The following is a 111,704-nucleotide window of genomic DNA, read 5'->3' as shown; positions in this document are numbered from 1 at the left end:
GCCCTCAAGCAGTACTACCAGGACGAGTCGATCTACTTCTGGAGTTCCGACCGCAGCCGCCTGGTGCCCGACCAGCGTTACCGGCCGCTGGCCGTGCCCAGCGAGCGTCGGGTCAACGAGGTGGTGAAGTGGCTGGTCGGTGGCCCTTCCGACTGGTTGCGCCCGGGGGTCGTCGGGCTGCCCGACCGCACCGAGCTGATCAACAACGCCACCGGCGCGGACAGCCGGTGGGAGGTCAACCTCGACATGTCCGGTGACGACCGGAACGGGATCGACCAGCTGATCACCCAACTCGCCTGGTCGCTCGGTGACCTGACGGGCGAGCTGGAGCTGAAGATCCGCAACAACTCGCAGCCCGTGCAGGACCTGGTCGAGCGACGAAACGCCCAGCAGCTCTACCCGAACGCCGACAGCCCGCAGCGGTTCGGCGTGTACGAGGGCGCCATCCACCCCCTCGACTTCGACGGCGAACTCAGCGGGACGGTGCCGCTGGCACCCGAGGCCAACCGCAACATCGTCTCCGCCGGCCTCGCGGTGGCCAAGGACCGGCGAATCCTCGCCGCGATGATCACCACCGGCAGCAGCAACGGTCGGTACCGTCTGTCGGTGGGCACGGGTGCCGCGCCGGTCACCGTCGTCAGCCGCAGCGACACGGAGCACACCTCGATGAGCCGCCCGGTCTGGCTGCGTACCGCCGACTCCCGGGCCGGTCGCGGCCTGGTGGTGGCGGACGGGCTGCTCTACCGATTCGACGAGGCGGCCCGGATGTACCAGGTGCCGCTCAACCTGCCCTCCGGCGACGTCACCGCGGTCGCCGCCGCACTGGACGGCCAGCGGGTCGCGCTGATCGCGGGGGGCCAGCTCTACGTCGCCGCGGTGAACCTCGACGGCGGCGGGGTCTCGATCGGGCCGCCCCGGCAAGTGGCCACCTCGCTGACCGGCCTCACGGCGGTCGACTGGAGCCGGGAGGACCGGCTGGTGGTGGCGGGGTCGGCGGGCCAGCAGGCGATCTACGAGATCAGCGTCGACGGCGCCCTGGAGACGCCCCTACGGACCGACGTGGGTGCCAAGGTCAACCACCTGACGGCGTACCCGACCAACCGCACCGTACGGGCACCCAGCGGGGCCTACATGTACGAGGCGAACGGGGTGGCCTACCGGAGCAGTCCGTTCGAGCGGATCGAGCCCGAGCGGGTGCGCGACATCCCCTCGGTGCCGGCTGGCGTCCGCCCGAGTAACCCGTCGGCACCGTTCTTCCTCTACTGACACGGTGAGCGGGCTCTGGGCGGACCTCGCCGACCTGGTACTCCCCACCACCTGCGCGGGTTGTCGGGAGCGGCGGCCCGGCCTGCGGCACGGGGTCTGTCCGGCCTGCGTCACGGCGCTGGAGGCGCTGCGGCCACGGTCGGTTCGGCCCACACCCGCCCCGCCGGGCCTGCCGCCCTGTGTCGCGCTCGGCCCGTACGGCGGCCCGCTGCGCGAGGCTCTGCTGGCGTACAAGGAACACGGCCGGCACGGGCTGGCCCGTCCACTCGGCGCGCTGCTCGCGGAGGTCGTCGCGGCGGCGGTCGGTGATGCCCGCCCGCTGGCGCTGGTCCCGGTCCCGGACACGGCGGCGGCGGCCCGGTCCCGGTACGGGGATCACCTGGACCGGTTGGCCCGGCACTGCGCGGCCCGCCTCGACCGGAGCGGCTGGGCGGTGCGGGTGCACCGCCCGCTGCGTGCGTTGCCCCGTCCCGACTCGGTCACGCTGGACAGCACCGGGCGGGCGGCGGCAGCCGAGGCGGCGTTCCGGCCGCGCTCCACCGCGCTGGGCCGGGGGCGTGCCGCGAGCGGGACGCCGGTCGTGGTGCTGCTCGACGACATCGTCACCACCGGCGTCACCCTGGCCGCCGCAGCCAGGGTGCTGACCGCGACCGGGTGGGCACCGAGTGTGGCCGCGGTGCTCGCGGCGACCGAGAAAAGACACCACTCGTAACCGATCGTGTTTCCGTTTCACCCATTGGTGTACGAGCTGCGAAAAATCCTGGGCTGTCTCGGCAACATGGGGTGACTGTCGAGCAAACAGGAGTTAGCGTTTCGCTGTCGGGGGTAGGAGGTCATCCCATCCGCCCCTGGCGGTGAGAGGAGGCGTAGCCGTACCAACCGGTCGACGCCAGCGGGTCTCCCCACGGCGCGCGACCGGGTCAACCGGATCGAAGACCGTCCGAACAAGGGAGGTCACGTGGACATCGTGGTCAAGGGCCGAAACGTCGAAGTGCCGGACCATTACCGGGTGCACGTAGCCGAGAAACTCGCAAAGATCGAACGCTACGACCACAAGCTTATCCGTGTCGATGTCGAGCTGTTTCACGAGCGCAATCCGCGCCAGGCCGACCACTGCCAGCGGGTCGAGATCACCTGCGTTTCCCGGGGCCCGGTCATGCGGGCCGAGGCCTGCACGAACGACTTCTACAGTGCGCTCGACGCGGCCATCGCCAAGCTCGACACCCGGCTGCGCCGCGCGGCCGACCGTCGCCGCGTACACCGGGGTCGGCACGCGCCGATCTCCGTCGCCGAGGCCACCGCGGGCCTGCCCGTCGCGGACCTGGTGGCCCCCGCGCTGAGCGCCTCGGCCGAGGGTGCCCGCGCCGGCACCGCCGTCGCGGAGCGGGTCGAGGAGGAGTACGACGACCAGCAGCCGTGGCACATCGCCCGGGAGAAGGTGCACCCGGCGGAGCCGATGACGATCGACGACGCGTTGTTCGAGATGGAACTGGTCGGTCACGACTTCTACCTGTTCCAGGACAAGGAGTCCGGCCGCCCCAGCGTCGTCTACCGGCGCCACGCCTACGACTACGGCATCATCTCCCTCGCCACCTGACCGGTCCCCGACCCGCGTCGGTCACCGGGTCGTGGTGGAGAAACGCCCACCACGGCCCGGTGATCCGTCAGCGCAGGTCGCCGGGGAGCAACGCGAAGGTCAGGTCGTCCAGGCGGGTGCCGGCCAGCCCGGGCAGACGACCACGTTGCAGGCCCTCGCGCCGGAACCCGGCCCGCTCCAGCACCCGGTGCGACGCGGTGTTGTCCGGCACCGTGCCGGCGGCCAGCCGAGCGATGCCGGCCGCGCCGAACGCCCACGCCGCGAGCAGCCGGACCGCCCGCGTCGCGTACCCCCGGCCGCGCCAGTCGGGCAACAGGGCGTAGCCGACCGACGCCTCGCCGCCGGCCACATCGGTGTACGACAACCCGCAACTGCCCGCCGGCTGCCCGCTGGCCACGTCCGTGATCAGCAGCCGGGCGATCTCGCCGGTCAGCCATCCGCTCTCCGCGAGACGGCAGCGCCGTTCGATCGCCTCCCGCGTCGGCGGCACGGGCGGCGCCTGGTTCGCCACCACCTCGGGCCGGCTGTGCAGCCGGTACATCGGCTCCGCGTCGCCGGGCGCGAGCGGGCGCAGCGCCACCACCTGATCGCTGAGCACCCCGTCGGGCAGGTCCGGCAGCAGTCGGGCGGCCGGGCCGGGCGGGTCGGCAGCGAGGCGTACCCAGGCCAGCAGGTCGTGCCGACCCCCGTCGCGGGCGCTACCGGCGGACCGGCGCGAACCCTCGTAGCGGAACCCGGCGGCCAGCGCGACCCGCTGGCTCGGGCCGTTCTCCGCGTGGGTGAGCAGCTCCAGTCGAGCCGTCCCGGTGGCGAACGCGTGCTCGCCGAGCGCTCGGGTCGCGGCCGTGGCCACCCCTCGTCCGCGCGCCGCCGGCCGCACCCAGTAACCGATCTCGGCCTGCCCCCGTGCGGGCACCGGGTTGGACAGCCCCACCGTGCCGAGCAGCCGGTCCGTCGCCGGGTCCGCGATGGCGTACGCCGCGCCGCCGCCGGTCCAGGCCGCTGGGGCGCCCGCGTCGATCCACCAGCGGGCGTCGACCTCGGTGTACGGCGCTGGCAGGCCGGTCATGAACCGTTGGCTCACCGGGTCGGCCAAGCCGTCGACCACGTCGGCGGTGTCCTCGGCGCGGAACGGCCGCAGCCGCACCCCGTACGCCTCGACAACCTGCCGGAGGCTCACGTCAGGTCCTTGGCGAGCAGCGCGCCCACCCACACGTCGACCCGCTCGCCGCGGTGCTGCACCCCGGCCCGGGCCGTTCCCTCGAACGTGAAGCCCGCCTTCTCGGCCACCCGGCGGGAGGCGGTGTTGCCCACGTTCGCCTTCCACTCGATCCGGGCCAGGCCCAACGTGCTGAAGCCCCATGCGCTGAGCGCGACCAGTGCGGCCGGCAGGTATCCCCGGCCACGGGCCGCCGGGGCGGTCATGAACCCCACGTCCGCCAGCAGCGGGTCGGTGGGGGAGAGTCGCAGGTCGAGCGTGCCCGCGTACCGGTCGTCGGAGTCGGCGATCACGAAGCAGGCGGCGTCCCCCCGAGCCCAGGCGTCCCGGCCGTAAGCCTGGTAGCCCTGCGCGTCGGCGCGCTCGTACGGGTCCGGCACGGTCGTCCAGCGGATGCTCTCCGGGTCCCGGCAGGTCTGCACCACAGCGTCCAGGTCCGGCTCCTCCATGGGCCGCAGGCGCAGCTCGCCGGTCCCGGTCTCGGCGAACAGGACGGGCTGTGGGCGGCCGAAGACGGCGGCCCGCCGGGCGGTCAGGGTGCCCGGTCCGGCCGGCCCGGTCGAGCCGGGGGCGGGTACCTCGCCGGGCAGCAACGAGCCGATCCAGCCGTCTGCGGCGCTGTGCAGCGCCGGGTGGGTCAGCCGCAGCCGCCCGTCGACCCGGAACCCGGCCCGGAGCGCGACCAGCCGAGAGGCGTGGTTGCCCACCTCGGACTGCCAGATCAGCCGGCGTAGCCCCAGGCTGTCGAAGGACCAGCGGGCCACCGCTCGGGTGGCCCGGACCATCACCCCCCGGCCCCGCGCCCACGGCGCGGTCCAATAGCCGATCTCACCGGTGCCCGCCTGGTCGATGGAGATCAACCCGCACGAGCCGAGCAGATCACCGGTCGCCGCGTCGCAGACCGCGAACGGCGCCCCGGTGCCCTCCGCCCAGGCCCGCCCGCTCACCTCGGTGACGAACCCGTGAGCGTGCTCCGGTCGATAGGGGCGCGGCACGGTGGTCCAGCGTTGGATGTCCGGATCCTGGCAGGCTCGGTGCACGGCCTCGGCGTCCGCCTCCCGCCAGGGCCGCAGCAGCACGCCATCCTCGATGATCTCCACGGGCTCCACTCGTGCATCGTGCCGCAACGTTCGCCGACGGCGTAACCGGATAACGCCCCCGGCGTACCCGCTACGCGAGTTATGTCGGGTTCGACGCGATGGACCGCCGCTACCAGTGACCATCACGCCGATGGAGCGCCTACGATGGTTCGAGACCGTCTAGGGGAGCGTTGATCCGTGTCGATTCTGGAAAAGGTCCTTCGCGCAGGCGAGGGCCGCATGGTGCGCCGGCTGAAGGCCATCGCCGCCGCCGTCAACTCGATCGAGGACGACTACGTCAACCTCAGCGACGAGGAACTGGCCGGCATGACCGAACAGTTCCGGGAACGGCTCGAAGAGGGTGAGACCCTCGACGACATCCTGCCGGAGGCGTTCGCGGTGGCCCGCGAGGCGTCCGCCCGGGTGCTGGGCCAGCGTCCGTACGACGTCCAGGTGATGGGCGGCGCGGCACTGCACTTCGGCAACATCGCCGAGATGAAGACCGGTGAGGGCAAGACGCTGACCTCGGTCATGGCCGTCTACCTCAACGCGCTGTCCGGCAAGGGCGTGCACGTGATCACCGTCAACGACTACCTCGCCCAGCGCGACGCCGCCTGGATGGGCCGGGTGCACGAGTTCCTCGGGCTGACCGTCGGTGTGGTGCTGCCCAACCGGCCGTCCACCGAGCACCGCGCCGCGTACGAGTGCGACATCACCTACGGCACCAACAACGAGTTCGGCTTCGACTACCTGCGCGACAACATGGCCTGGTCGAAGGACGAGCTGGTGCAGCGCGGGCACAACTTCGCGGTGGTCGACGAGGTCGACTCGATCCTGATCGACGAGGCCCGCACCCCGCTGATCATCTCCGGCCCGGCCGAGCACTCGGCCCGCTGGTACGGCGAGTTCGCCGGCGTGGTGGCCCGGCTCCAGCCCGGCACCGACGGCGAGGGCGACTACGAGGTCGACCACTCCAAGCGCACCATCGCGGTGACCGAGCGCGGTGTCGCCAAGGTCGAGGACCGGCTCGGCATCGACAACCTGTACGAGTCGGTCAACACCCCGCTGGTCGGCTACCTCAACAACGCCATCAAGGCCAAGGAGCTCTACAAGCGCGACAAGGACTACATCGTCAACGACGGTGAGGTCCTGATCGTCGACGAGTTCACCGGTCGCATCCTGCACGGCCGCCGCTACAACGAGGGCATGCACCAGGCGATCGAGGCCAAGGAGGGGGTGGAGATCAAGCAGGAGAACCAGACCCTGGCCACCATCACCCTCCAGAACTACTTCCGCCTCTACGAGAAGCTGTCCGGCATGACCGGTACGGCACAGACCGAGGCAGGCGAGTTCAACAAGGTCTACAAGGTCGGCGTCGTGACCATCCCGACCCACCGCCCGATGGTCCGCGAGGACCGGCCGGACGTCATCTACAAGACGGAGAAGGCCAAGTTCAACGCGGTCATCGAGGACATCGCCGAGCGGCACCAGCTGGGTCAGCCGGTGCTGGTCGGCACCGTCTCGGTGGAAAACTCCGAGATCCTCTCCCAGTTGCTGCGTCGGCGCGGCATCCCGCACAACGTGCTGAACGCCAAGTTCCACGCCCGGGAGGCCGAGATCGTCGCCCAGGCCGGGCGTAAGGGCGCCGTCACCGTCGCCACCAACATGGCCGGCCGCGGCACCGACATCCTCCTCGGTGGCAACCCCGAGTTCCTCGCCGCGAACGAGCTGCGCCAGCGTGGCCTCGACCCGTTGGAGAACGAGGAAGAGTACGCCAAGGCGATGGAGGACGTCCTTCCCACGTGGAAGCAGGCCTGTGACGCCGAAGCGGACGAGGTCGCCGCCGCCGGTGGTCTCTACGTGCTGGGCACCGAGCGGCACGAGTCCCGCCGGATCGACAACCAGCTACGCGGTCGTGCCGGCCGGCAGGGTGACCCGGGCGAGTCCCGCTTCTACCTGTCCCTGCAGGACGAGCTGATGCGACGCTTCCGGGCCGGTGCGGTCGAGGCGGTGATGGAGCGCTTCAACATCCCGGAGGACGTGCCCATCGAGTCGAAGATGGTCACCCGGCAGATCAAGAGCGCCCAGGCCCAGATCGAGGGCCAGAACGCCGAGATCCGCAAGAACGTCCTCAAGTACGACGAGGTGCTCAACAAGCAGCGCCAGGTCGTCTACGCCGAGCGGCTCCGGGTGCTCAACGGCGAAGACCTCTCCGACCAGGTCCGCAACATGATCGACGACACCGTCGAGGCGTACGTGCGGGGAGCCACCTCCGAGGGCTACGGCGAGGACTGGGATCTCGAGCAGCTCTGGTCCAGCCTGAAGCAGCTCTACCCGGTCGGCGTGACGATCGAGGAGCTGGAAGAGGAGGCCGGCGGCTCGCGTGCCGGCATGGACGCCGACTTCCTGGTCGCCCGCCTCAAGGAGGACGCGAACGCCGCGTACGACCGGCGCGAGGAGCAGGTCGGCACCGAGGGCGTGCGTCAGCTCGAGCGGATGGTGCTGCTCCAGGTCATCGACCGGAAGTGGCGCGAGCACCTCTACGAGATGGACTACCTCCAGGAGGGCATCAACCTCCGGGCGTACGCCCAGCGCGACCCGGTGGTGGAATACCAGCGCGAGGGCTTCGACATGTTCGCCACCATGATGGAGGGCATCAAGGAGGAGACGGTCGGCTTCCTCTACAACGTCGACGTCCAGGTGACCGAACCGGAGCCGGAAGAGGGATCCGAAGAGGTCACGCTGCTCGACAAGCCGGTGGAGATCCGGGCCAAGGGCCTCAACCAGGCACCGCGGCGGCAGGGCCTGCAATACTCCGCCCCCACCATCGACGGCGAAGCCAGCCCGGGCGCCGTCGCCGTGGAGCAGGCCGAGCAGCAGGCTCCGGCGCTCGGCGTGGGCCGACCGGCCCCGAATGCTCCGGCGGCACCGGGGCAGACCGCACCGTCCGCTCCGCAGCGGCCCGCGTCCGGGCTGCGCGGCCCGGTGCTGCCGACGGCCGGCTCCCGTCGTCCGGCACCGAACCAGGCGGAAGCGAGCAACGGTCCGTCCCGCAACGCGCCGTGCCCCTGTGGCTCGGGTCGCAAGTACAAGCGCTGCCACGGCGCGCCCAACGGCGGAAACTGACCAACAGCACCTGACGAACGGGTCCCGGCCTCTTGGCCGGGACCCGTTCGTCGTCTCGGGCCCTCCTCGCGCCCAACCAGCCCGCCGGCACCCCCGCCACCCGGCCTGCCCCCGCTGGCCCGCAGGCGCGTCCGCGATGATCGACTCGCTTTCAAGGAAGTCGGGGTGTCGTCGGCAGGTTGATGGCCCGACTTTCAAGAACCCGAGTCGATCAAGCCGTGCTGGCACGGCTCGACCTGATATGGCGCGGCGGGTTTGCTCGGCCGTGGCCCTGGTCCTGGCCCTGGCTCCCGGCTCCCGGCTCCCGGCTCCCGGCTCGGGTCCGTTGGTCAGAGGACGTGCAGGGCGGTGCACAGCCAGCGACCCCGACGATGTTCCAAGCGGAGCGCCATCGCCCAGCTTCGGCCGGCCGTGCCGGTGAGGACGGCAGCCGCCTCCACGGCGGCTTCCCGGGGCTCGCAGACGCGGAGGCGGAGCAGTCGGACCGCCGGTCGGGTGGCGCGGCGGCGAGGTGCCCCGGTTCGCGTGGACGCGCGGGCCAACTCGGTCAGCAGGTCAGCCGCTCGGGGTGGGTCGAGCAGTGCGCGCACCTGTGCCGGCGACCGGTACCCGTTGATCACTTCCAGGCAGGTGGCGACGAAACGATGCGCGGCTCGGGCGCATTCCGGGGCGGCCGCTGAGGGTAGCGACGCGGCCGGGTGAGTGGTGGGTCCAGTGCGCACTGGACGGAGGGCAGCCCGGCGTTCGGGAGGTCGGACCGGGTCTGGCCGGGTCGAGGCGAAGAGGTCGAGGGCGAGCTGCCCGTGGGTGGGCACTGGCCAGTACGACCCGTCGGTCTCGTCGGCGTACGGCGGATCGATGGGTGGGACCGGGCGCAGCCGCACGGGCGGTCGGGAAGGGCCGGGCCGCGCCTCGCTCATCATTCCCCCTTGATCTTGCGTTTGTCTTCGTTTGCCTGCGACAGACTCAATTCTCGACAACAGAACGGCCCCGGTCAATGGCTTGGCCGATGATCGGGGCCGGACAGGCGATGTCGCGCTGGACCGAGTCGGAAAGATCCCCCGCAACGGCAGGGAAGTAGGGGCCTCAACCCGCCACGAGGCCACCACTCAGGGAAACTGCGCGATCCCGGAGCCGGAGCCCAGGAGCCCGGGTCGGAGCCTTGAGCCGGAGCCGTGAGCCGGAACTGGGGATGCGTAGCCGGGCAGGGAGGAAGGTCGAGCGGCGTACGGGAACGACGCTAGGCGCACCTACTCCGGGTCGCGGTCGATCAGTGGGTTGCTCTGCACCCATTCTGCCGTCTCGTGGTATTTGCGGGAGATGTACTCCTCCAGACGCGCCCGTTCGACGCGCCACTGGCCGCGTCCGCCGATCTTGATTGCGGGCAGTTCACCGCTGCGCACCATGTGGTAGACCTGCGAGTCCGACACGTTCAGCTCGGCGGCGACGTCGGAGAGCAGCAGGAACCTCGGCTCCACAGGAACCCCCGGGGTTGATGTCGTTTGGCTCAGTTTGCCATCGACCGCCCTCGCCGCCCAGCACCGGCTGCTTACGCGGCAGGCCGGACCGCGCAGGACACACCGGCCGGAAACTTCCACCGGCCGGAGGCGGGGTGTATGACGGTCAACGGCGTGCGGCATGATCTGCGCCCGTGCCGGCGGCCGCCGGTGGTGGACGAAGCGGGGAGACGACCGGTGACCGACGAGCTTGTCCGGGTGTACGTGCCGGCGACCGTACCGATGCTGGCCCGGCTGCGTGCGGAGGGGCTGGCCGCCGCCGAGGCCCATGCCGTGACCCCGGCGCTGCGCGAGTGGTACGCCGAGGGCGACGAGGAGGAGTTGGAGTACGTCGCGTTCACCCGGGCCGCCCAGGACGCGCTGCACCTGCTCCGGGCCGATCCCGGCGCTCCCCGCCGCCGCGTCGTCGTCTCGGCCGACCTGCCGGCGGGCGCGGTCGGGCGGGGCGACGGTGAGCTGGGTTCCAGCACTGTGACGTTGGCTGACGCCGTGCCGGTCGGCGCCATCGCGGCCATCCACGTGGACGGAGCGGACGCGGTCGAGGACGTCACCGCGGCGGCCGACGTCGTGGCCGAGGCGGCGGCGGGCGACCCCGATGCTCAGTTCGCCGTCGACGGTGCTGAGGATCACGAGCTGGAGTGGTACGACGTGACCGAGCTGGACCTGCTCCTGCGCGCGGCCAGCTGAGCCGCACGCCACAACGGCGCCGCGAGGTGTCAACCCGACCCTGCGGCAAGCTTGGCGTCGACCGACGTCAGCGCGAGGTGCCGACCCGACCCGCGGCAGGCCGGGCGTGGACCGACGTCAGCGCGCCGGGTCGGCCTTGGCCGGGTCCGTGTCGAGCCGGTCGAACGCCTCGGCCGGGTCCGGCTCCTCGGTCTCCGCAGCGGCCCGGTCCGCAGCGGCCCGGTCCGCAGCGGCCCGGTCCGCGACGGGCTGCGGGCTGTCGGCTGGTTCGTCGTCGTCGTTGTGCGCGGGGCCGAGCGTGCGGCCGAACGCGATGAGCGCGGTCAGTGCCCCGACGAAGAGCACCCAGATGCCGTTGTCCACCCGTGAGGTGCCCAGCGAGGTCTGCGCCACCGCGTCCGCCTCGCTGAGCGCACTGGCCAGATCGAGCAGCGATCGGCCACCGATCCGGATGATCACCTCGGCGAGCAGCAGGAGCAGCCCCGGCCCGGCGCCGGCGAGCAGGTATGCCGGCCAGCGCAGTGCCGGAGCGGCAGGATCGCGGCGGAGGGCTCGGCGTCGCGACCAGGTCAGGTAGCCGTAGGCGAGGAGTCCGGCGAGGAGCCCGGCGACGAGCGACTCGGTGCGGGACACCCACTTGGCCGCGTCGACCAACGACTGTTGGCTGTCGCCGGCCCCGAAGAGGTCGAACAACGGGTCCCGGGCCTGGCTGAACGCGACCACGAAGACGAGCGTGCCCAGCGCGGCGGTCACCACCGCGCCGACCGCCGGGGCGGTCCGCGCGCCGGCCACCGCGCCGCCGATGATCGCCGCAGCCGCCGTGGTGCCGGCGATCACGTTGGTGGTCGAGGTGTCGAAGTAGGTGAGGTTGATCGCCAGCGCGGAACCCAGGCCGACCAGCATGCCGCCGCCGATCGCCCCGGTGAAGCGCAGGGTGGCCCAGTCCCCGTACCTGCGGGACAGCAGGTTGCTCGCGGCCAGCGCGACGGCCGTCCCGGCCACCAGCGCGGCCGAGATCACGCCGGGCAGGGCGAACGCCGAGAGACTGATCGCGGTGATCCCGGCCGCCGCCGAGGTGATGGCCTCCCGCGTGGACCAGAGCATGGCGGTCAGCCACCCGAGCGCCAGCAGCGCGAGGACCGCCGCGCCGGGCGCGGGCAGCGGCCGGCTGCTGGGGCTGGCCGCGTCGGCCGCCGGGTCGTCCGACTCCGCGGACGGGGTGCGGCCGGGCTGCTTGGTCATCGTCTCCCCTTCGAGGCGGCAGGTCACCGACCATTCAGGGTACGCGGGCCCGCTGGGTCGCCCGCCGCCCCGGGACCACCGCAACGGGGTACGCGCCGAGCAACTCCCCGAGCGTGCCGGCGGCGCGGATGCCGGCGCGGGGGCGGGGCGGCTGCCCGATGCGTGGATGGGTGCTCGGATCGAGCCCGGCCGGTAATCGGATCGAGCCCGGTCGGTAAGGGGAGAAGGGGTGCACCGGTCCTTGGCCGAAGGCGGTGGCGGAGGTGGGGCGCGCAGCTCTCCATGGGAGAATCACGGGAGGTCCCGCCGCTGCTCGGCCCCCCCCGGGTGGCGTCCGGTGTCCGACCGTCCGGTCGGTGCCCGCGGGTCCGGTTTCGCCACTGCTGTCGAGATCGCCAGGAGCCTTGATGGATGCCGTGTTCTCCGTTCCCGAGCCGCGCAACGAGCCGGTTCGCAACTACGAGCCGGGCAGCCCCGACCGGGACCGGCTCCAGCGGCGGCTGACCGAGCTCGCCGCCGAGCGCATCGACCTGCCGATGACCATCGGTGGTGAGCAGCGGATGGCTGCCGGTGACTCGATCGACGTGGTGCAGCCGCACAAGCACGCGCACGTGCTCGGCGTGACGGGTCACGCCACCCACGACGACGCCCGCGCCGCGATCAAGGCGGCCAAGGACGCCGCCCCGATGTGGCGGGCGCTGCCCTTCGAGGAGCGCGCCGCGATCTTCCTGCGCGCCGCCGAGATGCTCGCCGGCCCCTGGCGCGACACCCTCAACGCCGCCACCATGCTCGGCCAGTCGAAGACCGCGATCCAGGCGGAGATCGACGCGGCGTGCGAGTTCATCGACTTCCTCCGGTTCAACGTGCACTTCGCCCGCCGGCTGCTCGAGGAGCAGCCGGCGTCCTCGCCGGGCGTCTGGAACCGCTTCGACCACCGCCCGCTGGAGGGCTTCGTCTACGCGGTCACCCCGTTCAACTTCACCGCCATCGCCGGCAACCTGCCGTCCGCGCCGGCGCTGCTGGGCAACACGGTGATCTGGAAGCCGGGCCCGACCCAGCAGTTCGCCGCGCACTTCACGATGCGGCTGTTCGAGGCCGCCGGCCTGCCGCCCGGCGTGATCAACATGGTCACCGGCCGGGGCGAGGAGGTCTCCGACGTCGTACTCGCCGACCCGGATCTGGCCGGCATCCACTTCACCGGTTCCACCAAGGTCTTCCAGCAGTTGTGGCGGACCGTCGGCGACAACATCGCCCGTTACCGGGGCTACCCGCGCCTGGTCGGCGAGACCGGCGGCAAGGACTTCGTGGTCGCGCACACCAGCGCCGACGTGGACGCCCTGCACACCGCGCTGATCCGCGGCGCGTACGAGTACCAGGGCCAGAAGTGCTCGGCGGCCTCGCGGGCGTACGTGCCGCGGTCGATCTGGGAGGGTGGGCTGCGCGACCGGCTGGCCGCCACCACCGACTCGTTGACCTACGGCGACGTGGCCGACTTCGGCAACTTCGGTGGCGCGGTGATCGACGACAAGGCGTTCGCCCGGCACACCGCGGCGCTCGAGTTGATCGCCGGTGACGACTCCTGCCGGGTGCTGGCCGGTGGCACCGCGGACGACTCGGTCGGCTACTTCGTCCGGCCGACCCTGTTCGAGTGCTCCGACGCCGCCCACGAGACCTTCACCACCGAGTACTTCGGGCCGATCCTGGGCGTGCACGTGTTCGACGACGCCCGTTTCGACGACGTGGTCGCGCAGGCCGAGTCGATCGCCCCGTACGCGCTGACCGGCTCGGTGTTCGCCACCGACCGCCGGGTGGTCGACGCGGTCGCCGAGCGCATGCGGTACGCGGCCGGCAACTTCTACATCAACGACAAGCCGACCGGCGCCGTGGTCGGGCAGCAGCCCTTCGGTGGAGCCCGGGCCAGTGGCACCAACGACAAGGCGGGCTCCTGGCTGAACCTGGTCCGTTGGTTGTCGCCCCGGACGATCAAGGAGACCTTCGTGCCGCCGACCGACCACACGTACCCCCACATGGGGTAGGCGTCATCCGTTAGGAAGGGTCCCTTGTTATGCACCTGGCGTTAACAAGGGGCCCTTCCTTATGGGCGGAGCCATCGATAGTCCTCAACGGACAGTCTGCCGCCGACAGTGCACTTAGGAAGTCCTGTTGGGTGGCAAACTGGCAAATCCTGGACGCCGGGTGCGCAAAGTGGCAGCGTAGTGGGCATGGCGGATTCCGGAGTCAACCCTACGGCGGCGGCCCTGCTCGGCCTCCTCCATGAGGGCCCGATGACAGGCGGTCAGTTGATGGCCGCCGCTGAGCGCCGTCTGGCGCCGTACTGGTCGATGACCCGCAGCCAGGTCTACCGCGAGTTGCCGGTGCTGGCCGAGCGGGGTTTCGTGCGTCTCGGTAAGCCGGGGCCGCGGATGAGCCAGCCGTACTCACTCACTGCGAGCGGGAAACGGACGTTTTCCCGCTGGCTCGCGGAGAACCCGGGGCGGGACACCATCCGAAACCCGATCGCGCTCCGGATGGCCTTCGGCAACCTGCATTCCGCGAGCCAGTTGAAGGGCCTGTACGCCTCGGCCAACGAGTACCACACCGAGGCCCTGGCCCAGGTTCGGGAACAGGTCAAGAACGCCAAACGGGACGGCGAGACGTACGACGCCAGCGCGCTGGAGTTCGCCGTCGCCTACCACCGGGCCGCCCTGTCGTGGTTGAAGTCCGCCCCCGTCGGGTGATGATCGGCGGGTTCGCGCATCCGCAACGAGCTGGGCTGCCTGCGGCACAGTACGCTTGTCTGTCGTGACCGCTGCCGATTACGCCGAACAGCTCAAGGAACTCGACGCGACCCTGCGAAACATCGAGGCCGTCCTCAACATCGACCGGCTCCACGAGGACAAGGCCCGCCTCGAGCAGGAGGCCTCCGCCCCCGATCTGTGGGACGACCAGGCCAAGGCTCAGCAGGTGACCTCGCAGCTGTCGTACGTCAACGGCGAGATCAGCAAGCTGGGCAGCCTCCGCTCCGGCCTCGACGACGCCCAGGTGTTGCTGGAGCTGGCCGAGGCCGAGTCCGATCCCGGCGTGCTGACCGAGGTCGAGTCGGAGATCACCGGGTTGACCAAGGCCATCCAGGAGATGGAGGTCCGCACCCTGCTCTCCGGCGAGTACGACTCCCGGGAGGCGCTGGTCGCCATCCGGGCCGGCGCCGGTGGAGTGGATGCTGCGGACTTCGCCGAGATGCTGCTGCGGATGTACCTGCGCTGGGCGGAGCGGCACGGCTACCCGACCGAGGTCTACGAGACCTCGTACGCCGAGGAGGCGGGCCTGAAGTCGGCCACCTTCGCGGTGAAGGTGCCGTACGCGTTCGGCACGCTCAGCGTCGAGTCGGGCACCCACCGTCTGGTCCGGATCAGCCCGTTCGACAACCAGGGCCGCCGGCAGACCAGTTTCGCGGGCGTCGAGGTCCTGCCGGTCACCGAGCAGACCGACCACATCGACATCCCGGAAAACGAGGTACGCGTCGACGTCTACCGTTCCTCCGGCCCCGGTGGGCAGAGCGTCAACACCACCGACTCGGCGGTCCGGCTGACCCACATCCCGACCGGCATCGTGGTGACCTGCCAGAACGAGAAGTCGCAGTTGCAGAACAAGGCGTCCGCGCTGCGGGTGCTGCAGGCCCGACTGCTGGAGCGCAAGCGCCAGGAGGAGCAGGCCAAGCTCGAAGGGCTCAAGGAGAACGCCGCCGGCTCGTGGGGCGACCAGATGCGCTCCTACGTCCTGCACCCGTATCAGATGGTGAAGGATCTCCGAACCGAGCAGGAGACCGGCAATCCGAGCGCGGTCTTCGACGGTGAGTTGGACGGTTTCATCGAGGCGGGCATCCGCTGGCGCAAGCAGCGGCAACTCGCCGACGACGGTGCGTAACCGCGCGTAGGCGCAGCGCGTCATCGATCTCCAGGTGGGGGCCTGATTCGGCGACTCGCGACGGATCGGCGGGGCGTGGGGCTTGGCTCAGTTGTTACACCGCGTAGACTCACGACCCGTGATTCAGCTTGAGCAAGTGACGAAGACGTACCCGAAGGCGTCCCGGCCTTCGCTCGACAACGTGTCCGTCTCGATCGAGAAGGGCGAGTTCGTCTTCTTCATCGGTCCATCCGGCTCCGGCAAGTCCACGATCATCAAGATGCTGCTGCACGAGGTGGCCCCCAACAAGGGCCGCGTCGTCGTCAACGGCAAGGACGTCACGTCGATGCGTTCCTGGAAGCGACCCCACTTCCGGCGCTCGATCGGCTGTGTCTTCCAGGACTTCCGGCTGCTGCCGAACCGCACCGCCTACGAGAACGTGGCGTTCGCCCTCGAGGTGATCGGCAAGACCAAGGCGGTTGCCCGCCGGGTCGTGCCGGAGGTGTTGGAGCTGGTCGGGCTCGGTGGCAAGGAGCATCGTTACCCGCACGAGCTCTCCGGTGGTGAGCAGCAGCGGGTCGCGGTCGCCCGGGCGTTCGTGAACCGTCCGCTGATCCTGCTGGCGGACGAGCCCACCGGAAACCTGGACCCGGACACCTCGATCGAGATCATGCGCCTGCTGGACCGGATCAACCGCACCGGCACGACCGTCGTGATGGTCACCCACGACTCCAACATCGTGAACCAGATGCGCCGCCGCGTTGTCGAGATCGAGAGCGGTCGCATCGTGCGTGACCAGGCCCGCGGCGTCTACGGGTGAGCCGACGCTCCACCCTTGCGCAGCCTGACGACGAACACCTCATGCCGGAGACCCGGAGGAAATCCCGATGCGCGTGAAATACGTCCTGTCCGAGGTACTGGTCGGACTGTGGCGCAACGTGACCATGTCCATCGCGATGATCATCACGATGGCGGTCTCGCTGACCATGCTCGGCGCCAGCGGTCTCATGTACCGCCAGGTCGACGACATGAAGGACCTCTACTTCAAGAACATCCAGGTCGCGATCTTCCTGAACCAGGAGGTGAGTGAGCAGGAGCGCACCGATCTGCAGACCAAGCTCGACGGTGACCCCCTGGTGAAGGAGGTCATCTACGTCGACAAGGCTCAGGCGTACGAGCGCTTCAAGACGATGTACCAGGACGCTCCGGACCTGGTGAACGCGGTCAAGCCGGACCAGCTGCCGGAGTCCTTCCGGATCACGTTGAACAACCCGGAGCAGTACAAGAACATCTACGACCAGTACAAGGAGACCGGCGGCGTCGACGAGATCGTCGACCAGAGCAAACTGCTCGACAAGATCTTCGACATCCTCACCTCGATCCAGAACATCGCCCTGGCTGCCGCCATCGTGATGGCGGTCGCCGCCCTGCTGCTGGTCGCGAACACCATTCAGGTGGCCGCGTACAGCAAGCGGCGTGAGGTCGCGGTCATGAAGCTGGTCGGTGCGTCCAACTGGTTCATCCAGGCGCCGTTCGTGCTCGAAGCGGTGGTGGCCGGCCTGATCGGCTCGCTGCTCGGGCTCGTCGCCCTGGTCGCGGCGAAGTATCTGCTCTTCGACGGCTCGTTGAGCGCGTTGCAGGGCCTGCTCTCGCCGATCACCTGGGGCGACATCCTGTTCATCTTCCCGCTGATGGCCGGCGTCGGTGGTCTGGTCAGCGCGGGCACCGCCTGGATCACCCTGCGCTTCTACCTGCGGGTCTAGGCACCGTACGGGTCGTCCCGTCGTCTCCCGAGGACCCTCCCGCAGCCGGAAATAAACGGCGCGGGAGGGTCCTTGTTGTTCGGGTAGCATGATCGGTTGTCCGGCCGGGGTGAGCCCGGCCACGGACGAAGGAGAGGGGGTGGCGCCGATGCCACGGGAAAAGGGGCGCAAGGTGGTCGCCTCCAACAAGAAGGCGCGCCACGACTACGCGATCCTCGACACCTACGAGGCGGGCATGGCGCTGACCGGCACCGAGGTCAAGTCGCTGCGCGCCGGGCGCGCCTCGCTGGTCGACGCGTTCGCCCAGGAGCGCGACGGCGAGTTGTTCCTGCACGCCATGCACATCCCGGAATACACCCAGGGCACCTGGACCAACCATGAGCCCCGGCGTACGCGCAAGCTGCTGCTCAACCGGGGTGAGATCGACAAGCTGGTCGGCAAGACCCGCGAGGGCGGTCTGACGATCGTCCCGTTGCAGGTCTACTTCTCCGACGGCTGGGCCAAGGTGGAGATCGCCCTAGCCAAGGGCAAGAAGTCGTACGACAAGCGTCAGGACCTCGCCAAGCGGGACGCGGACCGGGAGATCGCCCGGGTGTCCGGCCGGCGCGGCAAGGGCATGGACGACTGATTCATCCTGTTTGCCCGGTTCGGCGTGCCGGCCCGGGGCTCGGGATGAAAGCTGTTGCGGCAGGCGTTAGTCTTGTCAGTGCCGCCACATCGGCGGCCTGTCGAGGGGGTGACTGGTTTCGACTTCGTACGCAGCGACAGGGGAAGCGAGCCGAGGAAGCCGACGTCGTCTCGAGAATCGGTCGTCGGAAACTTATAAGCGCCAAGAACACTCGCGCTGACTTCGCTCTCGCCGCCTGAGGCGAGTAGCTAAGTCTGTCGGCCTGGGAACGCCTTCGTCCCAGTAGCCGGCATCAGCTAGGAGGCTGGCCAATCGGACCCGGTCGCGGGGTCCGTGCGGCGAGATTAATCAGCGACTGGGCCCGTCACACCAACTTGCTCGCGTGAGCGGTGGGGCCGAGTAGAGGCACAGCGAGCTGCGCTCGGAGAAGCCCTGACAAACCGGCGAAGGACCCGGGTTCGATTCCCGGCACCTCCACCACCTCGAACGAAGCGCCCCGGCCCATCAGCCGGGGCGCTTCGTCGTGCCGGAGGTCTTACGCTGCCTGCTGTGACCCACCAGGAGCTGCGTCTGTCGGTCGGCGCGTCACCCGCCCAGCGCACCGTGGCGGTGCTGTCCGGCGTCTTCGTCGCGACCGTCGGTGTGGCGTTCGTGGCGCTGCCCCTGCTCGCCGGCGGGCTGCTGCGTCGGCTGACCGGCCCGGGGGACGCGTTCGCCTCCTACGAGGAGGCCCGCGATCTCCCGCCGGGAATGCTGCCGCCCGCGCTGAGGCATTCCGCTGGCGATGCGGGCCAGTCCAGTCCCGTCCCGGTCGTCGGGCTGTGCGGCCTGCCGTTCGTCCTGCTCGGTGTCTACCTCGTGCTGCGGGTGCTCCGCACCGCCGCATGGCTGGACGGCAGCCAGGTACGGGTGCGGGGCGCGTTCCGTACCCGTACCGTCGACCTCGCCACCGCCCGGATCGATGTCGCCGGAGTGCCACATCGGGAGGTGGGAGACGATGCCCCGATGGTCGGGCAGCGGCTGCGCGCAGCCATCACCGCCACCGACCGGGCGAGCGCGCGGCGGGTCACCATTCCGCTGCGCGGCATGGGCCTGGACAGCCTGCCCCCGTTAGAGCTGCGCGCGTTGGCGGACGCGATCACGACCGGCCGACCGGCCGACGGGCGCGACGACGACGCCCACGCTGTCGCCGACCAACTGCACCGCCTGGCGGCGCACCCCCGGTAGGCCGCCTGATGCGGCCGGTGCCGGCTGGCCGGCTGTGGCCCCTGTTGCGGGTGGGGTCATTGGGCTGAACGGGGCAGATGAGTCGCATGGTGGCCCTGGACAGGGCGGGCCGGGCAGGCTCACCATCGCGGTATGGGGTAGCAGCGTCGCGGGAGGTGCCATGGTCACCGGTCCGGTCCAGCAGCCGTCACTCGTCGCCCGGCCGGGTGCCGCGCACCCCGTCGATCCGCATCCCATCGGGTTACCCGGCGACCCCCGCCCGGCCGGGCTCGCCGGAGACGTGCACGCCTTCGGTCGGGCCGTCGCCGTCGCCACCACCGAGCCGTGCTGGCGCGAGGAGGTCCTGCTGCGGCTGCGTCCGGTGCGGCGGGGCTTCGCCGAGCACGTCCGGGCCACCGAGGGCCCGGCAGGCCTCTACCGGGAGCTGCTCACCCAGTCGCCGCGGCTGGAACACGGGGTGCGGTTGCTGACCCGGGAGCACGCGGCGATCGTGGCCGCGCTCCTCGCGGTTCAGCGGATCGCCGAGCAGACCGAGGCACACCCGGACGAGCTGCGGCATCGAGCCGGGCACCTGCTGCGGAAGTTGGCCCGGCATCGGCGGCGCGGCGCGGACCTCCTCTGGGAGGCGTACCAGACTGATCTGGGTGGCGAGACCTGACCCCGCGCCGGGGAACCGGAGCGTCGGTGGCCGCGTCGAACCGGTCATGCGTCGACCGGTCCTGCTGCTCGTACTCCCGCTGCTGCTCGCGGCGGGCTGTGCCCCCACCGGTGCTGATCTGTTCGACGGTCCCAGCGACCCACACCGTGCCGAAGCCTTCGACCAGCGGGCCGCCCAGGTCGCCGAGGCGTGGCAGCCCGGCCCGGACTGGCGCACGGGGTACGTCCCCCTGCAGGGGCCGACAGTGCTCACCGGTGACCCGCGCTTCACTCCCGAAACCGAGGCGGCGTTCCGGGCCGGCTGGTACCGGGCGCAGGTGCCGATACACCCCACCCGGGTCGGCGGTGAGATCCGGTTCCCGGACGGCCGGCTGACGCTGCCGTTGGTCAGCGCCGCCGAGGCGTACCGTCAGCTCGACCAGGGGGACCCGCTGCCCTGCCCGGGGCGACCGAAGCGACCCGGCCTGCCCACGCCCGGCGGCCCCACCGTCGAGCCCGGGCCGGACGGTTGGACCACCAGCACGACGCAGACCGCCTGCCTGTCGCTCACCGTCACCGGGGTCAACCTCGGCACCGTACCGGTCCGAACGAGCCGGGGTGAGGCGCAGGTCCCGGCCTGGCTGTTCGACGTCGAGGAGTTGGCCGCCCCGGTCGCCCGGCTCGCCGTCGCACCCACGGCGATGGGTTCGGTGCCCGAGCCCACCGCGCCGGCCGGGCCGCTGCCGGACGGGTTGGTGGCCGCCCAGGACCTCGCGGCGGTCGACGGCACCCGGTTGACAGTGCGCCTCGGCGTCGGCGCGTGCGACACCGGGATCACGCCGCTGGTGTGGGAACGGCCGGACGTCGTGGTGGTCGGCGGCAGTGTCACCCGGGCCACCGGCGAGTGCATCGCCGTGCTCAAGATGGAACCGGTCACCGTCACCCTCGCGGCGCCGCTGGGCGCCCGGCCGGTGCTGGACGTGTTCAGCGGTGCCGCACTGTCGATCGCGCCGCGCTGACCGTCCGGCTCAAAGGATGCTCGGCACGTCGGTGCTGATCGGTACGGCCAACACGGTGGGTCGGTCGGCGCGCAGCCCGGCGTCGAGCGCGACGCCGAGCTGATCGGGGGTCTCCACCACCTCGGTCGCGCAGCCGTAGCCGGCCGCGATCGCGATGATGTCCAACCCGGGCAGGTCCAGTCCGGGCACCCCGGGAGTGTCCTTCAGCTCGGCGAACGCCTTCAGGATCGCGTACTGCTTGTTGACCGGGACGACCACCACCACCGGGAGGGCGAGGCGCGCGGCGGTCCACAGCGCCTGTACCGAGTAGTGGAACGAGCCGTCACCGATCACCGCCACCACCGGTCGCCCACGCCCGGCGTCCCGCTCGGCGAGGGCCACCCCGATCGCGGCCGGCAGGCCGTAGCCGAGGCCTCCGCTGGCCATGGTGAAGTACGACGCCGGGCGTCTGATCTTGACCTGACGGCGCAGCGCGGACAGATTGGAGGGTGACTCCTGGACCAGCACGCCGTCCGCCGGCCAGTGCGCGGCCAGCGCGGCGAACAGGGCGTCGGCGCTCAGCGGGGCGGTGATCTCGGGCGGTGGCAGTGCGTCCCGTCGCGTGGGTGGCGGCCGGTCGCTCGGCGGCACCCGTTCGACAATCGCGGCCAGGGCCAGCCCCGGGTCGCTGAGCAGGCTGTCACCGACGGGGGCTCGCGCGGCCTCGTCCGGGTCGTCTGTGACGTGCAGCAGTCGGGCGCCGTCGGGCAGGTGCCCGCCCGGTACGTACGGGTAGTAGCGGAACACCGGTGCGCCGACGACCAGCACCGTGTCGTGCCCACGCAGGGCCTCGGCCAGCGGCCCGATCGCGTACGGCAGCACCCCGCGAAAGTGGTTGTGGTCCTCGGGGAACACGGCCCGCTCGGTGGCCGGGGCCGACCAGACCGGTGCGGCCAACAGCTCGGCCAGCGCCACCGCGGTCGGCCAACTGCCGGAGCGGTCCACCCCTGGCCCGTACACCAGGACCGGGTTGCGGCTGCCGGCGAGGATCCGGGCGAATTCGTCCAACCGCTCCGGGTCCGGTGCGAACCGGGTGGCCACCGAGCGCGGCGCGGGCGGTGGGTCGGCCGGCTGGGCCCAGTCGTCCATCGGCAGCGAGAGGAAGACCGGCCCGGCGGGTGGTTGCACCGCCGTCGCGTACGCCCGCAGCACCGCCGCGGGGATGTCCTGCGCCCGGGCCGGCTCGTAGGCCCACTTGACGTACGGCTGGGGAAGCTCGGTGGGTCGACGGTTGGCCAGCCGGGGTTCGAGCAGCAGCATCTCCCGGGTCTGCTGGCCGGCGGTGACGATCAGCGGGGTCTTGTTGTGCCAGGCGGTGACCAGGTTGCCCATGCCGTTGCCGGTGCCCGGAGCGGTGTGCAGGTTGACGTGGGCAGGCGTTCCGCTGGCCTGGGCGTACCCGTCGGCCATCGCCACCGCAGTCGCCTCGTGCAGCGCGTGGACGTAGTGGAAGTCGGCGGGGAAGTCCCGGAGGAACGGCTCCTCGGTGGAGCCGGGGTTGCCGAAGACCGTGGTCATGCCGAGGGTGCGGAGCACGTCGTACGTCGCGTCCCGAACCGTTGCCATCGCCACCCGCCTCCGTGTCGCGGGCAGGGACAACCGCGGTCACCCTCCCGATCAGCCGAATCTATCGGGATGTGACGGACCTTTCGGGCGTTTCTCCACCGACTGTGGCCAAGAGCATCGATCACCAGGAGGTTCGCCGTCGGGGCTGTCGAATCTGGGTCTTAACTGTCCGATCACCTGCCGGTCAGACCTTAGCCAGCGCCCGGGACGCAGGCTATGGTGCCAGGCATGGCGTTGACAGCGCGGCCGATCCCGGCGCCCCGGTCGGATCCGGCAGATGACCGATCCCCGGCGCGGGCTCACGGTTGATGGGTGTGTGGGATGCAGGGAGAGGGCCAGGCGATCGGCGGACGAGCGATGGAGTCGATGACCGGGCGGCTGCTGGTCGCGACTCCGGCGCTCAAGGACCCGAACTTCGACCGTACGGTGGTGCTGCTGGTCGCCCACGAGCCGGGCGGTGCGCTCGGCGTGGTGTTGAACCGCGCCACTGAGGTGCCGGTGGCCGACGTGCTCGGCGACTGGAGTGACCTGGCCCGCCACCCGGCGGTGCTGTTCGAGGGCGGCCCGGTGCAGCCCGACTCGGCCATCTGTCTGGCCCGCATGCGACACCCGATGCGTCGGCTCAAGGGCTTCCACCAGGTCTCCGGAGCGGTCGGCACGATCGACCTCTCGGTCGATCCGGAGCGGCTGCGGGAGGGCCTCGGTGCCATCCGGGTCTTCGCCGGCTACTCGGGCTGGGGCAGCGGCCAGTTGGAGCAGGAGATCGCCGACGGCTCCTGGTTCGTGCTGGACGCGCTGCCCGGTGACGCCTTCGTCGACCGACCCGACGACCTGTGGCCGATGGTGCTGCGCCGGCAGGGCGGGATGATGGCCGCCGTCGCGCACTTCCCCCCGGACGTGGCGCTCAACTGACCCGGCTCGGCGTGGGGACCCCGCGAGATGACCATGCCGGCCGGTCTGTGTATAGTTTCCCAGTGCCCGGGCGACCGGGACGACAGCAAGGGGCCGTGGCGCAGCTGGTAGCGCACCACACTGGCAGTGTGGGGGTCAGGGGTTCGAGTCCCCTCGGCTCCACCTTGTTGCACCGCAGGTCAGCGGCTTAGTCGGAGATCATCCGCTAGGCCGCTGATTGTTTTGCGGTCTTCGGCGCGACCAGCGCCTAGCGGACGATCGGTGACCACTCCCGCTGGCTGACGATCGTCACCCCGCGGGTGCGGTAGTAGGGGTCCGCCGCGACGATCGCGGCGAACGCCTCGGCGTCCGCGACGTCGAAGATCAGGAGCGCGCCGGAGTCGTCGGAGAACGGCCCGGCCATGGCCAGGCGGCCCTCCTGACGCAGCGCCTGGAGACGTTCCCGGTGCGCGGGCCGAGCGGCGAGCCGGTCGGGTTCGTCGCCGAAGGACAGCTCCAAGATGAACACGGTTCCTCCTCCTGAGGGCGGTCTACCGGAGCACCCTAGTCGATGCGTGGTGCCGTCGCCGCCGCACCGAGGACGTCCGGCGCGGGGCCACGGAGGCCACTGCAAGGGCCGACAGACGCGCGTTGGCCCGATTCGCAGAAGTCACGCCGCTGGGGTCGCACCCGTTGCGGACACCCGTGGCGAAATCGTCGGTAGGCGGACAGTGAAGGTCGCCCCGGCGCCGGGCCGACTGTCGGTGGAGATCGTTCCGCCGTGGCTGGTCACCACCTCGCGCAGGAGGGCCAGGCCCAGACCGAAGCGCCGGTCCTTGGCCCCGGCACCGCGGTGGAAGCGGTCGAAGAGGAGCCTCGCGTCGGCGGGGTCGAAGCCCGCTCCACTGTCCGTGACCACCAGGTCCGCGTCGCGGCGGGAGGCGCGGAGGGTGACGTCGATGCGGCCGCCGGTCGGGGTGTGGGTGAGGGCGTTGGCGAGCAACTCGCCGACCACGCGGCGCAGGGCCGAGGCGACTCCGGGGACGAGGACCGGAGTGTCCGGGACGGTCAGGTGTACCTGGACACCCTGCTCCGCGGCGCGGTCGGCCTCGCAGTCGACGGCCTCGGCAGCGAGGCGGGCCAGGTTGACGGGTTCGGAGGGGCGCCGGTCGGCCGGGGTGGCGGCGAGGCGGGCGGAGAGCAGGAGTTCGTCGACGATCTCGCCGAGGCGGCGGGTGGTCTGGATCAGGCGGTCGTAGTCGGCGCGGTCGGCGCCCGCGCGGCGGGCCAGTATCTGGGCGCGGGTGTGGACCTGGGCGATGGGGGTGCGCAACTCGTGGCTGGCGTCGGCGACGAAGCGGCGTTGCCGGTTGAGCGCCTCGGCGAGCGGTGCCACGGCCCGGCGGCCGACGACGATGCCCGTGAGCACTGCCGCGGCGATGCCGACCATCGCGGCCAGGAGGAAGGCGGCGAGCAGGTGACGCCGATCGGAGAGCTGGAAGCGGGCGTCGAACACCGCCTGCACCACGCCCGTGCCGCGCGGCTGGGTGCGGACGTAGTAGGTCGTGCCGTTGCGGTTGATCTTGTCGCTGCGAACCTGACGGTCGAGGGCCACCGCGTCGATGGCGGACCGCAGTGGGAAACCCGGAGGTGGTGGGTTCCTTCCCGGGTCGATGCGGCCGCCGTCGTACAGGATGATCCAGTTGCAGCCCGGCGGTCCGTCGATGGTGCCGTGGACCGCGCCGTAGGTGAGCTCTCGTTCGATCTGCTCGTGCTGGCTGTGCAGCAGTGTGGCATAGGAGATGGCGGCGCCCAGGGCGAGCAGCGCCGTGATGGTGAGCCCGACGAGCATGCTGACCCGCACCCTGGCCCGGCGCAGCATGGTGTCCTCGAAGCTCACAGGGTTCCCAGCCGGTAGCCGAGGCCGTGCACGGTCCGGATCACCGAGCGGCCGAGCTTGCGCCGCAGGTAGTAGACGTACGTGTCGACCAGGGACGCCGCGGCCGCCTCGTCGAAGACCCGGCTGCGCAGCTCGGAACGGGAGTGGACGGTGTGCGGCCGGGCCGCGAGTACCCGCAGCAGCTCGAACTCGCGTGCGGACAGGGCGATCCGGGTGCCGTCGGGCAGGACAGCGTCGCGCACGGAGAGGTCGAGCTGGCCCGGCCCGAGCCGCAGCACCTCGGTCGACTCGGAGGTCCGGCGGCAGAGGGCCCGGATGCGGGCGCTCAGCTCGTCCAGGTCGAAGGGTTTCGTCAGGTAGTCGTCCGCGCCCGCGTCGAGGCCGGCGATCCGGTCGTGGACGGTGCCGAGCGCGGTCAGCAGCAGCGCCCGGGCGACCACCGCGCGGGAGCGCAGCCGGACGACCAGGTCCAGCCCGTCGAGGGCGGGGAGTAGCCGGTCGATCACCATCACGTCGTAGGGCCGGGTGAGCCCCAGGTGCAGGCCGCGCTGGCCGTCGGGGGCCTGGTCGACGACGTATCCCTCGTCGGTCAGGGTCTCGGCCACCATGCCGCGTAGCTCCGAGTCGTCCTCGACGAGCAGGAGTCGAGTCATACAAGGATGGTGACACATAGAAATGTTTCAATGTGCTGTGAAACTTGTCTCCTCAAACAATCAATCTACGGGGTTCCGGCAGACACGAGCGACGGTGTAGAAGTCGCGGCACGCGCCTCGCGCCGCTCGATCCAGCTGAGCAGCGGTGTCGTCATGAGTGTCGTGACGAGCGCGACCAGCACCAGCACGGTGAAGAGCGACGGATTCACGATGCCCGCCTCCAGCCCCACGTTCAGGGCGATCAGCTGCATCAGGCCCCGGGCGTTCATGAGGGCGCCGACGCGCAGCGCGACGCTGTTCGGCTCGCCCCGCAGCCGGGCCGCACCCCAGCAGGCGCCGAACTTGCCGGCGATCGCCACGGCCACGCACGCGGCGGCGAAGCCGAGCACGGCCAGGTTGCCCAGCAGCGCGAACTCGGTGCGCAGCCCGGAGTAGGTGAAGAACAGCGGCAGGAACACCGTCGCGGCGATCGGCGTCAGCGTGTCGACCACCCTGTCGGTCTGCTCGGAGCGCGGCATCACCACGCCGACCGCGAAGGCACCGAAGACCGCGTAGAGCCCGATCTCGTCGGTGTACCAGGCGACCAGGAAGAGCAGTGCCACAGTGCCGAGCAGCCGCGCGCGGTCGCCCGGGAGCCCCATGACGTAGCCGGTCACCCGCCGCCCACCCAGCCACAGCAGCACCCCGAACAGCAGCGCACCACCGGCGCAGACCAGGGCCGGGCCGACCGCGCCCGAGGCGAACGCCAGCACCGCGGCCAGCATGATCCACGCGACCATGTCGTCGATCGCGCCGCTGGCCAGGGCGAGCAACCCGAAGCGGGTGCCGGCGTGGCCGCGCTCCGTGATGATCCGGGCGAGCATCGGGAAGGCCGTGATCGCCAGCGCCACGCCGACGAACGCCGCGGACACACCGAGCGACACACCGTCCGTGCGGATCGGGACGAAGCCCGCCATACCCAGGACCAGCAGGATCCCCAGCACCAGCGGAGCGGCGACACCCGCGAGCGACACCGCACCCGCCGTGCCCGCGAGCCCGGTCACCCGGTGCGAGGTGAAGGCGTACCCCGCCTGGAACATGAACAGCACCAGCCCGACCTGGCCGACCACGTACAGGATCGGCAGCAGCGGCGCGGGAAAGAGCGCGGCCTGCGCGCCCGGCCAGAGCAGGCCGAGCAGCGACGGGCCGAGCAGCACCCCGGCGAGCATCTCGCTCACCACGGCGGGCTGACCCACCTTGCCGAGGAGCCAGGCGACCAGCTTGCAGAACAGCAGAATGACCGCGACCGCGATGAAGAACCGCGGGGCGAGCTCGGTGGGGGTCATCAGCCGGTCTCCTCGAAGAATCGGGTGCACAACTTCTGTCGCCGGGCGTCGACGACCATCCAGGTGCCGCAGAGGAGCTGTTTGACCGAGCGCCCCACGTCGAAGAGTCGGTCGCGCTGCCGCATGAGGGCGAGCCGGTTGCGGCCCGGACCGGGGAGACCCCGGGGCGTCAGGTACGCGGGACCGCGGCTCGGCAGCGAGCGGGTGTGCGCTGCCGACGAGCTGACCGAGAATCGCCGCAGCACCTCCCGCGTTGCCGCGCGCAGTTGGACGGGGGCGGAGCCACGCGCCGGACAGGCCCGGTTGGCGTTGACGCCGTACGGGATGAAATGGGCGTCCTGCCGGCGCAACGACAGCCAGCGGTCCGGGTTGAAGTCGTCGTCCGCGGCGGGACCGGTGCGCTGATAGGACAGATAGTTGAAGAGCAGCACCGATCCGGTGGGGAGGACGTGATCGCCCACGGTGATGGGTCCGGAGGTGATCCGGTGCGCGATACCGAACAGCGGGTGCACACGCAGCGTCTCGTCGATGATCCGGTCGAGCGACCCGTTCGACGTGTCCGTGACGGCCCCGGCGCAGAGCAGGATGTGCGCCATGGCCTCCGACATCTGCACCACAGCCGTGTTGAAGAACGCGCCCTGCAGGTACCAGGCGGTCTCCAGGGCGGTGAAGGGCGGCGGCAGCACGACCGGGCACGTCCCCGCGTCGATCCGGTCCAGCAGGTAGCGGGTCAGCCGAACCCGCCGGGACATGTGCCGCAGACTCATCCCCTTCAGGGCGGTGACCACGTCGTCGGCGTGCGCCACGATGAGATCGCGGACGTCGCGCGGGCAGGGCGCGCCGAACACCAGCTCGTACGAGACCTCGGCCCAGATCGGCATCATCAGGTCACGTAGCCGCACGTGGCTGATCCGGTCGGCCGGGAGCGCGTCGAGGATCCGCCGGGTCGCGGCCGTCGCCAGCTCGTCGGAGCGCGCGTGCGGGAGGGCGAGCACCTGCCGGGTCGTCCGTGCGACCGTCCGGTACGGCTCGCCGGGTTCGAGGTGCTCCTGATGCATCTGCGGACCGGGCGCGAGCCAGTACCAGAAGAGGTCCGACAGGCCGGCCCCGCGGCTGCGCCCGTCGGCTGCCGGATCGCTGTAGACCCGCTCGAAGTCCTCCGGCCCCACCAGCGGCCCGGGGACGGGAATGCCCTCGGTCCCGTTGACCCGCTCGAAGATCCACTCTCGGAGGCCGACCACGGCCCTCACCGGGTCGCCACCTGGTCGGGCGTCAGGTCGGCCGGTCGCTGCGCTCCTGCCAGGGCGAGGGCCTGATCCAGTTCGGTGGTGAGTCGTTCGAGAGCTTCCCGTACGCCCACCGCCCCGCCCGCCGCGAGCGCCCGCACCACCGGACGCCCCACCAGCACCGCCCGCGCCCCGAGCGCCAGCGCGATCACCACGTCGGTGCCGCTCCGCACACCCCCGTCGAGCAGCACCGGGATCTGCCCGTTCACGGCTGCCACGACTGCGGGCAGCGCGTCGAGCGTGGGAATCGCCCCGTCGAGCTGTCGTCCACCGTGGTTGGACACGATCACACCGGCGGCGTCGTGCTCGACCGCGAGGCGGGCATCCGCGGGATGCAGGATGCCCTTGAGCAGGATCGGTAGTCCCGTGACGCCGCGCAGCCACGCGATCCGATCCCACCCCGCCGTCGGGTCCATCGCGATCGAGCGCACCCGGCCGGTCCCGTCGCGCATGTTCTCGCAGGCGTAGCCGGGCGGCAGGTCCGTGAAGCCGTTGCGCAGGTCACGCTCGCGCCGTCCGAAGACCGGGGAGTCCACGGTCACCACGAGCGCCCGGCATCCGGCGGACTCGGCGCGCTTGACCACGTACTCCGTGAAGTCGAGATCGGGTTGCGGGTACAGCTGGAACCACAGGGCCCCGCCCGCCGTCGCGATCTCCTCGACCGGCTGGGTGGCGGCCATGCTGACCACCATCGCCGTGCCGGCCGCCGCGGCCCCCCGCGCGGTGGCCGCCTCGCCGTGGGGGTGCGCGAGTCGATGGAAGGCCGTCGGAGCGACCAGGACCGGGACGGCCAGCGACGTGCCGGCCACCGTGGTCCGCAGGTCCCGTTCACCGGTCGCCCGCAGCACCCGTGGCACGAGCCACCGCCGCTCGAAGGCCCGCTCGTTGGCGGTCAGGGTGCGCTCCCGCCCGGCCCCACCCTCGAGGAAGTCCTGGTGGACCGGGTCCATGTCAGCCCTCGGCGCCGGAGAGGCAGCGGCTCAGAAACTCCTGCAGCGGCCGCACGTGGACGTCGGGCCGGTCCCACCGGTTCTCCAGGTTCTCGGCGAGGTGGTGCGTGCTGATCAGCTGGCCTGTGCGGTGGTAACGGACGACCGGGTGCAGGTACGCCGCGTCGTGCGCCTGCCCCACGACGTCCTGGGCCACTCTGGACACGGTGATGTCGAACGGGTCGACCTGGTCGTGGTCGGGGCCGTACTCCAGAGTGACCACGAATGCCTGGTCGTAGTCGTGCTCGGTGGTGCGTAGGCCGGTCGACACGAAGTAGTCCACCGGGACCTCCTCGTGGTAGCGAGCCTCGGGTCCGGCGACGGTGAGCACGTCGGCGAGGAACCCGAACTGCTGCCACAGGGCCGAGGTGCGGTTGACCCGTTCGATGACGGCCGCGGCCATGGCTGGCGGCTCGGCGGCGAGCGTGTCGGACGGCCAGTCCGTGGCGTCGTACCGACGGGAGAGGATCCTGTGCAATGCGCGCACGGCGTAGCGGAAGCCGTGCACGAAACCGCTCGTGGACTTCTTGAAGTCGCGTTCCTGGGAGATCGTCCCGGCGAAGAACAGCCCCGGGACGTTCACCGACTCCCATGCTTCGGTCTGTGCCGGGAATCGGTCCCTGATGGCGAGCTGGGGTCGGGCCGAGGCGTCGAAGATCGAGGCGTCGAAACGGAATCCCGTGCACCCGAGCACCCGGTCGTAATGCAGTTCCTTCACGACCTCGTTCGCCCGCGAGAAGCTGAACTTGACCTTGTAGCCCGTGCCGTCGCGCTCGATGCTCCTGACCGTGCCGTCGAGGATCGCGTTCGCCGACTTGAGCTGATAGGTGTCGAGGAAGTTGTTGTTCACCGCGCGCAGGTGCCCGACGTAATGGGTGCGCCACGCCATCCGGACCGAGCTGGGCCCCGCGACGTGGATCAGCGTCGTGGTCTCCATGAGGTTCTCGGCGGTCTCGAAGGCGGAGTTGCCCTTGCCGATGATCAGCACCTTCTGGTCGAGATAGTCACGTGGCTCGACGCTCATCACGTCGTACCCCTCGACCAGCTCGAATCCTGCGATGTCCGGCTCGTAGGTCTTCGACACGCCGGTGGCGACGATCACCGCGCGGGCCCTCCAGCGCCGGTCACCGGCCTCGACCGTGAACACGTCGTCGTGCTTGGACACGCGGGTCACCCGGGTGCCGTAACTGACCTTGACGCCGGTCTTCGCCGCGAAGTCGGCGAGGTATCGCACCATCACGTCGGCGTCGGGGAAGTACCGCTCGGTGTACTGCGTGAACAGCAGCGCCGGGTCGTCGGTGAGCAGGGAATTCCAGTCGAGCCGCAGATTCAGCTCGGGGTCGTCGGTGCCCGTGTGCGGTTTGTTGATCGAGATGAGTTGGCGGTGCCGCGGATAGGTGGCAAAGAATGCCCCCGGCCCGTCGGCGCCCTCCAGCACCAGATAGTCACGCTTGCCGTCGGCCTCGAGCAGGGCGGCGAGTTGAAGGCCGGCCGGACCGGCTCCGATGATCAGATAATCAAGCGTCACGGCGCTCACCGTACGAGCCGGAAATCAGAGAGATTTCAAGCTCTTCCAGAATTGCGGCCGTCCTTCGCACGTCTTCGTCGAGCGGCCGGTCCGGGTCGATCGGGGGGATCTCCTCCAACGCCCGAAGGACGCGGTCACAGCCCACCGCCGTGGGCCGGCGCGCCCCCACGTGCGCCGCCTGGCGCAGCCCGAGCCCGAGCGAACCGGTGATCAGACGCAGCAGCTCCGCCTGGTCCACGGCGCGGAGAGCGGCTTGCGTGCCGAGCGGGATGACGTCCTGGTTGTGCAGGTTGGTGGGGAGGCTCTGCAGGCTTGCGGGCACGGAGTCGCGCCTGATCTCGGCGATGAGCGCGGTCGACGCGAGCTGTACGCCCTGCAGCCCGTGCTGCTGACCTGGTCCCGCCGCGAGCATCGGCGGCAGTCCGCCGTTGCGCCCGGGATCCACGAGCAGGTCGAGTTGGCGCTCGGCGAGGTTGCCGACCTGGGCGATCACCATGGACAGGACGTCTGCGGCGAACGCGGCGGGTTGGCCGAAGAAGTTGCCGCCGTGCACGACCTTGTCGTCGGCCGGGAAGAACAGTGGGTTGTCGCTCACCCCGCCGAGGTCCGCCGCCACGACGCCGTCGACATAGCGCAGGGCGTCCTCGGCCGCTCCGAGCAACTGCGGCGCGCAGCGGATGCTGTAGGGCTCCTGCAACGGTCTCGTGCCGGACTTCCGGAGGCCCGCGGAGGACTCCCGCATCGCGGTGCCGACCTCGATGGCGCCCGGGTGGCCGTACGCGGCGAGGAGGGCGGGATCGAGGAACTGTGGATCGCAGCCGAGCAGGTCGGCGAGCAGGCAGGTCAACGTCTGCACCACGCGGTGCGAGGTGCGGACCCGCCCCAGGGCGAGGGCCAGCGCCGCCGTGGTGAGCGACGTGCCGTTGACCAGCGCGAGTGCGTCCCGGCCGTCGAGCGGCAGCGGCTCCAGGCCGGCCTTCGTCAAGGCGTCCCCGGCGGGCATCCGGACGCCGTCCACGTACGCGTGCCCGCGACCGCGCAGCGCCTGGGCGGCGGCACCGAGCGGGATCAGGTCACCGCTGGCTCCCACCGAGCCGAGGCGGGGCATCGCCGGCGTGAACGTCGTGCGGAGCATGGCCGCGAGCGCGTCGATCACGTGCGGCGAGACCCCTGACGCGCCCTGGGCCAGGGACCAGGCGCGGACCAGCAGCGTCGCGCGTACGACATCCGGGGCGAGGTCCGGGCCCTGGCCCGCCCCGAGGTGGGCGAGGGTGTTGTCGGCCTGGTCGCGCTGGTCGGCTCGGCCGGCGTAGCCGACCAGCGCCCCGAAGCCGGTGGTGGCACCGTAGATCGCCCGGTCGTCGCCGAGTGCCTTGCCGAGGAAGGTGCGGGCGGTCGCCACTCGGTTCCGCACCTCCTCTCCGATCACGACAGTGACCGGGCCTGCTGCGACGCGCAGGTCGGCGAGGCGCAGGGGTGCTGCCAAATCCACCTCAATCGTCATGGGAGCGGATGTTAGAGGCAATTTCTCAGAGCGTTCTGAAATTGCCTCAGTAAATTGCGGCGCATGACGCACGATTGCCTGATCATTGGAGCCGGGCCAGCAGGTCTACAGCTCGCGGCCCTGCTCGAGCGCGACGGTCACGACTACGTGGTGCTGGAGGGCGGCCCACGGCCGGGCACATTCTTCGAGACCTATCCCCGGCATCGCCAGCTGATCTCGATCAACAAGGTGTGGACCGGGTCGACGGACCCGGAGTTCAATTTACGGTCGGACTGGAACTCGCTGCTGACCGACGATCCGGCGCTGCTCTTCAAGAACTACAGCACCCGTTACTTCCCGGCCGCGGACGATCTCGTGCGTTATCTCGCCGACTTTGCACGGGGTCTGAGCGTCCGCTACGACACCCGGGTGACCTCCGTGTCGAAGACCGGGGACGTGTTCACCGTGCGGGCCGGCGACCAGAGCTGGGCGGCACGGAGAGTCGTCGTCGCCACCGGTGTCTCCCAGCTCTACTTGCCGCCGATCGAGGGCGCGGACCTGGCCGAGCGCTACGACACCGTAAGCGTCGACCCCGCCGACTTCGTCAACCAACGGGTGTTGATCATCGGTAAGGGCAACTCGGCCTTCGAGACCGCGGACGCGCTCACCGAGACCGCCGCCACGATTCACGTCGCCGGGCCGCACTCCATCAAGCTGGCCTGGCAGTCCCATTACGTCGGGCATCTGCGCGCGGTGAACAACAACTTCCTGGACACCTATCAGCTGAAGTCACAGAACGCCGTCCTGGACGGCACTGTGGAGCAGATCAGCCAGCGGGAGGGCGGTGGGTTCCGGGTGCTCTTCCGGTACGCCCGGACGGTCGAGAATCTGCGCGAGATCGAGTACGACCGGGTCATCCTCTGCACCGGATTCCGCTTCGACGCGTCCATCTTCGCCGAGTCCGCCCGGCCGGAGCTGGTCATCAATGATCGGTTCCCGGCGCAGACTCCGGCCTTCGAGTCGGTGAACGTTCCCGGTCTCTACTTCGCCGGCACCCTCAGCCAGCAGCGTGATTTCAAGAAGTCCACGAACGGCTTCATCCACGGCTTCCGCTATGCCACCCGCGCACTGCACCACATCCTCCGCGAGCGGCACCACGGGCAGCCCTGGCCGTCCCGGCAGATCGCCCTGACGCCGGAGGCGATCGCCGATTCGATAATCGCCCGGATCAACGTGACCTCGGCGCTGTGGCAGCAGTTCTCGGTGCTCGGCGACGTCATCACGGTCGAGGGCGAAGCCGCCTGCTACCGCGAGGAGGTGCCGGTCGCCTATCTGCGGGACGCGGAGCCGGACGTGTTCGCGTTCCTGGTCACCCTGGAGTACGGCCCCGACCACGACCAGGTCGACCCGTTCGACATCACGGTGCCGCGTCCGGCCGAGAACGACGCGAACGCCGCGCAGGACGCCAGCTATCTCCACCCCGTCGTGCGGGTGCTGCGCGACGGGCAGGTCGTCGCCGAGCACCACCTGGCGGAGAACCTGGAGAACAACTGGGACCTGCCGACCGTGCATCGGCAGCCCCTCGAGGTCTTCGTCAAGGGTGTCCTCGCCGATGCTCGCTGACGTCTGGCCGCAGCCCATCCTCGACCTCCTGGAAGCCGGCGGCGATCGGCCGGTCTTCGAGGACGGGACGACCGTCACGACCGCCTCGGCGATGGCGGGTCTGATCCGGCGCATCACGGCCGGGCTGCGCTCGTCAGGCGTGGGGCCAGGAGCGGGTGTGACGCTCGATCTGCCGGTCACCGCCGCCGCCTTCGCCGCCACGATGGCCGCCTTCGCCGTCGGGGCGCGGGTGTCCGGGTGGCGTGCCGACCTGAGCCCGGCACAGTTGTCCGGCTCCCTCATGGTCGACTCGGCTCGGCTGGCCTCGCTCGCCGAGCACCCCGACGACGGGCTGCCGCTCGTCGCGGCGGGACGGGCCGAGGACCCCGCGCGGATCATCTGGACCAGTGGGAGCACGGGGACGCCGAAGGGTGTGGTGCAGACGTATGCCGCCATGTCGGCGGCCTGGGCCCCGTACCCGGACCGGTGGCCCCCGGCCATCGCCGAACTGGCCACCCGGTTGCGGCGCTACCTGGTCTTCGGCTCGCTGGCCAGTCAGGTGATGCTGGAGTACGGCGTCCTCGCCCTCGCGGCAGGCGGCACCCTGGTCGTGGCGCCCCGGCCGGTCTTCCCGGATGCCCTGGTCGAACACCGGGCCACGGCGAGCGTGATCACCGTCGGCAAGCTGCACCAGCTGATCCGGGACCAGCGCTCCAACCCGGTGGACCTGCCTCACCTGCGGGCGCTGATGGTCTCCGGGTCGCCACTCGCGCCGGGCCGACTGGCGGAGGCGCTCGACGTGCTCGGTCCGGTGGTCTTCCACGGATACGGGCAGACCGAGACGTCGATGATCGCCATGGTGACCCCCGCCGAGATGGTGACCGACGCGGCTACGCTCGCCACGGTCGGTCGTCCGGCCGTGGACGTCTCCCTTCGCGACGGGGAGATCTACGTCCGCACACCCGCACAGGCATCGTCGTACTGGCAGGACCCGGACGAGTCGGCCGAGGTGTTCGTGGACGGCTGGGTGCGTACCCGTGACCTCGGGGAGCTGGGCGCCGACGGATACCTGCGGCTGCTCGGGCGCACGCGGGACGTGATCATCGTCAACGCGCAGATCGTCCACGCCGGACCGGTGGAGCGGGCGCTCGCCGCCGATGCCGCGGTCGCCGAGGCGTACGTCGTCGGGGGTCCGGACGAGATGACCGGCGAGGCCGTGCACGCATTCGTGGTGCCGGTGGCCGGAAGAACGCCCGATCCGGACGGGTTACGCAAGCTCGTGGCCGTACGGGTGAACGATCTCGCGGTGCCACGAACCGTCACGGTCGTCGATCGAGTCCCGCTCGCGCCGAGCGGCAAACCGGACAAGAGCCAACTCCGGCAGCTCCGTGACGACGTGTGACGTCCACCCCGTGGGTGGACGTCGCGCTTAAATGCAGACCGCCCTGACCGGAAGACCCGGTCAGGGCGGTTGTCGACTGTATGTCCGGTAAGGGCGGGGGTCAGCCCTGGCGGCTCTTCCACTGCGGGTTGGCGCGGTTCACCACGACCGTCCGGCCGCGACGGCGGACCACCACCGAACCCGGCTTCTGCTTCAGCGCACGCAACGAGCTACGTACCTTCATCTCTGCCTCCTCGGTGCAAGCGGTTCCGAGTGTCGAAACGCCACGCCCACCCGGAGGATTCCCGCCCGGTCGGCGTCGAACGTTTGCCGCCCGCCAGCCGTACCAGTGGGCGGAGGTCGTCCTCATGCCCGTACGCCGGCTCTTCGCCCTGGTGCTGATCGTCGCCGCGACGGTGCCCCTGGCAGCCACACCCGCCGCCGCCCACGGCGCCCCCACCGACCCGGTCAGCCGGGCGGCCGCCTGCGGGCCCGAGGGCCGGTACGCGGCCACCAGCGCCTGCCGAGCGGCGGTGAAGGCGGGCGCGGCGGTCCGCGAATGGGACAACGTGCGCGTCTCCGCGATCAACGGTCGGGATCGGGAACGGATCCCGGACGGTGAGCTGTGCAGCGGCGGGCTGTCCGCGTACCGAGGGCTGGACCTGCCCCGCACCGACTGGCCGAGCACCGAGCTGACCAGCGGCGCGAAGTTCACCTTCCGGTACCGGACCACCATCGAGCACCGGGGCACCTTCCGGCTCTACGTCACCACACCCGACTACGACCCCAAGGCCCTGCTGACCTGGTCGGACCTGGAAGCACGCCCGTTTCTGACACTTACCGACCCGCCGGTGCGGGCCGGGGCGTACCAGTTGGCGGGCCGGCTGCCGGCGGGCCGTACGGGCCGGCACCTGATCTACACGATCTGGCAGAACTCCAGCACCCCGGACACCTACTACTCCTGCTCGGATGTGGTGTTCCGTGGCGCCAGGGCCACCGCCACCCCGAAGGCCACTCCGTCGAAGGTCGCCGCGACGAAGAGCGCGCCGCGTACCGCAGCGAGTGGGCCGGCGACCAGCGGCCCGGCGGTGGCGGCGGCGGCCGACCCGGGCGTGCCGGTGGCGTCGGTGACCGACCTCGGGGGTCGTTGGCCGGTGCTGGCCGGTGCCGCCGTCGTGCTGGTCCTACTGCTGCTGCTGATCGGCGCGAGTCGGCGGCGTCGCGATGCCGCCGCGCCCGTGGGCCGCCAGTGCGAGGTCCGTAACCACCGGGCCGGGCGGCGTCGGATCTGGTGACCCGAGCCGCCCGGAACCCGGCGGTGGTCAGCCCAGGTGCCGCTCGATCTCGGCCAACTCGTCGGCGGTGAAGTCGAGGTTGTCGAGCGCGGCGATGTTGGTCTCCAACTGCGCGACGCTGCTCGCCCCGATGATCAGGCTGGTCATCCGCGGGTCGCGCAGCGCCCAGGCCAGCGCGAGCTGCGCGAGGGACTGGCCGCGCCGATCGGCGACCGCGCCGAGGCCCCGGATGGTGGCCATCTTCTCCTCGCTGAGGTCGCTCTCGTTGAGGAAGACGCTGGTGCGCACCCGCGAGTCGGCCGGGATGCCGCCCAGGTAACGGTCGGTCAACAGGCCCTGGGCCAGCGGGCTGTACGCGATGCAACCCGCGCCGACCTGCTCCAGCGTGTCGAGCAGGCCGTCGGACTCGGTCCACCGGTTGAGCATCGAGTACGACGGCTGGTTGATCAGCAGCGGCGTACCCAGGTCACGAAGGATCGCGGCGGCCCGCGTGGTCTGCTCGGAGTTGTAGTTCGAGATGCCGACGTAGAGCGCCTTGCCGGAGCGGACGATGGCGTCGAGCGCGCCCATCGTCTCCTCCAGCGGGGTGTCCGGGTCGAACCGGTGCGAGTAGAAGATGTCGACGTAGTCCAGCCCCATCCGGCCCAGCGACTGGTCCAACGACGAGATCAGGTTCTTGCGCGAACCCCACTCGCCGTACGGGCCGGGCCACATGAGGTATCCGGCCTTGCTGGAGATGACCAGCTCGTCCCGGTACGCCTTCAGGTCGGTGGCGAGCATCCGGCCGAAGTTCTCCTCCGCCGAACCGGGCGGCGGGCCGTAGTTGTTGGCCAGGTCGAAGTGGGTGACACCCAGGTCGAAGGCGCGCCGGACGATGTCGCGCTGCCGTTCGAACGGGCGGTCCGGACCAAAGTTGTGCCAGAGCCCGAGAGAGACGGCGGGCAGCCGCAGGCCACTGCGTCCGCTGCGCCGGTAGGTCATGGAGTCGTAGCGGTCATCCGCGGCGAGGTAGGTCACGATCATGAGCCTAGCTCTGGCCCGTGCTGCCGGGGATCGCACGTACGAACCAGGACATCGGGGTAGTTTCGAGGCAATGCCGTGTGCCCGGCGCGATGGTGCGTGCCCGGATCGCCGGCCCAACGGGAAGGTGAGCACAGTGGACGACATCACCGCACTGATCCTGGACGACCACGCCGCCTTCCGGCGTGGCTTCGCCCGCCTCGACGACGCCCGCGACGAGCAGGAGATGCTCGCCGTCTGGGACGCCCTCGCCCTGCACCTGGACATCCACGCCGAGGCGGAGGAGGCGATCCTCTACCCGCACCTGGTCAAGCACGGCGACGACGGCGAGGACGAGACCGCCGACGCGATCGGCGACCACAACAAGATCCGGGACGCCATCGCCGAGGCGAAGCTGCACCCGGTCGGCTCGGACCAGTGGTGGGCGGCGGTCGGCACGGCCCGCCGGGAGAACAGCGAGCACCTCGCCGAGGAGGAGGACGAGGCGCTGCCCGACTTCCGCCGGCACGCCAGCTTCGAACTCCGCGCCGAGCTGGGGCAACGCTGGCTGACCTTCTACGGCGAGCACAAGAACGGCCGCAACCTGCCGTTCCGCGACAAGGACCCGCAGCAGTACGTCGCCGACCACCGCTGAGATCTCCCCGGCACGGGGGAGTCGCCCGAGCCCACCTCGGCAGCAGAATGACGAGGTGACCCTCCGCGCGGCGCTGACCCCGCTGATCGCCGGCACCACCTGGCGACGCGGCGTCTTCCTGCTGCTCGGCGGGGTGCTGGCACTGCCGTACGGGGTGCTCGCGGTGACCTTCGCCCAACTGTTCGCCGACTCGGAGATCCCCCGCCCGCTGATCTACGCCCTGCTGGTGATCGCGGTGCTGATCGCCGGGCTGCCGCTGCTGCTGGACGGCAGCCGGGCACTGGAGATCGCCGCCGTACGGGCCCTGCTCGGCGTCGACCTGCCCGAACCCGCGCCGGGGCACACCGCCGACCGGGAGACCCGGTTGCGCAGCGCGCTCTGGATCGCCACGCACCTCATCGTCGGCGCACTGGTGATGATCGCGCTGTTCAGCGCCCTACCGATGGCGCTCGCCTTCATCGCCCAGCAGTTCGGCATCGGCACCGAGCTGACCAGCCGCGAACGGTTCGGACCGCTGGACGGGCGGGACGGCGGCTGGTTGACCCTGAGCGGAGTGGTCCTGCTGGTCGGTCTCGGCTACGCCGTCGCCGGGCTCGGCGCGCTCGCCGGCTCGATGGCGCCGGTGCTGCTCGGCCCCGCCCCGGCGGAGCGGATCGCCGCCCTGGAAACGCAGGCCATCCGGCTCGCCGAACGCAACCGACTGGCCCGGGAACTGCACGACTCCATCGGCCACGCGCTGACCGTCGCCACCCTCCAGGCCGGGGCCGCCCGCGAGGTCCTGCACACCGACCCGGAGTTCGTCCGACGGGCGCTCACCGCCATCGAGGACACCGGACGGACCGCCATGGACGAGCTGGACCACGTGCTCGGGCTGCTCCGGGAGACCGGCAACGACCGGTCGGTGGTGGCGCCGCAGCGTACCCTCGCCGACCTGGACCGGTTGGTCACCGACGCCCGCGCGGCCGGGCTGGCGGTGCACGCACATCGCGTCGGCGACCCGGCGCGAGTGCCCCCGGCGGTCTCCCGGGAGGGCTACCGGATCGTCCAGGAAGGACTGACCAACGCCGCCCGGTACGGCGACGGACCGGTGACGCTGCGGCTGGACCTGCACCCGGGGGCACTGGAGTTGGAGCTGGTCAACGTGATGAGCCGCCCCGGTAGGGCCCCGCTGGGACCGGGCGGTCGAGGTCTGGACGGCATGCGGGAGCGGGTGTTGCTGCTCGGCGGCCGGATCACCGTGGGACCGGACGGCGACCGGTGGCTGATCCGGGCCCGCCTGCCCTACGAGGAGACCCGATGACCACCGGCGTGCTCATCGTCGACGACGACGAACTGATCCGGATCGGGTTGCGGGCCATCGTCGACGCCCAACCCGACCTGCGCGTGCTCGCCGAGGCCGCCGACGGTGCCGAGGTGCCGCCGCTGGTGGCCCGGCACCGGCCCGACGTGGTGCTGATGGACGTACGGATGCCCGGCATCGACGGCATCCAGGCCACCCGGCATCTGCTGGCCACCTCGGCCGACCCACCCCGGGTACTGGTGGTCACCACGTTCGCCAATGACGAGTACGTCTACGAGGCGCTACGCGCCGGTGCTTCCGGGTTCCTGCTCAAACGGGCCCGGCCCGCCGAGGTGGTGGAGGCCGTCCGGGTGGTCGCGGCGGGGGAGTCGCTGCTCTTCCCGGCCGCGATCCGCCAGTTGGTCGGCGCGTACGGGCCGGTGGGCGGCGACCGGCTGCGCGCCGCCCGGCTCACCGAGCGGGAGGCCGAGGTGCTGCGGTTGATGACCACCGGTCGGTCCAACCCGGAGATCGCCGCGCACCTGGTGGTCGGTGTGGAGACGGTCAAGACGCACGTCGGCAACGTGCTGGCCAAGCTGGGCGCCCGCGACCGCACCCAGGCGGTGATCGCCGCCTACGAGTCCGGCTTCGTCACCCCGTCCGGCTGACGGTTCCCTCGCCCGGGGGAGCCGGTTCACCGGTGCTCGGGAGGGGATCGGCCAGGCATCGGTCGACGCTGAGAGCATGACAACCATCACTGTCTCCCCGCCCCGTCCCGGCTCCCGCTGGCCGGACCGGCTGGCCCCACTGGCCGCCGGTTGGCTCGGCCTGTGGGGCGTGCTCGCCCTGGTCGGCACGCTCACCGACGCTGGCTACCCGTTCGGCGCGAACGACCAGCACGGCGGTGACGTCAACCTGCTGCGCCTGGTCCCGGTGGACCTGGCCACCCCACTCTTCGCCGGCGTACTGCTGACCGCCACCGTGACCGCCCTGGTCATGAGCCGCCCGGCGGCACGCACCGCCGGCCCGCTGCGGGCGCTGCTCGCCGGTTACGGCTGGGCGGTGGCGTTCCTGCTCGCCGTGGTCGTGCCGGACGCCCGGGTGCTGGTCGTCCTCGGCTACCTGCCGATCCTGATCGTCGGAGCGCCGTTCGGCTGGCCCCCGATCGACTACTCCGACGTCTTCAACTGGGCGCTCTTCGCCCGGTTCGCCGCACTGGCCGGTGGGCTGCTGCTGGCCGGGGCGGTTCTCACCTGGCAGCGGCGTACCGCCCGGGCCTGCGTCGGCTGCGGCCGGGGCGACACCGACCGGGGGTGGACCACCCCGGCCGCCGCCGCGCGCTGGGGCCGGTGGGCCGCCGGCACCGCCGCCGTCATCCCGTTGACGTACGCGCTGACCCGGTTCGCCTGGGCGGCCGGCATCCCGCTGGGCATCTCCCGGGAGTTCCTGACCGAGATGCAGGAGACCGGTCTGGTCTGGGCCGGGTTCGGGCTCGGCGCGTTCGCCACCGTCGGCGCGATCCTCACCCTCGGCCTGGTACAGCGCTGGGGTGAGCGATTCCCGCGCTGGATGGTCGGGTTGGCCGGCCGTCGGGTGCCGGTGACACTGGCGGTGGTGCCCGCCACCCTGGTCGCCATCGCGGTGACGGCGGCCACACTGGGGCTGCTCAGCAACCCCGAGTTCTGGCGGCTGACCGGCGGCTTCAGCCTGACCGGCGCGCCGATGCTGCTCTGGCCGCTGTGGGGTGTGGCGCTCGGCGCCGCCACGTACGCGTACCACCTGCGCCGCCGTGGAACCTGCCGGCGCTGCGGTCGGGGCTGAGGGTGGGGACGGGGTGCTCCCCGATGCGCGGGGCACCCCTGCGGATGTGAGCTAGCGTGGGTCGGGTGACTGCGCCTAACCCGGTAATCCCGGTTCCACCGGCCGACCTGCCCAGCACGCTCGGCGCGCTACGGGCGGCCGGTCACCAGTACCGCACCGTCAAGCAGGAACTCCGCGACAACCTCCTCGCCCGGATGCGCTCCGGCGAGGCCCGTTTCCCCGGCATCGTCGGCTATGACGACAGCGTGTTGCCCGAGGTCGAGCGGGCCCTGCTCGCCGGGCACGACATGGTGCTGCTCGGCGAGCGTGGTCAGGGCAAGACCCGACTGATCCGCTCGCTCGGCGCACTGCTCGACGAGTGGACCCCGGTCATCCCCGGCTCGGTGCTCAACGAGCACCCGATGCACCCGCTCACCCCGGCGTCGCGCGCCCAGGTCGCCGAGGCCGGTGACGACCAGCCGGTCGGCTGGCTGCACCGCTCGATGCGGTACGGCGAGAAACTCGCCACCCCGGACACCAGCGTCGGCGACCTGATCGGTGACGTCGACCCGATCCGGATCGCGCAGGGCCGCACCCTCGGCGACCCGGAGACCATCCACTTCGGGTTGGTGCCCCGCACCAACCGGGGCATCTTCGCCGTCAACGAGCTGCCCGACCTGGCCGAGCGGATCCAGGTGGCCCTGCTCAACGTGCTGGAGGAGCGGGACATCCAGGTCCGCGGCTACCAGCTGCGGCTTCCGCTGGACCTGCTCCTGGTCGCCAGCGCCAACCCGGAGGACTACACCAACCGGGGCCGGATCATCACTCCGCTCAAGGACCGGTTCGGCGCGGAGATCCGTACCCACTACCCGGTCGACCTGGAGCTTGAGCTGGCGCTGATCCGCCAGGAGGCCGACCTGGTCGCCGACGTTCCGGAGCACGTGCTGGAGGTGCTGGCGCGTTTCGCCCGCGCGGTACGCGAGTCGCCGTCGGTGGACCCGCGCTCCGGCGTCTCCGCCCGGTTCGCGATCGCCGCCGCCGAGACCGTCGCCGGTGCCGCGCTGCGCCGCTCCGGCCTGCTCGCCGCCATCGGTGACCCGGAGGGCCGCCCCGAGGCGGCGGTGGCCCGGGTTGGCGACGCGGTGTCGGTGACCAGCACCCTGCGCGGCAAGGTGGAGTTCGAGAGCGGCGAGGAGGGGCGGGAGATCGAGATCCTCGCGCACCTGCTGCGTACCGCGACCGCCGAGACGTTCCGGGCGCACCTGTCCGGGCTGGACCTGTCCGGTTTCACGGCGCTCGTCGGGGACGGTGCGGCGATCGAGACCGGTGAGCTGGTCGGTGCCGCCGAATTGCTCCGGCAGGTCGGCACCGTGCCCGGCCTGGCGAAGGTCCTCGACCGGCTCGGCCTGGGCGACGCGCCCACCCCGGAGGAGGCGGCGGCTGCCGTCGAGTTCGTGCTGGAAGGGCTGCACCTGACCCGCCGGCTCGGCAAGGACGTCACCGATTCCGGGCGCACCGTCTACGGCGGCCGGGGCTGACCATGGCCGGCAACCGGTTCCGGTACGGGCAGTGGACCGGCGGGCCCGACCCGCTGGCACCCCCGTACGACGTGCGTGCGGCGGTGGACGCGGTCGGCGCCGAGGTGCTGGCCGGCGGCAGCCTGCGGGAGGCGTTGCGCGACCTGCTGCGCCGTGGCCCCGGGGGGCGAGGTGGGCTGGACGACCTGGCCGCCCGGGCGCGGCGGCTGCGTCGGGAGGCGCTGCGTCGCGGCGACCTGGACGGGGCGGTGACCAGGGCGCAGGCCCTGCTCGACCAGGCCCTCGCCGCGGAGCGGGACGAGCTGCGGGGTCGCGACGACGACGCCGCGAGGTTCGCCGAGTCGGTGCTGGACAACCTGCCCCGCTCGACCGCGCGGGCGGTGGAGGAGCTGTCCGGCTACCAGTGGGTCAGCGACGACGCCCGCCGCTCGTACCAGCAGATTCTCGACCAACTCCGCGACGACGTGCTCGGTCAGCGCTTCGCCGGGTTACGCGACGCCGTGCGGGCGTCCGCCGACCCGGCCGCCCAGCAGCGGCTCGCCGAGATGATGGGCGACCTGAACGACCTGCTGGCCCGACACGGTCGCGCGGAGGACACCACCGACGCGTTCGCCGAGTTCATGCGCCGACACGGTGACTTCTTCCCGGAGAAGCCGGAGACGGTCGACGAGTTGATCGACGTGTTGGCCCGCCGTTCGGCGGCGGGTGAGCGGTTGATGAACTCGCTGTCCGACCGGCAGCGCGCCGAGCTGGCCGGTCTCATGCAGCAGTCGCTCGGTGACCGCCTCGCGGGGGAGTTGTCCGCGCTCGACGCGAACCTGCGGGCGCTGCGCCCTGATCTGCGGTGGGGTCGTGGCGAGCGGGTCCGGGGCGAGCAACCGCTGGGCTACGCCGACGCGGCCGGAGCGTTGGGTGAGATCGGCGAGCTGGACGACCTGCTGGACCAGCTCGACCAGGAGCACCCGGGAGCGACCCTGGACGACGTGGACGTCGACGCGGTGGCCCGCACGCTGGGGCGGGACGCGGCCGACGACGTCCGACGGCTGCGCGATCTGGAGCGGGAGCTACGCCGGCAGGGCTGGGTGAGTCGGGACGCGGAAGGGCTCACGCTGAGCCCGAAGGCGCTGCGCCGACTCGGCGGGACGGCGCTGCGACGGGTCTTCGCCGACCTGACCGCCGGGCCACGGGGCCAGCACGACCTGCGCTCCGCGGGGGCCGCCGGCGAGGTCAGCGGCGCGTCCAGACCCTGGGAGTACGGCGACGAGCAGCCGTTGGATGTGGTCCGGACGTTGACCCGGGCGGTCAGTCGGGGCGGGCCGACGGTCCCGGTGCAACTCGCGGTGGACGACTTCGAGGTGGTGGAGACCGAGAAGCGGGCCTCGGCGGCGGTGGTGCTCTGCGTCGACCTGTCGTACTCGATGATCTCGCAGGGTCGTTGGGGGCCGATGAAGCAGACGGCGTTGGCGCTGGCGCACCTGATGGAGACGCGTTTCCCGCAGGACGCCCTGCAGATCGTGGGTTTCGGCCGGGAGGCGATGACGCTCACCCAGCAGGAGTTGGCCGCCGTCGAGCCGGACCTGGAGCAGGGCACGAACCTCCAGCACGCGCTGCGGTTGGCGGGTCGCCACCTGCGCCGGCACCCGGACGCCGAGCCGGTGGTGCTGGTGGTCACCGACGGGGAGCCCACCGCGCACCTGGACCCGGACGACGGGGAGGCCCTGTTCCACTGGCCACCGCTTCCGGAGACGATCGAGGCGACGGTCCGTGAGGTGGACCGGCTGAGTCGGTACGGCGCCACGCTCAACCTGTTCATGCTCGGCGACGATCCGGGTCTGCGACGTTTCGTGGACGCGGTGGCCCGCCGCAGCCGGGGCCGGATGTTCACGCCGGACACCGACGACCTCGGTGAGTACGTGGTCTCCGACTACCTCCGCTCCCGCCAATCCCGCCGCTAACTCCCGCTGCGGCGGGTTGACTGGGGGGATGGCGGAGAGCGGGGGGTTGCGGCGGGCCTACGGGGCCCTGTTCGCCGAGGTGGACGCTGGTGGGTTCGGGCCGGCTCCGGAGGGGCAGCTCAGCGCCGAGCAGATCGTCGCGCACCTGGTCGCCAACGACGAGCTGATGATCCAGGCCACCGAGGCGCTGCTGGCCGGGTCGCCGTTCGCCTACTACGAGCTGGAGGAGGACGTCCACCGTCCGCAGCTCGACGCGCTGGCTGCCGAGCAGGGCGGTCTGCGTGGCCTGACCGCCCTGCTGCGCGGCACCAGCGACCGCCTGTGCGGGCTCGTCGACCAGCTCGGCCTGGCGGCGGAGACCCCGGTCGAGACGCACCTCCGTGAGGGCTTCGACCTCATCGTGGACGAGCCGCTGCCCTGGTCCCGCACCCTGGACCTGCACACCCGGGTCCACCTGCCCAAACACCAGGCCCAACTGCAGCTGCTCCGCGACTGAGCCGTGCGGCGCGTGCCGGTCCCGGGCTGGCCCGGGGGCGCTTCGCCGGCCGCCCTCGGCCGTGCCCCGGCCGCCCTCGGACGCCTCTCAGGCCGAGGCGCGGGTGGTGGATCAGGTTTCGATCAGCTCGGGGCGAGGGTGGAAGGTGCGGCGGTAGGTGGAGGGCGCGACGCCGATGCGTAGGTGGAGTTGCTGGCGCAGGGCGGCGGTGGTGCCGAAACCGGACCGGCGGGCGATCTGCTCGACGGTGAGGTCGGTCGTCTCCAGCAGCAGCCTCGCGTGGTCGGTGCGCTGTTGCAGCAGCCACTGCGCTGGGCTCAGGCCGGTCTCCGACCGGAAACGCCGGGTGAAGGTGCGCACGCTCATCCGCGCCTGCTCGGCCAGGTCGCGGAGGGCGATCGGCTCGTGCAGTCGCTGCCGCGCCCATTCCCGGACGCTCGCGGTGCTGGTGTCGGTGGCCTTCGGCACCGGCCGCTCGATGTACTGCGCCTGGCCGCCATCGCGCCACGGAGGCATCACGCAGCGGCGGGCCGCCCGGTTTGCCACCTCACTGCCATGGTCGAGGCGGATCACGTGCAGACAGAGGTCGATTCCGGCGGCGACCCCGGCCGAGGTGAGCACCGGGCCGTCGGCGATGAAGAGCACCCCCGGGTCGAGGTCCACCCGGGGGTGCAGGCGGCGGAACTGCTCGGCGTACGCCCAGTGGGTCGTTGCCCGACGACCGTCGAGCAGGCCGGCGGCGGCCAGCACGAACGCCCCCGTGCAGATCGACATGATCCGGACGCCCCGCTCGTGCGCCGCGCGCAGCGCCTCGGTCACCTCCGGCTCGACGCTGCCCAGGGTCAACGCGTTGCCGGCGTGGATGCCCGGGACGATCACCGTGTCGGCGGTGTCGAGCAGTTCCAGACCATGGTCGGGGACGACCTGGAAGCCGGCGGTGCTGCGTACCGGCCGTGCGCCCGGGGTGCACACCCGCACGTCGTAGAAGTGCGTCTGGTCGGCCGCCCGGGCGGTGCTGAAGACCTGGGACGGGGTGCCGAGGTCCAGGCCGACGACCTGGTCCAGGGCGAGTACGGCGATCTGGTGCGGGCGAACGGTCATGGCCCGATTATTGCGCATGATGGCTTTCCGGCCACTCGTCGCCCGGGTGCACCACGCACAGACTGGTCCGGTGACCAAGAACCGCCGTCTGCATCCCGCCTGGCTGGTCGCCGCCGTCGCCTTCGTGGCGCTGGTCGGCGCGGCCGGATTCCGCGCCACCCCCTCGGTGCTGCTGCACCCCCTGCACGAGGAGTTCGGGTGGCCACTGGCCACGATCTCCGCGGCCGTCTCGGTCAACCTGCTGCTCTACGGGCTGACCGCGCCGTTCGCCGCCGCCCTGATGGACCGGTTCGGCATCCGCCGGGTGGTGTCGGTGGCGTTGCTGCTGGTCGCCGCCGGCAGCGGGCTGACGGTCTTCATGCGCGCCAGCTGGCAGCTCCTGCTCTGCTGGGGGGTCCTGGTCGGGTTGGGCACCGGGTCGATGGCGCTGGCGTTCGTGGCCACCATCACCGGGCGCTGGTTCGTCCGCCGCAGGGGCCTGGTCACCGGGGTGCTGACCGCCGGCGGGGCCGCCGGGCAGCTGGTGTTCCTGCCACTGATCGCCATCCTGGTACGCGACCACGGCTGGCGCACGGCGGCACTCGTCGTGGCCGGAGCCGCGCTGGCGGTCGTACCCCTGGTGGTGTGGTTCCTGCGCGAGCACCCGGCGGATCTCGGTCTGCCCGCCTACGGCGCGGCCGAGGTCGTCGCGGCGCCGGCGGCGACCGGCGGTGCCGCCACCCGGGCGTTGGGCGCGTTGGCGACCGCGGCCCGGACGCGCCCGTTCTGGCTGTTGGCCGGCGGGTTCGCGATCTGTGGCGCGACGACCAACGGCCTCGTCGGTACGCACTTCGTGCCGGCCGCGCACGATCACGGCATGCCGCAGACCACCGCGGCCGGGCTGCTCGCCCTGGTGGGGCTCTTCGACATCGTCGGCACCATCGCCTCGGGCTGGCTCACCGACCGGGTGGACAGTCGGTTGCTGCTCGGCATGTACTACGCGCTGCGTGGAGCGTCCCTGCTGGTGCTGCCGAGCCTGTTCTCCGGCACCGCCGAGCCGAGCATGCTGGTGTTCATCGTCTTCTACGGCCTGGACTGGGTGGCCACCGTGCCGCCGACCGTGGCGTTGTGCCGGGAGTACTTCGGTGGGGCCGGAGCTGTCGTGTTCGGTTGGGTGTTCGCCGCGCACCAGTTCGGCGCGGCGGTCGCCGCGACCGGCGCGGGACTGGTCCGGGACCGGCTCGGCGACTACGCCGTGGCCTGGTATGTGGCGGGTGCGCTGTCGATCGGCGCCGCAGGCCTGTCGTTGCTGCTGCGTCGGCGACCGGGCCGGCCGGTGTCGGAGGCCGTGCTCGCCGCCGCGACCGCGCCCCGGGCGTGGAGTTTCCGGGGCTGAGGCCGGGCTGACGGCAACGACTGTGGCCGGTCGCTCAGCTCAGGGTCCACTGCTGGGCCGGTCGGCCGTCGCAGGGCCGCTGCCGGACCTCGTCGCCCGCCTCGATGCCGTCGTCGTCGGCCTGCGCGCACTTGCCGCTGTGCACCGGGACCAGGAGCACCGGGCCGGTGCCGGTCGCGGAGAGCCGCCACTGCTGGTTGACCTGGCCGTGGCAGGGGTACTGCATGATCTTTGCGCCGTCGTCCCGACTGCCGCCCTCGACGTCGAGGCACTGCCCGTGGGCGGCGTTGGCCAACGTCACCACGTCCGCGCCGGCCGGGTTGACCACCCACTGCTGTTCCGGGCCGCCACTGCACGCGGCCAACTGGGCCTTGGCCTCCTTGCCGTCGCCGTCGAGCCCGAGGCAGAGCCCGGAGGCGACCCGGAGCACCCGGGGGCCGGTGGGCGGCCCGGCCGGGGTGGTCGGTGACGGCTCGGCCGGGGCGGTCGGGCTCGGCTCGGCCGGCGGATCGGTCGACTCCGCGTCGGTGGAGGGTGTGCCGACCGCCGCTGGGACGGGTTGTCCGTCGTCTCCGTCGAGCAGCCCGGTCGCGAAGACCACTCCCAGGAGCGCGCCGACGACCCCGACCGCCACCGCGATCCGGAGCAGCGGATCGGCCAGCGGCCCGGGGCGGGGTGCCTGTCGACCGCCGTAGATGGTGCCGGCGGGGTCGGGGCGTTCGTGGGGCGCGGACATACGCGCCATCCTCGCCCACGGCGGCGCGCCGGAGCCAGCCCGGGCGCTCAGTCGATGACCCGGACGTCCTTCCAGAACGCCACCCGGTCACGCACCATCTCGGCGTCCGGTTTGGGCTCCGGGTAGAACCAGACGGCGTCCGCGCTGGTGCTGCCCTCGTGCTCGAGGGTGTAGTACGAGGCGGTGCCCTTCCACGGGCAGACGGTGTGCGTCGCGGACTCGCGGATCAGATCGTCGCGCAGGGCGGAGCGGGGGAAGTAGTGGTTGCCCTCCACCAGCACGGTGTCGTCGCTCTCGGCGATGACCAGGTCGTTCCAGACGGCTTTTGGCATGTCTCCAACACTAGGCCGCGCCACCGACGACGACAGTGCTCAGCGGGTGGGCTGCGGGTCGGTGACGTCGGCCACGGTGGCGTCGAGGGCGGCGATGGCGGCGTCGGCGTCGAGCGCGACGGCGAGGCCACGTTCGCCGGCGCCCAGACTGATCTCGCGGCCGCGCAGCCGTTCGTCGGCGATCACCGGCCAGGCCGTGCTCGCGCCGAACGGGGTGATGGTGCCGCGTTCGTAACCGGTGGCGGCCAGTGCGCCCGCGGCGTCGGGCATGGAGAGTCGCTGCACCCCGAGCAGCGCGCGCAGCTTGGGCCAGGAGATGACCCGGTCGCCGGGGGTGAGCACGAACAGGTGATCGTCGGCACCCCGACGGACCACGATGGTCTTGACCACGTCGGCGACGGCCACGCCCTGGGCCGCGGCGGCCTCCGCGAGGCTGCCGACCTCACCTCGGCTGACCAGCCGATATGGCAGTTGGGCGGCGTCCAGGGCGGTGATCGCTGGCGATGGCATGCCCGCCACGGTAACCGCCGGGCCTCGTGCCGGACGGGAAACTGCCATCGTCGACATCCCACGGTTTCCGAAACGCGAGCGTAAGGTGATCACATGCGCGCTGAGCGTGTGGATCACCCCATTGACCATGATCAAGCGGTGGACACGCTGCGACGGTCGTACGCCGCGGTGCCCACGGGCGAGCCTGTCCGGCTGGCCAAACGCACCTCCAACCTGTTCCGACCCCGGTCCGCTCCCCGGACTCCGGGCCTCGACGTGAGTGCCCTGAACGGCGTGCTGTCGGTCGACCCGACCGGCCGTACCGCCGACGTTCAGGGCATGTGCACGTACGAGGACCTGGTCGACGCGACGCTGCCGCACGGGCTGATGCCGCTGGTGGTGCCGCAGTTGCGCACCATCACGCTGGGCGGCGCGGTGACCGGCCTCGGGATCGAGTCGACGTCGTTCCGCAACGGCCTGCCGCACGAGTCGGTGCGGGAGTTGGACGTGCTCACCGGCTCCGGCGAGATCGTCACCGCCCGACCCGACGGGGAGCACGCCGACCTGTTCACCGCGTTCCCCAACTCGCTGGGCAGCCTCGGGTACGCCACCCGGCTGCGCATCGAGCTGCAACCGGTCGGCCGGTACGTGGCGTTGCGCAACGTCCGGTTCACCCAACTCGAGGCGCTCACCGACGCCATCGCGGAGGTGACCGCCACCCGGTCCTGGGCCGGGGAGCCGGTCGACGCGATGGACGGGGTGATGTTCAGCCCCGGTGAGGCGTACCTGGTGCTCGCCAGGTTCACCGACGCGGCCGATCCGCCCAGCGACTACACCGGCCAGGCGATCTACTACCGGTCACTGCGCCAGCGCACCCGCGACGTGCTCACCGCGTACGACTATCTGTGGCGCTGGGACACCGACTGGTTCTGGTGCTCGGCGGCGTTCGGCGCGCAGCATCCGGTCGTCCGCCGGCTCTGGCCGGCGCGTTACCGGCGCAGCGACTTCTACCACCGGCTGGTCCGGCTCGAACACCGACACCAGGTGGCGGCCCGGATCGACCGGCTGCGCGGGCAGCCGGCCCGGGAGCGTGTCGTGCAGGACGTGGAGATCCCGCTGAACGAGACGGCTGACTTCCTGCGCTGGTTCGCCGGCGCGGTGGGGATGAACCCGGTGTGGCTGTGTCCGTTGCGACTGCGTGAGCCGGCGGGGCCCGGTTCGGCGCGGTCCTGGCCGCTGTATCCGCTCCGGCCTGGGCAGGACTACGTCAACATCGGGTTCTGGGGGAGCGTGCCGATCGCGCCGGGCGCCGCCGACGGCGACGTCAACCGCACGATCGAACGCAGGGTGTCGGAGTCGGGCGGCCACAAGTCGCTCTACTCGGACGCGTACTACGACCGGGACGCCTTCGACCGCCTCTACGGCGGCGACACGTGGCGGGCGGTGAAAGACCGCTACGACCCGGACCACCGGCTGACGGGACTGTACGAAAAGGCGGTAGCACGAGCATGAGCCTGACCGACAGAGATCAAGGGGCGGCGAGCGTTCCCGCCACCCCGCCGGCGGGGGGCCGGCAAACGGGTCCGACCGTGGCGGATGTCGTCCGCGCGGTCACCACGGGACCACTGCCGGTGCGGATCACCGGGTACGACGGCAGCGCCGTCGGCCCGTCGGACGCCGGCATCACCCTGGCGATCCGTTCCGAGCGTGGGCTGTCGTACCTGCTCACCGCCCCTGGCGACCTGGGCATGGCCCGGGCCTACGTCAGTGGTGACCTGGCGTTGCAGGGGGTGCACCCGGGCGACCCGTACGAGGCGTTGCGGGTGCTCAAGGACGAGCTGCGGTTGCGCCCACCGTCGCTGGCCGAGGGGATGGCGCTGGTCCGTGGGCTGGGCTGGGAGCGGTTGATGCCGCCGCCGGCGCCGCCGCAGGAGGCGCAGCCCCGCTGGAAGCGGGTGATGAACGGGCTGCGGCACTCCCGGGTTCGGGACAGCACGGCGATCTCGCACCACTACGACGTCTCCAACGCCTTCTACGAGAAGGTGCTCGGCCCGTCGATGACGTACACCTGCGCGGTTTTCCGGTCTCCCGACGACACGCTGGAGCAGGCCCAGGCGGCCAAGTACGACCTGGTCGCCGGCAAGCTGGCGCTCAAGAAGGGGATGCGGCTGCTGGATGTGGGCTGCGGCTGGGGCGGCATGGTGCGGCACGCCGCACGGGAGTACGGCGTGAAGGCGCTCGGGGTGACCCTGTCGAAGGCGCAGGCGCAGTGGGCGCAGGCGGCGATCGAGCGGGAGGGGTTGGCCGGGCTGGCCGAGGTGCGGCACATGGACTACCGGGACGCGCCGGCGGAGCAGTTCGACGCCATCTCGTCGATCGGGTTGACCGAGCACATCGGGGTGCGCAACTACCCGACCTACTTCGGGGCGTTGCGCAGTCGCCTGCGGCAGGGTGGCCGCCTGCTCAACCACTGCATCACGCGGGCGGACAATCGGGCGCCGCACCGCTCCGGGGCGTTCATCGACCGGTACGTCTTCCCGGACGGCGAGCTGGCCGGTCCGGGCCGCCTGATCAGCGAGGTGCACGACGCCGGGTTCGAGGTGCACCACGAGGAGAACCTGCGCCAGCACTACGCGCTGACGTTGGCCGCCTGGTGTCGCAACCTGGTCGAGCACTGGGACTTCTGCGTGTCCGAGGTGGGCGCGGGCACCGCTCGGGTGTGGGGGCTCTACATGGCCGGGTCGCGGATGGCGTTCGAGCGTAACGGCATCCAACTGCACCAGGTGCTGGCCACGCACAACGGCCCGGACGGGGTGAGCGGCTACCCGCTGCGACCGGACTGGTTGCCCTGATCACTTGCTGACCGTCGCCTGAAGCCGCGTCGAGAAAGTCGGCGCGGCTTCTCGCGAACCGATTGACAAACAAGTTTTGTACGTACAAACTGATTTTGCCATGAGAGACGTCCTGTACCTGGAGCAGATCGAGCAGGCCGAAGTCCTGCTCAAGCCGCAGCGCGTCGAGGTGCTGCGGCAACTGGCCGAACCGCGTACCTGCACCGAGGTCGCGGCCCGACTCGACCAGACGCCGCAGCGCGTCTACTACCACGTCAAGCAGCTCGTCGCGGCCGGCCTGGTCGAGCTGGTCAACGAGCGCAAGGTCCGCGGGATCACCGAGGGCATCTACCAGGCCGCCGCCCGGTCCTACTGGCTGTCCCCCCGCCTCGTCGGCCGGATCGGGCTGCGCAAGGCCCGCGACGAGCTGAGCCTCGGCTACCTGCTCGACCTGATGGAGGAGGTCCAGGCCGACATCGCCGCCCTGGACCGGGCGGCACCCGAGCTGCCCTCGATCGGGGTCTCCGGCGAGATCCGGGTGCCCGTGGAGCAGCGCCAGCAGTTCCTGCACGACCTGCAAACCGCACTTCAGGACCTGTTCACCCGCTACGGCGGCAGCGAGGGAGATGCCTTCAAGCTGGCCGTCGCCTGCTATCCGAAAGGGAACGACAATGAGTGAGCCGATGAAGCTCAAGGCACGTCTCTCCGCGCCCGTCGGGCGCGTCCGCGAGGCCCTCACCGACCCCGCCGAGCTGCGTCTCTGGCTGGCCGAGCACGCCGAGGTCGAGCTGCCCCAGCGGTACGAGTTCTGGGGTCGCTACACGCCCGAGGGTGATGCCCCGCATCAGCGACTGCTGCACGCCGACGACGACACGCTGCGCTTCGGCTGGGTGCTCGACGGGGTGGAGACCACCACCGAGTTCCAGTTGACCGCCGAGAGCGCCGACAGCACCGTGCTGACGCTGACCCAGAGCCACTTCGACTTCGCCGAGGCGATGAGCGGCTCCAGCATCCGGGGCGTGCTCCAGACGTACTGGTCGCTGGCCATCGCCAACCTGGCCGCCCACCTGGAGGGCAAGCCCCTGCTGCCCCGCACCGACTTCACCTCCGCCGACCTGCGGGGCGAGCTGGTCATCGCCGCCCCGGCCGACAAGGTGTGGGAGTCGCTGACCGACTCCGAGCAGGCGAGCGCCTGGTTCGGCTACCCGATCGGCATCGAGCCCTGGGTCGGCGGCCGGTACGCCATGGGCGGCTTCGAGACCGGCTACGCGGCCAAGATCGTCGACCTGGAGCCCGGCCGCCGGATGTCCGTCGACTGGGGACCGACCGGTGTCACGAACTGGGAGCTGGCCGAGTCCAACGGTCGGACCACGCTGACCTTCGTGCAGAGCGGCTTCGACGAGGCCAACCCGCCGTACGGGGCCTGGAGCGGGTCGGTGTCCGGGCTGTTCGAGCTGCGGCGCTTCCACGAGGTGCCGAACTGGCAGCCGATCTGGCTCGCCGCCGAGGTCCCCGGCCTGGAGCCCGCCAACTGAGCCACCGCTAGCCCTCTCGCTCGCCCCTCTCGCTCGCCCCCTCGCCCCGGCCGACGATCACGTCACGCGGGTCCACCACCCCGGCAACATCAGGGAAACTGCTGCCTCAAGCTGTGCGGAGGCAGCAGTTTCCCTGTATCTGAACGGATCTTGGGACCTCACGCGACGGATTCGGTGACTTTTCGGGTTCGAGTGGGTACTGGCGGGCGATGTTCTTCATCTTTGGTCTGCGCACCAGGGTCGACCGGTCCGGTGTCGTGCGGCAGGTGTGTCGACACTGCGGCAACCACGCCGCGCAGGTGATCACGCGCCGGACGACGAAATTCACCCTCTTCTTCATTCCGCTCATCCCGATCCGCACCCGGTACGCGCAGCAGTGCACGTTCTGTGGGGCGGAGTACGAGATCGCCAAGGCCGACGCCCAGCGCCTCCCGGTCGGCTGATCCGTCGATGGAACGCTTTCTCTGCTGGCTGATCGGTCGACCAACGCCCCCGGTCGGCGTGGCGGTGCACACCGTGGCCCGTCCGCCCTGCACCCCTGGCCAGCGCAAACGCCGCCGCGCACGCCGCCCACGGGCCGGCACCACGCTGCCCCGCTCACCCTGGAACCGTTCCGCCGACCGCTGACCGGGGCATCGCGTCGCGCCGCGATCGATTACCGTCGTTCCGTCGACATGCTGATCGCCCAGCCGAGGGCGATCAGGTCGCGGACACGGGGGGGTCCACTTGTCAGCACACCGTGGGCGTCGGTGGGGCGCAGCCCTGCTCGGTGCCACCGTCCTTGCCAGCCTGTTGGGCGGCGGCTCAGCTCAAGCCGTCGCCGGTGCCCAACCGGTCCCGGACGGCAGCTACCGCTTCAACGTCAAAGTCACCTTCGGCGCCGAGCTGGCCTGCTCCGGCGCGCTCGTCGACCAGGACTGGGTGGTGACGGCGAAGAGTTGCTTCGCCACCGGCACGACGCCCGTCGTCGCGGGTCCGCCGAGCCAGCCGAGCAGCGTGCTGGTCGGCCGGACCGACCTCACCGGCACGACCGGTCAGCAGCGCTCCGTGACGTCACTCAAGCCGCACCCGGATCGTGACCTCGTGCTGGTCCGCCTCTCGGAGCCGGTCACCGACGTCGCTCCGGTCACTCTGGCCAGCACCGCGCCGACCACCGAAGAGACGCTCACGGCGACCGGTTACGGCCGGACGGCGACCGAATGGGTTCCGGACCGGCTGCACCAGGGGGCCTTCGCGGTCGACGCCGTCGCGGCGACCACGGTGGCGCTCAGTGGGGCGTCCAGCGGCGCGACCCTGTGCCGAGGCGACGCCGGCGCGCCGGTGTTCCGCGAGAGCGCCGGCGTCGCCACGCTGGTGGCCGTGGTGACGTCCTCGTGGCAGAGGGGCTGCCTCGGCGAGGTCGAGACGCGCGACGGCGCGACCGGCACCCGGGTCGACGACCTCGCCGCCTGGGTCGCCGAGGAGACCGCGGACGTCCAGATCTTCGGCGTGCAGGCCGACGGGCGGCTGACCTACAGCGTCATCGACTCGGCCACCGGTGACCTGCGGGCCAACCGGACCTCCACCGTCGCCCTCGGCTTCGCGCCGAAGGCGATGGCCACGTTGAACGAGAACACGATCCTGATCACCGACACCGGCGGCATCATGTACCGGGTGGACGTCACCGGGTTCGACCCGTTGACCTACACCACCACGAACATCGCCACCGGTTACTCGCCGTACAACCGGATGACCTACGACGGCTACGGCTCGCTCTACTACATCCACGGCACCACCAACCAGCTCTACCGCCGTACGGTCACCAGCGCCAAGCCGACGGGTGCCGACATCAACCGGCCCACCTTCATCTCCACCGGTTTCAGCCAGAAGACCATCACCTCACCAGGGGCTGGCCGGATCCTCGGCACGATCTCCGACGGGCGGCTGCTGTCGTACCGCATCTACGGCAACGGTGACAGCGCGTGGACGGTCGGTGAACTGGCCAAGACCGGTTGGGCCGCGCCGACGCACCTGCTCTCGCCCGGCGGTGGTGTCTACTACGCCCGGAACGCGGCCGGTCGACTGGACCGCTACCGGGACGCCAACCCACTCGACGGCATCGGCACCGACATCGCGGCCTTCCCCAACGACCCGGTCAGCGTGAGCGGGTGGGACCAGGTCCTGCTCTCCGCCCGCCCCTGGGCCGGTGTGGTGTCGGTCTTCGGTGCGAAGCCGGACGGGCGGCTGTCGTACACCGCCATCGACCCGGTGACCGGCGCGAAGCGGGTCACGACGGTGTCGGCGCAGACCCTCGGGTTCTCCCCGAAGGCGATGGCGACGCTCAACTCGGACACGCTGCTGGTGACCAACAACAGCAACCTGTACCGGGTGGACATCACCAGCACCGATCCGCTGACCTTCACCCGCTCGGCTGAGCGCCTCGGCGGCGGGTGGAGCCACGATCGGCTGGTCTACGACGGCTTCGGCTCGCTGTTCGGCCAGGCCGGCAGTGTCCTGCGGCGGTACACGGTGACGAAGGCCAAGCCGGCCAACGCGACGACCGACATCACCAACAACACGGTGGTCATCGAGAGTGGTCTCGGAGTGCCCACGCTGGCCGCCACCGGCAAGGGCCGACTGCTCGCGACGACGAACGCGGGCGTCCTGGCCGCGTACACGATCGATCCGGAGGGTGGTTGGAGCCGTGAGGATCCGGCCAGCAGCGGCTGGGGTGGCGTCACGTCGCTCTTCTCGCCCGGTGGCGGGCACTACTACCGCCGCGACGCGAGCGGCGTGGTGACCGGCTGGTTGGACACCAGCCCGTACAACGGCAGCGGCACCGACCTCACGGCGTACGTCCCCGCCGGCACGTCGAGCACCGGTTGGGATGCCCTGCTCTCCGCGAAGCCGTACGACTCGTGGCCGGACAGCACCCGCCGCTGGTGACGCGCTGACCAGCGAGACGCAGTGACGGTGCGGGCCGCCCGGCGACGGGCGGTCCGCACCTTTCGTCATCGGCAGGCCTGCCGTTCGGCTATGGCGGGTCATCCGGGTGCTGGCTAGGCTTTGCGAGGTTTGCCGGCACCGGTCCTCAGCGTCGAGGGTGCACCACGAGAGAGAGCCGAAGCGTTCGCCGTGTCACCGCAGGACGTGAGCCAGGCCGTCGTGGTGTCGACCTCGTCGGCACCGCCCACGCGTCCCGACCCCGCCGACCGACGCGCGTTCGCCGCGTCCCGGACGAGCCGGTTCGGTCTGCTCCTCGCCGGCACGGTTCTGGCCGTGGAGGCGGCCTGGCTGGTCGCCGCCCTGCCGGGTGCCGCGCTCGTCAGTGACCTGGGCGCGATGGTGGTGGCCGGTTGGGCGACCGTCGCCTGCGTCGGCGTGGCCCGTCGCCATCCGGCTCCGCTGCGGCGGTTCTGGACTCTGCTCGCCGTCACCATGGCGCTCGCCGCGCTGGGCCGGGCGATCTGGACGGCCCAGCGGCTCGTCGGCGGCGACCTGCCGCACACGCCGGTGGTCTGGGTGGTCTTCACCGCCGGCATCCTCACCGGTACGGCCGCGTTGCTCAACGCGCCGTCGGCTCCCCGCACGGCGGTGGGGAGGGCCCGCACCCTGCTGGACGGGGTGATCGTCGCCCTGGCCCTGGTGCCGATGGCCTGGGTGCTGGTCTACCGCGGGGTCGCCGCCGCCGAGTTGGTCGACCCGGCGCGCACGCTGGGGCTGCTCTACCCGATGTTCGACCTGATGCAGCTCACCATCCTGGTCGCGGTGTCCGGCCCGGCCCGTCCGATGTGGCAGCCGATGAGCCTGCTCGCGGGGAGCCTCACCCTGCGGGTCGTCGCCGACGTCGTCTACGTGTCGCTGGTCGCGCGTGCCGACTACTCCGCCGGTCACCCGATCGACCTGTGCTGGCCGCTGAGCTACCTGCTGATCGGCCTGGCCACCCGGAAGCCGCCGCCGCCGGACTGCGACGGCACCGACGACACCGCCGAGTCGCCGCTGCCGCCCTGGTGGCGGGGGGCGTTGCCGTACCTGCCGGTGGGCGGGGCGATCATCGCGGTGGTGCTGGCCCGTCGGCCCACCGGGCAGACCCCGCAGCTGGTGTTCGTGACCATGATGGTGTTGCTCGCGGCCCTCGCCGCACGGCAGGGGTTGGCCGCCAACGAGAACCTGCGGCTGGTGGCCCGGCTGCGCCGACTCGCGTACGGCGACCAGCTCACCGGGCTGCCCAACCGGCTGCTGTTCAACAGGCGGCTGCGCCTGGCCCTGCGCGACGGGCGTCCGGTGGCCGTGCTGCTGCTCGACCTGGACGGCTTCAAGCAGGTCAACGACCGGTTCGGGCACGCTACCGGTGACACCCTGCTGACCGGGCTGGCGGCTCGGATGCGGGCTGCCGTGAACGGCGACGGGACGATCGCCCGGCTCGGCGGTGACGAGTTCGCCGTGCTTGTCGACGGCGACCGTCCCGTCTCACCGGAACGACTCGCCGAACGGCTGCTGGACGCGCTGCGGCCGTCCGACGACGAGGAGGACGTCGGGGTGCACCCGTCCGCGAGCATCGGCATCGCGGAGTTCGGTCCGCAGCACGCCTCGCACACCGATCTGCTGCGCGACGCCGACATCGCCATGTACGCGGCGAAGGCGGCCGGGAAGTCCGCGTACCGGACGTGCACGCCGGCGCTGCGCGAGTCGGCCGTGTCCCGCGCCGAGCTGATCGCCGACCTGCGCCGCGCGGTGGACGAGAATCAGCTGCACCTGGAGTTCCAGCCCATCGTCGACCTGGGCACCGGCGCGGTCCGTAGCGCCGAGGCGTTGGTGCGGTGGCGGCATCCCCGGCTGGGGATGCTGCCGCCGGCGAAGTTCCTGCCGTTGGCCGAGGAGACCGGGCTGATCCTGCCGATCGACCGCTGGGTGATCCACGAGGCGTGCCAGGCCGCCGCCACCTGGCGGGGCCGGGCGCCGGAGGCGACCGTCGCGGTGAACATCGCCGCGGCGCACCTGCGCCGCCCGGATCTGATCGCCACGGTCACCTCGGCGGTCAGCGCCGCCGGGCTGGCACCGCGGGCGTTGACCCTGGAGTTGACCGAGTCGGCGCTGATCGAGGGCACCGAGACGGTGCTGGAACGACTGCACCAGCTCCGGGAGTTGGGCATCAAGATCGCCATCGACGACTTCGGCACCGGGTACTCGTCGCTGAGCTACCTGCACCGCATCCCGGCCACCGAGTTGAAGATCGACCGGTCGTTCGTGGCCCGGTTGGGCACCGACGACCGGGCGTACGCCACGGTGGAGATGGTCACCCGACTGGCCGGCGCGTTCGACCTGGCGGTGGTCGCCGAGGGGGTGGAGACCGAGCGTCAGCACGAGGCGGTCGCCGCGATCGGTTGCCCGCGCGGTCAGGGCTATCTGTACGGGCGGCCGGACGTCCCCGCCATGGTGGGCCAGAATCGGGCTTGACCCTGACGTAGCGGCAGGCGGGAGCCTGGTTCCCGGAAGGGAGGGGAACCATGGCGTACACGGTGGGTCAGGTGGCGAAGGTCGCCGGCGTGACGGTGCGGACGCTGCATCACTACGACGAGATCGGGCTGCTCTCGCCGAGCGGGCGGACCTCGGCCGGTTACCGCCGCTACGACGACGCGGACCTGCAGCGGTTACAGCTCGTCCTGTACTACCGGGAGCTGGGTTTCCCACTGGAGGAGATCGCCGCCATCATCGACGACCCGGCGGCCGATCCGGCCGCGCACCTGCGCCGCCAGCACGAGCTGCTGACGGGACGGGTCAAGCGGTTGCAGGAGATGGTCACGGCGATCGAGTTCGCGATGGAGGCGAGCAAGTTGAACATCCAACTCACCCCGGAGGAGCGGTTCGAGGTCTTCGGCGACTTCAACCCCGAGGAGCACGAGGCCGAGGCCGAGCAGCGCTGGGGCGACACCGACGCGTACCGGGAGTCGAACCGGCGAGTGTCGCGCTACACGAAGGACGACTGGCTGCGGATCAAGGCGGAGAACGAGGACTGGGGCCGGCGGATCGTCGCGTTAATGGCCTCGGGCGCACCGGCGGACAGCCCGGAGGCGATGGAGCTGGCCGAGGAGCACCGGCAGATTATCGGCCGTTGGTTCTACGAGTGCTCGTACGAGGTGCAGACCGGGTTGGCCGACATGTACATGGCTGACGAGCGGTTCACCAGGCACTACGAGAACGTCGCCCCGGGGCTGGCGGCGTACCTGCACGAGGCGATCCACGCCAACGCGATCAGCCGCGCGTGACGAGGGGCGGTCCGGCTAGTCTGGCCGGACCGCACCGCGGTGAGCGTCGATCGGCGACCGGCCGGTGGCGTGCCGCTCGGGGGAGATGACCGTGCAGAAGCCGAAGCTGATCGCCGCTGTCGCCGTGCTCGGGGTGGCGGTCGGCGTCGGTGCGTGGGCGCTGGTCGCCGGCGGCGACGAGCCGCACCCGGGTCGCCCGGCGGCGTCGGCGGGCCCCACCGACCCGGTCGGTGTGCTGAAGGCCGCCGCCGCCAAGGCCGACGAACAGCCGTACAAGCTGACCGTGGGCACCGGCGGCGCGGACGGCGACGCCACGGTGCTGCTCTGGGACCCGACGGCGAAACGCGGTCTGGAGACCACGTCGCTGAAGGTGCCCACCGGCGTGGTGAAGATCGAGCGGTTGACCACCGGCTCGGACGTGTACGTGCGGGTCACCGCCCCGGACCGCCGCGTGCCGGTCTGGGACGGCAAGACCTGGTGGCACGTCGGCACGCCGAGCGCGCCGGCGGCCAAGCAGGGCCTGGACAACACCCGGCTGGCCAGCACGCTGGGCAGCCCGGCGGGGGTCCGGCAGACCGCCGCGCGGGAGTACGCCGGCACTCTGGACCTGCGCGAGAGCAGCGCGGTGCTGGGCAGCGGGGTCAGCACGGTGCTCGGTGACCGGGCCGGGGCGGTGCCGTTCACCGCGTCCGTCGACGAGCAGGGGCGGTTGGTCCGCTACCGCATCGAGTTGGCCAGCGAGCAGTCGCAGACGGCGCAGCTCGACCTGACGTACTCGGACTTCGGGCTGGCGGTGTCGGCCGACCCGCCGGCGGCCGACCTGGTCGGCGAGGACCCGCCGGCGAACATCCCCGGCGCCTGACGCCGGCTCACTCCTCGACCGCCCCGTCGACGGGGGTGACCAGGAAGTCGTAGACGGTGCGGGCCATCCGGCGGACCGTCTCGTCGCCGGTGGCCATCGGTCCGGCGGTGAGGAACGCGACGGCGGTCTCGGTGCCGGGGATCAGGTAGTAGCCGACGTCGTGTGAGGCGTCCGGCAGGTCACCGGTCTTGTGGGCCACCGGCACCCCGGGTGGCAACGCGGCCGGGATCTTCGTGTTCAGGGTCTGTTCCCGCATGAACCCGATCATCAGGTCGCGGGAGGCGGGGGTGAGGATCTCGCCGTCCCAGACCGCGCCGAGCAGGGACACCACGTCGTCCGGGCTGGTGTAGTTCTCCTCGCCGCGTTGCGCCGCCGCGCTGTCGAGCATCCGGCGGGCCAGGATGGTGGACCGTTGGTTCATCGAGTCGATCAGCGCGTTGACCGGGGCGAACCCACCCAGGTAGGTGATCAGCACGTTCGCGGCCACGTTGTCGCTGTACTTGATCAGGTACTGGGCGAGCCGGCGCAGGGTGACCACCTGCGGGAACGTCTCGAACTGCAGCTGGCCGGTGCCACCGACCACGTCCTCCGGGGTGACCAGCACCCCGTCGTCGAGAAACACCTGTCCACAGTCGACCCGGCGCAGCAGCTCGACGAGGATCCACAGTTTGATCACGCTTGCCGCCTTGGGGCGCAGTGATCCGTTGACGGCGATCTGCTGGTCGCCGTAGCGGCCGGACAGGTCGCGGACGGTGACCCCCGCCGGGTTGAGGCTCGCGTCGGCGACGACCCGGGCGAGCTGCCCGCTGAGCGGGAACAGTCGGACTCCGGCGACCGGGTCGGTGGGCGGCTGCGGGCTGGTGACCACCACGCCGGTCAGCGTCGTCGGCGGGCGGTGCCGTTGGATCACCTCGAGCGTGCCCTCGCTGCGCCCGACCAGTGGCACCCGGTAGCGGTAGGCCGTCCCTCCGATGACGACCGCCCCGCTGGCCACCCCGGCGGCGACCCGCATGTTCGGGTCGGCGACCCGGCCGGTGTCGCCGTCGCAGGCGCGGTAGCGAACTGTGTGCCCGAGCGAGTCCACCGCGAACACCCCGCCGGAAAACGACAACCAGGACACCTCGCTGGTCGGCGCCCGCTCCGGCGTGGGGTCGAGCCCGGGCTCGTGGCCCTCGCTCTCCCCGTACCCCGGCTGGGTCTGCTGCGCCGGGTCCGCGACGGGCCCGTGGTCCGGGCCGTCCGCGGTCGCCGGCCCGGTCGTCGCGACCACGGCGAGCGCGACCGTCGCCGTCAGCCACTTCAGGGGTACGCGGACAGGGCCCCGCAGCAGGGAAGATGAGCACTTCTTGTCGCTTTTTCTCACGTTTGCACGATATGAAACGCTGGATGCGATTGAGGTATCCGGGACTGGTGTCACCCGTCCGGGCGGCGATGCTCCCCGCAGCGACATACCTCAGAGGTATGAATGTGACCCTGCGGTATCAGCCGCATCAGTAGCACCCCCGACCCCGAGGGAGTGGTCATGTTGATAATCGCTGGCAGTCTGCGCGTCGAACCTGAGGCGCGCGACGGATATCTCGCCGACTGCGCAGAGGTCATCGCGCAGGCGCGCGGCACCGCCGGCTGTCTCGACTTCCTGCTCGCGGCCGACCCGTTGGAGCCGGGACGGATCCACGTCTACGAACGCTGGGAGTCCGCGGAGCAGTTGGCCGCGTTCCGTGGCTCCGGGCCGAGTGACCCACAGGGAGCGAAGATCCTCGACGCCGACGTGCAGCGCTACCTGATCTCCGGGGTCGAGGCGCCCTGACCGGGAGCGCGCCGGCAACTTGTCACATCGGTGGTCGGGCCGAGGGTTCCGGTTCGGCGGGCAGGCCGGGCGCCATCCGGCGGAGCGAGGTGAAGGCGGGCACCAGGGCGTCGTACAGCTCGGCGAAGAGTGGCAGCAGCCCGGCGTAGGTGGCGGCGGCAGCCGGGTCGGGACGGACCGTCTCCTCGATCCGCACCAGTTCGGCGGCGACGTCGATGCTGGGGATCAGCCCGAGCGCCTCCATGCCGAGCAGCGCCGCGCCGAAGCTCGACCCCTCGTGCGCCGCCGGGAAGCTCACCGGCATGCCGAGCACGTCGGCGAGCATCTGCCGCCACAGGCCGCTGCGGGCGAAGCCGCCGCCGGCCCGGATCTCGCGGACCTCGTTGCCGGCCGCCCGCACCGAGCTGAGCACCAGTGCGAGTTGCTGGCAGACCCCCTCCAGGGCAGCTCGGATCAGATGCTCGCGGCGGTGCCCGTGGGTTAGCCCCACGTACGCGCCGCGGGGCAGGGCGCTCCAGTGTGGGGCCCGTTCGCTGTGCAGGTACGGCAGCATGATGAGCCCGCCCGAGCCGGCCGGCGCACGGGCGGCGAGGGCGACCAGGTCCTCCTCCGAGTGCTCGCCCAGATCCGGGGCGAGTGCCGCGCCAGCCCACTTGAGCACGATGCCGCCGTTGTTGATGGCACCCCCGACCGCCCAGCGTTGCTCGGTCAGCGCGTAGCAGAACACCCCACCGAGCGGGTCCACGCCGGGCCGCTCGACCATCACGCGCATCGCGCCGCTGGTGCCGATCGAGCAGGCGACCATGCCGGGGTGCACCGCGCCCAGGCCCAGGTTCGCCAGCGGCCCGTCGCCGGCGCCGACCACCACCGGGGTGCGCTGCGGCAGGCCGGTCTCGGCCGCGGCCTGCGGCGTGAGGGTGGGCAGTACGGCGGTCGTGGCGACCAGTCGGGGGAGTTTGTCGGCGGTGATCCCGGCGATGCCCAGCGCCTCGCTGTCCCACTCCAACGTGTGGATGTCCAGCAGGCCGGTGGCCGACGCGATCGAGTGGTCGGTGACCAGCGCGTCGCAGAGCCGCAGCAGCACCCAGTCCTTGATGCCCACCCAGTGCGCGACGCTCTCGAAGAGCTTCGGCTCCTGCTCGGCGAACCAGAGCAGCTTGGGCAGCGGTGACATCGGGTGCATCGGCGTGCCGGTGCGCCGGTGCAGGGCCAGCCCGGACGGCACCGCCCGCAACCGCTCGGCCTGCCGCGTCGACCGCGAGTCGGCCCAGGTCACCGACGGCGTCAGCGGATTGCCGTCCGAATCCAGCCCGATCAGGCTGTGCATGGCGGAGCTGAACGACAGCCCGGCCACCGGCTGGACCAGCTCGGCCACGACGATGCTGATCGACCTCAGCACCGCGTCGAGGATGAGTCGGGGATCCTGCTCGGCGTAGCCGGGTTGCGGGTTGTCCAGTGGGTAGCCGAGCGAGTGGCTGCCGAGCTGCTTCCCGTCGGTGTCGTACGCGACGGCCTTGGTGCTGGTGGTGCCGATGTCGACCCCGATCACGACCCCCGGCAAGGTGGCTGGCGGCACGACCGTCACCCCCTCGGAAAACGTGAACGCCGGCACCAGTATCGCCCTATCGTGCGAGATGCTCCGCCGATCGGGTATTTTGCCCGTTTCGGCGTGTCCGAGCGCCACGCCGCTGCGGTTAGACCCCGTGACAACCCAGATTGGTGGTCTGCGCGGCGAAGGAGTCGGCGTGGCAAAAACTGATTCGACGGGTTCCACATGGCGGTACCGGTGGGCGCGCCGGCAGAACGTGCGGCGGGTCAGCACGTACCGCGGTGCCGAGGCGGCGTGGCGGCGACGAGTCGACGAGTTACGACGGCTACGCGAGCTTGCCGCCGACTTCCAGGGCTCCGCTGCGGCCGGTGCCGGCCTGCCACTCGAGTTGGCCGCCGACGAGGTGGTGCTCTCGGCACTGCCCGCCGCGCAACTGATCGAGGTGCGGCACACCACAGTGCTTCCCGCGCCGGACCTCACGATCGCCCGCCCGGCCGGCCCGCTGCGTCCGCGCCGCCCCGACGGCGTACGGGTCACCGACGCCGGCATGGCCGTGATCACCAGCCGTCGACTGGTGCTGCTCGGCGGACGCGGCCGGCGGGACTGGGCGTACGGCCGGATGACCGGTCTGGCCCACGACCCGGCGGCGCCGGTCACCCTGATCCAGGTGCTCGACCGGCGGCACACCTCCGGGCTGCTGCTGCCCGTCGACGCCGCGCCGGACTTCCGGTTCAAGCTGACCCTGGCCTTCGCCGACGCGATCGAACAACGCGCGGCGGTGCTCGCCCAACTCGACGAGCTGATCGTCGAGCACGCCCAGCTCAAGCCGTTCCGGCCGGCGGTGGCCACGCCCGGGCAGGCCCGGCTGTCGTCGTTCGTGCCCGGCGGTCGGCGAACCCTCGCGGTGGCGGCGGCCATCGCGTTGCTGGTGCCGGCGGCGCTGATCGAGTCGAACCCGTCCGAGCCGGCGGAGGTCGCCGTCGCCGCCACCCCGGCGCCCATTGCCAGCGTGACGCCCACACCGACCCGCCCGGCGACTCCGGGGCTTGCGCTGAAGCCCCCGTCGCCGAAGCCGACGAAGTCACCACGCCCGTCGCCCAGCGCGACCTCCAAGGGGCCGCGCTGCGGGGCACCGGAGAACCCGCTGGGGTACGACTTCTGCGGCGGTACGCGGATCCGCAAACCGGCAGCCGAGGTGTGCGACTGGTTCGACTGCGTACCGCAGTTCTGGTCCGGTCGGGGTTACCTGGTGCAGTGCCGCGACGGTTCGGTCAGCCTGACCGGCGGCCGGTCCAACGCGTGTACCGAGCACCGAGGCGTGCGGCAGACCGTCACTAAATGACCTATTTCATGCCCGGAGTCCGCTTCAGTCGGCCAGAATGATCGAGTGGAGATCCGGTCTGACGATGGCGCCCGGGTGCGGATACGCCCCGTCGGCTACCAGCCCGGCATCGACCCACCCGACGACGATCCCGACGGGGCCACGCCCGGCTGGCACGACTGGCTGCTCGTCGAGGTGGACGCCCGCACCGCCGACGGTCAGACCTGGTCGCACCACTACCCGAGCCTCATGGTCGAGGAAGCCCGCGCGCTCGGCGGCTGGCTGCACGGGCAGGCCACCGCCGCCCTCGGGCTGAGCGCACCGCCGGCGCTGGTCCGCTTCACCGAACCCAACCTGGCCCTCCGCACCCGCGTGCTCCGCCGCCGCCGGCTGGAACTGATCGTGGAGTTCTCCGCCGAGTCACTGCCACCGTGGTCGCGTCGCCCGTCCACCGCGATCTACCCGCTGATCCTCACCGTCTCCGCGGACGCCCTCGCCACCGCCGCCGAGCACTGGGCCGAGCACTGCGAGGCGTACCCACCACGGGCCCCGTCGCGGTTCCCGACCCGCGACCCGATGACGGACCGACGGCGGGCCGGCTGACCGGTGCAGCCGGTGCGGTCCTTGTGGAGCCCGCGCCCCCCTGCTCTGATGTGCGTTCATGGGGGTCGAGCAGGTACACCGCACGGTGGAGGCGGTGTGGCGCATCGAGTCCGGGCGGGTCGTCGCCGCCCTGGCCGGGCTGGTACGCGATGTCGGCTGGGCCGAGGAGCTGGCTCAGGACGCCCTGGTCGCCGCGCTGGAGCAGTGGCCGCGGGACGGCGTACCGGCCAACCCCGGCGCGTGGTTGACCACGGTCGGCAAGCGGCGGGCGATAGACGCACTGCGCCGGCGCAAGCTGCTGGAGCGTACGGTCGAGACACTCGGGCAGGACCTTGACGACGACGGTTTCACCCCGGACTTCGACGCGGTCTTCGAGGAGAGGATCGACGACGACCTGCTGCGGTTGGTCTTCACCGCCTGCCACCCGGTGCTCTCACCGCAGGCGCGCGCGGCGCTGACCCTGCGCCTGCTCGGCGGGCTGAAGACCGAGGAGATCGCCCGGGCGTTCCTGGTGCCGGAGACGACAGTCGCGCAGCGGATCACCCGGGCCAAGAAGGCGCTCGCCGAGGCGCAGGTGCCGTTCGAGGTGCCGGGTGTGGCCGAGCGCGGCGAACGGCTCGCCTCCGTGCTGGAGGTCATCTACCTGATCTTCAACGAGGGTTACTCCGCGACCGCCGGCGACGACTGGATGCGCCCGGCGCTCTGCGCGGACGCGCTGCGGCTGGCCCGCCTCACGCAGGAGTTGATGCCCGAGGAACCCGAGGTGCACGGGCTGGCCGCGCTGCTGGAGATCCAGGCGTCGCGTACCGCCGCCCGCGTCGATGCCGACGGCGAACCGATCCTGCTGCTGGAACAGGACCGCGGGCGCTGGGACCGGCTGCTGATCCGTCGCGGCCTGGCCGCCCTGGACCGGGCCCGGGCGGTGAACGGCCCACCCGGCCCGTACACCCTCCAGGCGGAGATCGCGGCCTGTCACGCGCGGGCGCGTACCCCGCAGGAGACGGACTGGGCGCGGATCGCCGCCGGCTACGCGGAGCTGGCCCGGGTCGTACCGTCGCCGGTCGTGGAGCTGAACCGGGCCGTCGCGGTCTCCTTCGCCGACGGCCCGGCCGCCGGACTGGAACTGGCCCAGGCGCTGGCCGAGGAACCCGCGCTGGCCGGCTACCACCTGCTGCCCAGCGTGCTCGGTGACCTGCTGGCCAAGCTGGGACGCCACGACGAGGCGCGCGCCGAGTTCGAACGGGCCGCCGACCTGACCGGCAACGAACGCGAACGCGCGCTGCTCCGCGCCCGCGCCGCCGACTGCGCCCGAGGCGTCGCGCCAACCCGCTGAAAATCTTCGACCGCCATGTCGTATCCCGCGCCGGTCGCTCGACGCGTCAGTGGAAGCCGGCTCGCCGGCACGCGGGAGCCGGCCACCGGGCCGGCGATAGGAGGACGGACATGACGACCATGACTGACGCCGGCGGCGCGGGGTCCGCAGTGGCGGGCGTCGACTCCCGGCGTACGACGACCAGGGCGCTGCTGGCCGGCGGAGTCCTCGCCGGCCCGCTGTTCGTGGTGGTGGCGGCGGCCCAGGTGCTCACCCGGGACGGGTTCGACCTGAGCCGGCAGCCACTCAGCCTGCTGGCGTTGGGCGACCTGGGCTGGATCCAGATCGCCAACTTCGTGCTCACCGGGCTGCTCGCCCTGGTCGGCGCGGCCGGGTTGCGCCGGGCGTTGCGCGGCGAGCCGGGCGGAACGTGGGGGCCGGCGTTGATCGCCGTGCACGGCCTCGGCCTGATCATCGGCGGGGTGCTGGTCTCCGACCCCAGCATGGGCTGGCCGGCGGGCGCGCCGGAGGGCACGCCCGACACGTTGAGCTGGCACGCCGTCGGCCACGGCGTCGGCGCGGCGCTCGCATTCGGGTCGCTGCCCATCGCCTGCCTGGTCTTCGCCCGCGCCGGGTGGCGGGCCGGGCAGCACGGTTGGGCGGCATTCTCCGTCGGCAGCGCGCTGGCCGTCGTCGCGATCCTGGCCTGGCCCGACCAGGACACCCTCAGCGTGCGGATGGCGCTCGCCTGCCTCGTCGTCTTCGGCTGGCTGACCGCACTCTGCGGCCGGCAGCTCGCCAAGTGACCACTGTCAGTCGACAACGGAAGGACCGACCGATGCGCTACATGATGATGCACAAGCTCGACGAGACCCTGCCGGAGGCATTCAACCCGAGCCCGGAGTTCGTCGCCCGGATGGAGGCCTTCATGAAGGAGGTCGCGCAGTCCGGGATCCTGGTCGCCGCCGAAGGGCTCTGCCCGACCGCCACCGACGCCACCCGGATCACCGTGAGCGGCGGTAAGACCACCGTCACCGACGGGCCGTTCACCGAGACCAAGGAGCTGATCGCCGGGTTCGCGCTGGTGGACGTGCGCTCCCACGAGGAGGCCCTGGAGTGGGGGCGACGGTTCGTCGACGTCTTCGCCGAGACGATCGGTGAGGTGGAGGTGGACATCCGCCGGGTCTACGAGGCGCCCGAGCAGGGCTGACTCTCGCCGCGCCGCCACCTCCGCATCGGGGGTGGCGGCGCGGATCCTGCAATTCTCTCCTTTCGGGCGCAACGGGATGCATCGATCCCGGCCGCGTTGCCTGTCACGTACGTGAGCGGTTGTACCGCGTGTGACCGTGACCTCTGTGTCCTGTGCCCCCTGGCGGATCGCCTGGGCCGAGCGCGAGAACGAGCGCCGGCAGCGCGCGTACCGCGACGCCACCGACGCCTGGCAGCGCCGCGACGACCACCTGGCCCGGCTTCGCATCGAAGCCGCCAGCTTCCTCGGGTGTACGCAGCCCCGCACCGGCCTACCGGTGGACCTGGACGACGACGAACTCGTCTTCCGCGTCCTCCCCGTCGCCAGGCTGGTCGAGGCCGAGGCGCGGCACATCCCCGGCCTGCCCAGGCCGGGCGGCTTCTGTTCCTTCGCCGAGACTCCATCCGAGGCGCTGCCGGCGAGCCTGCGGGTCGTCGACACCGGCATGGCCGTGGTGACCAGTCGGCGGGTCGCCTTCGGCGGCCGGGAGCACCGCCGCGAGTGGCGGTACGCAGACCTGGTCGGCCCCGCCCACCACCCCGACGTGCCGGTCACCCTGCTGCCCGACCGGGGTCGACTCGCCGGGCTGCTCGTCCCGGCCAACGCCGTGGTGAACTTCCGCTTCTATCTCGCCCTCGCGGCTGCCGACGATCGCGCTGCCGTCATCGCGCAGGTCGACGCGCTGCTGGCCGCGCATCAGGCCGCCCGGCCTGCGCCTCTTCTGTTGGTGAACCCCGACGACGCACCGCTGACGGCGGTACGCCCCGACCGGCGGGCGCTCGGCGCTGCCGCCGTCGCGGCCGTGGTGTTCGTGACGCTCGGCCCGGGTGCTCTGGGTCCGGGCGCGTCGTGGGGTCCTCGCGGGCCGGTTTCCTCAGCGGAGATCGTCGCCCTGGACGTCCCGAGGGCCGCGGGCGTCCGCGTTCCGATCGGTCCCGTCGGGCCGGTGGCACCCGGGTCGCGGGTCGGCTCGGCCGACAGTGCCGTTTGGAGCCCGCCGGACGCCCCGGCTGCCCGGCCGTCGGCTGCGGCAGCCGTCTCCACAGTGACGGAACCCGCTGTCGTGGTGGCCCTGCCACCGGCTCCTCCACCAGCCGTCATCCCGGCCTCTTCGCCCAGTTCGGTGCCCACGCCGGGGCCGGCCCTCACCACGGAACCGCCCGCGCCAGCCCTGCCGACGCCGCCCGTCGCGTCGGCCTCGCCAACGCCGACTGCGACGCCTTCGCCGGAACCCGGGCTGTTGGCGATCTGCCTGGATCCTCTTCGACTGCCGTTGTTGGACCCGCTGCTCTGCCCGTCTCCGGCGTCCTGATCGGCGATCGAGCCCGCGGCTCAGCTCATGGCGCTGAAGTCGGGGACGGTGAGGGTGCCGTCCTCGGCGAGGGTGAAGCCCGGGTTCCAGGCGATCTCCCAGAGGTGACCGTCCGGGTCGGCGAAGTAGCCGGCGTAGCCGCCGTAGAAGGTCTCCCGGGCCGGCTTGGTAACCGTGGCACCGGCGGCTGCTGCCGTCTCGATCACCTCGTCGACCTCTGCCCGCGAACGGACGTTCTGGGCCAGGGTCATCGCGCAGGTGCCCAGCTCTTCGATGCCGGCGTCGGCGGCGAGCTTGTCACGGCCCCACAGGACGACGGCCAGGCCGCCGGCCTGGAAGAAGACCGTCTCCTCGACCTCCTGGCCCCGCCAGCCGAGCTGCTCGTAGAACGCCTTCGCGCGGGCTACGTCCGCGACTCCCAGAGTGATCAGGCTGATCCGCTGCTCCATGGTCCTCAACCTAACGCGCAGTCGCTCGGGGGCGTGGCAGGTGGCCTCGACGTTGTTGCCGCTCTGGGAGGACAGGACCGACATCGTTGACGACACGCGTTCGTATCAAGCTTGCCGAGAAAGACCCAACCCATAGCATCGATGCTATGGGTTGGGGTAGCGTGGAGCTGGAACCAGAGGTCCGAGATTGGCTGGAGGAACTACCAACTAGCGACTTCGCCCGAGCGGCGTTCTATATCGATCTTCTGGCTAGCCAAGGCGTGTTGCTCGGAGAGCCACACAGCAGACAGCTCGACGGCAAGTTGCGTGAGCTGCGGTTTTATCTGGAGCGCGACGCGGTCCGCGTGACGTATTGGATAGCCTCCGACCGGAGAATCATCCTGCTCACGGTGTTCCGCAAGACGCGAATGCGGGAGGGCCGGGAAGTCGAGCGGGCTCGCCGCGCCTTCGAGCGGTGCGTGGCGGAGCGGCACATCGTGAACGAGGGGGCAGAGCGATGAATGATCGCCTGGACTGGAACGACCTGCGTGAGCGCCGGATGGCGGAGCCGGGAGCGGCCGAGACCTACGAGGCCACCCGGATCGCTTTCGAGCTTGGGCAGGAGGTGCGCCACCTGCGCGAAGGGCATGGCTGGAGTCAGAGCCAGTTGGCCCGTGCCGCGGGCATGACTCAGTCCGCGGTGGCCCGTTTCGAAGCAGGCGGGACCGTGCCAACCCTGCCGGTGCTGGAGCGGTTAGCTCGGGCTCTGGACCGACGGCTGGACGTCAGGTTCACGACGAACGCGGACGCAGCCTAACCGCCTCCGCCGGCCTATCGCGATCAAGCGGCAGACGCGTCCATGTAACGCGAGCCGACGGTCGTTGATCTAGCATTCCTGCTCGTGCGGGAGTTCTTCACGGTCGCGGGTCGGAGGCTGTCGTACCTGGACTTTGGTGGTTCGGGTACGCCTCTCCTGGCTCTGCACGGGCACTACAACGAGGCGTCGGCATTCGCGCCGCTGGCTGAAGCGTTGGCACCGCAATGGCGGGTGATCGCGCTCGATCAGCGTGGGCATGGAGCGTCCGACCGTGCCCAGAGCTATGAGCGGGACGATTACGTTGCCGACGTCGCCGCCTTCCACCGGCATCTGGAGGTCGGCCCCGCTGCGGTGCTAGGGCATTCACTTGGCGGGGTGAACGCCTACCAGTACGCCAGCCGGCACGCTGATCTGGTCACCGCGCTGATCGTCGAGGACATCGGCGCGGTCGTGGACTGCGACTGGTCGTTCACCACGAGCCTTCCTCGCCGCGCACCGTCCCGCGATGCGCTGGCCTCGGCACTGGGTGCGGCGGCTCCCTATCTGGAATGTTCCTTCCGTCAGTCGAAGGACGGCTGGGGCTTCTCGTTCGAGGTTGATGACACGGTGGCGTCCCAGAAGGCGCTCAACGGTGACCACTGGAAGGACTGGGTAGCGGTGAACTGCCCCACCCTTCTGATTCGCGGAACGCGCAGTGACGAGCTGACGGCCGCCCACGCTCGCGAGATGATCGCTCGTCGCCCTGGCCAGGCCCGCCTTGTCGAGCTGCCAGCAGGTCACGTTGTGCATCACGATGCTCAAGCGCAGTTCGCCGCTGCAGTCGGTGCCTTCCTGTCCGAGCTCGACTGAGCCAGGGGAGTTTCATCCCCGCCTCGTGAGCTGCGAGACAGCCGGGCCCGCGAGGGACATCAAGCGGCGATAGTCCGGGCGGTGGCGTACACGTCGGCGGGTAGGGCGTGGCGGAGTTGCCATAGGACGCGCATGGGTCGGTCGCCGGTGTGCGAGTCGTACGTCATGGTGCCGGCGTAGAGGTACGGCGGCGCGCCCAGGTCACGGTCGGCGATGCGGGTTTCCCGGACGAAGAGGTGCACTGTCGAGCCGCCCGAGGTGTAGCGCTGACCGGTCGTCGACGCCGCAGAGGTGGTGCTCTGCGACTCCCACTGGAAGAGGGTGTCGGTGATGGCGCGGTCGGCGTACATGGTGGTGGGGGAGTAGTGCGCCTCGGACTTGACCAGGGTGACGAAGAACAGGTCGGCCTGGGCGTCGGGCAGCCACTTCACCCCCTCGCGCAGCGACCCCGGGTTGGTCATCCCGAAGGCGGCACATGCTTCGTTGCGGCTGTACCGGGCGTGCACCCGCAACGGCACCGCCCCCGGAGCGAGGGCGGGTGTGACCCGGTGGATGCGGTCCCGCAGCACCTCGGCGACCTGCCGTAGCTCGACGCAACGCGCCGGCTCCTTCCACAGCCGTGCCAGCCGTTCGTCCCTCGTGGCGAGGGGTGCGTTCGGCCCCCAGAGGCTGAAGTGCAGCATGTCCAGCAGTCGACCGCTGCCCGCGTACACCTGCTGACCTGGCACGGGCGGTCCGGCCGCGACCCGGGTCAGCAGCTCAAGCCGGTCGACGTCGTCGGTGTGCAGCATGCGACCGATGGCCCGGCCCAACTCCCGGTCGTCCGGGCCGGGCGCGGACGTCTCGATGCCGGCGAGCCGGCGCAGTCCGGTCCAGCCGCCGATGCTGGCCGACCGGTACACGTCCTCGATCTCCAGGCCGGTCTCGCGGAGGAACGTGGCCAGGCTGACATCGCCGAGTTGCCGCAGCTCGGACACCAGGCCGGTCTTCGAGGTGGGCAGCGCGCTCTTCAGGTTGGCGAGCACGACCTCCTTCGCCACCCGGTCCAGCTCGACGTGGCAGCCGCTGGGCAGGCTCGGGAAGTCGTCGCGGACCGCCTCGGTGACGGCCCGCCGGCTCACCCCGGTCAGCGCACGCCACCGCAGGTCGAAACGGAAGTTGGCGTTCTGCCCGCCGATGAAGTCGAGCACCGTCAGGCAGGGCTTGTCGTCGTCCAGGCGCAGGCCACGGCCGAGCTGTTGCAGGAAGATCGTGGCGCTCTCGGTGGGCCGCAGCATCAGGATCGTGTCGACCATCGGCAGGTCGACGCCCTCGTTGAACAGGTCCACGGTGAAGAGCACCCGCAGCTTGCCGGCCTTGAAGTCCCGCAGCAGCCCTTTCTGCGTCAGGCGGTCGGCCCCCGAAGTGACTGCTGCCGCCGGCACATCGTGCTGGTTGAACCAGGCGGCCATGAACTTCGCGTGCCCGATGCTCACGCAGAAGCCGAGCGCCCGCATCCGCCCGACATCCACCTTCTCGCGAACCGCGCGCAGCACCGTCCGTGCCCGGGCGTGGTCGGCGGTGTAGAGGGCGGTGAGTTCGGCCAGGTCGTAGCCCTGCCCACGCTTCCACGTGACCTGGGACAGGTCCACGTCGTCGTGCAGCCCGAAATACTGGAACGGGGACAACAACTGCCGCTCCAACGCCTCCCACAGGTGCAGCTCGACGGCCGCGCGGCCGTCGAACCACCGGCGCACGTCGCCGCCGTCGGCCCGGTCGGGGGTCGCGGTCAGTCCGAGGAGTACGCGGGGACGCAGCCGCTCCAACAGCCGCGTGTACGTCGGCGCCTCGGCGTGGTGGAACTCGTCCACGATCACCATGTCGTACGCCTCGGGGTCTACTTCCCGCCTGTGCAGCGATTGAATGGAGGCGAAGACGTGCTTCCAGCCGTTCGGCTTCTCGCCCGCGACAAGCGTCTCACCGAAGCTACCGTCGCCCATGACCTGCCGGAACGTCGACAGGCTCTGTCGCAGGATTTGCTCCTGGTGAGCGACGAAGAGCAGCGAATCCACCCTCTTGTTGCGGTGCAGCCGGCGGTAGTCCAGCGCTGCGACGACGGTCTTGCCGGTGCCGGTCGCCATCACCACCAGGTTGCGCCAACGCCCGTGCACCAGTCGCTCGGCGTCCAGGTCGGCCAGGATCTCCGCCTGGTACGGATACGGGCGCACGTCCAGGTTCGAGATCTCGGTGGGTGCCTGGTCACGGCGCTCCCCGCTCAACGCGTGCCGTAGCCGCTCGGCGTCTCTGGCCGCGTCGTACGTCTCGAACGCCGGATCGTTCCAGTAGTCCTCGAACGTCGCAGTGAACGTGTCGATGACGTGCGGCTGCTCGATGTTCGAGATGCGGACGTTCCACTCCACGCCGTCCACCAGCGCGGTCTTCGACAGGTTGGAGGAGCCGACGTAGGCGGTGGTCGTGCCGTTGGCCCGGCGGAAGAGCCACGCCTTGGCGTGCAGGCGGGTGGTCCGCGTCTCGTAGGACACCTTGACCTCCGCGCCGAGCTCCTTGAGCCGGTCTAGCGCCCGCTGATCGGTTGCGCCGAGGTAGGTCGTGGTGATGACCCGGACCGTGCCACCCCGGGAGATCAGGTCACGGATGGCTGGCTCGACGATGCGCAGGCCGTACCACTTGATGAACGCGCAGAGCAGGTCGACGCTCTCGGCCGACGCCATCTCGTGGTTGACCTCGTGGCCGATCCGGGGTTGGTGACGGCCGTTCACCAGTAGCGCGCCGGTGGAGAGCGGAGTCGTCGGGCGCTGCGGGAAGGCTGGTAGTGCGGGTGGGGTTGGTGGGGCGGCGATGGCGTGGAGCAGGTGCTTCGCGTCGGTCACCTGGTCCTGATCCGTCGCTGCCTTCGGGCTCAGCTCGGCGATGGCGTCTGCGATCCGGTTCGCCAGCTCGACCTGATGGTGGAGCTTGTCGTCGCCACCGGGTACGGATTGGAGGGCGCGGGCGGCCAGGGTGGCGAGGTGGCGGGCGAGGGTGGTGTGCGCGTCGGCGGGGTCGAGTTTGTGGTGCTGGACCAGGGCGGGATCGATGTGCTGAAGACGATCGGCCAGCTCACGGGTGATCAGGTGCTCGTAGACACCCCGCTCAAGATCCGTCATTCGAGCAAACTCACGCGACGGGCAATGCAGGCAGCAGTCTGACCGATTGCAGGCGCTCGTAAGCCAACTCGATATGCGCGGCCGTGAAGAGCCGAGCCTTACGGCCACGCCACGAACGAACCCGCTCGGTCAGCTCATCCAGATCGTCGGTGGGTGGATGTGATGCGGCTGCGTAATGCACGGTTGCCAGCACTTCCAGGCTGTACGGTGCCTCAAATCCGTCGGTCAGCCGGGCCAGTTGATCCAATGTCTCGGTCGCCGCTGCGCCATGAGCTCGAGACCAGTCGGCAACGGCGTCGGCTGCGTCCGGGATCAGGCCGATGGGCTGCATCTCCTCGACCCGTGCCGAACGGTCACCGAAACCCGTGAGGTAATGCCCTTCGAGACGGTTCAGTACGTGATTAAGGCTCTCGGCGTACGGGCCATATCTGCCGCGGCTGAACTCCAGACGAAGCGGTTGCCCCAGCACCTGGAGGAAATAGGCGATCTTCTGAATCTCCAGGATGGTGACGTCATCGCGTGGCTCGAGTCGTCGTGCTCGGCTCAGGTAGCGCTCGATGGCCTGGATGAGGGTTACGCGTCCGGAGGTCAGCGGTGGTCTCTCGGTCGCTATCGGCATGTCGGCCGGATCAGGTACTCCCTCCGGAGGGAAGAGCAGGACCCGTACCTCGGGGGTCTCGGCGAAGGCGCCTTCGATGAGGGGCCGGACATCGTCCCAGTTGAGCCCGCCGTTGCCGCAGCCCAGAGCGGGCATCGCTACAGAGGTGATCTTCCGCTCACGAACCACGCGGACGAGATCGGCCAGTCCGGCCTGAATGTCGCCAAGCCTTGAGCTGGCCCGCCAGTGGCCCTTGGTGGGAAAGTTGATCACGTATCTGCGCGGGCCGAGTCGCGCTGAGTCGAAAACGAACATTCGCCCCAAGTTGACTTGGTTCTCGCGGCATGCCGTGCGGTAGCCCGCGTAGTTCGCCGGGTAGGCGCGCTTGAACTGCATTGCGATGCCCTTGCCCATCACTCCAACTGTGTTGACGGTGTTGACCAGCGCGTCCGCCTCGGCGGTCAGTAGGTTCCCATGGCTGATGATGATCATTCGCGCACCTCCCCCCGCGTGTGCCCGTAGTACCAGCCCGGTCTGACAGCAACGTACGGCTCGATCATGCCAGCGTCGCGGAGCACCTGCCTCACCTGTTCCTGTTGGTCCGTCGCCCGTACGGCGTAACCGGTGAGCAGGTCAACAGGAAACTCACGGTGGACGAGGAGCTCGGCACATGGTCGCTTCACTGCGGGTGGAGTCTCATGGATTGAGCGTCATAACGCTAAGGGTGTGCGACCTCGTATTGAGATCTGGAACGATGCTCGACTCGAGATGCTCTTGGCTGAGCGTCCTCACCTGATACTAGACTTCGAGCTTCGTTAGCACTTTATACGTCAAGGGCTTGCCCGAGTTGGTTGTGGGAGTTGGCAGCGCGGCTGGGTTTACTGCAGATCAGTCCAGCTCAATCCGGTCGGCGGGTGCCCGGACCAAGACGTCAAAGGTCGGCGCGTTTTCCCAGTTTGGCCGGAGTTTGGTCGCCTTGGCCCACCCCCAGGATCGGTACGCCGTCTGCGCGGCAGCGTTCTCGGGACGGACCAATAGCGTGGCTCGTGGCTCCGGCCGGGCCGTGACCAGTTCGTTGTGCAACGCCGCCGCGATGCCCTGACGCCGCCAGGCTGCGTGTACCAGAAGCTCGCTGATCGCGAAGGTGCGCGTCCCGTCCTCGTCGGTGAAACCAGGTGGCACAGGCTCGTGGATCCCGTCCCACCATCGCGTCTCAGGAGGAAGCGGAAAGCCATAGATGTAGCCGACGAACGCTCCGTCAACCGATGCCGTGACCAGCTCCCACCCAGCTCGCTGCATGTGCAGGTCGAGCTGACGCCGGTAGCGGTCCTCGCTGTAGAACTCACCGCCGCCCGCGTAGACCTCCAGGTAGAGGTCAACAAGCTGATCGAGCATCCCCTTGGCCTCGTCAGCGCTGTGGTGGCGAAGTTGCAGGCCCTCGATCACAGACTCACCGCCCAGTCGTAGGCGTCGACGAACTGGCGAGTGGTCTTGGTTGCGTGCCGTGACGCCGCCAGGTTCCAGCGCATCTGTGCGAGATGCTGAGTTACCCGCTTTGAGTTGATCTGGCCCACCGCAGGCAGAGCGTCCAAAGCGATGCGGGCCGCCTCGTTGACATCGCCCTGCCGGTGCGCCGCCTCCGAGAGCCGCACTGCGTAATAGACCTGGTTCCTTCGGTGGCCAGGCGACGGGTTAGCGGGGATCGCACGCAAAGACTGAACAGCGCGCGCGGGTCTGCCGAGGGCCAGATAGGAAATCCCTTCAATCCCGTTCAGCTCTTGGGCGTTGACGAAGTGAACGAAACCCTGGTCATCGTCGTGGGCGCCGCGGTCCAACTCCTGGCGGGCCTTGGACATCTCTCGACTAAACGCGCTGGCGTCCCTGAGGACGGCGTAGGCGTGTGCTCTTCGGAGGTGTAGCAAGGTGGTGAGTCGTGGTGTCGCCCAACCGGCAGAGACCCGCAAAGCCGCCTCGGCGCAGTGCAGCGACTCGCCGGGTTGACTTTCGCGGATCAGCAGGGATAGATGCGTGAGGGCACGGACTTCCACACGTGGGTCGTCGGCGATCCGGGCACGAGTAATAGCCTCGTGCAGGTAGGGCCGCGCCTCAGGCCGGCGCTCGGCGTCGATGGCCAGCCAAGCCGCCTCGATGGAGAGATCCGCCAGGGCGCTTTGGAGCGCGTCGCCGACCTCTCTGCTGTAGGTCGCCTGCGCGGCCCAGGTCGACAGTCGGGCGTGCGCTTGGATGGCGACGTCGCAAAGCAGGTCAGCGCCGGCTGCCGCATCTGCCCGTCGGAGATCGTCAACCAGGGAACTGGCCAGCCGCACCTGTTCCATGCCAATGTTCCCGGGCGCTCTATCAGGCGGTCCCGGGAGCAGGTAGGTGTGACCGCCTGCGGCGAGTCCCGCGAGTGCGGCCAGTACGTTGAAGCGCCGGCGGTCCGTAGCGCCACCCCCTTGGCTTGGTGCCTCCACGTTAACCGCCAGGGCTGCTCGTCCGCCCTGCTCGGGCACCTGATCTTCGTCATGTGGGCCATCCGTTGCGCCTCCCATGAGGCTCGCGTCCGTCCAGCAATGCTGATCAGGGAGGCGGAACCAGAGTTTCTGTGCGGGCACGCAAAGGAGCTTCGCCCAGTGCGCCAGGCGGTCCAGGTACACCAGCGGCGGTCCGTTCTCCACGCGGCTGAGCTGCGGTTGCGTGATGCCCAGCCACCCCGCCACCACGGTCTGCGGCAACGCGACTCGACCGTGGTACGGATGGCAGCGATAAGCCCTTATCACCCGCCCAAGATGCCGCTCGGTCAAAGCCTGCCGCACCGGCTCGTGCTCCCAGAAGCTCGGCGGCACCACCGGCGGCGCGCTCAACCGGTCCCGCTCGGCGGCTTGGCACGGTGCACACCGTCCGCTGTCGTTGTCCCGGGCCAGCCGTCCGCCGCATCGGGGGCAGTTCGAGTGGGTCACCGGCGGCTCCGTCCATCCAGCTTCATCGAGCCTATCCATTGAACCCGCTGGGTGGGGCGTTGGTATACGCGCGACGCATAACGTCAAAGGACTGCGGGATAAGCGAATGGACTACAACTAATCAGGATGGTCGCGCCGCCCGCAGCGCCTCGATGACCACGTCCCAACGCTCCGGCCCGTTCTCCGAGTTCAGCGGCTTCCCGTCCGCGACGACCACGCCGGCAGCGCGCAAGACCGCCAGGTGACCCGCGTAGGCCGGATGCGCCGCCAACTCCGCCTTGGTGTGCGGAAAGGCGATGATCGGCAAGCCCGCGCCCAGTGACTCGTTGAGGACGCCGAGCGCCAACGTGTCGTTGATGCCCAACGCCCACTTCGTCACCGTGTTGAACGTGAGCGGGGCGGCCACCACCACATCCGCCGGCGGGTGGGGCTCGGGGTCGCCGGGCATGCGCCACTCCACGCGTACCAGATAACCGGTTTTGTCCTGCAACGCCTCCCGGTCGAGCCATGGCGCGGCGGTCGGGCTGACGATCATGCACACTCGCCACCCGTCGGCGATGAGCAGATCGACCAGCTCGTGGATGTGTTCCGCCGGACCGGCGGCGCAGGCGACCAGATACAGCACCGGGCGTTCCGTCATGCCCGCAGTCTGCCCGACTCGGCCGAGGCGTAGTCGGGCGCATACCGATGGCGCATACCGCCGACGATCACCACGACATGCCGTATTGCCTGGTCAACCGCGAGGGTCGACGCATGGCCCGGGGCGGGTGCTGGTGTCCCCGGGGCTGCGCCGACCCCCATCGGCGCAGCCTCGTCCCCGCCCGCCCCGGCGCCACTCCACCTGTTGACAAGGGGCCCGAGGGCTCCCTCCGTACCTCTGGGAGCCGGCATGCCCACCCTGACCGCCGCCTGGGCTTCGGTTGACGACCGAGCGGCCGGCGACTTCTGGTGCACCCTCGAAGACCGCCGACCCGGGCTGCTCCGACACCGCGACGCGCCGCTGTTCTTCACCGCGCTGGGCCGCCTCCTGGTCGGCGGTGACGACCCGGTGAACCGGGCGGCGCTGCTCATGGTGCTCGGCCGCGCGTACCGTCACTTCGACCTGCTCCCGCACGCCACCACTATCGGCGACGCACTGCTCGCCACCGTTGCCCGCCACGCCCGCCCACTGTGGACGCCGCAGCTCGCCATCGCCGCCGAGCGCGCGATGTGCCGCGCCACGCGCGCCATCCGCCGCGCCGTGGCGCAGGCCGGCGACGGCCCGGCCTGGTGGCACGTCCAGGTGATCGGCCATGATCGGCCGTCGCCCGACATCGCCACCGTGACGGTACGTCCCTGGCGGCGGCTGCCCTTCCTGCCAGGTCAGGCCGTGCCGGTCTGCACGCCGCGCCTGCCCGGGCACTGGCGTTGGCTCTCACCGGCCAACGCCCCACGCGCGGACGGCACCGTCGAGCTGCACGTCCGCGCCGTACCCGGCGGCAGCGTCTCCCACCACCTGGTCCATCGGGTACGCCCCGGTGAGCTGCTCTGGCTCGGCCCACCCGGCGAAACCGGCCTGCGCCTCGACTCCGGGCGTACCGATGATCTGCTGCTCGTCGCCGGTGGCACCGGGCTGGCACCCCTGCGCGCCCTGGTCGAGCAGGTCGCCGCCGCACCGGACGGCCGACGGGTGACGCTCGTCGTCGGCGCGCGCACCTTCACCGACCTGTACGACTCGATCGCCCTCGACAAGCTGCAGTGCGCCCACGACTGGCTGACGATCGTGCCGGCCTTCTCCGACGACCCGTGCGCGGAGCCGGCCGAGCGGGGCGACGCCCTGACCATCGCCCTCGATCATCACCAGCCGGGCCAGTACATCTACCTCTGCGGGCCGCCGCCGATGCTGGCCGGTGCGCGGTCACGGCTGCGCTGCCTCGGCATCCCCGCCGCCAGCATCCACGTGGCCGAGAGCTTCGCCCGGTAATGGCTGTCTACCGCAGCCCGAACGGATACGGCACCTGTTGCCGCATCACGCCAGCCCAGTAGCGTGCGCGAGTGGCACCGGTCATTCCAGCGTTGCGGTTCGGAGAATGCCGTTGAGGCCCTCCTCAAACAGCAGGTCGTCGTCCCATTGGGCACCGTCGAGATGGCCGGAGGCGTCGAGAGTTGGATAGGCGCTGGCGTTCGCGGCGACATGGGCGCGGGCTGCGGCTCTCGCGTCGGGGCCCGCGGTCTGGTGCCACGTGGCTTCGGTGAGCGCAGCGCCGATGACGTAATTGGCCAGCATTCGCGTTGCCACCGCTAGCTGGAGTCCGGAGCAGCCGCCGCGCACCAGCGCCGATTGCAGGAACTCGGTACGGGCTAGGACGTTGGGTCCGAGCATCGGGCGTCCGATCAGCCTCGGTGCCCAGGGGTGGCCCAGCATGGCGGCGCGCCAGCCTCGGACGAGGACGCGGATGTCCTCCAGCCAGTCGTCGCCCACGGCCGGGATCGGCACGTAGCCGAAGATCCGGTCGACGGCCAGGTCCAGGACGTCGTCCTTCGTCCGCACGTGCCAGTACAACGCCGTCGCCGTCACGTCGAGTTGTTGGGCGAGGTTGCGCATCGTCAGCCCTTCGATGCTGTGCTCGTCCAGCAGGGTCACCGCTGTGTCCACAATGCGTTCGAGGGTGAGCGGCGGTTTGCGTCGTGCGCGCGAGGGCTCCGTACGTAGCCATACGGGCGGTGAGCTCATGGGAGCAAATTCTAGACCAGTGGACAGGAAACTTAACGTCGGTAAGCTAGTCGAACGGAAGATGGTTGGCCTTGACGGTCGGCAAGGAGGAAACCCCATGCCTCTCCTGCGAGTCCACCTCGACAGCGACCGGAGCACGTCCCGCCGCGTCCTGCAACTGCATCAAGAGGGCAAGATCCATCACGAGTCGCGGGAAGCCGCTCGGGAACAGGCGTGGCGTCGGGGCCACACCCCGGCCGGCGACCCGATCTTCGTCGGCATCACGAACGGCCGCCGTGACGTGCAGTTGCTCTACGACGTCGAGGTCTACTCCGACACGGTCCCTTGAGCACCCACCGAGCCGGCTCGCACCGGCCGTCCGAGCGCGCGGTCAGGCGTACGTGTCGCCGAACTCGCGTACCCCGTCGACGTCCAGCGTGATCCGCGCGTTCTCGGTCCACTGGCCGGTGGCGGCGAGCCAGCTCGGGTCGTCGCGTTCTTCGAAGTCGCTCCAACTGGGCCGGTGGTGCCGTAGCTGGATCGGCCCGGTCGACTGGCCCGGCGCGAGCACCCCGCCGGTGAAGGTCAGCTCAACCCAGCCGGGGACGGTGGTCCCGGGGATCGGATTGCCCGGCGCGGGCGTCGTCAACACGGAGGGCCCGCCCGGTGGTGGAACCAAGAACTGCACGGTTTGCCGGATCCGGTCGCAGCCCAGTGCGGCCCAGTCGCAGTTCGGCACCAGCGAGGTGTTGGCGCCCTCGAAGCGCAGGTGGTAGCGCACCTGTACCGCGCTCAGGTCGAGCGGCTGGGTGCCGGTGTTGGTGACCTTCAGGAGGTGCTGGATCTGGTTGTTCGTCGGGGACCAGTCCAGGTTGAGGTAGCTGACCGTCGCACGTCCCGCCGCGGTGCGCACGGTGATGCCGGTAGACCTGTCGGAATAACCGCCGAGCGCACGGGCGGCAACCGCGATCCAGTACGGCGTGCCGGGTGCCAGGTCGGTCAGCGTGATCGTGGTGTCGAGGGTGGTGCCGAGCAGGCGGTACGTGTTGGGGCCCAGCACTGCCTGCACCTCGTAGTTGATCGGCTGCTCGGCGGCCGGATCGCCGATCCAGGTGGAGGGTGCCCACGTGAGCGTGAGCTGGTGTGGCTCGTTGACCACCACCACTGGGTTGCCGGGGGTGCTGATGGCCGGGCCGTCCGCGCTCGCGGCGTTGACGGCGAGCAGGCTCGCCAGCGCGGCGAGGGCGACGGCGGCGGCGACACGGCGAGCATGCATGGTCCGAATGCTAGGGCCGAAAAGTGGAATTCGATAGCCAGCAATCAATATGTGGACTGGATCGTGCACCACTGGTCCGTTACACGACGTAGTCGGTTTGCGGATAATGCCTGGTCAGACAACTACCTACCGTCAACCCGTCATCAGAAACGGCCCTGGCGTCATGACACCCGCCGCTCGGGCCTCGGACGGGAGATACATATGCGTACCAAGAATCAAACCCGAGCGTTCGTACTCGTGCTCGGTCTCGTCGCGGCCGGGGCGGTGCTCGCCCCGGCGAGCCCGGCGTCCGCCGCGGTCCCCGGCCTGGTGCGGGTCGCCGCGACCAGCGTCAGCGACTCGGCCGACTTCCACAGCGCGACGGCGACCTGCCCGGCCGGCAAGGTGCTCACCGGCACCGGCTACGAACTGAACGGCGTCACCGGTGAAGGCGTCGTCGACGACCTGCGCCCCAACGGCGGCCCGGCCACCGCCCCGACGGCCGTCACCGTCGGCGCGTACGAGACGGAGGCGTTCGCGGGGAACTGGTCGGTGACGGCGTACGCGATCTGCGCCAACCCGGTGCCCGGCCTGGTGCGCGTCTCCACCGTCGGCGCGAGCAACTCGACCGACTACCACTCCACCACGGCGACCTGCCCGGCCGGCAAGGTGCTGACCGGCACCGGTTACGAGTTGAACGGCGTCACCGGTGAGGGTGCCGTCGACGACTTCCGCCCCAACGGTGGCGTCGCCGTGGCACCGACCGCGGTCACCGTCGGCGCGTACGAGTCGGACGCGACGGCCCTGAACTGGTCGGTGACCGCGTACGCCATCTGCGCCAACCCGCTCGCGGGCCTGGTGCGGGCGTCCACGGTGGGGGCCAGCAACTCACTCGACTTCCGCAGCGTCACGGCGACCTGCCCGGTCGGGAAGGTGCTGACCGGTGCCGGCTACGAACTGAACGGGGTGACCGGCGAGGGCATCGTGGACGACTTCCGTCCCAACGGCGGCCCCGCCACCGCGCCGACATCGGTCGCGTCCGGTGCCTACGAGGAGGACGCGTTCGCCGGCAACTGGTCCGACACGGCGTACGCCATCTGCGCCACGGCATAGCAACGAGCGTTACGTGTGGCCGCCCCGGCGCTGCGGGGGCGGCCACACCGGCTGAGCGGTCGGCTCAGGAGCCGCCTTGGCGCTGGATCCGCCCGTCGCCCGAGACCTTGGCCCGGCCCAGGTCGCGTTCGGTGCCGGCCGGGCCGGTCGCGGTACGGCGGTGCCGTTGGTCGGGCGAGTGCTCCACGGTCGAGCCCTGGCGGCCCGGAGCGCCGCTGCCCGGATGCCGCCGGCCTCGCGCCGATTCGCCGCCGCTGTCGTGTTTGTTCTGCTTGTGGCTACCCATGGATCGCGCGTACCCGGTCACCGTGTGGCTAGTCCTGAGCCCCCGTCAGCTCCAATACCGGTCTGGCGGGGATCGGCCCGGTCGAAGGTCCGGGGAGCGAGCGGACTCACGGATTCCAGTAGACGAGGACCCTGGCCTGGTCGAAGCGTCGATCCTTCAGGTCGGCACGCTGGATCACCCAGTGGATGGTCGCGCCGCCTGGTCTGCCGCCGTGGAACTCGGCCAGCAGAACCCAGTCACCATGGTCGGGCGGCCCACCACCGCGCACCGGCCCGTCGTTGCCCGACCAACCCGAGGGGTTGGCGCCCAACCAGGCGGGGTTGAAGCCGTTGCAGTCAGTGCCGTAGCCGCCCAACAGCAGCGGCGTCCTCCAGCCTCGATGGGAGAACATGCCGTCCGGCACGTCGCGCAGGACTTTCTGCCACACCTCGGTCATCTCTTCGAACGGAGGATCTCCCGGCAGCGGCGGAGACCACGGGGGCCCCGGGATCGTCTTGACGTAGGGAAGCGAGATGTCGACGGTGAGGTGCAGATCGCCCTGGGGAATCTTCGCGTAGACCTCGGCACACTCCTCGTCGTCCGGGGAGAAGCCCGGCGGATACTGTTCTCGCTCATCGACGGCGACGCCCGCCGGCACGTACATCACCTCGCCGTAGCCGTCTTCTTCGGGCCAGCCGAACAACAGCAGTTGGCCGTCGGCCGGTAGCGGAAGGTCGGTCACGTCTGCCGGGAGAGCAGCGCAGTCGATGGTGGCGATCAAGGGAAACCTGGGGTCCTCGGCGTCGGCCGGGAGCATCACCGGCCCACGGATGGCGCCCACGACCGGCCCGTCACCCTGCTGTGTCAGGAGCGCAGACGGGCGGGCGAGCCCCAGCCAGCGCTCCACGTCGGCGGTAGGGATGTCGCGGCGCAGCGCCTCGGCGCGGACCTGATCGATGATTTTCACGTTTCGGGGAAGCACGGGAGCACCGTAGGTCAACCGTGCGACGTTCACGATCCCGCCGGATGCTGGCTGCCCGGAAGACAGGCGCCCCTGTAGTCGATACCGCGATTTGCCGTCGGCGGGCGGCAGGCGGAAGCGGCCGGCCATAGCGTCCGAACCACGGAGTTCCGCGAGCGCGCGATCTGAGGGAGGCGGCCATGCAGGCGACGGAAGGTGTGGTGTTACCGGGCGAGCGAACCCCGGTCACTGTGCACATCGACCGCTGGCGGGCCGGGCTACCGCCGGGCGCGTGGCCCGACTCCCTGCCAGCGAGCGGGAAGCTCTGGCGGCGCGACGTCTTCGCGGTCGCCGACGCGTACCGGGCCGGCTCCGTGAGCCCCCGGCAACTGTTGACCGCCGTGCTGGTCTGGGCCTACGGACCCATCGGGTACGGCCCGTGGCGCGCCGCCAGGTCACTCGACGGCGACCCGGACGGCAAGCGCCTGGCGTACGCGCTGGAGGAGGTGGCCACGCCAGCACCCGACGAGGACGCGCTGGGTACGGCGTACCGCCGCCTCGGCGACCCCGACCACGCTCGTCTGCCGTGGTTGGGGCCGGGCCTGTTCACGAAGGTCCTCTACTTCGCCGGCTACCGGCGTGGGGTGGGCGGTGTGCAGCCCCTGATCCTCGACCGGGTCGTGGCCGGCCATCTCCCGCCCGAGGCGGGTGTCGGCCGGCGCAACGGGTGGGCATCCGGGGAGTGGCTGGCCTATCTGCGCTGGGCGGCCGAGCAGGCTCGGCTCAGGGGAGTGGAGCCGGACGCGGTCGAGATGGCGGTCGCACCCGACCAGTGAGGTGGTCATCGGGCGGCGCGTAGGCGGGCGTCGAGGGCGTCGAGGTCGGGAACGAACCAGATCTGCCCGCCCTGGTTGGACTCGTGCACCAGGGCCCGCAACGCGGAGCTCTCCGCGAGCTGGGCCGAGATGTCACCGACGACGGCCAGCCGCACCCGGTAGTTGACGAACTTCTGCATCACGTCGCCGGCGAAGCGGGTGCCCAACGAGAAGAAGCGTTGGTCGAGCCGGTTGGCGGGCACGGCGACCACCTGGGCGCCGAGGAACGCCGCGCCGACCAGGTCCAGCGCGTCCTGCTCGGTGGCCACCGGCGGGCCGGCCGGGTCGCAGACCAGCACGGGCACTCCGGCGCGTTCCTGGATCTCGTCAGGCATCGGGGACCTCCCGGTCGAGCAGGCCGTTGTCGGCGTTGAGCACGGCGTCGAGCAGGTGCAGCAACTCGGCGGTGGCGGCCGGGTCACCCAGAATGATGATCTTCATGCGGTGGCGTTGCTCGTCGTGCACGGTCTGCACCCGCAGCGGGTGAGCCTGGTCGTGGCCGGTGTTGGCGCTGGCGAGCACGAGCGTGCCGAGCCGGTCGGCGGCGGCCCGGTCGACGCCGTCGACCTGCACGATGCTCGACACCTCCGCGTGCCCGCTGACGCGGGTGGTGGCCGGAGCCTGACCGGTGAGCGCGTCCAGGTCACCGGCGGTGATCCGGTACTGCTTGCCGATCCGCACCGCCCGCAGCCGGCCCGAGCGGATGTAACCCCGCACGGTGCGCACGTGCAGCCCGAGCCGGTCGGCCACCTGCTCGACTGAGTACATTTCTTCCGTCATCGCTCCCTACACTACCCGAATAGGGAAGCATAGGGAGCGATGGGGCCGACTCGTCTACGACATCAGCTCCAAAGGAGCTTCGTGCCATGCGAGCACCGGCCGCCGGCCCTGGTCAGGCCGCCGCCTGGAGGCTGTCCGCTACCGGGTGGCGTGCGGCGACCAGGGCCCGACGTAGGCCTCGGATCAGCGCACCCCGCCGTGGACGGTGTCGCTGAGGAAGCTGTCGTCGGCGAATGCCCCGTCCCGCATGGAGATCACCCGGTCGGCCACCGCGGCGATGCGGGCGTCGTGCGTGACCACCACAAGGGTCTGTCCCGTGTTGCGCAGCTCCTCGAACAGTCGCAGCACCTCCAGGGTGGCGGCGCTGTCCAGATTGCCGGTTGGTTCGTCGGCGAGAACGACCTGCGGCTCGTTGCTCAACGCGCGGGCGATGGCGACACGTTGGCGCTGGCCACCGGAGAGTGCCGAGGGCAGGTGCGTGGCACGGTCGGCCAGCCCGACCTGATCGAGCAGGTGCAGGGCGCGCCGCCGAGCGCGACCCGGCGACCAGCCGGCCAGCAGGGCGGCCATCTCGACGTTCTCCACCGCGGTGAGTTCGTCCATGAGATGGAATGACTGGAAGACCAGGCCGATGGTGTCGCGCCGCAGCCGGGCGAGGGCGCGTTCGCTCATCGTGTCGATCCGACGGTCGGCCAGCCACACCTCGCCCCCGGTGGGCCGTTGCAGCCCGCCCAGCAGGTGCAACAGGGTGGACTTGCCGCAGCCACTCGGCCCCATGATCGCCAACGTCTGGCCGACCGGCACGTCCAGGTCGACCTCGTCGACCGCGCGGACCAGCGCGTTGTCCCAGCCGTACCATCTGCTCAGCCCGCGCGCCTGCACCGCCATCGACCCGGTCATGCCCCCGCCTTCCGTCCCGCTCGACCCCGCTCGGACCACATCCGCTCGCACGCCTCCAGCCACTCCAGATCAGCCCGCAACCGCAACACGACGCCCTCCAACAGCAACCCGGCAACCGGGTCCACCGACCGCTCCAACGCCGCGCGTTGCGCGTCGCGCAGCCGGCGCAGCACCTCACGCCGTTGCGCGTCCACCAGTGCCACCGGGTCGGCCAACCGGGCAGCCGCGGCGGCCACCAGCTTCAGGTGGAACTCGGTGAGGTCCGGCTTCGGCCAGCTCACCTCGGTCAGCCAGCCGGCGACCCGCTGCTGTCCGGCCGGGGTCAACGCGTAGACCCGCCGGTCGGGTCGGTCCGGCAGGCCGTCGGCCCGCTCGGAGGTCACCAGACCGGCCTTCGCCAACCGGGCCAGCGTCACGTAGACCTGCCCCGCGTTCATCGCCTCGCCGAGCGGGCCGAGCGCATTCCGCATCCGGCCGCGCAGCTCGTACCCGTGCGCCGGCTCCTTGGCCAGCATGGCCAGCACCACGTCCTGCACCCCGGCGCACCCCCCGAATCGACCGCTAATAGATAACCGCTAGCCATGGCACTGTCAAATCTCGACGCCCAGTGTCGGACGGTTCCAGTACCGTCTGGAAACCATGGACGCGCGGCGCGGCGACGCGATCATCGGGCGGGACCACCCCGTGGGTCTGCTGCGCGCCGAGATGGACCGGGCGACGACCAGCCACGGCGGTCTCGTCCTGGTCACCGGCGAGCCGGGCATCGGCAAGACGACCCTCGTCACGGCCGCGGCCCGGGAGGCCCGGCAGCGTGGCGCGCTGGTGCTCGGCGCCGCCTGCTGGGATTCCGACAGCGCTCCCGGCTACTGGCCGTGGGTCCAGGTGCTGCGCGGCCTGCGACGCTCCGCCGACGACTGGGCAGTGGCGCGGCAGTCCGCGGAGCCGGCCCTCGCGGCCCTGCTCGGCGAGGCCGACACCAGTGACGAGCAGGCTGGCCGCGCCGTCAGTTGGGCCGGCATCGACACCGGCGGGGAGGCCGCCGACCGGGAGGCGTTCGCGCTGTTCGACGCGGTGACCGCCGCGCTGGTCGCGGTCTCCCAGCACCGGCCGGTCGTGGTGGTCCTCGACGACCTGCACTGGGCCGACCCGGCCTCACTGCGGCTGCTGAGTTTCGCCGCCCAGCACACCTGGTTCGAGCGGCTACTGCTGATCGGCACCTACCGTGATGCCGAGGTCGAGTCGGGGGAGCATCCGCTGCGCTCGCTGCTGATGCCGCTGGTCGCGAAGGCCACCAGCATCACCCTCACCGGTCTGGCCCGAGACGAGGTGGCCGCGTTGATGGCACGGACCGCCGGGCGGCAACCCGACGCCGGCCTCGTCGACGAAGTGCACCGCCGCACCGGCGGTAACCCGTTCTTCATCGAGCAGACCGCGCGGTTGTGGCACGCCGACGACGCGGCCGACACCATCGCCCCCGGCGTACGGGAGGCGGTGCGCCGCCGCCTGGCCCAACTGCCCCCGGCCGTGGCCGAGGCGCTCACCGTCGCCGCCGTGCTCGGTCGCGAACTGCACCGTCAGGTCCTGGCGGCCTGCCTGGCGGCCCCGGTGGCGCAGGTCGACCGGTTGCTCGACCGGGCGGTGACGGCTCGGCTGATGGTCGCCCGCGGCGGCGGCCGGTTCGCCTTCGCCCACGACCTGGTTCGCGAGACCCTCTACGACGGGTTGTCCGACGACGATCGGCAGGCACGGCACGGCGCGGTCGTTCGGGCGGTCGACCACCTGCGGGAACTCAGCGATCAGTTGGTCCCCGCCGACCTGGCCCGCCACGCCTATCTGGCCGGCCCCGCACTCGACCGGGCCCGGGTGGCCACGTTGCTGGTCGCCGCCGGGCGCGACGCGTTCACCCGGCTGGCCACCGACGAGGCGGCGGTGCACTTCCGTCGGGCGTTGGAGGTGGTCGAAGACCCGGTGCAGCGAGTACGGGTCCTCATCGAGTTCGGTGAGGCGCAATACCATCACGCCTGCCGGGACGAGGCCACCCGACTGCTCACCGAGGCGGGGGCGCTGGCCCGCACACTCGACGATCCGGTGCTGCTGGCCCGAGTCGCCCTCATCGTGAACCGCGCCCGGCAGGTGGAGATCTCCCACTCGGCCGAGGCGGCCGACCTGGTCCGCGAGGCGTACCGGCGGTTGATCGGCGAACCGGCCGCCGACGCGTCGGTCGGCACGCTGGTCGCCGACCTGATCACCGCCACCGAGACGATCGCCCGTCGAGGGCAGGACGACGAGGCGCTCACCTTCAGCCTCTGGGCCCGCCACGACACCACCTGGGGTCTGGGCACCGCGAAGGCCCGCGCCGCGCTGACCGCCGAGATCCGCGATGTGGCCCGCCGCACGGGAGACCGGGAGACCGAACTGTGGGCCACCTCGCTCCGTTGGGTGGCGCTGCTGGAGCTGGGCGATCCCCGCTTCAACGAGGAGTTCGCCACCTTCGTCGGGGCGGACCGGGAGGGCGACCTCACCCGACACCGGATGGCCGCAGCCGTCGACAGCGGGATCATCGCGGCCTTCCGAGGGGACTTCGCCGAGGCCGACAAGCGGTTCGGCGACATCATCGACATCGCAGACCCGAGCCACGCCGAGTTCGGGTTCATGGGCCATCACCTGCGCTGGTCGCGGCTGCTGCTCCAGGGCCGGTTCGCCGAAGCCGAGACCCTGCTGGACGGGCTGGCCCCGATCGACTACCCATACCAGGAGTTGCTGCGGGCGATCACCGCCGCCGAGCGTGGTGACGACGAGACGGCGATCCGGATGACCGCCGGCATCGAGGCCGCAGCCATCCGGTACCCACGCCCGGTGTCGCCGCTCTGGCTACGGTTGCGTGCGCAGGTCGCCGCCGCGTCCGCCGACCCGATGCGCTGCGACACCGCGCGTGCCGCACTCGCCCCGCACCGTGGTGAATGGATGGTGGGGCTCTTCGGCTGCGACATCAGCGGCCCCGTCGACCACTGGTTGGCGCTGATCGACTGCGCCCAAGAACGCTGGGACGACGCCATCGCCGGCTTCACCGCCGCCCGTGACTCCGCCGACCGGCTGGGCTCCCGGTCCTGGTCGGTTCTCGCCCGCGCCGGCCTGCTGAACGCACTGGCCGGCCGAGGCCACCCGGGCGACGCCGCGACAGTGGCCGGGCTGCATGCGACCACCGCACAGGAGGCGACCGCTCTCGGCATGACGCAGGTGCTGCACCGGATCGCCGAACCGGCCCCCACCGACGCGGCCGAGCAGACCGCCACCGCACACCAGACCGCCGCGCCGGGCGAGGCTGTCACCCCGGCCGCAGCCGCCGGGCCAGGCCAGCTTGCCGCGTCGAGCCAGCTTGCCGCGCCGGGCCAGGGTGTCGGGCCGGCCATCGCCGGGCCAGGCCAGGCTCCAACGTCCGGTCAGGCCACCGCTGTCGCGCCAGCGATCGAGGGGTACGAGTTTCGGCGCGACGGGCCGGTCTGGCAGCTCGCGTACGCGGGGGTCGTGGTGCACCTGCCCGACGCCAAGGGGCTGCACGACCTGCATCTGCTGATCAGTCGACCGGGCAGCGACGTCCCGGCGGTGGAGTTGCTCGACCCGGCAGCCGGGCCGGAGTTGGTCGCGGCCCGGCAACTGGGTGCCGACCCGGTCCTCGACGACGAGGCGAAGGCCCGCTACCGGCGGCACCTGGCCCGCCTCGACGAGGAGATCGACCGCGCCGCCGCGCGCGACGACGACCGGAAGGTGGCCGCGCTGGACGCGGAGCGGGGTGCGTTGCTCGACGAGTTGCGCGCGGCAGCGGGGCTGGCCGGTCGGAGCCGCCGCCTGGGCGACGAGGCCGAGCGGGCCCGCAAGACGGTGACCGCGCGGATCCGGGACACGCTGCGCAAGCTCGACGGGCGGCACCCGGCCCTCGCCGGCCACCTGCGCGAATCCGTCTCGACCGGCAGCACCTGCCGCTATCTGCCGCCCGAGCCGCTGCGCTGGCGGCTCTGAACCCATGGCCGGCGCGCCGGCTGGTCAGCGCCGGCCACGGGTCCGGCTCATTCCTTGAGATCGGGGCTGGGGTCCAGGACCCGGGCGAGCCAGTCGCTCTGGGCGCGTCGTGCCGCGGCCGACACGCGGACCTCGGGAAACAGCGCCGAGAATCCGTGGAAGCCGCCGGCCCACATGTGCAACTCGGCCTGGCCACCGGCGGCCCAGATCCGGGTCGCGTAGCTGACGTCCTCGTCGCGAAAGACCTCGGCGGTCCCGGCGTCGATGTAGGTGGTGGGCAGACCGGACAGGTCGTCCGCCAGCGCGGGTGAGACATACTCGGAGACGTTCTGGTCGGTGTGCTCGCCGAGGACGTTGCGCCACCCGAACTCGTTCATCTCCCGGGTCCACACGCCGTCCAGGCCGCTGAACTGACGGCTGGAGATGGTGTCGTTGCGGTGGTCGAGCATGGGGCACGACAGCAACTGTGCGGCGATGGTCGGGGTGTTGCGGTCGCGAGCCATGAGCGTGACTCCTGCCGCCAGGCCACCTCCGGCGCTGGTACCGGCCACGATGATGCGGGCCGGGTCGATGCCGAGGTCCACGGCGTTCTCGGCCACCCAGAGCAGGCCCCGGTAACAGTCGTCGACCAGGGTCGTACCGGTTGCCTCCGGGGCCAGCCGGTAATCCACCGTGATCACGACGAGGCCGAACCGGTCGAGCCATTCCAGCGGGACGTCAATGCTCGAGAAGCGGTCGCCCCACATCATTCCGCCGCCGTGGATCCAGTAGACGCAGGGCGCGCCGGCGGCACGATCGGTGGGGCTGAGGATGGACAGCGGGATCGGCGTTCCGTCATCGGCGGGAACGGCGACCTCACGCCGCTCGACCGCACGGCCTTCCAGGTGGCTGTCGATCGACGCTTGGGGAAAGTGGCGCAGCTGCTCGATCACCTCGGGGCCGAGGGGCGGCATCGGCGGCAGTTCAGCCAGGGGGACGAGCAACTCGGGGTCGATGCACGGCCGGGGGAGGTTCATCAGGATCCTTTCGATGACACGGGTAGGGGTGATCGGTGCGGTCGCTGCTTCAGAAGGTCGCCTTGCCGCCGACCGGTACCGCGTCGGTGTACGTCGAGTCGCCGGCCAGCAGCGGCTGAAGCTTCGCGACGAGGGCCTGCGCCTGCTCGCCGGCGAAGAACGCGCTGTGCGCCTCGGCGCTGGTCCAGCCTTCGATGACGTGGACGACGTCGCGGTCGGACGCCGAGCGGGCCACGAGGAAGACAACGCAGTCGTCGTGCGGCAGGGACGGTGCGTCCAGCAACAACTGGATCAGCTCGTCCGCCTTGCCCGGCTGAGCGGTCATGGTGGCCTGGAACCCGTGGTGGACAGACATCGTTGAGGCTCCTAATCGTTGAGCTGTGCTGTGTTCTTCGGGAAACTGACACTCCTATGAAATCGCATCTACCTGCGGCAACGTTAGAAGGATGCTCGCTCGCGCTTGCCTGATCCTCTCTTTTTCGCGAGGATCGGTCCTGTGTCACAATCGGGTTGTGGACCTCGACGAGCTGCGGGCGCTGCTGGCCCGGCATGCCCGACCGGACATGAGCACCGCCATCGAGGGGGTGCTGATCTCGAAGGTCGACCAGCAGACGGCACCGACCACGTCGATGTCGGGCACCGTGCTGGCACTCATCGCTCAAGGCGCCAAACAGATGGCGCTGGGCGACCGCGTGTACGAGTACCGGGCCGGCCAGTACCTTGTCGCGTCGGTCGACCTGCCGGTCACCGGCCACTTCACCCAGGCGAGCGCCGACGCGCCGGCTCTGGGTTTCGGGCTGGTGCTACACCCGGCCATGGTCGCGGAGTTGCTGCTGCAGGCGGCGCCGGGCGACCTCCCGCCCCTGGCCGGGCCGACGCCGTCGGGGATGGTGGTCAGCGACGCTCCCGACGAGCTCGGCGACGCGGTGATCCGACTGCTTCGGCTGCTGGATCGGCCCCGGGACGTCACGGTTCTCGCACCCCTGATCAAGCGGGAGATCCTGTGGCGGCTGCTCACCGGGGAGCAGGCCGCGGCCGTACGCCAGCTCGGTCTGGCCGACAGCAGCCTCAGTCACATCGCCCGGGCGGTCAGGTGGATCCGCGACCACTATGCGCAGCCGTTCCGGGTGGAGGATCTGGCGCGGCTGACCGGAATGAGCGTGTCGGCGTTCTATCGCAACTTCCAGGCAGTGACCGCGATGAGTCCGATCCAGTTCCAGAAGCAGATCCGATTGCAGGAGGCGCGGCTCCTGCTCGCCACGCACCCCAACGACGTCACCGGGGTGGGCATCCGAGTCGGCTACGAGAGCCCGTCGCAGTTCAGCCGCGAATATCGTCGCCAGTTCGGCGCGCCTCCCAGCCAGGACGCCACCCGCCTGCGGGGCACCATCCGAGCTGAGGTGCCGGCGGCCGTGTGACCGACAGCGTTCACCCGAGCGCCCACACGACAGCCGACGGGTGCCACCACAGCCGTGGCGGCACCCGTCGGTCAGGTCGAGGCAGGCTCAGCGGCGGTTGTACCTGTACATGGTCAGGGTGCCGAAGACGACCAGGAACCCGGCGCTCCACACCAGCAGCCACATGGTGGCCGACGCGTCCGACTCGCCGCTCATCGCCCCACGGATCGCCGCGACCAGCTGCGTCACCGGGTTGACCTTCACGAACGCCTGGAGCCAGCCGGGCATGGTGCTCGGGTCGACGAAGACGTTGCTCAGGAACGTCAGCGGGAACAGCACCATCATGCTGACGCCCATCACCGACTTCTCGCTGCGCAGGATCAGCCCGAAGAACGTCCACACCCAGGAGAACGCGAACGAGAAGACCACCAGCAGCCCGATCCCGACGGCCACGCCAACGACCCCACCAGCGGGCCGGAACCCGAGCGCCAGCCCCAGGCCCAGGATCACCAGCGCGGCGAGGATGTAGCGCAGCACGTCGCCGAAGATCATGCCGACCAGGGCGGACGGACGCCAGACGGGCAGCGTCCGGAACCGGTCGAAGATCCCCTTCTCGATGTCGGTGTTGAGGCCGATACCGGTGTACATGGTGATCATCACGACGCTGGTCACCATGATGCCGGGCAGGAAGAACTGCAGGTATTCGCGCGGGCTGCCGGCGAGGGCACCACCGAACAGGTACGTGAACATCAGCACCATGATGATCGGGAACGCGGTCACGTCGAAGAGTTGCTCCGGCACATGCTTGATCTTCAGCATGGCGCGCCAGCCGAAGGTGAGTGACGCGCTCAGCGCGCTGGGCCGGGGCGGTCGGGCATTGGGCGCGAGCACGGTCGCCAGTGCCTCGGCGGACGGGACGTAGACGGACGGGGCCCGTTCGGTGGTGGTCGTCGTGGTGTCGCTCATCGGGCTGCCTCCAGCTCGTCGTCGCGTTCGTCGGCCGGCACGGCGGGGTGATCGGTCAGGGCCAGGAAGACCTCGTCCAGGCTCGGCTGGCCGAGGGAGAAGTTGTCCACCGCGATGCCGGCACGGGCCAGGTCGCCGAGTGCGCGAGCGGCCTGGGCGCTGGCGTCGAGGTCGGTGCCGGCCTCACCGACCCGGGCGGTCAACGCGACCGGGTCGGCGGCGAGCTGCACCGGCACGTCGAGCGCCTCGCGGAGCACCTTCTCCGCCTCGGGCCGCTGACCCGGATCGCGCAGTCGCAGGTGGACAGTGCCTGAGCCGACCGACGACTTCAACTCACCCGGGGTGCCCTCCGCGATCACCCGGCCGTGGTCGACGACCGCGATCCGCCCGGCGAGCTGGTCGGCCTCGTCGAGGTACTGCGTGGTCAGCAGCACCGTCGTGCCGTGCGACACGACAGCCCGGACGATCTCCCACACCTGGTTGCGGCTGCGCGGGTCGAGACCGGTCGTCGGCTCGTCGAGGAACAGCAGGTCGGGTGTGTTGAGGATGCTGGCGGCGATGTCGATGCGCCGCCGCATCCCACCCGAGTACTTCTTCACCTGGCGGTCGCCCGCCTCAGTCAGACCGAACGCGGCCAGCAGGGCCGCCGCGCGGTCCCGGGCGGCCGGCTTGCGCAGGCCGAGCAGCCGGGCGAGGAGCACCAGGTTCTCCGTGCCGGTCAGGTCCTCGTCGACCGAGGCGTACTGGCCGGTGAGGCTGACCCGGGAGCGGACCTTGTCGGCCTCGGTGACGACGTCGTGGCCGAAGACCCGGGCCGAGCCGCCGTCGGGGCGCAGCAACGTGGCGAGCACCCGGACCGCAGTGGTCTTGCCGGCCCCGTTCGGCCCGAGCAGGCCGTAGACGGTGCCGGCGGGCACCTGTAGGTCGATCCCGGCCAGCGCCCGGGTGTCCCCGAACGAGCGGGTCAACCCGTCGGCCTCGATGGCCAGCCCGGTGGTGCGTCTACTCATGATTCTTACCTTCCGTCGGACGTGTTCAGGAGACGTAGGGCCGAGCCGCCCGGCCGTCGCGCAGGGCCAGACCCCACCAGCGGAGCTGGTCGAGCAGGACACGCGCGTCGCGGCGCAGCTCGTCGGCGCACTGCAGGGTCGGCTCTCCGGCGAGCAGGTCGATCCCGACGACGTCGCGCACCGTCATCGCGTGCAGCGCGGTGAATACCGTGCGCAACTGGTCGACGGCGTGCAGGCCGGTGGACCGAGAGCCGTACGACACGAAGCCGACCGGTTTGGCCTGCCACTCGTCGTACGCGTAGTCGATTGCTTGTTTCAAGGGTGCCGGAAAGCTGTGGTTGTACTCGGGGGTGACCACGACGAATGCGTCCGCCCGGCCCACCTCGTGCACGAACGCCCGGATGGACGCGGTCGGCTCGGCGGGATAGCTGGCCGGGAAGTCGTACTCGGTCAGGTCAACGACCGTCACCGTCAGGTCGTCGTGCCGTGCGGCCTGCTCGACGAACCAGTGCGCCAGCCGGTCGCCGACCCGCCCCTCCCGGGTGCTGCCGACGATCACGGCGATCCGTAACGGTGCCACGGCCCACCCCCCTTCCACACTGAAGGCGCGAGGTGACGACACGCGCCCGCTAGATCCGATCTAGCGGGCGCGTGTCGGGGCGAAATGTCGGTGGGATCGGCTTGACTGGGTGTCGACGAACGGGGGCGGAATGGCACAGGTACGCATCGAGCCGTGGCACGAGGACGACCTCGACCTGCTGCGGCAGCTCAACTCACCGGACACCCGCAAGCACACCGGCGGCCCGGAGACCGACGAGCAGGTGCTCGCCCGGCACGACCGGTACGTGCACTTCTCCGGCACCGAGCAGGGCTGCATGTTCACGCTGGTGCTGCCGGACGGGACACGGGCGGGCAGCGTCGGTTACTGGGCCCGTGAGTGGCGCGAGCAGCCGGTGTACGAGTTGGGCTGGGCGGTGCTGCCCGCGTACCGGGGAAAGGGCCTGGCCACCGCCGCGGTGCTCGCGGCCCTCGACGTGGCCCGCGCCCGACGGGACCGGCGCCACGCGCACGCCTATCCGTCGGTCGACAATCCCGCCTCCAACGCGGTCTGCCGCAAGGCCGGCTTCACGCTGCTCGGCGAGACCGGTTTCGAATACCCGCCGGGGCAGATGATGCGGGCCAACGACTGGCAGCTCGACCTGACCGCCCCACCGACGGTGAGCTGAGGTCGGCGGGGCTGCCGGTGACAGGTCACCAGGTGGTGTCGAGGCGGTGCCGTTGCTCGGGGGTCAGCTCCAGGTCGACCGCTGCCAGGCTCTCCTCCAGTTGCGCAACGGACGAGGCGCCCACCAGCGGGATGGACGGCAGCTCGCCGCCCAGCAACCAGGCGAGCACCACCTGGTTGACCGTGGCACCGGTCTGCTCGGCCACCTCCCGCAGCGCGGCCAGTCGTCGGGGCGCGCTCGGCAGGTCGTACGCCGAGCTGAGCGGCTTGTCCGCCCGCGTGAACGCCCCCTTGAGCAGCGGCGAGTACGCCACCAGGGTCAGCTCGGGCTCGGCACGCAGATAGCTGAGCAGGTCACCGCTGACGCCGCCCGGCTCGCCGTCCGGGTCCAGTTCGCTGATCAGGTCGGTGCGGTTCGGCAGGTAACTGCGGTGGTACTGGAGCACCTCGTACCCCGGCAGGCCGGCGGCGGCGGCCCACGCGCGGGCCCGCTCCACCCGCCAGGCCCGGTGGTTGCTGGCGCCCAGCAGACCCACAGTGCCCTCGGCGACCAGCTCGGCGAAGCCCTCCACGGTCTCCTGGAGCGGCACGGTCCGGTCCTCGATGTGCGCGTAGAGCAGGTCCAGCCGCTCCACCCCGAGCCGTTCCCGGCTGCGCTCCGCGGACTCGCGGATCACCTTGGCGGAGAGGCCCTCGGCGTTGTCCAGGTAGCTGGTCCCCGGGGCCAGCGGTCGGGCGCCCAGCTTGGTGGCGATGACGATCTCGGCGCCGACGCCCCGGCTGCGCCGCCACCGGCCGAGCAGCTCCTCGCTCTGCCCGCCCTGCCCACCGTCCACCCAGAACGCGTAGTTGTCCGACGTGTCGATGAACGTGCCGCCGGCCTCGACGTACCGGTCGAGGATCGCGTACGAGGTGGCCTCGTCGGTGGCGCTGCCGAAGAGCATCGCGCCGAGGCTGAGCACGCTGACCTCGCGCCGGGTCGCCGGGTCGGCGCCGATCGTGCGGTACCGCATGGGGGTCTCCTCTCGTGCGCCCTACCGGTGGGCGCACGAGTCACAGTGCCGGCTGGAGCGCACTCCAGGTCAAGCGCCCATCGTCACCAGGGCAGCACGCCGTACCCGCCGCCGGCGTCCATCTGGAAGCCCCAGAGCAGCCCGCTCGGGCCGTCCGCCGGCAGGGTGGCCAGGTGCACGCTCACCTCGGCGCCCTGTTCGGCCGTGCGGAAGCCGCTGTTGCTGTTGAGGTCGGTGGCGCAGTAGCCCGGGTTCGCCGCGTTCACCTTGATCGGGGTGTCCCGCAGCTCCTTGGCGTACATCGCGGTGAGCATGTTCAGCGCCGCCTTCGACGACGGGTACGGCACCGAGGTCAGCTCGAACAGCGCGCCGTTTGGGTCGGTCATCACCGCGATCGAGCCGACCTCGCTCGACACGTTGACGATGCGGGCGGCCGGTGCCCGGCGCAGCAGCGGCAGCAGCGCGTTGGTCACCGCCACCACGCCGAAGACGTTCGTCTCGTACAGCCGGCGCAGCGTCGCCACCGTCGTCTCGCTGGGCAGCCCTCGCGCACCGTCGGCGAGGACGATGCCAGCGTTGTTGACCAGCACGTCGAGCCGGCCGTACTCCGACTCCACACGCTTCGCGGCGGCCGTCACCGACTCGGTGTCGGTGATGTCGAGCGGCACGAACACCGCGTCCGCGTCGCCGTCGCGCAGTTCCCGTTCGGCTGCCCGACCCCGCTCGGCGTCCCGTGCGCCCACCAGCACTGTCATTCCGAGGGCGCCGAGCTGCCGGGCGGTGGCGAAGCCGATCCCCTTGTTGGCCCCGGTGATCAGGGCGATCGTGTTCGTCATGCCGTCGAGCCTGTCTGTGCCGACGGCACCCGGGGAGAGACGGGCCGAGGCTGGGACCGGCGGTACCACCCTGGCCGGCCCGGACAGAGGCATGCTGGGGGCATGACGAGCAGCGGCCTGCGGCGTGACGAACTGGCGGCGTTCCTGCGTACCCGCCGCGCCCGGTTGCGGCCGGCCGAGGTCGGGCTCCCCGAGGGTGGACGCCGACGTACGCCCGGGCTGCGCCGACAGGAGGTGGCCCAGCTCGCCGGCATGTCGATCGACTACTACATCCGGTTGGAGCAGGGCCGCGGGCCGCACCCGTCGCGTCAGGTGCTGGCGTCGATGGCCCGGGCGCTGATGTTGAGCCGGGACGAGCGCGAGTACCTGTTCCGGATCGCCGGGGAGAACCCCCCGCCGACCGTGGGCCCGAGCCGGGAGGTGACTCCCGGGCTGCGGCACCTGCTCGACGCCTTGACCGAGACCCCGGCGTACCTCGTCGACGCCGCCTACCACGTGCTGGCCTGGAACCGCCTGGCCACGCACTTCCTGGGGGACCTCGCGGCCGTGCCGGACGCGGAGCGCAACATGATCCGCTGGACGTTCCGGCAGCCGTTCACCGAGGGCCACTGGGCCGATGCCGACGCCCGCCGGTTCGTGCACAGCACGGTGGCGGACCTGCGGGCCGCCTATGGCCGCTACCCGGGCGACCCGGCGATCCGTGATCTGGTCACCGAGCTGCTCGGCACCTCACCTCGGTTCGCCCAGCTCTGGGCCGAGCACGAGGTGGAGGAACGCCGTCCGGTGATCAAGCGGGTGCCGCATCCCCACCTGGGGTCGTTGGAGTTCGAGTGCCGGGTGTTGCTGGTACCGGAGACCGAGCAGCGGCTGATCGTCTACGTACCCGAGCCCGACTCGCCGACCCAGGCGGTGTTCCGCCGGCTCGCCGAGCGCGTCGCGCCCTGACCTGAGCGGCAGCCGACCAGCCCGTCCCCGTGGTCGGAGCGCCGGTAGAGCACGCTGTGCCGCTCCCTGCTGCGCACCACCAGGCCGGAGCGCAGCAGCACCCCCAGGTGGTAGGAGACGGTGGCCGGGGCCAACCGGTGTCGCTCGCTGAGCTGCCCGGTGGACCGGGGGACGTCCAGGTCCGCCAGGATCGCCGCCCTGCTCGCGCCGACCAGGTCACCGAGCCGATCCGCCCGGCGCTGGTCCGTCGGCCCGGTGCCGATCGGGTAGACCAGCACGGCGTTGCCCTCGTCGCAGAGCTGAGTGGAGAGCTGAGGCCAGGCCAGCGCCGACGGCGCGAGCACCAGCTCCGCGCCGGTCAGCGTGGTGGTGGTTCGGTACGAGCTGTCGATGGTCAACGAACTGCCGGTCCAGCCGACCTTCGGGTGCAGGCTGTTGAGCATGCTGCCCACTCCGGCGGTGGCCATCGCGGTGGCCCGCACGGCCAGCTCGGCCTCCAGCGTGGCCCGCACCGCCGGCCACTGCTCGGCGAGCGCGGCCTGCCAGAAGTGGCGCAGCCCGTCGGCGACCCGCCGGGTCAGCGTGCCGTTCTCGACCGCCGTGCGGACCCGGGCCGGCATTCCGCCCGCCGGGAACCGCTCGTTCACCTGTGCGACCACCTCCTCGGCGGGCGTCGCCGCCGTGGCCGCCAACTGCTGGTCGAAGGCCGCGTCGAGCGGCCCCAGCGGCGGCTTCGGCGTGAGCAGGTCCGGCGTGTAGCCGAACCGGCCGGGCGGCATCACCAGCTCCGCGACCAGGGCCACGTCGGGGTGCCGCAGCGCGGCGCGGGCGGCCGGACCGGCGTCGCCGTGCACCGGGTGCCCGAAGCGCGAGAGCGCTGCCCGCAGCCAGGACGTCACCTCCGAGGCCGGCGAGATCGCCAACCGAAGCCGGGCGAGGCTCGGGCCGTCCAGATGCGCGACCATCACAGCCCGGATCGTACAAGCGGTGGCGCCGATGTGCGGTCGGCATTCGAACTGGTTCGAATCAGTACCCGGCGGCGTGGCGGGTCGGGTTGGCTGCGACGGCAACAGCACTCGTCCTGAGGAGAAACCGATGCGCCCACCTGCCTCCGCCCGTCCCGCCGGCCGGCTCGGCCGCACTATCGCCCTGATCGGGCTCACCGCCGGTCTACTGGCAGCTGCTCCTGCCGCAGTGTCGGCCGCCACTTTGGGCCCGGCCGACACGACAAGCGGCGACGCCGCGGCCCGCGGCTGCGAGCGCGCCTTCGACCGCGCCGTCCGCGCGTACGTGGAGACCACCGAACGGCGCGACCTGGACGGCTTTGCCGCGTTGCTGCACCCGGAGGTCACCTCCGTCTTCGCCTCCGACGGTGAGGTGCTCGACGGCAAACCGGCCACCGTGGAGTGGCTGCGCGGGTTCTTCGCCGACGACTCGTGGACCCAGTCCTTCAGCGTGGCGAAACAGACCGTGGCGGGTTGCCGGACCGGCTTCGTGCTGTTCGACTCCGTCTACGCGGTGCCGGCCACCGGCACCAGGGTGCCGCTGCTGATCGGGGTCAGCTACACCTACCAGCACGGCCGGTGGCTGGTGTTGCAGAACCAGGACTCCGTGGGCCGGATCTGACCAGGGGGGTCGCCCGCCGGGGGGCGGGGCGGGCGCGGCAGCAGTGGCACCCGTCCCGCGGCGGCGGTCAGACGGCCTTTTCGAAGGCGGCCACCGCCAGCGGCGCGATCTTCGCGATCAGTGCGGTGCCGGCCGCCAGGTCGCCGTTGCTGTTGGCGGCGTCCACCTGCATGACGAAGTTGCCGCGTACCAGGACGAGCGTGCACTGGTGCCGGATCGACTTCCCGCTCAGCCGCTCGCAGAAGGTGATCACATCCGGGCCGTTGGGCAGTGGCGGGGGCGACGGCCGCAGGATGGTCGAGGTGCGCCCGTCGTCGGGCACCTCGTAGTGCTTGCACGTCGCGAGGACGGACCGCAGTTCGTCGGCGAGCTTGCGGCCGGGCACCTTCAGGTAGCCGACCACGTACTGCCGGACCCACACGTTCTCGCCGTCCCAAACCCGCTCCCGGTAGGCGGTGCGTTTGATGTCCGACGGCAGGCTAGCCCTGCACAACGAGATCAGCTTCCATGCCTCGGTGTTCTCTTCGGTGTACTGGGCGGTCTCCGGGTGGAACTTCGCGTCCAGGTTCAGCATCGCCCCGGTCACCCTGGTGCGGACCTCGGCGCTGGAGGTGGGTGCCGGGCGCGGCTCCGGCGGGGTCGGCGAGGCCGACACCGAGGGCGCGGACCAGCGGGGAACCTCGGCGGCCTGGCTCGGGGCGCAGGCCGCCGAAGCGAACAGGAGCAACGACAGCGGAGCCAGGATGATGCGGCGCAACGACATCGCCGGGGGCGGTCCTTTCACACACGAAGAAGGGGGCCCGGCTGGGCCCCCTTGTCATCTGCGCCGAAAGCGGCCCTCGCGTTACGCCGTACAGCGGAACATCACCCGCCGATGCGGCTCAGGTCAGCTGGGCAGGTAGGCGAAGGTGTCCGGGTTCGGGCCCTGCCGCCCGGCCTCGCCCTGGTTCAGCGCGGTGATCCGCTCCATCGCGGTGTCGTCCAGCTCGAAGTCGAAGATCCGGGTGTTCTCCTCGATCCGCTTCGGGGTGGTCGACTTCGGGAAGATGATGTCGCCGCGCTGCACGTGCCAGCGGAGCACCACCTGCGCCGGGGTCCGGCCGAGCTGCTCGGCGAGGTCGACCACCGTCGGGTCGTCCAGCACCTTGCCCTGCGCGATCGGCGACCAGGCCTCGGTGAGGATGTTGTGCGCCTGACCGTAGGCACGGACCTCGTCGTTGGTGAAGTACGGGTGCGCCTCGATCTGGTTCACCGCCGGCACGACGCTCGCCTCGTCGGCCAGCCGCTGCAGGTGCGACACCTGGAAGTTCGACACGCCGATCGAGCGGGCCCGGCCGTCGCGCTGGAACTCCTCCAGCGTCTTCCAGGTCGAGACGTAGTCGCCGTCGTACAGGGTCGGCAGCGGCCAGTGGATCAGGAACAGGTCGATGTAGTCCATCTTCAGCGCCGCCAGCGTCGAGTCGAACGCCCGGCGGGCGTCGTCGGGGCGGTGGAAGCCGTTGTTCAGCTTGCTGGTCACGTAGACCGAGCCCCGGTCGAGGCCGGACACCCGTACCGCCTCGCCGACCTCGGCCTCGTTGCCGTACATCTCGGCGGTGTCGATGTGCCGGTAGCCCGTCTCCAGGGCGGTGGTCACCGCCGCGACGGTGTCCTTCGGCTCGATCTGGAACACCCCGAAGCCGAGCTGCGGAATGGTGGTGCCGTCGTTCAGGCTGATGTCGGGGATCGTGTTGGCCACTACGGCTCCTTCGCGTCATAGTCGTTGCCTGTCATCCATACCCGGGTGGCAGGTCGAATCACCGCACAACGCGGGGTGACGAGCGCAACGTCGGGATGGTTCACCCGGTCGTGTCGAAGAGCACCGGCCAGGGCCGCGCCGCCGGTGCCGATGTCGCGGCCGGTGCCGGCGCGACGGGCTCGGCGTCGGCCAGCACCTCGGCGGCGAGCTGCCCGAACATCGAGGCCGCCGGGTGTGCCGACCGGTCCGGCCAGGCCGCCGAGGTGCGTTTCGCCAGTGGCGCGCCGACGATCGGCCGCCAGGCGATCCGGGGTTCACGACGGGCCACCGCCGCCGGTTCCACGGCCACCCCACCGCCGGCCAGCACCAACCCGAAGAGGAACTCCGGGTTGCGGGCCGGGCGTACCCGGCCCGGTCGCCAACCGTGTTGTCGGCACACCGCCAACACGTGGTCGTGCCAGCCAGGCGCGGTGGCCCGGGGCGCGGCCACCAGATCCAGACCGGCCAGCGCCGCGAGCGCCACCTCCCGACCGCGGGCCAGCGGCGAGGTGCGCGGCAGCAACACCCCCAGGGGTACGTCGACAGGGGCGCCGAAGCGCAGCCCGTCCCCCGCCACCGGATGGTGTACGAGCCCCACGTCCAGGGTCCGCTCGGCGAGCATGCGTACCTGCTCGGAAGTGGTCAGCTCGTGCAGCTCCACGTCCAGGCCCGGCGCCCGGGTGGTGAGCCCGTCCAGCAGCGCCCGCAGCGTCACCGCGGGCGTCTCCGGCGGCACCCCGGCCCGGAGTACGCCCAGCTCACCAGCACGGATCTGCCCCATCAGGTTGCGCAGTCGACCCTCACCGGCGAGCAACTCCTCCGCCTCACCGAGCAGCAGCTCACCGGCGGTGGTGAGGCGCACCTGGCGGCGGGACCTGTCGAACAACTCGACCGTCAACTCCCGTTCCAGGCGCTGGATCGACTGGCTCAGCGGCGGCTGGGCCATCCCGAGCAGGTCGGCGGCCCGCCCGAAGTGCAACTCGTGGGCGACGACCACGAAGTGCCGCAGGTGCCGGAGCAGATCCACGGCCGCGACCCTACGCCAGCGCTGGTATCGGGCCGCTGGATAGCGTGCTGACGTGGACGTGGACGAACGCATCGAGGCCATCTTCGCCGCCGCCGGGGTGACCGCCAGCCTGCACGCTGTCGACCTGGACGCCGTGGACCTGACCGTGGCCGGCCCGGGCGGCGCTGCTCGGGAGGTCGGGATGCGGGCCGACGAGCAGGTGGTGATCGCCTCGATCTTCAAGGTCCTGCTGGTGCTGGAGTTCGCCCGGCAGGTCGAGGCCGGTCAACTCGACCCCACCGAACGGGTCCTGGTCACCGCCGCCGACCGGCTCGGCGGGTGGGGTCTGGCCGGCTGCACCGACGACGCCGAGGTGTCGCTGCGCGACCTCGCGTACTTCGCCATGTCGGTCACCGACAACACGGCCGCCGACCTGCTGCTGCGCCGGGTGGGCCCGGACCTGCTCCCGATGCTCGCCGCCGAGCTGGGGCTGACCCGTACCCGCATCCGGGGTGGTCCCCGGGAACTGGTCGAGTTGATGCTCGCCGACGTGGGCGCCCGGACCGAGGCGGACTTCGCCCGGATCTTCCCCACGTTGCCGGCGGACCGGATCCGGGCGATGCGGGTCTTCGACCCGGAGCACACCACCTCCAGCACCGCCCGGGAGATCACCCGCCTGCTCACCCTGATCTGGCGGGACGAGGCCGGGCCGGCGGCTGCCTGCGCGATGGTCCGCACCTGGATGGCCCGGCAGATCTTCTGGACCCGGCTGGCCGCCGGGTTCCCGCCCGGCGTCCGGGTCTCCGGTAAGACCGGCACCCTGCCCGGCCTGCACCTGGAGGCCGGGGTCGCGGAATACCCCGACGGTGGCCGGTACGCGATCGCCGTCTTCGCCCGTGCCGACCAGTTGGCTCCGCGCCGGATCGACGTGGACCTGGCGATGGGGGAGGCCGCCCGCACGGCCGTCGAGGCGCTGCGCGGCGACTGATTTCGCCGCCGCCGGAGCGTCGGCGCACACCCACTGAACAGGACTGATATGCGGTGGCGTATCGGAGCTGGTCGTCTTCGATCTTGGACTGCGGCCCGGTGGCGCTGGTTGGCTCGTGTCGACCAATCGCCCGACCACGGGGAGTAGACCCGCATGCCCAGTCTCGACCGCCGACGCTTCCTGCGCGACACCGCCGCCACCACCGCCCTGGTCACCACCGGCGGGCTCGCCGCCGGCTCGGTCACCCCGGCCCAGGCCGCGCCGCCCGCCGCCGCACCCGCCCCGTCCACTCGCCGCAAGGGCGCGGTCAGCTTCCGCTGGTGGGGTACGGCCGGTTGGCGCGTCGACATCGCCGACCGCACGGTCCTCGTCGACCCGTTCCTCAGCCGGATCGACACCGGGCTGTTCACCGGCGCGTTCAACCCGGCCAAGGCGTTGACCGTGCGCACCGACGTGATCGACCCGCGCGTCGACCGGGCCATGACGGTGCTGGTCACGCACACCCACTGGGACCACTTCATGGACGTGCCGTACATCGCGAAGCGCACCGGCGCGCGGGTCTTCGGCACGCTTACCGCGTACCACCTGGGTTTGGCCTACGGGCTGCCGTCGACGCAGCTCAGCGCCGTCAAGGGCGGGGAGGTGCTGGACTTCGGCGACCACTCCGTCGAGGTGGTCGGCTCGCTGCACAGCCGCAACCCGTCGTACTCGGTGGCCTTCCCGGGGGTGCGGTTGAGTCAGCCCGCGCAGCCGGCGACCATCGCGGACCTGCCGGAGGGCGACACGCTCGGCTACCTGCTGCGGGTCGACGGCGGCCCGTCGGTCTACTTCACCGGGGCCAGCGACGTCGCCGAGCGGAATCTCACCGGGCTGGCGCCGGACGTGGCGATGGTGGCCATGCAGAACGCCACCACGACCGGGGACTACCTGCCCCGCCTGCTGGCCGGGCTGGACTACCCGAAGGTCGTGGTGCCGGTGCACTACGACAACTTCGAGACGGAGCTGAGGAACCCGCCGCCGGTCGCCGAGACCGACCGCACCCGGTTGAACGACATGATCGCGGCGATCCGCCGGATCTCACCGCGCAGCCGGGTGCTGGTGCCCGAGTACGAGACCGCGTACCACTTCTAAGCAGCGCCGGTGGGGGTCGCAGGGCCGCGACCCCCACCGGGTCAGCCGGCGGCCATCTCGGCCAGGGCCCGCACCGACTTCCAGTTGCGGGTGGTCGCCACCACGCCGAGCTTCTTCTCCAGGTACGCGTTGGTGAACTTCGACCGCCCGTAACCGCCGTCGACGTAGTGCAGGTAGACCTCCCGGCCGGTCACCGTGAACGACACGTTCTCCCCACCGGGCACGCTCAGCGAATCCACGGTGGACGGCTCGGGCGCGGTCGCCAGGAAGGCCACCAGCAGCCGCGTCGGGTCGTCCTCCCGGTCGGCGTACGGGTTGCCGCCGGCCACCGCCGCCAACTCCCGGCCACTGCGCACCAGCACCGGCACGGTCAACGCCAACTCGTCGACGAGCGCCCGCCCGATCCCGGCGGCCAGCTTCTCCGCGTCGCGCACGGTGCTGCCGAAGGCCACGTTGCCGCTCTGCAGGTACGTCTTCACGTCCCCGTGGCCGAGGTCGGTGACGATGCGGCGCAGGTCGGCCATCGCCAGTCGGGTGGTGCCGACGTTGACCCCGCGCAGCAGGGCGACGTAGCGGGTCATTGCTCCTCCTCGGTACGGCCGGCCCGCTCAGCGTAGGTCGGCCGGCCGCGAACCACCGGGACCGACCAGACCCGTCTCGTAGGCGACGATGACCAGTTGCGCGCGGTCCCGCACCCCCAGCTTGGTCAACAACCGCCCGACGTGGGTCTTGACCGTGGCCGGGCTGAGACTGAGGTGCGTGGCCAACTCCGCGTTGGACAGGCCCCGGGCGATCAGCGCGAGCACCTCCCGTTCCCGATCGGTCACGCCGGCCAGTTGGCGGGGCAGCGGCCGGGCCGGCTCCGCTCGCCGGGCGAACTCGTCGATCAGCCGGCGGGTCACCGTCGGCGCGAGCAGCCCCTCACCGGCGGCGACCACCCGGATGCCGGACAGCAGATCCGCCGGTGGGGTGTCCTTGAGCAGGAACCCGCTGGCTCCGGCGCGCAACGCACCGTAGACGTACTCGTCCAGGTCGAACGTGGTCAGGATGATGACCCGGGTGCCGGCGGTCGCCGGGTCGGCGCAGATCCGTCGGGTCGCCTCGATGCCGTCCATCTCCGGCATCCGTACGTCCATCAGCACCACGTCCGGCCGGTGCTGCCCGGTCAACGCGACGGCTTCCACCCCGGTTCCCGCCTCCCCGACAGTGGTGCAGTCCGGGGCGAGATCGACCAGCAGTCGGAAGCTGCCGCGCAGCAGCGCCTGGTCGTCGGCGATCAGCACGCGGATCACGCGGCCACCCGGTAGGGCAGGCTGGCCGTCACCGCGAAACCGCCGTTCGAGCATGGCCCGGCGCGGAACTCCCCACCGTGCAACGCCACCCGTTCCCGCATGCCGATCAACCCGTGCCCCTCCCCGCCGGTCACGACCGGACGCCGGCCGTCGTCGGTCACCTCCACCCGTACCTCGCCGGGCGTGACGGTCACCGTAGCCCGGCAGACGGCCGGGGCCGCGTGCTTCACCACGTTGGTCACCGCCTCCTGCACGATCCGGTACACCGCCAGGCCCACCGACTCCGGGACCGTGCTGCCGGGTGCCTCCCGCCGGACGTCGAGGCGTACGTCGACACCGCCGATCGCCGCCTGCCGGGCGAGCGCGGGCAACTCGTCCAGCCCGGGTGTCGGGGCGTACGAGGTGCCCTCACGCAGTACGCCGAGCACCCGACGGACGTCGGCCAGGGCGTTGCGGCCGGTCTCCTCGATCACCCGCAGGGCGGCGCCCGCCTCGCGGGGATCCGCCTCGGCGACGTGGTTGGCGACGGCTGCCTTCACCACGATGAGACTCAGCGTGTGGGCAACCACGTCGTGCAACTCGCGCGCCACCCGCAGTCGCTCCTCCGCGGTGGCCTGGCTGACCAGGTGGTCACTCTGCCGGGCGGCGAGGGCTCGGCGCTCCCGGACCAGCCACCCGATCACCCAGGCGGGCGCGATCATGACGACGGCGTAGACGACCGCACCGGTCCGCGACCAGAGATCACCCGCCGTCAGCACCAGGGCGACGCTCACCAGCGCGAGACAGCCCGCTGCGCACCGCATCGAGCGGCGGGTGGTCGTCGACGCCGCGACCGTGTAGAAGGACAGGCCGATGGCGAGTGCCGGCGCGGCAGCGGCGAAGTTCGGGATCACCCCGGTGACCAGGGCGACGGTGGCGACGGAGCTGATCACGGCGGCCACCGTCATCGGCCACCGGCGGCGTACGGCCAGCGGCAGCCCGAGGGCCATCCCGACGAGCACGGACACCCAGAGCGGTTCGCGTACGCCGCCGTGCAGCGGTGACTCCAGTGCCGCGTACGGGCAGAGCAGCCCACCGACCGCCACGGCCAGCAGGGCGTCCACGATGTACAGATCCACTGGCCGCAGCCGTCGGGTCAGCAGGGGAGCGGTCACCTGTCCGACCGTATCGGCCGGCTGGTCGGGCCGCGTCCACCCACGGGCGGTCATCCCGCAGGACGACGTGCCGGCGGAAGCGGGCCTCCGACTCCGCCCGGGGGAGGGGCGGAAACTGTCCGCGCCGGCACGACGCGCGGCACCTGCCACAGTCGGCACTGTGGTGGTCATGACCACACACACGGTGACCCTGACGGGGCTGCGCGCGGTGTACGGCACCGGAACCCGGCGGGTGACGGCGCTGGACGGCGTGACGACGAGCTTCGCGACTGGGACGTTCACGGCGGTGATGGGCCCCTCCGGCTCGGGAAAGTCCACCCTGCTGCACTGCGCGGCGGGGCTGGACAGCCCGACCGAGGGGAGCGTCACCATCGACGGCGCCCGCCTCGACGAACTCGGCGAGGACGAGGTGACCCGGCTTCGCCGCGACCGGATCGGGTTCGTGTTCCAGGCGTTCAACCTGGTGTCCACGCTGACCGCCGCGCAGAACGTCGAATTGCCGTTGCGGCTGGCCGGCCGCCGCCCACCGGCCCGGGACGTCACCGCCGCCCTCGACGCGGTGGGACTGGCCGACCGGGCCGGGCACCGGCCGAGTGAGTTGTCCGGTGGTGAGCAACAGCGTGTCGCCGTGGCCCGAGCGTTGATCACCCGCCCGGCGGTGGTCTTCGCCGACGAGCCGACCGGGGCGCTGGACAGTGCGGCGTCCCGGCAGGTGCTTCGGCTGCTGCGCGCGCTCGTCGACGACCACGGCCAGACCGTGGTGATGGTGACCCACGATCCCACCGCCGCCGCGTACGCCGATCGGGTCCTCCTGCTCGCCGACGGCCGCGTCGTCGACGAGTTGGACGGCGATATCTCCGCCGCGGTCGTCGCCGCGCGGATCGCCGAACGGGAGGCGGACCCGGCGGGCTCGTCGCGGCACGCCGTCGAGACGGCCGGGGAGCGGTCGTGCTGAGCGTCCGACGGTCGACCAGCGCGTTCGTGGCCGTCGCCATCGGGGTCGCGCTGGTCGCGACCGCCACCCTGCTGCTCGCCTCCGGGCGCCCGCAGGTGCCGGACCGGCTGGCGCGGGCCACAGTAGTGGTGCAGAGCCCCGAAGCGGGTGCCTCGGCCGACCAGTTCGTCCCGACCCGGCCGTGGTCCGCCACCACGGCGGCGGGACTCGTCGGCAGGCTGGCCGGTCTGCCGGGCGTCGTGGCGGCGGTACCGGACCGGACCTTCTACGCCCAGCCGCTCATCGACGGCCGACCCTCCGCCGCCGACACCCGGCGGGAGGACGCCCAGCAGGGGCACGGCTGGTCCAGCGCACAGCTGGGTGGACTGCGCCTCACCGCCGGTGAGCCGCCGCGCAAGCCCGGCGAGGTGGTGGTCGACCGTGCGCTCGGACTGCGCGCCGGCGCGCCGGTCACCCTGCTGACGGGGTCGGGACCGGAGGCGTACACCGTCACCGGTCTGGTCGACGGGCCCGGCGTCCATGTCGCGGACGAGGTCGCCGCCGCGCTCGCGCCCGGCGTCCGGGCCATCGGGCTGGTCCTCGCGTCGGGCGCCGACCCGGAGCGGGTCGCCGCGACGGCTCGCGGTGTCGTCGGCGGCGACGGTCGGGTGTTGACCGGCGACGCGCGCGGCGCGTTGGAGCCGCCGAACGACGCCCGGACCCGTTGGATCGGCATGCAGGTGCTCACCGCCACGGCAGCCCTCGCCGGCTTCGTCACGGTGTTCGTGGTCTCCTCCACCTTCGCGTTCACCATCGCGCAGCGCCGCCGTGAGCTGGGCCTGCTACGCGCCGTCGGCGCCACCCCACGGCAGGTCCGCCGCCTGGTGTACGCCGAGGCGCTCGTCGTCGGCGTCAGCGCGGGGCTGGTCGGTCTGCTGGTCGGCGTGGTGCTCGCCCCGGTGTTGGGTCGACTGCTTGTCGACGTCGGCTACGAACCGACGACATTCCGGGTCCGCTATGCCCTCTGGCCGGTCGCGGTCTCGCTCGCCGCCGGGCCGGTGATCGCGTTGCTGGCGGTATGGTCGGCGTCGCGCCGGGCGGCGCGGGTCCGCCCGTTGGAGGCGCTGCGCGAGGCCGCGGTCGAGCAGCGACCGATCGGGCGTGCCCGAGTCGCCACCGGGGCGCTGCTCGTCGCGGCGGGGATCGCTCTGAGCGTCGGCACGGCGACCGCGGACGAGGCCCGCGTGGCGGCGTCGTACGCCCTGTACGCGGTGATGGCCCTGGTGGCCGGTGCCACAGTGCTCTCTCCGGCGGTGGTCGGGCCGGTGGTGCGGCTGCTGCGGTCCCCGGTGCGCCGGCCCGGTGGCGCGATCGGGATGCTGGTCCGGGGCGGGGCGTTGACCGCCACCCGGCGGACCGCCTCGGTCGCCGCGCCGGTGCTGCTCACGGTCGCCTTCGCGGTGCTGGTGGCCGGGATGGTGCGGACCACCACCGCCGCGTACGC

The 111,704-nt window shown here is 71.1% G+C and carries 108 protein-coding genes, 1 tRNA gene and 1 other RNA gene (2 of these 110 cut by a window edge); 60 read left to right on the top strand and 50 right to left on the bottom strand.

Going from position 1 to position 111,704, the window contains the following annotated elements:
• The 3 genes from ABGB10_RS07345 to raiA all read left to right on the top strand — a co-directional run.
• Positions 1-1,266, top strand: the 3' portion of a protein-coding gene (locus tag ABGB10_RS07345; protein ID WP_347660085.1) for an LpqB family beta-propeller domain-containing protein. The gene continues 552 nt to the left of window position 1, outside the view; 1,266 of the gene's 1,818 nt are visible here — the last part of the coding sequence; its start codon lies off the left edge, out of view; it ends in the stop codon at positions 1,264-1,266.
• A gap of 4 nt (positions 1,267-1,270) precedes the next feature.
• Positions 1,271-1,978, top strand: coding sequence for a ComF family protein (locus tag ABGB10_RS07340; RefSeq protein ID WP_347660084.1), 708 nt, complete (start codon positions 1,271-1,273; stop codon positions 1,976-1,978).
• A gap of 246 nt (positions 1,979-2,224) precedes the next feature.
• The gene (gene raiA, locus ABGB10_RS07335) at positions 2,225-2,863 is read left to right on the top strand and encodes a ribosome-associated translation inhibitor RaiA (RefSeq protein WP_347660083.1); all 639 of its coding nucleotides are present in this window, start codon (positions 2,225-2,227) and stop codon (positions 2,861-2,863) included.
• A 67-nt stretch (positions 2,864-2,930) separates the two neighbouring features.
• On the opposite strand, the gene ABGB10_RS07330 is transcribed toward raiA, so the two are convergent.
• Entirely contained in the window at positions 2,931-4,043 is a 1,113-nt protein-coding gene (locus ABGB10_RS07330) for a GNAT family N-acetyltransferase (protein WP_347660082.1), read from the bottom strand.
• Entirely contained in the window at positions 4,040-5,191 is a 1,152-nt protein-coding gene (locus ABGB10_RS07325; RefSeq protein WP_347660081.1) for a GNAT family N-acetyltransferase, read from the bottom strand. The genes ABGB10_RS07330 and ABGB10_RS07325 overlap by 4 nt, the downstream gene beginning before the upstream one ends.
• Before the next feature lie 168 nt (positions 5,192-5,359).
• On the opposite strand from ABGB10_RS07325, the gene secA reads away from it, so the two are divergent.
• Complete coding sequence (gene secA, locus ABGB10_RS07320; RefSeq protein ID WP_347660080.1) at positions 5,360-8,287, top strand: preprotein translocase subunit SecA; 2,928 nt, start codon at positions 5,360-5,362, stop codon at positions 8,285-8,287.
• Positions 8,288-8,616: 329 nt separating this feature from the next.
• Here secA and ABGB10_RS07315 read toward each other — a convergent pair whose 3' ends face one another.
• Both ABGB10_RS07315 and ABGB10_RS07310 read right to left on the bottom strand, forming a co-directional pair.
• Entirely contained in the window at positions 8,617-9,210 is a 594-nt protein-coding gene (locus ABGB10_RS07315; protein ID WP_347660079.1) for an Rv3235 family protein, read from the bottom strand.
• Between the two features lie 327 nt (positions 9,211-9,537).
• Positions 9,538-9,765 (bottom strand): helix-turn-helix domain-containing protein, encoded by a 228-nt coding sequence (locus ABGB10_RS07310; RefSeq protein WP_347660078.1) that lies wholly within the window; start codon positions 9,763-9,765, stop codon positions 9,538-9,540.
• A 216-nt stretch (positions 9,766-9,981) separates the two neighbouring features.
• Between ABGB10_RS07310 and ABGB10_RS07305 the strand changes: the two genes are divergently transcribed.
• Complete coding sequence (locus ABGB10_RS07305; protein ID WP_347660077.1) at positions 9,982-10,491, top strand: hypothetical protein; 510 nt, start codon at positions 9,982-9,984, stop codon at positions 10,489-10,491.
• 117 nt (positions 10,492-10,608) lie between these two features.
• Here the strand turns inward: ABGB10_RS07305 and ABGB10_RS07300 are convergent, their stop codons facing one another.
• Entirely contained in the window at positions 10,609-11,733 is a 1,125-nt protein-coding gene (locus ABGB10_RS07300; protein WP_347660076.1) for a hypothetical protein, read from the bottom strand.
• 407 nt (positions 11,734-12,140) lie between these two features.
• Here ABGB10_RS07300 and pruA point away from each other — a divergent pair, with 407 nt between their 5' ends.
• The 10 genes from pruA to ABGB10_RS07250 all read left to right on the top strand — a co-directional run bounded on the left by pruA (position 12,141) and on the right by ABGB10_RS07250 (position 20,909).
• Positions 12,141-13,769 (top strand): L-glutamate gamma-semialdehyde dehydrogenase, encoded by a 1,629-nt coding sequence (gene pruA, locus ABGB10_RS07295; RefSeq protein WP_347660075.1) that lies wholly within the window; start codon positions 12,141-12,143, stop codon positions 13,767-13,769.
• A 186-nt stretch (positions 13,770-13,955) separates the two neighbouring features.
• The gene (locus tag ABGB10_RS07290; RefSeq protein ID WP_238677722.1) at positions 13,956-14,471 is read left to right on the top strand and encodes a PadR family transcriptional regulator; all 516 of its coding nucleotides are present in this window, start codon (positions 13,956-13,958) and stop codon (positions 14,469-14,471) included.
• Between the two features lie 64 nt (positions 14,472-14,535).
• A complete protein-coding gene (prfB, locus tag ABGB10_RS07285; protein WP_145786432.1) occupies positions 14,536-15,657 on the top strand; it encodes a peptide chain release factor 2 in 1,122 nt (373 codons plus the stop codon).
• Positions 15,658-15,775: 118 nt separating this feature from the next.
• Positions 15,776-16,456, top strand: coding sequence for a cell division ATP-binding protein FtsE (ftsE, locus tag ABGB10_RS07280; protein WP_030331491.1), 681 nt, complete (start codon positions 15,776-15,778; stop codon positions 16,454-16,456).
• Between the two features lie 67 nt (positions 16,457-16,523).
• Positions 16,524-17,399: a permease-like cell division protein FtsX gene (gene ftsX, locus ABGB10_RS07275; protein WP_347660074.1), complete on the top strand. Its 876-nt coding sequence runs from the start codon at positions 16,524-16,526 to the stop codon at positions 17,397-17,399.
• Between the two features lie 148 nt (positions 17,400-17,547).
• A complete protein-coding gene (gene smpB / locus ABGB10_RS07270; RefSeq protein ID WP_203177075.1) occupies positions 17,548-18,027 on the top strand; it encodes an SsrA-binding protein SmpB in 480 nt (159 codons plus the stop codon).
• Between the two features lie 104 nt (positions 18,028-18,131).
• Positions 18,132-18,507, top strand: a transfer-messenger RNA (tmRNA) gene (gene ssrA / locus ABGB10_RS07265).
• A gap of 69 nt (positions 18,508-18,576) precedes the next feature.
• Positions 18,577-19,254 (top strand): hypothetical protein, encoded by a 678-nt coding sequence (locus ABGB10_RS07260; RefSeq protein ID WP_347660073.1) that lies wholly within the window; start codon positions 18,577-18,579, stop codon positions 19,252-19,254.
• 160 nt (positions 19,255-19,414) lie between these two features.
• Positions 19,415-19,912 carry a hypothetical protein gene (locus ABGB10_RS07255; RefSeq protein ID WP_347660072.1) on the top strand — a complete coding sequence of 166 codons (498 nt, stop codon included), beginning with the start codon at positions 19,415-19,417 and terminating at the stop codon, positions 19,910-19,912.
• A gap of 46 nt (positions 19,913-19,958) precedes the next feature.
• Positions 19,959-20,909, top strand: a complete 951-nt coding sequence (locus ABGB10_RS07250) for a hypothetical protein (protein WP_347660071.1) — start codon at positions 19,959-19,961, stop codon at positions 20,907-20,909.
• A gap of 9 nt (positions 20,910-20,918) precedes the next feature.
• On the opposite strand, the gene mdlC is transcribed toward ABGB10_RS07250, so the two are convergent.
• Positions 20,919-22,514, bottom strand: a complete 1,596-nt coding sequence (gene mdlC, locus ABGB10_RS07245) for a benzoylformate decarboxylase (RefSeq protein WP_347660070.1) — start codon at positions 22,512-22,514, stop codon at positions 20,919-20,921.
• 321 nt (positions 22,515-22,835) lie between these two features.
• On the opposite strand from mdlC, the gene ABGB10_RS07240 reads away from it, so the two are divergent.
• Positions 22,836-23,426 carry a YqgE/AlgH family protein gene (locus ABGB10_RS07240; RefSeq protein WP_347660069.1) on the top strand — a complete coding sequence of 197 codons (591 nt, stop codon included), beginning with the start codon at positions 22,836-22,838 and terminating at the stop codon, positions 23,424-23,426.
• Between the two features lie 89 nt (positions 23,427-23,515).
• A tRNA-Ala gene (locus ABGB10_RS07235) sits at positions 23,516-23,588 on the top strand.
• An 85-nt stretch (positions 23,589-23,673) separates the two neighbouring features.
• On the opposite strand, the gene ABGB10_RS07230 is transcribed toward ABGB10_RS07235, so the two are convergent.
• The 8 genes from ABGB10_RS07230 to ABGB10_RS07195 form a co-directional block, all read right to left on the bottom strand.
• Complete coding sequence (locus ABGB10_RS07230) at positions 23,674-23,934, bottom strand: YciI family protein (protein WP_347660068.1); 261 nt, start codon at positions 23,932-23,934, stop codon at positions 23,674-23,676.
• A gap of 141 nt (positions 23,935-24,075) precedes the next feature.
• The gene (locus ABGB10_RS07225) at positions 24,076-25,305 is read right to left on the bottom strand and encodes a HAMP domain-containing sensor histidine kinase (protein WP_347660067.1); all 1,230 of its coding nucleotides are present in this window, start codon (positions 25,303-25,305) and stop codon (positions 24,076-24,078) included.
• The gene (locus tag ABGB10_RS07220) at positions 25,302-25,958 is read right to left on the bottom strand and encodes a response regulator transcription factor (protein WP_347660066.1); all 657 of its coding nucleotides are present in this window, start codon (positions 25,956-25,958) and stop codon (positions 25,302-25,304) included. Before ABGB10_RS07220 ends, ABGB10_RS07225 begins: the two co-directional genes overlap by 4 nt.
• Positions 25,959-26,023: 65 nt before the next feature.
• Positions 26,024-27,283 (bottom strand): cation:proton antiporter, encoded by a 1,260-nt coding sequence (locus ABGB10_RS07215; protein ID WP_347660065.1) that lies wholly within the window; start codon positions 27,281-27,283, stop codon positions 26,024-26,026.
• On the bottom strand, positions 27,283-28,533 hold the full coding sequence (locus ABGB10_RS07210; RefSeq protein WP_347660064.1) for a cytochrome P450: 1,251 nt from the start codon (positions 28,531-28,533) through the stop codon (positions 27,283-27,285). The genes ABGB10_RS07215 and ABGB10_RS07210 overlap by 1 nt, the downstream gene beginning before the upstream one ends.
• On the bottom strand, positions 28,530-29,519 hold the full coding sequence (locus ABGB10_RS07205) for an alpha-hydroxy acid oxidase (protein ID WP_347660063.1): 990 nt from the start codon (positions 29,517-29,519) through the stop codon (positions 28,530-28,532). Before ABGB10_RS07205 ends, ABGB10_RS07210 begins: the two co-directional genes overlap by 4 nt.
• A gap of 1 nt (position 29,520) precedes the next feature.
• The gene (locus ABGB10_RS07200; protein ID WP_347660062.1) at positions 29,521-31,086 is read right to left on the bottom strand and encodes an NAD(P)-binding domain-containing protein; all 1,566 of its coding nucleotides are present in this window, start codon (positions 31,084-31,086) and stop codon (positions 29,521-29,523) included.
• Positions 31,076-32,590 carry an aromatic amino acid ammonia-lyase gene (locus ABGB10_RS07195; RefSeq protein ID WP_347660061.1) on the bottom strand — a complete coding sequence of 505 codons (1,515 nt, stop codon included), beginning with the start codon at positions 32,588-32,590 and terminating at the stop codon, positions 31,076-31,078. Before ABGB10_RS07195 ends, ABGB10_RS07200 begins: the two co-directional genes overlap by 11 nt.
• A 63-nt stretch (positions 32,591-32,653) precedes the next feature.
• Between ABGB10_RS07195 and ABGB10_RS07190 the strand changes: the two genes are divergently transcribed.
• Positions 32,654-34,192 carry an NAD(P)-binding domain-containing protein gene (locus tag ABGB10_RS07190; RefSeq protein WP_347660060.1) on the top strand — a complete coding sequence of 513 codons (1,539 nt, stop codon included), beginning with the start codon at positions 32,654-32,656 and terminating at the stop codon, positions 34,190-34,192.
• Entirely contained in the window at positions 34,182-35,573 is a 1,392-nt protein-coding gene (locus ABGB10_RS07185) for a fatty acid--CoA ligase family protein (protein WP_347660059.1), read from the top strand. Before ABGB10_RS07190 ends, ABGB10_RS07185 begins: the two co-directional genes overlap by 11 nt.
• 100 nt (positions 35,574-35,673) lie before the next feature.
• On the opposite strand, the gene ABGB10_RS07180 is transcribed toward ABGB10_RS07185, so the two are convergent.
• The gene (locus tag ABGB10_RS07180) at positions 35,674-35,796 is read right to left on the bottom strand and encodes a 50S ribosomal protein L36 (protein ID WP_030331473.1); all 123 of its coding nucleotides are present in this window, start codon (positions 35,794-35,796) and stop codon (positions 35,674-35,676) included.
• Between the two features lie 124 nt (positions 35,797-35,920).
• Between ABGB10_RS07180 and ABGB10_RS07175 the strand changes: the two genes are divergently transcribed.
• A complete protein-coding gene (locus tag ABGB10_RS07175; protein ID WP_347660058.1) occupies positions 35,921-36,847 on the top strand; it encodes a lytic polysaccharide monooxygenase in 927 nt (308 codons plus the stop codon).
• 27 nt (positions 36,848-36,874) lie between these two features.
• Here ABGB10_RS07175 and mgrA read toward each other — a convergent pair whose 3' ends face one another.
• On the bottom strand, positions 36,875-37,870 hold the full coding sequence (mgrA, locus tag ABGB10_RS07170) for an L-glyceraldehyde 3-phosphate reductase (RefSeq protein WP_347660057.1): 996 nt from the start codon (positions 37,868-37,870) through the stop codon (positions 36,875-36,877).
• A gap of 133 nt (positions 37,871-38,003) precedes the next feature.
• Between mgrA and ABGB10_RS07165 the strand changes: the two genes are divergently transcribed.
• The 7 genes from ABGB10_RS07165 to ABGB10_RS07135 all read left to right on the top strand — a co-directional run bounded on the left by ABGB10_RS07165 (position 38,004) and on the right by ABGB10_RS07135 (position 45,569).
• Positions 38,004-38,501: a hemerythrin domain-containing protein gene (locus ABGB10_RS07165; protein WP_347660056.1), complete on the top strand. Its 498-nt coding sequence runs from the start codon at positions 38,004-38,006 to the stop codon at positions 38,499-38,501.
• A gap of 55 nt (positions 38,502-38,556) precedes the next feature.
• Entirely contained in the window at positions 38,557-39,801 is a 1,245-nt protein-coding gene (locus ABGB10_RS07160; protein WP_347660055.1) for a histidine kinase, read from the top strand.
• A complete protein-coding gene (locus tag ABGB10_RS07155; protein WP_347660054.1) occupies positions 39,798-40,448 on the top strand; it encodes a response regulator transcription factor in 651 nt (216 codons plus the stop codon). Before ABGB10_RS07160 ends, ABGB10_RS07155 begins: the two co-directional genes overlap by 4 nt.
• A gap of 76 nt (positions 40,449-40,524) precedes the next feature.
• Positions 40,525-41,601, top strand: coding sequence for a hypothetical protein (locus ABGB10_RS07150; protein WP_347660053.1), 1,077 nt, complete (start codon positions 40,525-40,527; stop codon positions 41,599-41,601).
• Positions 41,602-41,657: 56 nt separating this feature from the next.
• Positions 41,658-43,118, top strand: a complete 1,461-nt coding sequence (locus ABGB10_RS07145) for a sigma 54-interacting transcriptional regulator (RefSeq protein WP_347660052.1) — start codon at positions 41,658-41,660, stop codon at positions 43,116-43,118.
• A gap of 2 nt (positions 43,119-43,120) precedes the next feature.
• Positions 43,121-45,073 (top strand): VWA domain-containing protein, encoded by a 1,953-nt coding sequence (locus ABGB10_RS07140; protein WP_347660051.1) that lies wholly within the window; start codon positions 43,121-43,123, stop codon positions 45,071-45,073.
• Positions 45,074-45,101: 28 nt separating this feature from the next.
• A complete protein-coding gene (locus ABGB10_RS07135; protein ID WP_347660050.1) occupies positions 45,102-45,569 on the top strand; it encodes a hypothetical protein in 468 nt (155 codons plus the stop codon).
• Positions 45,570-45,680: 111 nt separating this feature from the next.
• On the opposite strand, the gene ABGB10_RS07130 is transcribed toward ABGB10_RS07135, so the two are convergent.
• Entirely contained in the window at positions 45,681-46,688 is a 1,008-nt protein-coding gene (locus tag ABGB10_RS07130) for a DJ-1/PfpI family protein (RefSeq protein ID WP_347660049.1), read from the bottom strand.
• Positions 46,689-46,740: 52 nt separating this feature from the next.
• Here ABGB10_RS07130 and ABGB10_RS07125 point away from each other — a divergent pair, with 52 nt between their 5' ends.
• Positions 46,741-48,045 (top strand): MFS transporter, encoded by a 1,305-nt coding sequence (locus tag ABGB10_RS07125; RefSeq protein WP_347660048.1) that lies wholly within the window; start codon positions 46,741-46,743, stop codon positions 48,043-48,045.
• Positions 48,046-48,079: 34 nt separating this feature from the next.
• Here ABGB10_RS07125 and ABGB10_RS07120 read toward each other — a convergent pair whose 3' ends face one another.
• The 3 genes from ABGB10_RS07120 to ABGB10_RS07110 are packed head-to-tail and all read right to left on the bottom strand — an operon-like array spanning position 48,080 to position 49,623.
• Entirely contained in the window at positions 48,080-48,781 is a 702-nt protein-coding gene (locus ABGB10_RS07120) for an RICIN domain-containing protein (RefSeq protein ID WP_347660047.1), read from the bottom strand.
• Between the two features lie 47 nt (positions 48,782-48,828).
• On the bottom strand, positions 48,829-49,113 hold the full coding sequence (locus ABGB10_RS07115; RefSeq protein WP_347660046.1) for a DUF427 domain-containing protein: 285 nt from the start codon (positions 49,111-49,113) through the stop codon (positions 48,829-48,831).
• Between the two features lie 39 nt (positions 49,114-49,152).
• Positions 49,153-49,623 (bottom strand): YbaK/EbsC family protein, encoded by a 471-nt coding sequence (locus tag ABGB10_RS07110; RefSeq protein ID WP_347660045.1) that lies wholly within the window; start codon positions 49,621-49,623, stop codon positions 49,153-49,155.
• A gap of 93 nt (positions 49,624-49,716) precedes the next feature.
• On the opposite strand from ABGB10_RS07110, the gene ABGB10_RS07105 reads away from it, so the two are divergent.
• The 9 genes from ABGB10_RS07105 (at position 49,717) to ABGB10_RS07065 (ending at position 61,075) form a co-directional block, all read left to right on the top strand.
• Entirely contained in the window at positions 49,717-51,114 is a 1,398-nt protein-coding gene (locus tag ABGB10_RS07105; protein ID WP_347660044.1) for an FAD-binding oxidoreductase, read from the top strand.
• Entirely contained in the window at positions 51,111-52,454 is a 1,344-nt protein-coding gene (locus tag ABGB10_RS07100; protein WP_347660043.1) for a class I SAM-dependent methyltransferase, read from the top strand. The genes ABGB10_RS07105 and ABGB10_RS07100 overlap by 4 nt, the downstream gene beginning before the upstream one ends.
• 100 nt (positions 52,455-52,554) lie before the next feature.
• Positions 52,555-53,112 (top strand): helix-turn-helix domain-containing protein, encoded by a 558-nt coding sequence (locus ABGB10_RS07095; RefSeq protein ID WP_347660042.1) that lies wholly within the window; start codon positions 52,555-52,557, stop codon positions 53,110-53,112.
• Positions 53,105-53,968, top strand: coding sequence for an SRPBCC family protein (locus tag ABGB10_RS07090; protein ID WP_347660041.1), 864 nt, complete (start codon positions 53,105-53,107; stop codon positions 53,966-53,968). The genes ABGB10_RS07095 and ABGB10_RS07090 overlap by 8 nt, the downstream gene beginning before the upstream one ends.
• Before the next feature lie 209 nt (positions 53,969-54,177).
• On the top strand, positions 54,178-54,411 hold the full coding sequence (locus tag ABGB10_RS07085; protein ID WP_347660040.1) for a zinc-ribbon domain-containing protein: 234 nt from the start codon (positions 54,178-54,180) through the stop codon (positions 54,409-54,411).
• A gap of 283 nt (positions 54,412-54,694) precedes the next feature.
• The gene (locus tag ABGB10_RS07080) at positions 54,695-56,893 is read left to right on the top strand and encodes a tachylectin-related carbohydrate-binding protein (protein ID WP_347660039.1); all 2,199 of its coding nucleotides are present in this window, start codon (positions 54,695-54,697) and stop codon (positions 56,891-56,893) included.
• Positions 56,894-57,082: 189 nt separating this feature from the next.
• On the top strand, positions 57,083-59,404 hold the full coding sequence (locus ABGB10_RS07075) for an EAL domain-containing protein (protein ID WP_347660038.1): 2,322 nt from the start codon (positions 57,083-57,085) through the stop codon (positions 59,402-59,404).
• 50 nt (positions 59,405-59,454) lie between these two features.
• The gene (locus ABGB10_RS07070) at positions 59,455-60,213 is read left to right on the top strand and encodes a MerR family transcriptional regulator (protein WP_347660037.1); all 759 of its coding nucleotides are present in this window, start codon (positions 59,455-59,457) and stop codon (positions 60,211-60,213) included.
• Between the two features lie 91 nt (positions 60,214-60,304).
• The gene (locus ABGB10_RS07065) at positions 60,305-61,075 is read left to right on the top strand and encodes a hypothetical protein (RefSeq protein WP_347660036.1); all 771 of its coding nucleotides are present in this window, start codon (positions 60,305-60,307) and stop codon (positions 61,073-61,075) included.
• 7 nt (positions 61,076-61,082) lie between these two features.
• Here ABGB10_RS07065 and ABGB10_RS07060 read toward each other — a convergent pair whose 3' ends face one another.
• A complete protein-coding gene (locus tag ABGB10_RS07060) occupies positions 61,083-62,438 on the bottom strand; it encodes a serine hydrolase (protein ID WP_347660035.1) in 1,356 nt (451 codons plus the stop codon).
• A 159-nt stretch (positions 62,439-62,597) separates the two neighbouring features.
• Between ABGB10_RS07060 and ABGB10_RS07055 the strand changes: the two genes are divergently transcribed.
• Positions 62,598-62,882 carry an antibiotic biosynthesis monooxygenase gene (locus ABGB10_RS07055; RefSeq protein WP_347660034.1) on the top strand — a complete coding sequence of 95 codons (285 nt, stop codon included), beginning with the start codon at positions 62,598-62,600 and terminating at the stop codon, positions 62,880-62,882.
• A gap of 22 nt (positions 62,883-62,904) precedes the next feature.
• On the opposite strand, the gene ABGB10_RS07050 is transcribed toward ABGB10_RS07055, so the two are convergent.
• Positions 62,905-64,458: a gluconokinase gene (locus ABGB10_RS07050; RefSeq protein WP_347660033.1), complete on the bottom strand. Its 1,554-nt coding sequence runs from the start codon at positions 64,456-64,458 to the stop codon at positions 62,905-62,907.
• 169 nt (positions 64,459-64,627) lie between these two features.
• On the opposite strand from ABGB10_RS07050, the gene ABGB10_RS07045 reads away from it, so the two are divergent.
• From ABGB10_RS07045 to ABGB10_RS07020, 6 genes are all read left to right on the top strand, one after another.
• A complete protein-coding gene (locus ABGB10_RS07045; RefSeq protein ID WP_347660032.1) occupies positions 64,628-65,773 on the top strand; it encodes a hypothetical protein in 1,146 nt (381 codons plus the stop codon).
• A 45-nt stretch (positions 65,774-65,818) separates the two neighbouring features.
• On the top strand, positions 65,819-66,355 hold the full coding sequence (locus ABGB10_RS07040) for a hypothetical protein (RefSeq protein WP_347660031.1): 537 nt from the start codon (positions 65,819-65,821) through the stop codon (positions 66,353-66,355).
• A gap of 58 nt (positions 66,356-66,413) precedes the next feature.
• Entirely contained in the window at positions 66,414-67,688 is a 1,275-nt protein-coding gene (locus ABGB10_RS07035) for an RNA polymerase sigma factor (protein ID WP_347660030.1), read from the top strand.
• Positions 67,689-67,798: 110 nt separating this feature from the next.
• Complete coding sequence (locus ABGB10_RS07030; RefSeq protein WP_347660029.1) at positions 67,799-68,473, top strand: DUF998 domain-containing protein; 675 nt, start codon at positions 67,799-67,801, stop codon at positions 68,471-68,473.
• A 32-nt stretch (positions 68,474-68,505) separates the two neighbouring features.
• A complete protein-coding gene (locus tag ABGB10_RS07025) occupies positions 68,506-68,877 on the top strand; it encodes a YciI family protein (RefSeq protein WP_347660028.1) in 372 nt (123 codons plus the stop codon).
• A gap of 145 nt (positions 68,878-69,022) precedes the next feature.
• A complete protein-coding gene (locus ABGB10_RS07020; RefSeq protein ID WP_347660027.1) occupies positions 69,023-70,228 on the top strand; it encodes a hypothetical protein in 1,206 nt (401 codons plus the stop codon).
• A gap of 20 nt (positions 70,229-70,248) precedes the next feature.
• Here the strand turns inward: ABGB10_RS07020 and ABGB10_RS07015 are convergent, their stop codons facing one another.
• Positions 70,249-70,677 carry a VOC family protein gene (locus ABGB10_RS07015; protein WP_347660026.1) on the bottom strand — a complete coding sequence of 143 codons (429 nt, stop codon included), beginning with the start codon at positions 70,675-70,677 and terminating at the stop codon, positions 70,249-70,251.
• Between the two features lie 161 nt (positions 70,678-70,838).
• Here ABGB10_RS07015 and ABGB10_RS07010 point away from each other — a divergent pair, with 161 nt between their 5' ends.
• The 3 genes from ABGB10_RS07010 to ABGB10_RS07000 all read left to right on the top strand — a co-directional run bounded on the left by ABGB10_RS07010 (position 70,839) and on the right by ABGB10_RS07000 (position 72,322).
• Positions 70,839-71,177, top strand: a complete 339-nt coding sequence (locus ABGB10_RS07010; protein WP_347660025.1) for a type II toxin-antitoxin system RelE/ParE family toxin — start codon at positions 70,839-70,841, stop codon at positions 71,175-71,177.
• The gene (locus tag ABGB10_RS07005) at positions 71,174-71,473 is read left to right on the top strand and encodes a helix-turn-helix transcriptional regulator (RefSeq protein WP_347660024.1); all 300 of its coding nucleotides are present in this window, start codon (positions 71,174-71,176) and stop codon (positions 71,471-71,473) included. The genes ABGB10_RS07010 and ABGB10_RS07005 overlap by 4 nt, the downstream gene beginning before the upstream one ends.
• An 84-nt stretch (positions 71,474-71,557) precedes the next feature.
• A complete protein-coding gene (locus ABGB10_RS07000) occupies positions 71,558-72,322 on the top strand; it encodes an alpha/beta hydrolase (RefSeq protein ID WP_347660023.1) in 765 nt (254 codons plus the stop codon).
• A 59-nt stretch (positions 72,323-72,381) separates the two neighbouring features.
• On the opposite strand, the gene ABGB10_RS06995 is transcribed toward ABGB10_RS07000, so the two are convergent.
• The 5 genes from ABGB10_RS06995 to ABGB10_RS06975 all read right to left on the bottom strand — a co-directional run bounded on the left by ABGB10_RS06995 (position 72,382) and on the right by ABGB10_RS06975 (position 79,666).
• Complete coding sequence (locus ABGB10_RS06995; protein ID WP_347660022.1) at positions 72,382-75,468, bottom strand: DUF3427 domain-containing protein; 3,087 nt, start codon at positions 75,466-75,468, stop codon at positions 72,382-72,384.
• Between the two features lie 10 nt (positions 75,469-75,478).
• Complete coding sequence (locus ABGB10_RS06990) at positions 75,479-76,558, bottom strand: macro domain-containing protein (RefSeq protein ID WP_347660021.1); 1,080 nt, start codon at positions 76,556-76,558, stop codon at positions 75,479-75,481.
• Positions 76,559-76,954: 396 nt separating this feature from the next.
• Positions 76,955-77,512, bottom strand: a complete 558-nt coding sequence (locus tag ABGB10_RS06985; protein WP_347660020.1) for a GNAT family N-acetyltransferase — start codon at positions 77,510-77,512, stop codon at positions 76,955-76,957.
• The gene (locus ABGB10_RS06980) at positions 77,509-79,026 is read right to left on the bottom strand and encodes a hypothetical protein (RefSeq protein ID WP_347660019.1); all 1,518 of its coding nucleotides are present in this window, start codon (positions 79,024-79,026) and stop codon (positions 77,509-77,511) included. The genes ABGB10_RS06985 and ABGB10_RS06980 overlap by 4 nt, the downstream gene beginning before the upstream one ends.
• A gap of 121 nt (positions 79,027-79,147) precedes the next feature.
• Entirely contained in the window at positions 79,148-79,666 is a 519-nt protein-coding gene (locus ABGB10_RS06975) for a flavoprotein (RefSeq protein ID WP_347660018.1), read from the bottom strand.
• 249 nt (positions 79,667-79,915) lie between these two features.
• Between ABGB10_RS06975 and ABGB10_RS06970 the strand changes: the two genes are divergently transcribed.
• Positions 79,916-80,989 (top strand): FAD-binding oxidoreductase, encoded by a 1,074-nt coding sequence (locus ABGB10_RS06970; RefSeq protein WP_347660017.1) that lies wholly within the window; start codon positions 79,916-79,918, stop codon positions 80,987-80,989.
• A gap of 81 nt (positions 80,990-81,070) precedes the next feature.
• Here ABGB10_RS06970 and ABGB10_RS06965 read toward each other — a convergent pair whose 3' ends face one another.
• Entirely contained in the window at positions 81,071-81,739 is a 669-nt protein-coding gene (locus ABGB10_RS06965; protein ID WP_347660016.1) for a TetR/AcrR family transcriptional regulator C-terminal domain-containing protein, read from the bottom strand.
• A gap of 97 nt (positions 81,740-81,836) precedes the next feature.
• Between ABGB10_RS06965 and ABGB10_RS06960 the strand changes: the two genes are divergently transcribed.
• Entirely contained in the window at positions 81,837-82,067 is a 231-nt protein-coding gene (locus tag ABGB10_RS06960) for a hypothetical protein (protein WP_282262309.1), read from the top strand.
• A 42-nt stretch (positions 82,068-82,109) separates the two neighbouring features.
• Here ABGB10_RS06960 and ABGB10_RS06955 read toward each other — a convergent pair whose 3' ends face one another.
• Positions 82,110-82,994 carry a cellulose binding domain-containing protein gene (locus tag ABGB10_RS06955; protein ID WP_347660015.1) on the bottom strand — a complete coding sequence of 295 codons (885 nt, stop codon included), beginning with the start codon at positions 82,992-82,994 and terminating at the stop codon, positions 82,110-82,112.
• Positions 82,995-83,195: 201 nt separating this feature from the next.
• Here ABGB10_RS06955 and ABGB10_RS06950 point away from each other — a divergent pair, with 201 nt between their 5' ends.
• A complete protein-coding gene (locus tag ABGB10_RS06950) occupies positions 83,196-84,086 on the top strand; it encodes a hypothetical protein (protein ID WP_347660014.1) in 891 nt (296 codons plus the stop codon).
• A 64-nt stretch (positions 84,087-84,150) separates the two neighbouring features.
• Here the strand turns inward: ABGB10_RS06950 and ABGB10_RS06945 are convergent, their stop codons facing one another.
• Entirely contained in the window at positions 84,151-84,372 is a 222-nt protein-coding gene (locus ABGB10_RS06945; RefSeq protein WP_347660013.1) for a hypothetical protein, read from the bottom strand.
• Between the two features lie 106 nt (positions 84,373-84,478).
• The gene (locus ABGB10_RS06940; protein WP_347660012.1) at positions 84,479-85,462 is read right to left on the bottom strand and encodes a hypothetical protein; all 984 of its coding nucleotides are present in this window, start codon (positions 85,460-85,462) and stop codon (positions 84,479-84,481) included.
• A gap of 50 nt (positions 85,463-85,512) precedes the next feature.
• Between ABGB10_RS06940 and ABGB10_RS06935 the strand changes: the two genes are divergently transcribed.
• Positions 85,513-86,148, top strand: a complete 636-nt coding sequence (locus tag ABGB10_RS06935; RefSeq protein WP_347660011.1) for a hypothetical protein — start codon at positions 85,513-85,515, stop codon at positions 86,146-86,148.
• A gap of 5 nt (positions 86,149-86,153) precedes the next feature.
• Here ABGB10_RS06935 and ABGB10_RS06930 read toward each other — a convergent pair whose 3' ends face one another.
• The 4 genes from ABGB10_RS06930 to ABGB10_RS06915 all read right to left on the bottom strand — a co-directional run bounded on the left by ABGB10_RS06930 (position 86,154) and on the right by ABGB10_RS06915 (position 88,403).
• Positions 86,154-86,522 (bottom strand): DUF4180 domain-containing protein, encoded by a 369-nt coding sequence (locus ABGB10_RS06930; protein ID WP_347660010.1) that lies wholly within the window; start codon positions 86,520-86,522, stop codon positions 86,154-86,156.
• On the bottom strand, positions 86,515-86,967 hold the full coding sequence (locus ABGB10_RS06925; protein ID WP_347660009.1) for a helix-turn-helix domain-containing protein: 453 nt from the start codon (positions 86,965-86,967) through the stop codon (positions 86,515-86,517). Before ABGB10_RS06925 ends, ABGB10_RS06930 begins: the two co-directional genes overlap by 8 nt.
• A 183-nt stretch (positions 86,968-87,150) precedes the next feature.
• Entirely contained in the window at positions 87,151-87,867 is a 717-nt protein-coding gene (locus ABGB10_RS06920; protein ID WP_347660008.1) for an ABC transporter ATP-binding protein, read from the bottom strand.
• On the bottom strand, positions 87,864-88,403 hold the full coding sequence (locus ABGB10_RS06915) for a PadR family transcriptional regulator (protein ID WP_347660007.1): 540 nt from the start codon (positions 88,401-88,403) through the stop codon (positions 87,864-87,866). The genes ABGB10_RS06920 and ABGB10_RS06915 overlap by 4 nt, the downstream gene beginning before the upstream one ends.
• A 103-nt stretch (positions 88,404-88,506) precedes the next feature.
• On the opposite strand from ABGB10_RS06915, the gene ABGB10_RS06910 reads away from it, so the two are divergent.
• Entirely contained in the window at positions 88,507-91,884 is a 3,378-nt protein-coding gene (locus tag ABGB10_RS06910) for an AAA family ATPase (RefSeq protein WP_347660006.1), read from the top strand.
• Between the two features lie 47 nt (positions 91,885-91,931).
• Here the strand turns inward: ABGB10_RS06910 and ABGB10_RS06905 are convergent, their stop codons facing one another.
• A complete protein-coding gene (locus tag ABGB10_RS06905) occupies positions 91,932-92,900 on the bottom strand; it encodes an alpha/beta hydrolase (protein WP_347660005.1) in 969 nt (322 codons plus the stop codon).
• A 49-nt stretch (positions 92,901-92,949) separates the two neighbouring features.
• A complete protein-coding gene (locus ABGB10_RS06900) occupies positions 92,950-93,255 on the bottom strand; it encodes an antibiotic biosynthesis monooxygenase (RefSeq protein ID WP_347660004.1) in 306 nt (101 codons plus the stop codon).
• Positions 93,256-93,412: 157 nt separating this feature from the next.
• Here ABGB10_RS06900 and ABGB10_RS06895 point away from each other — a divergent pair, with 157 nt between their 5' ends.
• The gene (locus ABGB10_RS06895; RefSeq protein WP_347660003.1) at positions 93,413-94,318 is read left to right on the top strand and encodes an AraC family transcriptional regulator; all 906 of its coding nucleotides are present in this window, start codon (positions 93,413-93,415) and stop codon (positions 94,316-94,318) included.
• 87 nt (positions 94,319-94,405) lie between these two features.
• Here ABGB10_RS06895 and ABGB10_RS06890 read toward each other — a convergent pair whose 3' ends face one another.
• Genes ABGB10_RS06890 through ABGB10_RS06880 form a run of 3 tightly spaced genes read right to left on the bottom strand, consistent with a single transcriptional unit; the run spans position 94,406 to position 96,853 of the window.
• The gene (locus ABGB10_RS06890) at positions 94,406-95,263 is read right to left on the bottom strand and encodes an ABC transporter permease (protein WP_347660002.1); all 858 of its coding nucleotides are present in this window, start codon (positions 95,261-95,263) and stop codon (positions 94,406-94,408) included.
• The gene (locus tag ABGB10_RS06885) at positions 95,260-96,273 is read right to left on the bottom strand and encodes an ATP-binding cassette domain-containing protein (RefSeq protein WP_347660001.1); all 1,014 of its coding nucleotides are present in this window, start codon (positions 96,271-96,273) and stop codon (positions 95,260-95,262) included. The genes ABGB10_RS06890 and ABGB10_RS06885 overlap by 4 nt, the downstream gene beginning before the upstream one ends.
• 25 nt (positions 96,274-96,298) lie before the next feature.
• On the bottom strand, positions 96,299-96,853 hold the full coding sequence (locus ABGB10_RS06880) for an NAD(P)H-dependent oxidoreductase (RefSeq protein ID WP_347660000.1): 555 nt from the start codon (positions 96,851-96,853) through the stop codon (positions 96,299-96,301).
• A gap of 130 nt (positions 96,854-96,983) precedes the next feature.
• Between ABGB10_RS06880 and ABGB10_RS06875 the strand changes: the two genes are divergently transcribed.
• Positions 96,984-97,499, top strand: coding sequence for a GNAT family N-acetyltransferase (locus ABGB10_RS06875; RefSeq protein ID WP_347659999.1), 516 nt, complete (start codon positions 96,984-96,986; stop codon positions 97,497-97,499).
• 25 nt (positions 97,500-97,524) lie between these two features.
• On the opposite strand, the gene ABGB10_RS06870 is transcribed toward ABGB10_RS06875, so the two are convergent.
• Positions 97,525-98,511 carry an aldo/keto reductase gene (locus tag ABGB10_RS06870; protein ID WP_347659998.1) on the bottom strand — a complete coding sequence of 329 codons (987 nt, stop codon included), beginning with the start codon at positions 98,509-98,511 and terminating at the stop codon, positions 97,525-97,527.
• A gap of 83 nt (positions 98,512-98,594) precedes the next feature.
• Positions 98,595-99,347, bottom strand: coding sequence for an SDR family oxidoreductase (locus tag ABGB10_RS06865; RefSeq protein WP_347659997.1), 753 nt, complete (start codon positions 99,345-99,347; stop codon positions 98,595-98,597).
• Positions 99,348-99,449: 102 nt separating this feature from the next.
• Between ABGB10_RS06865 and ABGB10_RS06860 the strand changes: the two genes are divergently transcribed.
• Positions 99,450-100,292 carry a helix-turn-helix transcriptional regulator gene (locus ABGB10_RS06860; RefSeq protein WP_347659996.1) on the top strand — a complete coding sequence of 281 codons (843 nt, stop codon included), beginning with the start codon at positions 99,450-99,452 and terminating at the stop codon, positions 100,290-100,292.
• Here ABGB10_RS06860 and ABGB10_RS06855 read toward each other — a convergent pair.
• Complete coding sequence (locus tag ABGB10_RS06855; RefSeq protein WP_347660154.1) at positions 100,223-101,257, bottom strand: DUF5937 family protein; 1,035 nt, start codon at positions 101,255-101,257, stop codon at positions 100,223-100,225. The genes ABGB10_RS06860 and ABGB10_RS06855 overlap by 70 nt on opposite strands.
• Before the next feature lie 130 nt (positions 101,258-101,387).
• On the opposite strand from ABGB10_RS06855, the gene ABGB10_RS06850 reads away from it, so the two are divergent.
• Positions 101,388-101,918, top strand: a complete 531-nt coding sequence (locus tag ABGB10_RS06850; RefSeq protein WP_347659995.1) for a nuclear transport factor 2 family protein — start codon at positions 101,388-101,390, stop codon at positions 101,916-101,918.
• Between the two features lie 67 nt (positions 101,919-101,985).
• Here the strand turns inward: ABGB10_RS06850 and ABGB10_RS06845 are convergent, their stop codons facing one another.
• From ABGB10_RS06845 to ABGB10_RS06835, 3 genes are all read right to left on the bottom strand, one after another.
• Positions 101,986-102,681 carry a hypothetical protein gene (locus ABGB10_RS06845; RefSeq protein ID WP_347659994.1) on the bottom strand — a complete coding sequence of 232 codons (696 nt, stop codon included), beginning with the start codon at positions 102,679-102,681 and terminating at the stop codon, positions 101,986-101,988.
• Between the two features lie 123 nt (positions 102,682-102,804).
• Positions 102,805-103,656 (bottom strand): aldo/keto reductase, encoded by an 852-nt coding sequence (locus tag ABGB10_RS06840; protein WP_347659993.1) that lies wholly within the window; start codon positions 103,654-103,656, stop codon positions 102,805-102,807.
• 100 nt (positions 103,657-103,756) lie between these two features.
• Positions 103,757-104,722: a LysR family transcriptional regulator gene (locus tag ABGB10_RS06835; RefSeq protein WP_347659992.1), complete on the bottom strand. Its 966-nt coding sequence runs from the start codon at positions 104,720-104,722 to the stop codon at positions 103,757-103,759.
• 52 nt (positions 104,723-104,774) lie between these two features.
• Here ABGB10_RS06835 and ABGB10_RS06830 point away from each other — a divergent pair, with 52 nt between their 5' ends.
• Together ABGB10_RS06830 and ABGB10_RS06825 are read left to right on the top strand one after the other, a co-directional pair.
• Positions 104,775-105,689 (top strand): serine hydrolase, encoded by a 915-nt coding sequence (locus tag ABGB10_RS06830; protein ID WP_347659991.1) that lies wholly within the window; start codon positions 104,775-104,777, stop codon positions 105,687-105,689.
• A 153-nt stretch (positions 105,690-105,842) separates the two neighbouring features.
• Complete coding sequence (locus ABGB10_RS06825; RefSeq protein ID WP_347659990.1) at positions 105,843-106,820, top strand: MBL fold metallo-hydrolase; 978 nt, start codon at positions 105,843-105,845, stop codon at positions 106,818-106,820.
• A gap of 41 nt (positions 106,821-106,861) precedes the next feature.
• Here the strand turns inward: ABGB10_RS06825 and ABGB10_RS06820 are convergent, their stop codons facing one another.
• Genes ABGB10_RS06820 through ABGB10_RS06810 form a run of 3 tightly spaced genes read right to left on the bottom strand, consistent with a single transcriptional unit; the run spans position 106,862 to position 109,266 of the window.
• Entirely contained in the window at positions 106,862-107,401 is a 540-nt protein-coding gene (locus tag ABGB10_RS06820) for a DUF1697 domain-containing protein (protein ID WP_347659989.1), read from the bottom strand.
• 27 nt (positions 107,402-107,428) lie between these two features.
• Positions 107,429-108,112: a response regulator transcription factor gene (locus tag ABGB10_RS06815; protein ID WP_347659988.1), complete on the bottom strand. Its 684-nt coding sequence runs from the start codon at positions 108,110-108,112 to the stop codon at positions 107,429-107,431.
• Entirely contained in the window at positions 108,109-109,266 is a 1,158-nt protein-coding gene (locus ABGB10_RS06810; RefSeq protein WP_347659987.1) for a sensor histidine kinase, read from the bottom strand. The genes ABGB10_RS06815 and ABGB10_RS06810 overlap by 4 nt, the downstream gene beginning before the upstream one ends.
• Before the next feature lie 169 nt (positions 109,267-109,435).
• Here ABGB10_RS06810 and ABGB10_RS06805 point away from each other — a divergent pair, with 169 nt between their 5' ends.
• Both ABGB10_RS06805 and ABGB10_RS06800 read left to right on the top strand, forming a co-directional pair.
• Positions 109,436-110,221 carry an ABC transporter ATP-binding protein gene (locus ABGB10_RS06805; protein ID WP_347659986.1) on the top strand — a complete coding sequence of 262 codons (786 nt, stop codon included), beginning with the start codon at positions 109,436-109,438 and terminating at the stop codon, positions 110,219-110,221.
• Positions 110,215-111,704 carry the 5' portion of an FtsX-like permease family protein gene (locus tag ABGB10_RS06800; protein WP_347659985.1) on the top strand. 940 nt of this gene lie beyond the right edge of the window, so the window shows 1,490 of its 2,430 coding nt (coding positions 1-1,490); it begins with the start codon at positions 110,215-110,217; its stop codon lies off the right edge, out of view. Before ABGB10_RS06805 ends, ABGB10_RS06800 begins: the two co-directional genes overlap by 7 nt.

It is taken from the genome of Micromonospora sp. B9E7 (assembly GCF_039871815.1).
In the GTDB taxonomy this organism is placed as follows: domain Bacteria; phylum Actinomycetota; class Actinomycetes; order Mycobacteriales; family Micromonosporaceae; genus Micromonospora.
Note: the sequence above shows the minus strand (reverse complement) of the source record. Positions and strands in the feature narration are given on the sequence as shown.

What these genes read in the sequence shown, in the direction of transcription:
- ABGB10_RS07315 (WP_347660079.1), bottom strand. Translation starts at nt 9,210, where the DNA reads ATGATGAGCGAGGCGCGGCCCGGCCCTTCCCGACCGCCCGTGCGGCTG.
- ABGB10_RS07300 (WP_347660076.1), bottom strand. Translation starts at nt 11,733, where the DNA reads ATGACCAAGCAGCCCGGCCGCACCCCGTCCGCGGAGTCGGACGACCCG.
- pruA (WP_347660075.1), top strand. Translation starts at nt 12,141, where the DNA reads ATGGATGCCGTGTTCTCCGTTCCCGAGCCGCGCAACGAGCCGGTTCGC.
- ABGB10_RS07290 (WP_238677722.1), top strand. Translation starts at nt 13,956, where the DNA reads ATGGCGGATTCCGGAGTCAACCCTACGGCGGCGGCCCTGCTCGGCCTC.
- ftsX (WP_347660074.1), top strand. Translation starts at nt 16,524, where the DNA reads ATGCGCGTGAAATACGTCCTGTCCGAGGTACTGGTCGGACTGTGGCGC.
- smpB (WP_203177075.1), top strand. Translation starts at nt 17,548, where the DNA reads ATGCCACGGGAAAAGGGGCGCAAGGTGGTCGCCTCCAACAAGAAGGCG.
- ABGB10_RS07255 (WP_347660072.1), top strand. Translation starts at nt 19,415, where the DNA reads ATGGTCACCGGTCCGGTCCAGCAGCCGTCACTCGTCGCCCGGCCGGGT.
- ABGB10_RS07250 (WP_347660071.1), top strand. Translation starts at nt 19,959, where the DNA reads ATGCGTCGACCGGTCCTGCTGCTCGTACTCCCGCTGCTGCTCGCGGCG.
- mdlC (WP_347660070.1), bottom strand. Translation starts at nt 22,514, where the DNA reads ATGGCAACGGTTCGGGACGCGACGTACGACGTGCTCCGCACCCTCGGC.
- ABGB10_RS07240 (WP_347660069.1), top strand. Translation starts at nt 22,836, where the DNA reads ATGCAGGGAGAGGGCCAGGCGATCGGCGGACGAGCGATGGAGTCGATG.
- ABGB10_RS07220 (WP_347660066.1), bottom strand. Translation starts at nt 25,958, where the DNA reads ATGACTCGACTCCTGCTCGTCGAGGACGACTCGGAGCTACGCGGCATG.
- ABGB10_RS07215 (WP_347660065.1), bottom strand. Translation starts at nt 27,283, where the DNA reads ATGACCCCCACCGAGCTCGCCCCGCGGTTCTTCATCGCGGTCGCGGTC.
- ABGB10_RS07205 (WP_347660063.1), bottom strand. Translation starts at nt 29,519, where the DNA reads ATGGACCCGGTCCACCAGGACTTCCTCGAGGGTGGGGCCGGGCGGGAG.
- ABGB10_RS07195 (WP_347660061.1), bottom strand. Translation starts at nt 32,590, where the DNA reads ATGACGATTGAGGTGGATTTGGCAGCACCCCTGCGCCTCGCCGACCTG.
- ABGB10_RS07190 (WP_347660060.1), top strand. Translation starts at nt 32,654, where the DNA reads ATGACGCACGATTGCCTGATCATTGGAGCCGGGCCAGCAGGTCTACAG.
- ABGB10_RS07185 (WP_347660059.1), top strand. Translation starts at nt 34,182, where the DNA reads ATGCTCGCTGACGTCTGGCCGCAGCCCATCCTCGACCTCCTGGAAGCC.
- ABGB10_RS07180 (WP_030331473.1), bottom strand. Translation starts at nt 35,796, where the DNA reads ATGAAGGTACGTAGCTCGTTGCGTGCGCTGAAGCAGAAGCCGGGTTCG.
- ABGB10_RS07175 (WP_347660058.1), top strand. Translation starts at nt 35,921, where the DNA reads ATGCCCGTACGCCGGCTCTTCGCCCTGGTGCTGATCGTCGCCGCGACG.
- mgrA (WP_347660057.1), bottom strand. Translation starts at nt 37,870, where the DNA reads ATGATCGTGACCTACCTCGCCGCGGATGACCGCTACGACTCCATGACC.
- ABGB10_RS07155 (WP_347660054.1), top strand. Translation starts at nt 39,798, where the DNA reads ATGACCACCGGCGTGCTCATCGTCGACGACGACGAACTGATCCGGATC.
- ABGB10_RS07150 (WP_347660053.1), top strand. Translation starts at nt 40,525, where the DNA reads ATGACAACCATCACTGTCTCCCCGCCCCGTCCCGGCTCCCGCTGGCCG.
- ABGB10_RS07140 (WP_347660051.1), top strand. Translation starts at nt 43,121, where the DNA reads ATGGCCGGCAACCGGTTCCGGTACGGGCAGTGGACCGGCGGGCCCGAC.
- ABGB10_RS07135 (WP_347660050.1), top strand. Translation starts at nt 45,102, where the DNA reads ATGGCGGAGAGCGGGGGGTTGCGGCGGGCCTACGGGGCCCTGTTCGCC.
- ABGB10_RS07130 (WP_347660049.1), bottom strand. Translation starts at nt 46,688, where the DNA reads ATGCGCAATAATCGGGCCATGACCGTTCGCCCGCACCAGATCGCCGTA.
- ABGB10_RS07120 (WP_347660047.1), bottom strand. Translation starts at nt 48,781, where the DNA reads ATGTCCGCGCCCCACGAACGCCCCGACCCCGCCGGCACCATCTACGGC.
- ABGB10_RS07115 (WP_347660046.1), bottom strand. Translation starts at nt 49,113, where the DNA reads ATGCCAAAAGCCGTCTGGAACGACCTGGTCATCGCCGAGAGCGACGAC.
- ABGB10_RS07110 (WP_347660045.1), bottom strand. Translation starts at nt 49,623, where the DNA reads ATGCCATCGCCAGCGATCACCGCCCTGGACGCCGCCCAACTGCCATAT.
- ABGB10_RS07105 (WP_347660044.1), top strand. Translation starts at nt 49,717, where the DNA reads ATGCGCGCTGAGCGTGTGGATCACCCCATTGACCATGATCAAGCGGTG.
- ABGB10_RS07100 (WP_347660043.1), top strand. Translation starts at nt 51,111, where the DNA reads ATGAGCCTGACCGACAGAGATCAAGGGGCGGCGAGCGTTCCCGCCACC.
- ABGB10_RS07095 (WP_347660042.1), top strand. Translation starts at nt 52,555, where the DNA reads ATGAGAGACGTCCTGTACCTGGAGCAGATCGAGCAGGCCGAAGTCCTG.
- ABGB10_RS07090 (WP_347660041.1), top strand. Translation starts at nt 53,105, where the DNA reads ATGAGTGAGCCGATGAAGCTCAAGGCACGTCTCTCCGCGCCCGTCGGG.
- ABGB10_RS07085 (WP_347660040.1), top strand. Translation starts at nt 54,178, where the DNA reads ATGTTCTTCATCTTTGGTCTGCGCACCAGGGTCGACCGGTCCGGTGTC.
- ABGB10_RS07070 (WP_347660037.1), top strand. Translation starts at nt 59,455, where the DNA reads ATGGCGTACACGGTGGGTCAGGTGGCGAAGGTCGCCGGCGTGACGGTG.
- ABGB10_RS07055 (WP_347660034.1), top strand. Translation starts at nt 62,598, where the DNA reads ATGTTGATAATCGCTGGCAGTCTGCGCGTCGAACCTGAGGCGCGCGAC.
- ABGB10_RS07035 (WP_347660030.1), top strand. Translation starts at nt 66,414, where the DNA reads ATGGGGGTCGAGCAGGTACACCGCACGGTGGAGGCGGTGTGGCGCATC.
- ABGB10_RS07030 (WP_347660029.1), top strand. Translation starts at nt 67,799, where the DNA reads ATGACGACCATGACTGACGCCGGCGGCGCGGGGTCCGCAGTGGCGGGC.
- ABGB10_RS07025 (WP_347660028.1), top strand. Translation starts at nt 68,506, where the DNA reads ATGCGCTACATGATGATGCACAAGCTCGACGAGACCCTGCCGGAGGCA.
- ABGB10_RS07015 (WP_347660026.1), bottom strand. Translation starts at nt 70,677, where the DNA reads ATGGAGCAGCGGATCAGCCTGATCACTCTGGGAGTCGCGGACGTAGCC.
- ABGB10_RS07005 (WP_347660024.1), top strand. Translation starts at nt 71,174, where the DNA reads ATGAATGATCGCCTGGACTGGAACGACCTGCGTGAGCGCCGGATGGCG.
- ABGB10_RS06995 (WP_347660022.1), bottom strand. Translation starts at nt 75,468, where the DNA reads ATGACGGATCTTGAGCGGGGTGTCTACGAGCACCTGATCACCCGTGAG.
- ABGB10_RS06990 (WP_347660021.1), bottom strand. Translation starts at nt 76,558, where the DNA reads ATGATCATCATCAGCCATGGGAACCTACTGACCGCCGAGGCGGACGCG.
- ABGB10_RS06975 (WP_347660018.1), bottom strand. Translation starts at nt 79,666, where the DNA reads ATGACGGAACGCCCGGTGCTGTATCTGGTCGCCTGCGCCGCCGGTCCG.
- ABGB10_RS06970 (WP_347660017.1), top strand. Translation starts at nt 79,916, where the DNA reads ATGCCCACCCTGACCGCCGCCTGGGCTTCGGTTGACGACCGAGCGGCC.
- ABGB10_RS06965 (WP_347660016.1), bottom strand. Translation starts at nt 81,739, where the DNA reads ATGAGCTCACCGCCCGTATGGCTACGTACGGAGCCCTCGCGCGCACGA.
- ABGB10_RS06960 (WP_282262309.1), top strand. Translation starts at nt 81,837, where the DNA reads ATGCCTCTCCTGCGAGTCCACCTCGACAGCGACCGGAGCACGTCCCGC.
- ABGB10_RS06955 (WP_347660015.1), bottom strand. Translation starts at nt 82,994, where the DNA reads ATGCATGCTCGCCGTGTCGCCGCCGCCGTCGCCCTCGCCGCGCTGGCG.
- ABGB10_RS06950 (WP_347660014.1), top strand. Translation starts at nt 83,196, where the DNA reads ATGCGTACCAAGAATCAAACCCGAGCGTTCGTACTCGTGCTCGGTCTC.
- ABGB10_RS06945 (WP_347660013.1), bottom strand. Translation starts at nt 84,372, where the DNA reads ATGGGTAGCCACAAGCAGAACAAACACGACAGCGGCGGCGAATCGGCG.
- ABGB10_RS06940 (WP_347660012.1), bottom strand. Translation starts at nt 85,462, where the DNA reads ATGGCCGGCCGCTTCCGCCTGCCGCCCGCCGACGGCAAATCGCGGTAT.
- ABGB10_RS06935 (WP_347660011.1), top strand. Translation starts at nt 85,513, where the DNA reads ATGCAGGCGACGGAAGGTGTGGTGTTACCGGGCGAGCGAACCCCGGTC.
- ABGB10_RS06930 (WP_347660010.1), bottom strand. Translation starts at nt 86,522, where the DNA reads ATGCCTGACGAGATCCAGGAACGCGCCGGAGTGCCCGTGCTGGTCTGC.
- ABGB10_RS06925 (WP_347660009.1), bottom strand. Translation starts at nt 86,967, where the DNA reads ATGACGGAAGAAATGTACTCAGTCGAGCAGGTGGCCGACCGGCTCGGG.
- ABGB10_RS06920 (WP_347660008.1), bottom strand. Translation starts at nt 87,867, where the DNA reads ATGACCGGGTCGATGGCGGTGCAGGCGCGCGGGCTGAGCAGATGGTAC.
- ABGB10_RS06910 (WP_347660006.1), top strand. Translation starts at nt 88,507, where the DNA reads ATGGACGCGCGGCGCGGCGACGCGATCATCGGGCGGGACCACCCCGTG.
- ABGB10_RS06905 (WP_347660005.1), bottom strand. Translation starts at nt 92,900, where the DNA reads ATGAACCTCCCCCGGCCGTGCATCGACCCCGAGTTGCTCGTCCCCCTG.
- ABGB10_RS06900 (WP_347660004.1), bottom strand. Translation starts at nt 93,255, where the DNA reads ATGTCTGTCCACCACGGGTTCCAGGCCACCATGACCGCTCAGCCGGGC.
- ABGB10_RS06890 (WP_347660002.1), bottom strand. Translation starts at nt 95,263, where the DNA reads ATGAGCGACACCACGACGACCACCACCGAACGGGCCCCGTCCGTCTAC.
- ABGB10_RS06885 (WP_347660001.1), bottom strand. Translation starts at nt 96,273, where the DNA reads ATGAGTAGACGCACCACCGGGCTGGCCATCGAGGCCGACGGGTTGACC.
- ABGB10_RS06875 (WP_347659999.1), top strand. Translation starts at nt 96,984, where the DNA reads ATGGCACAGGTACGCATCGAGCCGTGGCACGAGGACGACCTCGACCTG.
- ABGB10_RS06870 (WP_347659998.1), bottom strand. Translation starts at nt 98,511, where the DNA reads ATGCGGTACCGCACGATCGGCGCCGACCCGGCGACCCGGCGCGAGGTC.
- ABGB10_RS06865 (WP_347659997.1), bottom strand. Translation starts at nt 99,347, where the DNA reads ATGACGAACACGATCGCCCTGATCACCGGGGCCAACAAGGGGATCGGC.
- ABGB10_RS06860 (WP_347659996.1), top strand. Translation starts at nt 99,450, where the DNA reads ATGACGAGCAGCGGCCTGCGGCGTGACGAACTGGCGGCGTTCCTGCGT.
- ABGB10_RS06855 (WP_347660154.1), bottom strand. Translation starts at nt 101,257, where the DNA reads ATGGTCGCGCATCTGGACGGCCCGAGCCTCGCCCGGCTTCGGTTGGCG.
- ABGB10_RS06850 (WP_347659995.1), top strand. Translation starts at nt 101,388, where the DNA reads ATGCGCCCACCTGCCTCCGCCCGTCCCGCCGGCCGGCTCGGCCGCACT.
- ABGB10_RS06845 (WP_347659994.1), bottom strand. Translation starts at nt 102,681, where the DNA reads ATGTCGTTGCGCCGCATCATCCTGGCTCCGCTGTCGTTGCTCCTGTTC.
- ABGB10_RS06825 (WP_347659990.1), top strand. Translation starts at nt 105,843, where the DNA reads ATGCCCAGTCTCGACCGCCGACGCTTCCTGCGCGACACCGCCGCCACC.
- ABGB10_RS06820 (WP_347659989.1), bottom strand. Translation starts at nt 107,401, where the DNA reads ATGACCCGCTACGTCGCCCTGCTGCGCGGGGTCAACGTCGGCACCACC.
- ABGB10_RS06805 (WP_347659986.1), top strand. Translation starts at nt 109,436, where the DNA reads ATGACCACACACACGGTGACCCTGACGGGGCTGCGCGCGGTGTACGGC.